The following is a 115,343-nucleotide window of genomic DNA, read 5'->3' on the forward strand; positions in this document are numbered from 1 at the left end:
CCAATTGTCTGGTTCTGCATTTGCAATACGCTCAAATAAGTTTGCTGCTTCTGTGGGTTTATTTTCTCCCCAAAGATCAAAGGCTTTTTGCATGCCTTTTTCATAGTTAGTTTGTGCATTTATAAATCCAGAAACTAAAAGTGTTGCGATGATGATTAATTTTTTCATGGTATTAATGTATTAAAGTGTTATGTGTTGTGTGATTGATTTATTATTAATTTGAAATTTGGCATCTTGCCATTTAGGTGGCCCCATAAACCCAGTAGCGTTGTTTGAGCAACCATAATCTTCTTTTGGAATACCAAAAATGGCTGTATCCAATTTATTATTATCATTCTCATCATGAAACATAGAGATTGCATAAACGCCCTTTGGAACCGCTTTAAAAACTACTGTGCATGTATTGTTTTCTATTTTAGTAAAAGTAGCTTCAAACCCTTTATTTAGAAAGCTAGCTTCTGAGTTGTATAGTGCTACATAAGCTTTTCCTTCGTTATTATCAAAGTTTGAAATGACTACAGTAATGTCTGCTAAATTTTCGTCTTGTGCATTAAGACTTGTTAATGTTAAAAATGAAAGGCAAATAAGTGCAATTATATTTTTACTCACATGCCACCTATTGTTGTTTCTGTGTTCGTTATTTTTCTTTGAAAAGTTCATAATGGTTGCTTTTTTTTAATGATGAGACAAATATCCAACAGAAGCTCATGTTTTTAAAAACCAACTTACTGAACTGTTATTTTTTGTTGCTGAAATGTTAAACCTTTATCATTTGACTATTAGATTACCTATTTTTCTTTGTTTAAAATTTTAAATTATGAAAAGAATAATCACATTTTTGTTAGTTATAATTGTCTCATGGAGTTATGCTCAGACTGAAAAAATATCAATGATTGACTACGTGCAGGTTTTAAATAACAATAAAGCCGAAGCCTTGTTTTACTATCAAAACAATTGGGAACAATTGCGTATTAAGGCTATTGAAAAAGGTTATATAGACAGTTATCAGTTATTAGAAACGCAACCTACAGAAGAAACACCATATAGTTTTATGCTGATAACCACATACAAAAGCAAGTTACAATACCATGCTAGTGAAGCTAATTTTAATATGTTGATTGAGGCTAGTGATGGTTTAAAATTAATGAATGAGAAGCAACCCGGAGACTTTAGAAAAGTGATATTACATAACGATGCTGTGAAGCATTTGAATTAAACCGAAAAGGCAATCTGAAAAATTATTCAGACTGCCTTTTACTCACATTGATATAAAACCCTTTTACGCTCCTAATCAACCATCTTGAAATTTGAAGAATATAGGTACAGCATAAGCCACTTTTACAGGTCTCCCACGCTGTTTCCCAGGTTTCATTTTTGGTAATTTACTAATAATACGTTCTGCTTCTTTTTGAAGAATTTGATCTGGTCCTCTAGATCTAACACCAGTAATATGTCCGTTTTTATCAATTACAAATATTACTGAAACGCGTCCTTGGATACCCAAATCTAAAGCGGTTTGTGGATAGTTAAAGTTTGAAGCCACGTGCTCTTGCACTTTTTTCTGAAAACAATCTTTTGTAGCCTGTTTTGATAAACCCTCGCAACCTGGAAATACAGGTACATCTTCAATTACTGCAAAAGCTACTTGCACATCTTCATCAATTTCCTCAACCTCAACATCGCTCACCTCAACAATACGTTCTTCAACAGCATCGTCTTGACCAATTTCCGTGCTTTCAATTACGGTTTCTTCAATCTCCTCAACATCTTCTACAATTTGAATAGATTCTTGAACCACAGCAGGCGGTGGTGGCGGTGGCGGTGTATTAGCATTCATAATAGGGATTTCTTCCTCAAATTCGCTATCCATTTCAACAAGATCTAGAACCACATTATCTTTTTCATAAGTTCTATATTCTAAAGCTTGCCAAGACAAGAGCAACATTAAGTTAAGCCCAATAGCAAAGTAAATGCCGCTATTTCTTCCTATTTCCAGATTTGGATTTTTTTTAGCTTCCATGACATTTAGTTTTAAGAGATGTGATTACTATTGCATAACCTCATCATAATTTCAATACTTAAAATTATTATTTACTTAGCTTAATTACTATGATATTTGTCATGTCTGGAAATTCAAAATTTGGGTGATATTATAAATACTTCTGTGTTTTATTTTGTCAGAAAAAAATGATAACTTCGTTTACCGTCGGATATAAGTCATTAAAACGACGCATATCCGTTAAAAGATTGTGCATAATTTAACCAAACTTCAAAATGCCATTTCCAATTGACAAAAAGTATATAAAAGAAACGGAATCTGAACTGAACGTAAAATTCCCTACTGAATTTAAAAACCGAATGATAAAATCAAATGGTGGCGAATTAGTAACGGACGAATTTGAATTTGAACTTTATCCTTTTTTTGATAAATCTGACCGAAAAAGAATAAGTCGGACTTGTAATCACATTGGACTTGAAACAAAAAATGCGCGAGAATGGAACGGGTTTCCTGAAAATGGAATCGCAATCGGTTCTGACGGATTTGGGAATTTAATTATATTGACTCATAGTGGAAACGGAATTCTGACTGACAAAGTTTATTTCTGGAATCACGAAATAAGACAAATAGAAAAAATTGCGGAATCTATTAACCAATTAGACTGATTAAAATGTTTTGGAAAACTGAAAACAAACTTGAATCTAAAAAAGAATTCTTTTCAAAAGTTGAAAAACATTTTACGGATTTATCTGTCTCAAAAATTCCAGAAAACACTCTGAATGAATTAAGTGAGTATATATCTAATCTGATCTATAAATATTATAAAGATTGCTGGAAAAAATATCCCAAATCACGAAAACGATACTCTGAATTAAAGATTGAGGATTTGGATAATCTTTTTTATCAACATAGAATATTTGATTTTTTAAAAAGTAAAACGGAAACAAATTTTATTGAGTTTACTTGCCAATTGTTGGGTTTGAACGAAACAGAATTTATTGAATTTGAGAAACGGAAAAATCAATTTGAAAATATGTAAAAAACTATGCACAACACCGTGTATAATTAATTGCTTTGGTAGTTGCCTACTCGGAAAACCCTGAGGATTTCCCTCTTGTACGTTTTCTTTTGTTGATGCTAATGGAACAATGATTACTATTAATCCAATTGGATCAGAATGCGATTAAATTTTAAAATCATGAAACTATTACACTTAACATTTTTATTTTTTATTTGTAGTTGTGCTTCACAAAAAGCAGAAAAGAAAGAAGATTATAATGTAATTAATCAGTACTTCCTACATCAATCCAAACCAATGAATGTATATATTAATTCTCTATCACTCATTAAAAAACCAGAGGCCATTTTTAACGGCTATTTAGGTTGGAAAAAGAAAGCTAAAAAATCAAAATATTTATATAGAAACAAAGAATGGCTTTTTAATAATAAAGAGATTGATGAAATGAAAGGGATTTATAAAAATTGGAAAAAAATAAAATGGAATAAAAAACTTATAATTTATGATAATATAAATTTTATTAATTTTAAAGATGTAGACTCTTTAAACAAAATACGAAATGTTTCTAAAGTCACTCATGATCCAATCTATAAAATTTCGTATCCTTTCTTTAATAAAAAGAAAACAAAAGCTTTTATTATTGTTGAAAAGGAATACATTATTGGTGGACATGGTAGCACGGACATGATAGTTATGAAGAAAAAACAAAAACAATGGGTGTTTCATGGAAATGCTCCATTCTAATTAAATTGTAAATTTAAAACCTTGAAATAATTAAAAGTAGTTTTATAAAACCATTAATACTTATATCAAAACTCAGTAAACGAACTTCCCAAAAACAAACCTCATTTCTCTTTAAAAATTGAAGCTAGCAAATACACCTGCGTTAGGGATAGAAGTGAAAAGCCCACAGCTTTTGCACCTTAGTGCAAAAGCGAGGACTTGTAACGGATAGCCCGACCCCTTTTTGGGGTAACGCCCTAAAGATTATCTAACTGGTTGCTCTTTTTATCTTCGCTAATGGTCCAGAAGAAACCGACGAAAAAGAATTGATCTGTTGCTGGTTGTAATGCACGCCTGTTAAAATTTCCGTTGGCATTTGGTGTATTGGCATATTGGTAGCCATTAATATTTTTAAAACCTAATACATTATTTACAGATGCATAGAGTATTTTTTGTGGACTTATTAAATACGCCCAGTTTAAACTTAGGCTATTAAAGGCCTTGGTTTTATCGTTTAAAAAACCTGTTTGGTTTGGGTTAGTAAAGGTTCTGCCCGAAGCGTAGGCGTAACTAAAGCCTACTTGACTGCGCCATTTATCTACCCAATATTTACCGACTAATGATAGGTTGTGCGTATTTGCAAAATTGGGTTGGGCTTTGGTTAGGTAGTTTTTATAATCGCGCTTAGTATCTAGATAGGAGTAGCTTGCCCAATAATCGAAATTTTTGATGCTTTTGCTGTCTCTCCAAAAGAAATCTATACCACGTGCAAAACCACTACCGTTGTTTGTGAAATTAGTATCGAAGTTTGTAAACTCGGTATCGTATTTTACTAAATTCTCGTACGCTTTATAATAAGCTTCGGCTCTAAATATTTTTCTATCTGCATTGTATTGGTAGTTAAAGATATAATGCGATGTGTTTTCTGCTTTTAAATCTTGGTTAAACTTTAAAATGTTACTTGATGGATTTTGATAAAAATTACCATAGGCTAAAGATACCTGACTTTTACTGGTGGTTTTATAGGCTAAAGATACTCTTGGAGCTAAGGTGAAATCTTTAAACAGCTCTGAATACTCACCACGTAAACCTGCTTTAAAGGCGAGTTGTTTTGATATAAAAATATCGGCTTCAGCAAATGCTGCTGCAATGTTGTTGTTAAACCCGTAGCTTACTTTATCGATCGTTTCATCTTCGTAGGATTCTTTAAAATCGGTTGCGAAATATTCTGCTCCAAAATAGAGTTTTAATCGGTTACTGATTCTGTTTTTAAACTTTAGCTTGGTGTGTAGTGAGTTTTCTGTATCGTTAATATCACTTTCTATAAAGATTAAGTTGTTTTTTGCTCTTGTATAACTTAGACCTCCAAAAACTGACCAAGTATCGTTTAAAACGCCTTGATACGATCCGTTTAAATAAAAGTTATTGTTGTTTAGTTTAAAATATGCGCCTTCTGGTCTGTTGATATCTTCTTGAGTTAACTCAAAATTAGTAGCATCAAAAGCACCGTAGAGTTTAAATAAGCCTGAATTGGTTTTTTTTCTGTAAACCGCCTCTCCTGAAGCTGTTTCAAAAGGTTTAATCCAATCGTTTCTGTTTTTGAAAATAGCGTTATAAGGCGCTAAGTTGATGTAAGAGGCATTTACACTCAATGAACTCTTTTCCCATTTTTGAGTATTGCCCAGTGTTGCACCAACGCTCATTATACCAATATCGGTTTTCTCTTGGTCGGGTTCGTCAATAGTGTTTAAAAGTAGTACGCTAGATAAGGCTTGCCCAAACTCTGCAGAGTATCCTCCTGTTGAGAAAGTAATACCATCAAACAAAAACGGTGAGTAACGCCCTCTTGTTGGTGCATTATTGGTTGTTGGTGAATATGGTGTAAATACACGAATACCATCAATAAAAATCTGAGTTTCGTTAGCATCGCCACCACGTACAAATAATCTACCATCTTCGGCAACCGTAGTGGTTCCTGGTAAGGTTTGTAATGCGCCTACAAAATCGCCCAATGCACTTGCTGTTGTTACAACATCTAGTGGTTTTAATGCATTTACTTTACTATTATCGCCTGCTGAAAATGTTCCTGCAGATAATACCACAGCATCTAAAGTGCTAACATCTTCTTTAAGTTTTATAGTAACATCTTTCATAAAAGAAATATCGCCTACCATAGTAAATGTTTCATAAGACAAAAACGACACAACTAAAGTTTGTGTTCCTGTTTCTGAAGTTTGAAAAGCGAACGTTCCATCTTCCATAGATGTGCTTCCATCGTAAGTACCTTCTAAATAAATATTAGCTCCAACAATGGGTTCGTTTTTGTTATTTAAAATAGTTCCGCTTATAGTTGTTTGAGCAGAAATTTGAATACTGATTAATGCTATTAGAATGATGGTTATTTTTTTCATGATTAATAAAATTTACTGTTCGTTTTTTGTTGATTGAATTTTGATTGACTTAAATTGATGAGACAAATTTGCAACACAAGAATGAATACAAAAACTCTTAATGACCGAACTGTAAATTTTAGATGATGAATTGAAATTTTGAGTTTAAAAATCTCATAAAAAATGAATTTCAAGATTAGGAGTAACCCTTTTTTTGAATTTAAAAAAGCGTAAAAACTGGGATAAAAACTTGAGAATTTCTAAAACTGTTAAAAGATTTTTTGCACAAAATATTACTAAATTATTTTTTTATATATTAGCTATACGCAACTACTAAAAAAGGTTAAAAAAGCATTAAAAACGCATCATAGATTTTATTTATACCGTATACTTAATTAACTCAAATCCAGATATTAATTACATTTATATAAACAAAAAGTTTAAACATTATAAAAATGCTGATTTTTAAGTGCTATTTTAAATAATAAGTATAATTTTTATCAAAATTTACGACCTTTTTTAAACACTCCTAGCCTATTAAAACATACGCTTTAAAAAATAATTTAAACTATGTGTAACGTTTTAAAAATTTAAGCTACTTACATTATAACTAAACCATCCCATTGAATAAAGAACTAGAACATAGTTTTGTAGAATTGCTAGAAAAGCATCAAAATATTGTGCACAAAGTTTGCCGTTTGTACACCAATAATTATGATGCACACAACGATTTATTTCAAGAAATAACCATACAACTCTGGAAAGCATATCCTAAATTTCGAGGCGATGCAAAGTTCAGTACATGGATGTATCGGGTAGGATTAAATACAGCCATTACACTTTACAGAAAATCAAAACGCTCTATAAAAACACAAGATTTTGAAGGCGTAGAATTTAAAATAAAAGCAGAGGATTATGACGATACAGAAGAGCAACAATTAAAGGTTCTCTATAAAGCCGTTCATCAATTAAACGATATTGAAAAGGCGTTAGTCTTTTTGTATTTAGAAGACAAAGATTATAGAGAAATAAGTGAAACATTGGGAATAAGTGAAGTGAATGCCCGCGTGAAAATGAATAGGATAAAAACGAAACTAAGAACCATTTTAAATCCGTAATACTATGGATGAATTAGATATACTCAAAAAAGATTGGAATAAAGGGAACGATAAGTACCCTAAACTCTCTTACAACGAAATTTATAAGATGATTCTCAAAAAATCATCCTCCATTGTTAAATGGATTTTTATCATAAGTATTTTAGAATTTGCGTTTTGGCTTGCCATCTCCTTTTCATTCAAAGGCACTTCATATTCAGGGAAGTTAGAAGCTCTAGACATCAACCACATACTCATTCCGTTTAGCATTATCAGCTACGGCGTTTTACTCTATTTTTTCTATTTATTCTACAAAAATTACAAGAACATTTCTGCTACAGATAGTTCTAAAACCTTAATGGAAAACATTATAAAAACCAGGAAAACAGTAAAGTATTACGTTATTTTCAATCTTGTTTCTTTGGTTATTGGCGCAGTTATAGGTGCCCTTTATGGGTTTAATCACAATCCTGAATTCTCAAATAAACTTGATTTAGCCACAGCAAACGGAGAAGTTTTTAAGTTTTATGCAGTTATTATTATTGTTATAATCTTAGTTCTCGCTGTTGTTATTGGTGTTTTACTCCTGTTTTATTGGTTAATTTACGGCATCCTTCTAAAGCGTTTAAATCGCAACTACAAAGAATTAAAGAAGTTAGATGCTTAAAATATATTTTGAGCGTTACCTCACCCTTCGACTGCGCTCAGAACAGGCGGTCAAGCTTTCACTACTCTCCCGATTAATATCGGGATCAAACATACCGTTCAATCCCTAACGCGGGTTAGTTTGTTATTGGTATTTCTAAACATTAAGCGTTCATGCTTTCCGCATAAGGCCTTTAAACTTCAAACTCAAAAACCTCAACAACATCACCAGCTTGCATAGTATGTGCTTGAATACCTCCTACTCTAACACGTACCAAACGCAACGTTGGAAAACCAACTGCCGAAGTCATTTTTCGAACTTGTCTAAATTTACCCTCTTTTAAAGTTATAGACACCCAACTTGTTGGTCCATGCCTATCATCCCTTATCTTTTTTGCTCGCTCAGGCAAATCAGGAATAGCATTTAACATAAAGACATTACAAGGCTTCGTTTTATATACCAAGCCATCAACTGTAATATCAACACCTGTTATTAGTTTCAGAATAGCCTCCTTAGAAATAATTCCATCCACTTGGGCGTAATACTCTTTTTCAACTTTTTGGCTATTTATATGGGCGCTTGTTTTACCATCAGTAGTCAATAACAACAAACCTTCAGAAGGTTCATCTAGCCTACCAATAGCCATAGTACCCTCCGGAAAATCATGCAAACTACCAAGAAATTTTTTAGATTGTTGTTTGGAGTCATTACTAGCAAACTGACTCAAATACCCGTAAGGTTTAAAGATTATAAAATGTCTCTGGTTTGTTTTAGATGCTTCCATTCAAGATATTATGAACAAGTTCTCTAGTTGGTGTTTGCCCATTTATTTTTGCTCTAACAGCATCAAAAGTTACTTTAAAATCACAACCTGATTTATAAGCACTGCAACCATAAGCTGTTTTTCCTTTTATAACTGTTCCTTTTTTACATTTAGGACACCTTAATTCATCCGTTTTAGTTTTAGGCGTAGTTTGTTTAGGCTCTAATTTCAGCTCAAAACTATCATCAAAACGCAGTAAACCTTCAACTGTTCCATAATTGGTTTTAAAACCCTTTAAATTAACCGTAGATCCTTTTTGAAGCAGTCTAATAAATTGTTTTTCAGAAATCTTTTTACCTTCAAATTTAAACGGCATTACAAAATTGCAACCTGTTTTATAAGCACTACAACCATAAGCCGTTTTCCCTTTTATAATCTGACCTTGTTTACACTTTGGACATTTTTCAGCAGTAATTCCTGCACCTTTTTTAGCTTCAGCTTTAGCTGCTCGATTTTTTACAGTTGTAGCATGAGAAATATTAGCACGTTTTTCACTTCTAACCTCATAAACTAAAGCATCTACCATACGCTTCATATTTTTTATAAATGCACCAGCAGTATACTCACCTTTCTCAATATCTTTCAACTGCTTTTCCCAAGAGCCCGTTAATTCAGCAGATTTCAATAAATCATTTTGAATCGTATCAATCAACTGAATACCTGTAACCGTTGGCAAAACCTGTTTCTTATTTCGTTTTATATATTTCCTTCTAAAAAGCGTTTCAATAATATTAGCACGTGTTGATGGTCTTCCAATACCATTCTCTTTCATTAAATCGCGCAACTCTTCATCATCCACTTGTTTCCCTGCAGTTTCCATAGCACGCAACAAAGAGGCCTCAGTAAACTGATTTGGTGGTTTGGTTTCTTTTTCTAAAAACGAAGGTTCGTGCGAACCTTTTTCGTCTTTTTCAAAAGTGGGTAAAATACCCGATTCTTTTTCTTTGGCATTTGGATTTTCAAAAACAATACGCCACCCTTTATCTAAAATTTCTTTTCCGGTAGTTTTAAAAACTACTTTAGCTGCACTTCCTAAAACTGTGGTGTTGGACACAGAACAATCATCATAAAAGACAGCTATAAAACGTTTTACAATAATATCGTAAACCTGTTGTTGGTTATACTGTAAATTGGTTTGCATCCCAGTTGGAATAATAGCATGATGATCGGTTACTTTTTTATCATTAAAAACCCGTGTTGATTTTTTTATCTTTTTACCTAAAAGCGGTTGCGTTAATTTTGAATAGTTAGTCAACTTCTGTAAAATCCCAGACACTTTAGGATATATATCATTTGGTAAAAACGTAGTATCAACTCTAGGATAAGTGACTACTTTACGCTCATATAATGCCTGAACTATTTTCAATGTTTCGTCTGCTGAAAACCCGAATTTGGTATTACAATACACCTGCAAACCAGTTAAATCAAACAGTTTTGGTGCATATTCTTTACCTTTCTTTTTGGTAATCGATTCAATTTCAAAATCACTTTCTTTAACCTTATTTGCTAAAGCCTCACCATCTTCTTTTTTAAGAAAACGTCCATCTTCATAACTAAAAAGCGTATCTCTATAAAGCGTTTGTAATTCCCAATATGGCTGTGGTTTAAAGTTTTCAATCTCCTTAAATCGGTTTACAACCATTGCTAATGTAGGCGTTTGCACGCGACCTACCGACAAGACTTGTTTGTATCCGCCATGTTTTACGGTATATAATCTAGTAGCATTAATACCTAACAACCAATCTCCTATAGATCTAGAAAAACCAGCATAATACAAGTTATCGTAATCTTCTGAAGGCTTTAAATTTTGAAACCCTTCTTTAATAGCCTCGGTAGTTAGAGATGAAATCCATAAACGTTTTACCTCGCCTTTGTATTTAGCCTCACTCATTACCCAACGCTGAATAAGCTCTCCTTCCTGCCCTGCATCACCACAGTTTATAACAACATCGGCTTTATCAAATAAACTTTTTACAATATTAAATTGCTTTTTTATCCCAGAATTTGAAGATACTTTCACTTCAAATTTTTCAGGAAGCATCGGTAAATTGTTTAAATCCCAACTTTTCCAATACGATTTATAATCTACAGGTTCTTTTAAAGTACATAAATGCCCAAATGTATATGTTACCGCATAGCCATTGCCTTCAAAATAGCCATCGCGTTTTGTACTTGCGCCTAATACAGCAGCAATTTCTCGGGCAACACTTGGTTTTTCGGCAATACAGACCTTCATTTACGTTATTTAGATAAGTAACGCAAAATATAAATTTCTACAAAGGTTAAAAAAGGGAGTTATTATGAGTTATTAACGAATAAAAAATAAATCTTATTTATATTTCTTCAATGTAAAATTCCATGTATACTTTTTAAACAAGACTACACTTAAATAATAAATTAGATGCTTAGAGTTTAGTTTCTTTTTAAATCTTATAGAGGATTTATTAAAACTATCAGTAATACTGTACTTTATATTTCTATTATACTTCTCTATGAATCTATATGATTGATACCTTAAGTAAGGAGCTAAATTTTTACCTCTATACTCATGGAACGTCCACATATTCAATAAGTAAGCTTCATTTGACTTAAGTTTAAAAACTCTTCCTTTAAACTCAAATTCATTTAATTCAACAAAATTATATGCAGCAATTTCACCATTGGTTTCTAAGCCAATACAAAGTTGTCCATTTTCCATATCTCTAACAGTGTCTTCTATAACAATTGAGGTATTTCCTTCATTAATAGAAACAACCTCTTCAATAGTTAGCTCTCTTACTGAAAATTTCGAAGAAGCATTTTTTATTTTAGGAACTTCACAAGGCTCTACTTCTTCTTGAACCCAGTAATATGGTCTAATATCTACTCCTTTGCCTGCCAGCCAATTTCGAAATGCAAATAAGAACAACCCATTACTTAAAGCATTTTTAATCTTTTCATAAGTGGATATTTTTTTGTTCTTTTTAGGTTTCATAAGCATCTAATAATAAATTATAACTGAAAGTGAACTCATATTTAAAACTCTATAAAATTTTAATATAGATTCTCAAAAAATCTTCAAATGAATTAACTATATTTTTTTAGAGTAAAATTCCACTTAAATATATTAAACAGACCAACACTTAGGAATAAATAATGATTTTTAGAGTTTAATTTATTTTTAAACTTAATTGAGGATTTATTAAAATATTGTGTAATGCTATATTTAACATCAATACCCTTCTTTTCTAACATTCTATAAGTTTGATATCTCAAATAAGGAGCTAAGTTCTTACCTCTGTAATTTTGAAATGTCCACATATTAAAAAGATAAGCTTCGTTAGGTTTTAATTTAAATGCTCTTCCTCTATGCTCAAAATCATTAAATTCAACAAACATAAAAGAGGCAATTTCACCATTATTTTCTAAGCCAACACACAATTGGCCATTTTTAAAACCTTTAATTAGTTTAGCCTTGTCTTTTGCAGAATGATGCTCTATAACTAACTCAACTTCCTTTAAAGACAAGTCTTTTAAAGTATATTTAGAAGTATCATTTTTTATTCTGGGTTCCATACAAGGAGCAAATTCTTCTTCTACCCAGTAATAAGGATTTATATTTATCCCTATTTGCTCTAACCTATTTCTTAATCCAAAAAGAAATAAGCCATTACTAATTACATTCCAATACTTTTTTAAACTTGACGAAGATTTACGCCCTCTTGTTCTCACAAAATAATTACTTGAATTTCCTTCCATAACTTCCATTACCTGGCTCTAAATTCATTTTTTTTCTAAAATCTTTAGGAGTCATCACACCTCTTCCATTAGCATTAGCTATTAAATGAACGCGCTCTAAAAGCTCCGAATTAGTTGTTAGTTTTGTCCTTTCTGCATCAAACCAAATATTATCTTCAATACCAACACGCACACCACCACCAACTGCAATTGAAAGTGAATTCATTTTTAATTGTTCATTTCCAATACCTGCTAAGCTCCAAAAAGAATTTTCAGGCAGATCATTAATCATAACTCCAGAATGCAATAGATTTGCTTGTGAACAAGCTATATTACCAAACAATAGGTTAAAATAATACGGGGCTTGAAGTACTTTTTTTCGTTCTAAATACTTAGCATAATTTATCATACCTATATCAAAAGCCTCTAATTCTGGCACAATACCTTTCTCTTTCATTTTAGCGGCAAGGTTAAAAACCATATCTGGAGCATTTACACTTGCTGTTTTATTAAAATTGAGAGAACTTAACGTCAAACTACCCATATCTGGTTTTAAATCACCATCTAAAAGTAAGGCGTCACTTCGCTTTTCAAATTCACTAAAATCTCTTCCACTTAATGAAACGCAAATAACAAGTTCTGGCGCATACTTACGAATACCTGCTATTATATCAGCATAAACCTCTTTTTTATATGTTGGTACACCTGTAACAGCATCCCTAGCATGTAGATGCACCATAGTTATTCCAATTTCACAAGCCGCATGCACATCTTCTACAATTTCAGAAACTATAACAGGTACATGAGGTGTCATTTCCTTTGTTGGAATCATACCTGTTGGGGTAAAATTTATTATTAGGTCATTCTTCATTAATAGGTTTTTAATATGTTTTATTAATAAGAAAAATAACAATTAAATTTATGCAGAATTTATAAATTCGATTAAATGATCTTAAAACATGCCAATAGGGGAAATAGAATTTTCTTTAAGTAAAAAACAACGTTAAAAAACATGAAATCAATCCTGTTTTTTTAAATCAAACTACCACTCACGCAGCCTGTTAAGTGCTTCTTGCTCTTCTAATTCTTTTTGAGGAATAACTTTTAAAAAAGAAGGGTGCTGCTCTATAGCGTATTCAATTCTCTTTACAATATCTTCAGTAGTTTCGTTGTCATAATCAATATCCAATGGCGCTTTAATCTCCATAGATTGAAGAATATTTTTCTTTTTTATACGCAAGCCTTTTTTATCGAATGAACGCCTAAAACCATCAATAACTATAGGAACTACAACAGGTTTATAACGTTTTATAATATGAGCAGTTCCTTTTCTAATAGGCTTAAATGGTGTAGTTGTGCCTTGTGGAAATGTAATTACCCAGCCATCATCAAGTGCCTTACCTATGTTAGAGATATCACTCATTTTAACTTGCCTTTGAACATCTTTCCCTTCAGACCTCCAAGTACGCTCAATACTCACAGAGCCCACATAGGCTAAAATTTTAGGCAAAAGTCCAGCCTTCATGGTTTCTTTGGCTGCTACATAGTAAATATTTAATTTAGGATTCCAGAGATACCCAACATTTTTTATAGAATCTGTACGCCCGCTTAAACTCGCGTTAAAGACGTGAAACATAGACACCACATCAGCAAAATAAGTTTGATGATTAGATATAAAAAGTACATTTTTATCTGGTAAATCTTTTATAATTTCAGACCCCTCTATTTGTAACTCATTAAACCCACGAAAACGTCTATGGGTCATAGCACCCAAAATTCTAATGAGCCATTTTTTTACAAATAATATATGTCCGAATGGATTTCTTTTAATCAATCCCATAAATCACGCATCAATTTTAGTTAGTAAGTTACTTAATTTTAATTAAATTAGGAATGCAAATGTAACAAAACAAACATATTAGAAAAGTTCTTTTAACAAGTCTTTAATTTCGCTAAGCATCATTGCTGTTGCTCCCCAAACCACATAATCATTTAATTTAAATGCAGGCACCTCAACTTCAACACTATAAGATGTTTTTACTTTTTTAAACACTAGTGACTTATCATCTAAAAAATGTCTTAAACTAACTTCTATAAGCGCTTCAACCTCATCATCTTGCTTTATAAAATTTGGTGTTACTTGTGTTATTCCAATAAATGGCTGCACATAGAAATTACTTGGTGGAATGTAAACTTGAGATATTTTTTTAATAACCTGAACCGTATCTGCTGACACCCCAACCTCCTCATAAGTTTCTCTTAAAGCTGTATCTTCCAATGATATATCTTGAATTTCAAGTTTACCTCCTGGAAACGCTACTTGTGCAGAGTGTACACCTTTGTATGTTTTTCTGAGAATTAAAATAAACTTTGTTTCTTGATTTTCATCTGGATAAAATAACGCCAAAACTCCAGCATGTTTTGCTTTTTTAATGGCCTCTTGTTGTTTTTTTAAGAGTTCTTGACGAAACGGCGGCACCATTTTGAAGTGAGATGTTTCGGCCGGAAGCGGTATATTTTCTATTTTTGAAACTAATTTTAAAAATTCGTCAAACTTCATAGTCTATGCGTGCCTTATTATTTTTAAGTTTTTTTCTTATATTTCTGAATTGTGAAGATAAACAAAGTAAAAAGAAAACTATACCTGAAACTAAGGTTGAAAAACCAATTATAAAAGAGGCTAAAGAAGATACCTCAAAAGAACCTGAACGCGAATTCCCAAAATTAGATTCTAAAAGCGCCATGGAGTTTTTCTTGGAATATGATAAACACCATAAAGAAAATAAAGTACGCATCACTACTGATTTTGGTGAAATTGACATCTTACTTTACAACGAAACTAAGTTTCATCGTTCAAATTTTATCTGGTTAACTAAACAAGGCTATTATAACGATACTCAGTTTTATAGAGTGATTGATAATTTTATAGTTCAAGCTGGAAATAGTGATGACGTAAAAACTGCTAGAAAACGAGCTCATATTGGCAAATACCTATTACCTCCTGACACAAAACGTGGTTTTAAACATGATAGAGGTGTTATATCAATGCCTAGTAGTGAAATTAGAAACCCACATAAATTGGCTTCTCCTTTTGAATTTTTTATTGTCTGTCAAAAAGGTGGCGCCCATTTTTTAGATGGTGACTACACCATTTTTGGTCATGTTACAAGAGGTATGGATGTTATAGACAAAATTGCAGCTGTTGAAACTGATGATGGAGATTGGCCAGATAAGAATATCTTTATTCGTAATGTAGAAATTCTAAATTAGATATTTTCTTTAGAATAAATTGTTGGTAATGCTATTTTAAATTTAACCGCTAAAAGCCTAACAACAATAACTACAATTCCAGCTATCACAAACACATAATCATCTTTTATTGGGAATTCTCTCAATAAAAAATAGGTGATTCCTCCTAAAATGCATGCAGTTGCATAAATTTCTTTTCTGAAAATAACTGGGATTTCATTGCATAATATATCTCGAATTACACCTCCAAAACTGGCTGTCATCGTTCCTAATGCAATACAAATTATTGGGTGTAATTCTGCGTTTAGCCCTTTTTCTATACCAACCAAAGTATATAATCCAATCCCAATAGTATCAAATAAAAATAGAGAAGTTCTTAAGTAATTAATTTTCGTTTTAAATAGTATTGCAAATACAGCAGAACCCAAAATCACATAAGTAAATGTGATGTCTTTCATCCAGCTTACTGGTGTATTCCCAATAAGTAAATCGCGTAAAGTACCGCCACCTACTGCTGTAACAAAAGCAATTATTAGAATTCCGAATAGGTCCATTTTTTTATGAATGGCTACTAAAACACCTGAAATGGCAAAGGCAATGGTTCCTAAAATATCTATAGTATAAAACATTACATGCTTTGTGTGTAAAAATTATAATCTTTTAAAATAACATCAATAAACTCCATATCGGTACTATGCTTTACGGTTTTTATACCAACCACTTCTATTATTTTTTCTCGTAATTTAATTAAAGTCTGATAATCTTTTGCTGTTCTTGCGGCACTAAAAGTTTCTTTTATAATTCTAGCGTCGTTGTCTGATAGCTTAATAACGTTTGGATAGGTTGGCTTGTAGTTTTCCTTGAGATTTTCGAGGATAGTATGACTTATATTTACACTATCTTTTAAACCAATAACTGCTGTTCCTGCAGCCATATCACCTAATCGTTGTGTTTTTTTATTGAATAACATGATGAAAAAACCGAGACCAAAAATGTAAACATCTACAATCCTAAAAAACCAACGTACTACATAATCAGAAAACGAGGCTTGGTAGCCATCGATTTTAACCACTCTTATTTTTAAAGCACGCTTACCAACGGTTTGCCCTTGTAAAATAGATTCTAAAACCAAAGTGTAAAACATTACCGGAAAACTTAGTACGGTGTTTATGGCTATTTGCGACCATTGATCCATGTTATCAAACGCTCCAAATGTCCAATTTAAAACTAGCATATAACCTATTTTTATGGCCATATCTATCATAAATGCTAATAATCGTTCACCTGCTCCAGCTGCGTTGAAGGAAATTTTTACATTTTGAGTCGTGTTAATTTGTAACTCTGACATTTATTATTTTAATTTATCAAATATATGAGGGAAGTTGCATTTATCAAGCAAAATAAGGAAAAATGGTTGAGTTTTGAAAAAGCAATCGTTAATAATGATTTTGATAATCCTGATGAACTAGCTTCTCAATACATTCATGTTATAAACGATTTAGCTTACGCACAAACCTACTACCCTAAAAGTAAGGTAATTGCATATTTGAATCAGCTTTCTGCAAACGCTTACCAAAAGATTTATAAAACTAAAAGTACAGATACTAATAGAATCATTTCTTTCTGGAAAACCGAAGTGCCTTTGATTTGTTATCAATACCGAAAGTTTATATATATCGCTTTTATTATTTTTTCAGCGTTTACTTTTATTGGAGCAATTTCAGCAGCTAATGATGGTGAATTTGTACGTTCGGTTTTAGGAGATAATTATGTAAATATGTCTCTTGAAAATATTGAAGCTGGAGATCCTGTGGCTGTTTACAAAAGTGGCAGTAATTGGGGGAGTTTTATTGGCATAACTATTAACAATTTACGCGTTGGCATTATTGCTTTTGTTCTTGGTGTATTTCTAGGCATTGGTACACTTTATATTATGTTTAATAACTGTATTATGCTAGGTTCTTTCCAGTATTTCTTCTATGAAAAAGGGGTGTTTTGGGAAAGTGTCCGAGGTATTTGGATACATGGTGCCATGGAAATTTTCGCTATTGTTATTGAATGTGCAGCTGGTTTAATCTTAGGTACTAGTATTTTGTTTCCTGCCACACATTCTAGATATACATCATTTAAAATGGGAGCAAAAACAGGAATTAAAATTTTAATTAGCACATTCCCTTTCACCTTTGCTGCCGGTTTTTTAGAAGGGTTCATTACACGTTATTCTAACATTATGCCACATTGGTTATCGGTTGGCATCATTCTAATTACACTTGGTATTATTAGTTATTATTATCTGATTTATCCTTTTAAAGTTCAAAAGCAAATTACTAAACCCTCAGTTTTAAGTCCGTCGAATATTTGAAATTAAAACACCTACATATATTCTTGTTTCTATGCTTCATGGTTTTTGGACGCCAACCATCATTTGGATTAGCCCCACTTCAAACACCTAATAGTATCAGAACGTTTGATGACGATTTTAAAGATCGTTATGATGGTAATAAATACAATTATGAAGGCACAGACATAGTAACCAAAACACAACCAGGTTCTGGTAATTATGAAGACTATAAAAAAGAAGAGCTTAAACACAAAGAGCGAAATAATTCAGATGGTTTAAGTATAAATTTCGGTCCTTTTGCGTGGGTATTTTACATAGCTATTGCACTTGCAGTAGTCTTTTTAGTATATGTTTTATTAAATGAAGGTGGTACAGGTTTATTTACCGTAAACAGGAATAAATCAATTAATACTTATCAGGAAATTACAGCTGAAAATATTGAAAATGCAGATATTCATGCTTTAATAAAAAACGCTGAAAACGATAATGATTACAGACTTGCCATTCGTTATTACTACCTACTTGTTTTAAAAACACTGAGCCTAAAAAACCACATCAAATTTGAAGATGATAAAACTAACAATGAGTATTTAGATGAAGTAAGTAGCAAACCATTTAGTAAAGATTTTGCATACACCTCCTACCTTTACAATTACATTTGGTATGGTGAGTTTCCTTTAAATACAGATAAGTACAACAAAGCGAAAAATAATTTTTCAAGCTTTTTAAATCAGGTGAAGTAATGAAGAAGATTTTACCTGTACTTATTATACTTGTTGCGCTTGTAATTACTGCATCGGTTGTTATTGGTGTAAAACGCACCAAAACCGTTGATTGGGAAGAATCTTTTGATGAAAAAAGCAACAAACCTTATGGCGTTAGTGTGCTTTATAAAGAATTACCAAAGCTATTTAAAGATTATAAAGTTAGAACTGTTTACCATCAACCGGCTAGTTATTTAAAAGCTAATTCTGAAGATGGTTATGGTGAACATATTGCAGAGGGAACTTATATCATCATTGGGAATTCTGATTATCTTGAAGATGATTCTATAGATGAATTATTAAATTTTGTAGACGCTGGCAATACTTTATTTCTCTCTGACTATTATTTCCCTCAGAAGATTCATGATACACTTGATGTGAGTGTTAACTTTGTTGAAAATGAAAAAGACAGCATCTCTTATCTTTCATTGAAACATGTAAATATTGATGATATCAAACTTGATAGAAATGCCAGTGATCAATATTTTTCTGAATTTGATTCTATCAATCACACCGTTTTAGGGCATTCAAAAATTGATTATAAGCATACTAATTTTTTGCAAGTGCCTTTTGGAAAGGGAACCGTTTTTTTACATACCGAACCTAAAGCATTTACCAATTATCATCTTTTAAAAGAAGAACGCTACAAATACATTGAAGGTATTTTATCTTATCTACCAGATAATCATGTGTATTTTGATTCGTATACCAAAATTCAAACGGGTTATGATGGCGATGTAGAAAAAGAATCTAATTTAGGTTGGTTTTTGGAACAGTTATCTTTTAAATGGGCTTGGTTTACAGCCATTATATTTGGTATTCTGTTTATGATTTTTAATGCGAAACGCAGACAACGCATTATCAGAATCATCAAACCATTACAAAACACAACAGTTGCTTTTGTAAAAACAGTATCTAATTTATATTTTGATACCAAAGACCATAAAAACTTAGTTGATAAAAAAATAACGTATTTTTTAGAAAAAATACGACGCGATTTAAACTTAAACACAGATGTTTTAGATGAGGAGTTTATAGAAAAATTAGCCTCTAAAACCGGAAAGAAAAAAGACGATGTAAAAAAACTTGTGAATTACATCAACTTAATGAGATCAAAAAATGAGTTTTTTGAAGAGAACCTGATAAAACTCAACAGACATATAGAAGCATTTTATTCAAAATAATTATGGACGAAAACAAAGAAGAGAAAACGCCTAAAGCGGAATCAACAAAACCAGAACAAGATGTAGTATCATCAATTGATGATAGTGCTCTAACAGAAGATGATTCAAAAAATTTAGAGTTTAAAAGCAGACTAGATTTATCTGAGCTTCAACAAAGCGTCACTAAAATACGCGCAGAAGTTGGTAAAGTTATTGTTGGTCAAAAAGACATGGTAGATATGCTTATTGCATCGCTTTTAGCCAAAGGGCATTCACTCATTGAGGGTGTTCCTGGAGTTGCAAAAACAATTACCGCTAAACTTCTAGCCAAATCGTTGAGCGTTGATTTTAGCAGAATTCAATTCACACCTGATTTAATGCCTAGTGATATTTTAGGAACTTCAGTTTTCAATCTTAAAGACTCTGAATTCGAATTTAAAAAAGGCCCTATTTTCTCAAACATGATTCTTATAGACGAGATTAACAGAGCACCAGCCAAAACCCAAGCTGCTTTATTTGAGGTTATGGAAGAACAGCAAATTACTATTGATGGTAATAAGTTTAAACTGGATTCACCTTTTATGGTTTTAGCAACTCAAAATCCTGTAGAGCAGGAAGGTACTTATAGGTTACCAGAAGCCCAATTAGATAGATTCTTGTTTAAAATTGATGTTGGCTATCCCAATTTAGAAGAAGAAATAGAAATTTTATCCAGAGAACATGAGTTAAAAGACAAACTTAAAACTGATGAAATAGAATCTTTTTTAACAGCGAAACAAATTGCTGAATATCAAAATTTAGTATCGCAAGTTTTAGTTGAAGCACACTTGCTAAAATATATTGCCCAAATTATTGTAGCTACTCGAAGCAATCAGTTTTTATATTTAGGAGCGTCACCAAGAGCCTCAATAGCCATATTAAAATCAAGCAAAGCGTTTGCTGCCATGAGCGGAAGAGATTTTGTAACACCAGAAGACATTAAACGTGCCGCTATTCCTGTTTTACACCACAGAGTTATTGTAACGCCAGAACGAGAAATGGAAGGTGTTTCTAGTAAACAGATTATTACACAAATTATTGAAACGGTTGAAATACCACGTTGATAGTTTTCAGTGGCAGTCGCAGTATTCAGTTCTACTTTTAACTTTTAACTTTTAACTTTTAACTTTTAACTTTTAACTTTTAACTTTTAACTAAATTTGAAATTCTTTAAACACTTCTACATCCAACCCCGATTTTTCTATGCTGGCATTGGTATTGTAGTGTTGTTTGCTTTAAGTTATTTCATTCCTGTGTTGTTCAATATTGCGCAACTATCAATTTTAGTTTTAATACTGCTTTTCTTTTTAGATTTTCTAATCGTTTTCATTGGTAAAAACAAAATAGAAGCCACTAGAATTTTACCAGATAAGTTTTCAAATGGTGATAAAAATCAAATCAAACTAGAGGTTAGTAATAATTATCCGTTCACTATTCATTTAGAGATTATTGATGAAATCCCAGAACAATTTCAAGTACGCGATTTCAAAATAAAAGATGTTATTTCATCACGAAAATCAAAAACCATTCAATACGATTTAAAACCCACCGAACGAGGCGAATATTATTTTGGAAGCTTAAACGTTTACGCATCATCTGTATTAAATATTGTTGCCAAACGATTCACTTTTGAAGATGGTGCCATGGTACCCACCTACCCGAGTTTTAAACAATTAAAAAAGTTTGAGCTACTAAACATTAACCAAAACTCATTAGAATACGGCCTCAAAAAAGTACGCAGACTTGGTCATTCCATGGAATTCGAACAAATAAAAGACTATGTTTTAGGTGATGATTTACGTACTATAAACTGGAAAGCCACTGCAAAGAAAAACCAGTTAATGGTTAATCAGTTTCAAGACGAAAAATCACAACCCGTGTATTCAATAATCGATAAAGGGCGCATCATGAAAATGCCTTTCAACGGTTTAAGCCTTCTCGATTACGCCATAAACGCATCACTCGTTATCAGTAATGTGGTTTTAAAAAAGCACGATAAAGCAGGTATGTTATCGTTTTCAAAACGCATTCAAAATGTAGTTGTTGCCGAAAGACGCAGCTCCCAAATGCAACTCATTCTAGAAGCGCTTTACAACGTAAAAACAGATTTTTTCGAGAGCGATTTCAGTAGGTTATATGCCAGTATCAAAAGGCACATTACCCACCGAAGCCTTATTTTAATGTACACCAATTTTGAAACATTAGATGGTTTAGAGCGCCAACTCCCTTATTTAAAAGCCATTTCTAAAAGTCATTTATTGGTCGTTATATTCTTCAAAAACACCGAACTAAACAGCCTAATCGACAACAAAGCAGAAACCATCGAACAGGTTTACGACAAAGTCATTGCAGAAAAATTCGCCTTCGAAAAACGCCTCATCGTCAACGAGCTCAAAAAATACGGCATCCACTCCATCCTCACAACTCCAGAAAACTTAACTATAGACACTATAAATAAGTATCTTGAAATAAAAGCAAGAGGTTTATTATAATTTTGGGCGTTACCCGAAAAGGGTCGAGCTTTCACTACTCAATCCCTCCTACGTCGGGGATTTCAAACATGCCGTTCAATCCCTAACGCAGGCTTATTTGCTGGCTAATTTTTTAAATCGACAGTTTATTTTATTTTTTGAGAGGTTTGTTTAACGATTTTGTGTATAAAGCGCAGCTATCCCGCAGGGTAGCTATAATTTATAGACATTGTTGTAATTCGTTCATTTTTCAAATTCATTTCTTAATAGTTCATCTAGATTCCTCCAAAAGACTAAAGAATACTGCGCACAGTTTTGCTGTGACTTACTTTTAGTTGTTATTAACTCGAACCATTCTTCTTTTGGTTTATACTTAGCAACTGTTTCCGCCAGCATGAACTGAGTTTTACAATTGTCAACTGTTCTAAATCTTAGTTTAGAAAGTTTGTTTATGTCTATTTTTCCTTTTGAAAAAAGTCCGTTTTTAATAGGTAAACTCTTATCAAACCAATCAAGAAGCTCACAAACTGAGGATCTCCCTCCTTTGTCTTGATGAATTCCAATTACTCTAAATAGGGCTTTGTTCTCCAATTTGTTTTGATAGCTAAATATATCGCCAACGTTGAATTTTGAATCTTCTCGGTAAACTTTAGCAATTCTTTTTTCCTTAGGTTGATTGATTAAAAGTTGCTGTTTGAGTTTTGTAATCACAATCTCTCTTTTCTTCAAATTCTTAGTGTCTTCTTTCCATCTTTCAAGGTCAGATCCCTTATCAATAATTTCAAGAGTCTTTTCAAGAACTCGACCAATAAGTCTTCCTGTTTTCCATTGTGTATCTGCTAAGGCAAACCAAAATACTGAATTTTCATCGCTATCAATTATTGAATCTCTGTATTCCTTTTCAAGTGTAGAGGTAGCTTCTTCTGAATTAAGCCCGTCACCAATTAATTTTTTGAAATCATCTCTAATATCGCACGCTAAATCATCTGAATAAATGGCTGGTCCCCAAACTCCCATAGGTATTTCTTATTATATGTATTACAATATTTCGCAGATATAAAGTCGTTTTAGTTTTTATATCCGACCTTAAACGAAAGTAGCAGATTTTTTTTACAAAGTCAAATAATAAACTAAATCGATATTAAAATGTGTGTAGCTGGCTAAAAAACAATTCATCATTAAAAAACCACAACTCAGTAACAACAATTATAAAAATGGCTGTTAGTGTTAGATATTTGACCTGTTTAACACATAAAACCATATATCATGAAGACATTAACATTAATCATCGCACTAGTATTATCAGTAAACCTTAGTAACGCTCAAGAAGGTGCAGAAAAAGGAAAAACAATTACCGTAACTATAGAAAACATAACCAATAATAACGGTAGCGTTATTTTAGGACTTCATACTGAAGACACCTTTATGAAAGGTCAAGGTATTATGAATGCTGAAAGCAAAATTGTTGACGGAAAAATTACAGTAACTTTTAAAAATGTAGAAGCAGGAAGTTATGCTATTATGGCATTGCATGATGAAAATGATAATAAAAGAATGGATTTTCAAGAAAACGGTATGCCTAAAGAATCTTACGGAATGTCTAACAATCCTGAAATGTACGGTCCTCCTCAATTTGCATCAGCTAAATTTGATTTAAATGATGACGATTTAGATTTAAAAATCATATTCTAAAAAAACCATGTTAATACTAAAAAGGTTTCTAGCTTTTTCTATTGATTATCTTATCATTATAAGTTATGCAGTACTGTTGTTTATTATAACACAAAGCTTATCAAATGGATTAAACTTAAGCCTTACCAGCTCAAAACCAATACAAAACCAGCTAGTTGCCTTTTTTACCTTAACGCTTCCAGTGATTATTTATTCGGTATTAACTGAACGAAGTTCTAAAAAAGGCACCATTGGAAAACGTGTTATGAATATTTGTGTTGAAGCAAAAAAAGGAAATATCTTAAAACGTAATATTTTAAAATTTTTACCTTGGGAGTTGGCTCACATTGGCGTGCATTGGATCTATTTTTATGAAACCACTAATAAAGAAAGTCCTATTTGGGTTTGGGTACTTTTAATTGTTCCACAACTTATTATAATAGTTTATATAACAAGCATCATATACTCAAAAGGCAGAATTAGTCTATATGATAGATGCTCTGAAACAATAATCTCATCAAAATAAAAAAGCGACCTTAAACATTTTAAGGTCGCTTTTTAAAAACTAATTTTAAACTAATCAAACTAAACTAATGCTTTAGACGGTTTTACTTAACAAAACTTTCAGCATCTATATATTTTTTTATTGGTTTATAATTCAATACTATTATGACTACTACAAATTTAATTTATAATTAACGCCTACATCTATAAATTTTATTGATAGTTTTTATATTTTTATAGCCTAAATTGATATACATGACTATTACCCAATTATATTATGTTTTGGCAGTTGCCGAAAACCAAAATTTCACAAAAGCTGCTGAAAAATGTTTTGTAACACAACCTACATTGAGTATGCAAATTCAAAAGCTTGAAGACCAACTTGATGTTCAGATTTTTGATAGAAGTAAAAAACCTATTGAACTTACTGAAGTTGGTAAAAAAATAGTTACCCAAGCTAGAAATATTGTAAACGAATCTTATAGAATTCAAGACATTGTAGACCAGCAAAAAGGCTTTATTGGTGGTGAGTTTAAGTTAGGCATAATCCCAACGGTTATGCCAACCTTACTGCCTATGTTTTTAAAGAATTTTATAAAGAAACACCCAAAAGTTAAACTTAAAATTGAAGAGCTTACTACTGAAGAAATTATAACAAGAATTAAAGATGGCCATTTAGATGCTGCTATTGCAGCCACACCTTTAGAAGATGAAAGCATCAAAGAACGCGTACTGTATTTTGAGCCTTTTGTTAGCTATATACCTAAAGGACACCGCTTACATTCTAACAAAAAAATTGAAGTTTCAGATTTAGATATAAATGACATGCTACTTCTTGAAGATGGGCATTGTTTTAGAGACGGTGTTATTAATTTATGTAAAATATTCAAAAACCACTCTGATGATCAGTTTCAATTAGAAAGCGGAAGTATTGAAACTTTAATAAAATTATCAAATGAAGGTTTAGGTATGACACTTCTACCCTATTTGCACACTCTAGATATTAACGAAAAAGAAAAAGCAAACTTACATTACTTTAATGAACCTTCTCCAGCTAGAGAAGTGAGTATTATATATCATAAAAGTGAATTAAAAATGCAGATTATAGAAGCTTTACAAGATGTTATTTCTGGAATAATACGAGGTGCTATTGCTTTTCAAAATGTAAAAATAATAAGTCCGCTACCTAAAAAATAAAGTGTATTAAAAAAGCGACCCGTGGGTCGCTTTTTTTTATGGTTTTAAATAAATTAGACATTGATTTAGTTCCGGGTTTTGCTGTACAAGAGAATGAATAAAAATTTTAAGCTCTTCAATCTCATAAGGCAGTAATCTTTGTAGTGCCTTTTGTACTTCTTTGCAAAACAACGTTGTGTCAAAACTAACTTTATTAAGTACAGTTTTGGTATACTCTAGCATTGCTCTTGCCATATTAGTGTTAAGGTTTAAGGTTTGTATTAAATAGTAGATTTGTGAATAGGCTTGTTTGTTTATTGAACTCTAAATTTACTAAAAAATTGTAAAAATCTATCTTTTTAATAGGACTTTAACACATTAAAATCTATTATCTCCATCCAATAAATCTCCAATACCCCCTAAAATACTGCCTTCTCCTTTACTTTTCCTTCCTGCTCTTGGGGCACTAGCTAATACTCTTCCTGCAAGCCTGCTAAATGGTAAAGATTGGATGTAAACCGTTCCTGGACCTTGTAGCTTAGCAAAGAATAAACCTTCGCCTCCAAATACAGTATTTTTAATACCACCAACAAACTCGATATCGTAATCTACAGTTTGATCAAAACCTACAATACAACCTGTATCAACTTTTAAAGTTTCTCCAGCTGCTAATTCTTTTTTAGCCATGGTACCTCCTGCATGTACAAATGCCATACCATCACCTTCTAGTTTTTGCATGATAAAACCTTCGCCTCCAAAAAGTCCGCGACCTAATTTTTTTGAAAACTCAATACCAACACTAACCCCTTTTGCTGCACATAAGAATGCATCTTTTTGACAAATAAATTTTCCATTAAACGCTGTTAAATCAATTGGAATAATTTTTCCTGGATAAGGTGATGCAAATGATACATTGCGTTTGCCCACTAAGTCGTTATAAAAAGCAGTCATAAATAAACTTTCTCCAGTAAGGATACGTTTTCCTGCGCCTAAAATTTTTCCTAGAAAGCCTGTATCTTTTTGAGAACCATCTCCGAATATGGTTTCCATTTTAATCCCATCGTCCATCATCATGAAGCTTCCAGCTTCAGCTACAACACCCTCTTGTGGGTCTAGTTCTATTTCTACGTATTGCATTTCTTCGCCGTAGATGCGATAATCTATTTCGTGTGATGTCATTTTTTATTGTTTTTTGTTGATTCGTTTATATGTTGATTTGTTTTGGGTTTTGTTACAAGTTTTTTTAAAATTCCAAACTGAGACTAAATTTATTTTCTCACAAAGGCAATAAGTCGCAAAGAATTAAGAGACTTATTGACTACTGAGACTGAGACTTTAAACTAGCTCTTAACTTTTACGCTCCACTCAAAATTGAATGTTGACACCACAACATCATCTTCATTTACGCCTACTGATTGCATCCATAGGGTTTGTCCTTCTCCTGTTTCAATTGCTTTTTTAAGTACTTCATCAATCGCTTTTCCATCATTGCACGTAAATCTTATTTTTCCTGTGGCTTTTTTTGTAAATGTAGCATTGTTTGATGTGACTAACATAGAGACTCTTTTACCAGATTCTTGAATCTTACTGATCATTAATGCACCTGTTGAAAACTCTGCTGCCATACCTTGTACTGCCCAAAACATAGACTTAAAAGGGTTTTGGTTTATCCATTTAAATTTAACACCTACAATACATTTCTCGTTATCTATATGCTTTGTTCTTACCCCGCAAAAAAAAGCTACTGGCAGTTTGAACATGGTGTAAGTATTTAGTTTTGCTGGTGTTAAAGCCATTATATGTGTTTTAATTTTTCACTAAGTTATGAAATTAAAAGCTATTGCTAAATGTTAAATTTTTGTTAATTTTTAGTACTATGCGTAACAAAGTACCTTCTTTTAGACATATATTTGCATAAGAAACTATTATATGTTTTAATCAATCATTAAAAATCATGTTAGATACTCATCAAAAAAACATCGCAACATTTATACATTTATCTACCTTTAGTAGATTCTTTATTCCGTTTGGAAACTTTATTGGGCCAATAATTTTATGGAGTGCTAATAAAGAGAAATCGGAGTTTATTGATACCCATGGGAAGCAGGCTATAAATTTTCAGATTAGTGTTTTTCTATATGCAGTAATTTTAGGAACCTTGACGATTCCGTTTTTTGTTTTTAAAATTTTTAACGGTATTGACTTTATAGATTTTCATGGTTTTGAAAGTTTCCATATTAATATTGGAAAACCTTCTCCTCTACTTTACATTGGTGGCTTTTTAGGTGCCTTTGCAGTAATTGGTTTTATTATTGAACTAGCCTTAATTGTTGTTGCGAGTTTAAAAGCTAGAGATGGGCAGGTTTATAAATATCCGTTAACTATTAATTTTTTAAAATGACACTATGTTTAAGAAAGCGTTTAGTTAGCAAATATGCCCGCGTTAGGGATTGTAGTGGATAGCCCACAGCCTGACGAAGGAAGTGCGAGGACTTGTAACGGAAAGCCCGACCCTTTAGGGTAACGCCCAAATTATAATTTTAGAATACAAATTTCATCAAAAAATAATCATCAATCAAATCAATCAAAAAATGAACAGTTTCACAACATTAAACGAATGACACTATGAAGATAGAAAACACAAAAGCACAAATGCGTAAAGGGGTTTTAGAATTCTGCATACTATCTGTTTTAAAGGATGACGATGCGTATGTAGCAGAAATTCTGGGTACCTTAAAAGACGCGAAGTTGCTGGTTGTTGAGGGCACCATTTACCCTTTATTAACGCGACTTAAAAACGCAGGACTTTTAAATTACAGATGGGAAGAATCGACCTCTGGACCTCCAAGAAAATACTACGGTTTAACCGAAACTGGCAAATTATTTTTAAAGGAATTAGCCACCACTTGGAGTGAATTACACAATGCAGTAACTATAGTAACAAGCCAAAAAACAACAAAGAAATGAATAAGACAGTCAACATAAATTTAGCAGGTATATTTTTTCATATAGATGAGGATGCGTACTTAAAATTACAACGCTATCTGGAGGCTATAAAACGTTCATTTACAGACTCGCAAGGGCGATCTGAAATTATAGCAGATATAGAAGCACGTATTGCCGAACTTTTTAGCGAGCGTGTACAAAACGATAAGCAAGTTATAAGAATTAAAGAAGTAGATGAAGTGATCTCGATTATGGGGCAACCTGAAGATTACTTGGTAGATGACGAAATTTTTGAGGATGAACCTAAAACATCTTACAGAAGCAGTAAATCATCATCATCGTCTTCTAGAAAATTATTTAGAGATACAGACAACTCTTATATTGGAGGTGTATCGTCTGGATTAGGCCATTATTTTGGTATAGACACTATTTGGATTCGATTAGCATGGATTCTTTTAATTTTTGGAGCAGGTACAGGTATATTACTATACATTTTACTTTGGGTGTTAGTTCCTGAAGCTAAAACAACTGCTGAAAAGCTAATGATGACAGGGGAACCTGTCAACATTAGCAACATTGAAAAAAAAATTAAAGATGGATTTGATACGGTAACCGAAACTGTAACTGATGTTGCAAAAAATGTTTCGGATTCAGTTTCAAACGCCGCAAAAAGTGTGGATGTAAAAAAAACTAGTAACTCCATAAAATCATCATCAAGAACATTTTTTGATACACTAGGCGATGTTATTATGTTTTTCTTTAAAGTGTTTGCTAAGTTTATTGGTGTTATTCTAATTATTACTGGAGCTGCAGCTTTAATAGGACTAATAATAAGTTTATTCTCCCTAGGTGTAGCAGATATTATACATATTCCAGGTTTGGATATGGTTGAACTTGTTAATGCTGGAGAAACCCCTATTTGGTTAGTATCATTATTAACGTTTTTTGCAGTAGGTATTCCGTTTTTCTTTATTTTCTATTTAGGACTTAAAATTCTAATAAACAATCTTAAATCTATAGGAAATGTTGCAAAATTCACCTTACTAGGATTGTGGTTAGTTTCTATTATAGCACTAGTTATTGTTGGAGTAAGACAAGCTAGCGAGCATGCTTTTGAAGAGAGCTACACTGAAAAAACTGAATTACCAATTACAGTTAATGATACACTTAATATTAAAATGGTAAATAGTGATAATTTTAATTCAGATCGTTATCATCGTAATAGATTTAAACTAGCATATAACGAAAATGGTGATAAAGTTTTATATTCATCAGACATTGATATTATTGTTAAGTCTACTACTGACTCTGTTGCAAAAATGAGTATAAGAAAACGTGCAGATGGGAGCAATTATGAAAAAGCTATTGAACGTGCTAAGAACATAGATTATAATTTTGAAATTATAGGCAATACCTTAGTTTTAAATTCTTATTTAACTACGAGTCCTGAGAATAAATTTAGTGACCAAAAGGTTGACATTCTTCTCTATTTACCTGAGAACTCTATTGCTTATTTTAATAATAGTACAGAAAACAGCTTACACTACAGAACTTATGATGGTAATATTGTTTCTAGAGATGATACCAATCATTATTTAAAAATTCTTTATGATAATGTTGAATGTTTAGATTGCCCTGAAGAAGATTTTGACGTAAGGGTAGATACTCCTAATTTAAAAATCAATGATAATGGTATAGAAATAAAGTCTGATGACACGCATATAAAAATAGATGAGAACGGTATTAAAGCTGAATCTGATGACGTAGAAGTAAACATAAATTCTGATGGCGTTGAAATAGAGTCAGAGGAATAACAATTCATCATTAAAATACAACAACTCGGATATTTAATTTATTAAACACACATGTAACTTTAGATATTTGAACAACAAATTAATCATCAAAAAACAAAACAATTATGACAACTCTAATCAAATTTATTATTGCTATCGTAATAAGCTTAACGCTTTTTTCGTGTAATTTCGATATGAACTTTAACTCAGGAGTTAGAGGAAATGGAGACGTAATTACTGAAGACCGAAACATCAATCAATCTTTCACATCAATTAAAGCAACTGAAGGTTTAGATGTTTATTTAACACAAAGTGATAGCGAAAGCATTACTGTTAAAGCTGATTCAAATTTACATGAACTTATTTTAACTGAAGTTGAAGATGGTGTTTTAAAAATACATACTAAAGAAAATATTGGTAGAGCATCCTCAAAAAGAGTTAATGTAAGCTTTAAAGATATTGCAAGTATTACCTCAACAAGTGGAAGTGATGTCTATTCAACCAATACAATACATACTGAACGCTTGGATTTAAAATCTACCAGTGGAAGCGATATGAAGCTTGATGTTAATACTTCAGTTCTGCATTGTAAATCTACAAGCGGAAGTGATTTAAAAGTCTCTGGGAGAACCATAAAATTGGTTGCAGAAGCTACTAGCGGAAGTGATATTAAAGCAGCAGATTTAAAAGCTGAATCTAGCGAAGTAAAAGCAACAAGTGGAGCTGATATAACGGTTAATACATCAAAAGAATTAACCGCTAGGGCTACAAGTGGAGGCGATGTTAAATATTACGGAAATCCTGAAAAAGTGGATAAAAGCGACAGCTCTTCTGGGAGTATTAGACAGCAATAAAACAAATAGAAAAACCAACTAATTTTTAAACCACTCCAAACTTTAATAAAAAGTTTGGAGTGGTTTTTGTTTTATATTTGTTAGTGACTAATTAGGCTTCTATGTGTCTAATTAATAACATTTAAGCAATTAATCTATTTCAAAAATGAAAAAATCCCTAGCATTCCTTTTTTTTGGTTTATTATCTTTCTCGCTTTGTAACGCACAAAGTTCAGAAAAAATTAAGGGCAATAGAAATGTTACTATACAACAAACAAATATTGAATCTTATCATACTATAGCTTTAGATGAAGATTTTGAAATTGAAATCATATATGACATAAACCCTTCTGTTGAGGTTGAAACTGACGAAAATTTGCATGAGTTTATTGAGTTTCAAGTTATTGATAGTGTTCTTACTTTTAATAAAAGAATTAAAATTACTTCTAAAAAAAGATTGAATATTAAGGTTACTTATGATGATGCGTTAAAACATATTGAAACCTCTGACAATTCTGAAATATTATCACTAGCTACTATGGATTTGGAAAATGGTTCATTAGAAACCAGAGGATCATCAAAAGTGGGATTAACCATAAAATCTAATGATTTTGATTTTAAAGGTGATGATAAATCAAAAGTAAAATTAAACTTAACAAGTGAAAATTGTTCTATAAATATGAGCGGAAATAGTAAACTTGAAGCTTTAATTAATACTACTGATGTTTCTGCAACACTTTATCAGCGGGCCAATGCGAATATTGAGGGCATCACAAATACAGCAAAGCTAGATTTGGATAACAACACTCAATTCAACGGAAAAAATTTTACTATTAATACCTGTGAGGTACTTTGCGAAATAAGTGGTGACGCATACCTTGAAGTTTTAGATGATATTAGTATTGATGCCACTGGGACTAGTGCTATTTATCTTTATGGTAATCCAAAAATCACTATAAACAAGCTTACTGACACTACAAAACTTCAGAAAAAAGTTAAGTAAACTAAAGTGTGTTTTTGTTGGGATGACAGGATTTAGAAAATCCTAATAAACTCTTATTGTAAATAGTAATTTCAAATTTACTTAAGAAAGTAAACTTCCTACGTAAACCTAAAATTATTATTTAGTCGGGATGACAGGATTTGAACCTGCGACCACACGACCCCCAGCCGTGTACGCTAACCGGACTGCGCCACATCCCGTTTAAATAGTTTTCAAAGAAAACATTATTTTGCATAACTACAAAAATCGAAAAAAACCAAAGCTATTAGCTCTGGCTTTTTAAAGTAATTTTTTACTTAATTGTAATTAGACGTTGAAACTTCAAATGTTGCATCTTTTGCAGCTAAATAGCGTTCAGCATCCAAGGCAGCCATACATCCTGTACCTGCAGCAGTTACTGCTTGTCTGTACACATGATCAGCTGCATCACCAGATACAAAAACTCCCTCAACATTTGTTTTAGAAGAACCTGGGACATTTATTATATAACCTGTTTCATCTAAATTTAAGTAGTCTTTGAAGATATCAGTATTAGGTTTATGTCCAATCGCTACAAAAAATCCTGTAGATGGAATTTCATGCTTTTCATTGGTCAGATTGTTAAAAACTCTAACCCCTGTAACTACTTGTCCATCTCCTAAAACCTCATCAGTTTCTGTATTGAACAGAATTTCAATGTTCTCAGTATTTTTAACTCTTGCAGCCATTATTTTAGATGCCCTAAACTCATCTCTTCTAACCAACATGGTTACTTTTTTACAAAGTTTTGACAAATAATGAGCCTCTTCACAAGCCGAATCTCCTGCACCTACAATTACTACTTCTTGGTTTCTATAAAAGAACCCATCACAAACGGCACAAGCAGAAACACCTCCACCTAATTTTAAATATTTCTGTTCTGAATCTAAACCTAAATATTTTGCTGATGCTCCTGTTGAAATAATAATGGTATCTGCATGAATTTCTTTCACATCATTAACCCATACTTTATGTATATCTCCAGAGAAATCTACTTTTGTTATCCAACCATCACGAACATCTGTTTCAAATCGTTGCGCTTGAGCTTGTAACTGCATCATCATCTCTGGTCCAGTTACACCATCAGGATAACCAGGAAAATTCTCTACCTCATTGGTTGTTGTTAATTGCCCACCAGGTTGTGTTCCTTGATATAAAACTGGTTTCATATTAGCTCTAGCTGCATAAATAGCTGCTGTATAACCAGCTGGACCAGAACCAATAATAAGACATTTTACTTTTTCTATATTTTCAGACATAGTTTCTATAAATTTTAACTTTTACAAAAGTAGAATTTTTGACTGAATCCTTACACTTAAGTTATTAACACTTAACTATAGTTAGATACTCAAAAACTATAATTCCTCAATTTATATTGATTTTTTTCGTAACTTGTTATAAGTCAACCAAAACCAGAAGTTATGAGAAAAAGCATTCTTTTAATAGGTATATTATTCACTCTTTTTATTTCCTGCAATGATGTAAATAAAAACACTTTAGAATTAGATAAACAAAACTCTTTTGAAAATAAACTTTCAATTTTAGGCGTATGGGAACGAACGAGTTTTTACAATTATGATGAAAATGGCAAAATTAAAGATAGTTTTGCTTCTTCTGAAACCAACAAACACATTAAAATTTTTACACCTTCTAAGGTTATGTGGTGTAGAAATATTTCTGCTGATTCATCAGAATGGTTTGGTTTTGGAAGCTATAAACTAACCGACAGTTTACTAACTGAAACATTACAATATGGTTCAGTGGAAATGAGCAAATTTATAGCTATGAATCCAAAATTTGTATTTCATTATAATTTGGAAAAGGAAAAATTTAGTCAAATACAAATAGATAGTTTAGGACACCCTTTATTTGCAGAGAACTATATACGCTTGGAATAAAGACTCTATAGTCTTTTTAATAAAAAAGCACCTTTCAAATTATTGAAAGGTGCTCTTCGTCGGGGTGGCAGGATTAATTAAATTCTCATAACCACCTATATTCACTACTGTTATTATCGTTTATTAATTTGTGTTCACCGATTTGCACACTAAAATCAAAAAGAACTCTTTAAAAACAAAATTTAATTGTCTTTGTTAGTATAAAGATACAAATTATATAAGTATTGATGAGATTAACATTTTAAATTGTTTTTAGAATTATATTTTAAATTAGTACTAACACTTTTGATTTCTAATATTAATTTACTGTTTACCATAAATAATAATAGAAAATTTTTTGTGGTAAAATAAATAAAATCTTTAGCTCCTTTATTAAAAATAGCAAGAACAACTCAATAAAACTATTCTTTCCAGAATCCTTCAATTTCTTCAAGTGATTTCCCCTTCGTTTCAGGAATGAATTTGTATGTCACAAACATGATAATTACAATAAATACAATAAATACAAAATAAGGTAAAGAACCATTCCAAGTTGCACTATTATTAACTTCACTATCCATAACTACTGGAAAAGATTGTGATACCACATAATTTGCTGCCCATTGTGCAGCTACAGCTACAGACATGGCTACACTACGTATTTTATTGGGAAACATTTCTGAAAGTAAAACCCAAACAACTGGACCCATAGAAAGTGCAAATGACGCTATGAAAATTAAAACTCCTAATAAGGATAAAAAGCCTACAGATTGTTGTTGAAGCGTAATCCCTAATAATAAAAACCCAACTATCATACCAATAGAACCAATATATATTAATGGTTTTCTTCCAAATTTATCAACCGTGAACATAGCTACAAAAGTGAATATAAGGTTAATAAATGCTAACAATATTTGTTGTGCTAAAATGTCATCTTTACCGAAACCTAGTGCTTTTTCAAAAATATCGGCGCCATAATATAGTACTGCGTTTATTCCAGTAAATTGTTGCAAAACTGATAGTGCAGTTCCTATAACTATAATGCCAAGTATTATTTTTGAAAAATAATTTACTTTAATATGACTATCCCGCGTTTTAAGAGAGTTTTTAATGTCTTCTATTTCTTTATTTGCTTGATCTGCACCATGAATCTTGGTTAATATTGCTAATGCTTCATCATCTTTTCCTTTAAGAGCTAACCATCGCGGGCTTTTTGGTACTAAAAATAGTAGTATTAAGAATAAGCAGCTTGGAATTAATTCTGACCAAAACATCTGTTTCCAACCAAATTCTATGTTTTCTGCTTCAGTTAAATTGTTTCCAATAAAATAGGTAGCCAAAAACACTACAAAAAAACCAATGACTATAGCAAGTTGGTAATAAGTTACCATTTTTCCTCGTATATCACTTGGTGCAATTTCTGCTATGTACATAGGTGCATTCATTGAAGCTATACCAATACCTAAACCTCCAATAATCCTAAATACAACTAATAATGAAACAGACTCAGGAAAAATGGATGGTAATCCAGAACCATAGGCAGACATTGAAAATAATATAGCTGAAATTATTAATGAGTGTTTTCTACCAAACCTTATACTTAGAGGTCCAGCTACTATGGCGCCAACTAAACAGCCTAATAAAGCACTTCCTACTACCCAGCCTTTCATTGCAGAATCCAAATCAAAATGTTTACTTAAATAAAATTGGGCGCCATTAATAACACCTGTATCATAACCAAATAATAATCCTCCTAATGCAGATACTGCTGTTATTAATAATAAAAATGTTTTTTTATTCATAATTTGTATTTTAAATTAGTTGTAAATGAGAGACAGATTAGTTTTTTGATTTTGTAAAACTAACTTGTAAATAGAGGTCTCAGGTTTCATTATTGTCAATAATCGTCAACCTAACATCATAAAATATATTTTTATTAGTTTTTTTTCTACTATTGCAACAAATAGCTAGTTTATATCAAACAGAATTAAATTATTTTAAAATCTAAAAATGTATTAACTTTAGAAGAAATACAAAATTCACAAAACCTTTTAATTTAGTATATTTCAAATTAATTTATTAAAAAATCTATATTGAAATTAAAAATCTTTCCATTTTTAATTATTGTTATAACCTTTTGTAAACTCACCTTTTCACAAAGTGATATTGAGTTTCAACAATTAAAAGGTTCAAACGTTTCAACACAGAGTATAACCTATGCCGTGGCTCAAGACAATGTTGGAAACTTATGGGTTGCTTCTGAAGAAGGTGTCTTAAAGCATAATTCTAAATTTTACAAGATTTATAATACTTATAATGGTTTGCCTGAGCTATTCAGTAACCGTACTACAGAAATATTTATAGATTCAAAACAAAATATTTGGATTGGTTCTGAAAAAGGGGTTTGTCTTTATGATGCTAATTTAGATGTCTTCAAAATGGTTAAAAGTAATTTAGATATCAATCCCTCATTGGTAGCTACGATAAATGAAGACAACCAAGGTAATATATGGATTGGAGGATTTAATGGATTATGGAAATATGATGTAAATTCTAAATCAAAAGAACTTGTTAGGATTATTAGTAATCATAATATACAGAATTTAAAAGCTTATCAAAATCAAATCATTTTAGGCACCACAAATGGTGTATTTATATATGATAGAGATACTAACGTTTTTCAAGAAAAAACAATTGATAATAAAATAAATAATATTACTCTAATATCTCAAATCGAGGATTATATCGTTTTTGGTACAAAAGCAGGCAAACTCTTTAAGTTTATCCCAAATACTAATCGAGTTTTACCTATTTATCTAGACACCAATTTAACGCATCCTATAAAAGGTGCTTTCAAAAATAAAAACAATGGTATCTACATTGCTACAGATGGTAATGGACTTTATTTAGTTGATAATAATTTTTCAACCTTAAACCACTTTAAAGAAGACACAAATAACCCTAACGCCTTATCAAGCAACGGTGTTTATGATATTTTACTTGGAAAAGAAAATATTTTATGGGTAGCAACTTACGGTGGCGGTATTAATTATTTAGATTATAACCGCTTACCCTTTCAGAAAATACAGCATCGCTTTAATGATAAAAATAGCTTAGTCTCAAATTTCACAAGATCTATTGCTAAAGACAGTAATGGTAATTTATGGTTTGGAACAAAAAAAGGAGTTAGTATATGGAATAAATCAAATAATTCATGGAAGCATGTTACTAGCCTTTCAAAAGGCAATACAAATAACGAAGACATTGTATTAGCTTTAGAACCCGATGATCAATTTATGTGGATCGGGACTTATAATAATGGTCTTTTTAAAATGAATATAAATTCGCTTAAGAGTGTTCATTACAACTCAAAAAATAAAAATCTTATAAAAAAAATATATGCTATTTATAAAGATTCAAAAGAAAACATTTGGGTTGGTGGTATAGAGGGAGACTTAGCAGTAATTGATAAAGTGAACAAAATTGACACTTATCCAATCCAACAATTAAAATCTATAAAAGAAACCCGTAAAGGTGATATTTTAGTTACAGGAAGATATGGCGTTTATAAAATAAACCCGCTTACTAAAGGATTTAAATTAATTGAGGCTTTAAAACCTAACAAAAATAGGCTTGCTTACTCTACCATAAACAGTATTTATGAGACTAAAAACAATGATTTTATTTTAGGAACAAATGGTGAGGGTATTGTCTTTTACAATTCTAAAAATAAATCTATCAGAAAGTTAAAAGTAAAGTCTGGAATGCCATCAGATATTGTTCAGGGTATCATACCAACTTCAGATTCCAACATTTGGGCAAGTACAACAAAGGGGTTAGCGCACATCCTAACCTCTAAAAAAGATACGGTTATTAATGTGTATGATTGGAGAGATGGATTAGCAAGTACAGAATTTAATTATGGAAGTTACAAGAAACTTAATGATAGTTTATTAGCATTTGGAGGCGTTAATGGGGTTACACTATTTAATCCTTTCAATATTAAGGGTGAAAGCTACAAACCAAAGTTAGTTTTTAATGCCTTTAAATTATTCAACAAATTAATAACTCCTGGCAAAGGCATTTTGAATAAACATATAAATGAAACTGAATCTATTTCTTTAAAACACAATGAAAATTCTATAGAAATTGTCTTTACTGGTGTTTTACATAGTGAATCCTCAAAAGTTAAATATGCATATAAACTTGATGGTTTTGATAAAGAATGGTCTAATCCAAGTAGAACAAATTTTGCTACTTATACAAATTTGAGTCCTGGAAATTACACTTTAAAAGTAAAAGCGTTTAATAAATATACTATAGCTGGAGATGAAAGACAATTAAATATAGTAATCTTATCGCCCTGGTGGGCCACTAACCTAGCCTATATTGTTTATGCTTTATTATTACTTGGTATAATTGCTTCAATAATACATTTCACAAGTGTTATTATAAAGAAAAAGAATGCAGATGAGCAAATAGACTTTTTCAACAATATTACTCATGAAATTAAAACACCGCTTACTATTTTAATTTCATCACTAGACAACGTAACCGAAAATACTGATACTGGAGAAAGTTCGAAGAAGAGAATAAAAACTACAGTAAAACGTATAAACTCACTTTTTGAGCAAATGCTTAATTTTCAAAAAGTAACATCGGAGGATAACCAATCTATGGATATCTCTAAAATAGACATAGACCATCATTTAAAGAGACGCATCATTAATTTTGAACCCTTAACTAAAGAGCGAAATTTAGAAATTAACCTAAATAATAATTGGAATAATGGTGAATTCTATTTCGATAAGGATGTTTTCGATAAAATTCTTCTAAACCTCATCTCAAATGCTATAAAGTATTCTTTTGAAAATGGCACAATAATTATCAATGCTGAAAAAACAAACAAAAGTGATTTAAAAATAGAAATTATTGATGATGGTTTAGGTATTCCTAAAGACCAGCAAAAATTCATTCTAAAACGCTATTACAGAGCTAGAAACGCTATTAATAGTCAACGTCCAGGAACTGGTTTAGGGCTTATGATGGTTAAAAAACTTTTAGAAAAAACAGGAGGGTCAATTGATTTTGTAAGTGAAGAAAATAAAGGTACAACGTTTTCTATTCTTTTAAAGAATTTAAAATATGAGTATAACAAAAAAATACAATTAAAAGAAAATACAATTAACCACTTAAATACTGAAACCGAGGATCAGTCTGAAATAGACACATTTAGTGACAGTAAAATATTAATTGTTGAAGATAATGATGAGCTACGTGGTATACTTGTAAATACGCTTGGTGTTTATTTTCAAATATTTGAAGCCAGTAATGGTAAAGAAGGCTTAGAAACTGCATCGCAAATATTTCCTGACTTGATATTAACAGATCTCATTATGCCAGAAATGGATGGTATGGAAATGTCTAAACAAATAAAAGATGATATAAACCTGAATCATATTCCTGTGTTTATGCTAACCGTTTTACAAAACTCTGATCAAAAACTAGAGAGTATAGAAACCGGTATTTCTGAATATATTGAAAAACCTGTAGATATTAAGTTTCTACTTGCTAAAATGGTTAACACATTAAAGTGGCAAAAAAAGCTTCGTGAAAAATATGTTCATGATAATGATGCTGATAATGCATCGCTCTTTAGAAACAAAAACGATCAAGAGTTTCTAAAAAACCTTGAAGATACTGTTATAAATAATATAGAAAACGAATCATTCTCTGTTCATGATTTATCAGGTAGTTTTAGCATGAGTAGAACTTCACTTTATATGAAACTTAAAAACTTAGTGGATTTATCGCCTCAAGATTTTATTATTCACACTAAATTAAAATATTCTAAAAAATTACTTATTGAAGGTGAATATAGCATCAAAGAAGTCGCTTATCGTTCTGGGTTTTCAAATCCTAAATACTTTAGTACATCATTCAAAAAATTCTATAAAATGACGCCTAGTGGTTTTTTAGAAAGCCTTAAAAATAATATTTAGAAATTATTATTTTTTAAACAAAACACGCTCTAACCATTAGTTTTTATAGTGTTTTGACAATAAACAAACCTTTTGTGATGCTTTTTTAGACCTTAAAAAAGAGTTGATAGAGTAATTTAGCATAAACTAATTTAAACTATTATGAGAAAATATTTCTGTCTAATTCTTTTTATGTTACCAATAACACTTTTGGCTCAACAAACTGTAAAAGGAATAATTACTGATGACAACAGTTTACCTTTGCCCGGAGCATCAGTACTAGTTAAAGGTACAAGTACTGGAGCGGTCTCAGATTTTGATGGTAAATTCACTATTAATTTAAATAACACTCCAAGTACATTAATAATAAGTTATTTGGGATATGTTACTCAAGAAATAATAATAACATCTCAGCAAAATATTACAGTGACCCTTGAAGGAGACCAACAAAGTTTAGACGAAGTAGTTGTTATTGGATATGGAGAAGTTAAAAAGAAAGATTTAACAGGAGCAGTTACATCAATAAAACCAACCGAGGTTATTGCAGAACAATCAAAAGGTATTGAAGATGTTATTAGAGGTAGATCTGCTGGTGTTCAAGTTATTGCTAATGGTGCTGAACCAGGAGCATCCATTTCAGTAAGAATTAGAGGACTAAGTAGTTTAACTAATAATTCTGAGCCATTATATGTAGTAGATGGTATTATCATAGACTCTGCTACAGAAGACACACAAGATCCTTTGGGAGGTTACATATCTCAACAAGCAGGTTTAACTGGTGTAAATCCGCAAGACATTCAAAGTATAGAAATTTTAAAAGACGCCTCAGCAACTGCCATTTATGGGTCTCGTGCAGCAAATGGTGTTGTTATAATTACTACAAAAAAAGGAAAAAAAGGAAATGCTAAATTTAATTTTACTAGTACAACATCAACTGGCCATGTAGTAAGAAATATTGATGTATTAGATGTTGAAGGGTTTGCAAACTATCAAAACGAGGCTAAGTTATCTCTTGGTCAGGTAGAACCTTATTCTATATCTCCAAATGGACAAGTATTTACAACAACAGATGACCCTACATTGGTAGAAGGAATTAATTGGGCTGATGACACCTACAGAAAATCGTATGTAGTTAAAAATAGATTATCAGTTAGCGGCGCTGGAGATAATACAAATTATTATGTTTCTGGAGGGATGACAAGAAACCAAGGTACATTTCCGAATGCATTAGCAGAAGCATTTGATATTAATGCCAATATAAAACATCAATTCAATGACAAATTTAGTATAAGAGCTAAAGCAGCAGCAACCTTTACAGATTTACAAGCCTCTAAAGGTCCTGATGAAAATGGTGGCGCAAATAATAGTATGGTGCGCCAAGTGATATTGGCTGCTCCAATTTTGGATTTTGCTTTAAATAATAACGATGCAGAAGACGTAGACGAAACACTTGATGGCCCAAGAGCATGGACGCAAGAATATGATGATGACGCTACAGAAACTCGTTTATTAGCATCTTTTGATCTTCAATATAAAATATCAAAAACATTAAAATACCGACTACTTTTTGGTGGTGATTACAGAAAAAAAGAACGTACATTTTGGTTTGGCACTGGCTTACGAAAAGGTAGAGATCCCAACGGACTTGCGGGAGTAAGTACACTAGACAGGTTTAGATACAATATTGATAACACCATTATGTATAATAAACGGTTTAATAAAAATAATAGAATTAACGCCACAGCTGGTTTTTTAATTGATAAAACAGATATTGAAACATCTCGTTATTCTGCAAGTGATTTCCCTGATTTATCATTAAGAGCAGATGGAATAGATACAGGTCTTAACAGAACAGCTACTATTTTAGGTAGTGAATCTCCAACTATATTATCATTTATTGGTCGTGTTAACTATACACTATTTGATAAATATTTATTTACGGGAACTTTTAGAGCAGATGGTAGTAGCAGATTTCCAAAAGGTAATCAATGGGGGTATTTTCCAGCATTTTCTTTTGCTTGGAAAGTCATAGAAGAACCTTTTTTAAAGAATCAAAAAACAATTTCTAATTTAAAACTGAGAACAGGTTATGGCGAGGTAGGTAATCAAAATATAGCATCTTACAGATTCCTATCGTTATTTAACAGAACTGATGGAAGTTTAGCTGATTCAGAAGGAAATGGAACGCTAATACCTATAATTCCACTGAATCTTGCAAACGAAGAATTAAAATGGGAAACATCAAAACAATACAACGCTGGAATAGATTTTGGTTTCTTTGATGATAGAATTAATGGAACAATAGATGTTTACCAGAAAAAAAGTTCTGATTTGTTATTAAACGTTCCTTTAGGACCTAGTGCAGGTTTCAATTTTATAACTGCTAATCAAGGTGGTATTGAAAATAGAGGTTTAGAAATTAGTTTAAATGCAGATGTTATAAGAAATGAAAAAACAAATTGGAATGTTTTTGCCAATATTTCTTTTAATAGAAATAAAATAACAAGTTTAGGTTTAGACGCCAAACCATTTGGTGCTTTAGGAAATATTGTGGCTTTTGAGGGTACACAAATTGCTGGAGGAACTTTCTTTAAACAACCAGCAAATATTTTTATTGAAGGCGAACAAGCTGCTTTATTCTATGGTTATGAAACCAACGGAATAATCAGAACAGAAAGCGCATTAAAAGATACACCAACAGGAGATCCTTTAACATACAAAGGGCAAGATTTACAGGTAGGTGATGTCCAATTTGTAGACCAAAATAATGATGGCGAAATTGATGAAAACGATAAAACCATTATTGGAAATCCAAATCCAGATTATACGTTTGGTTTTGGTTCATCATTTGAATACAAAAATCTTTCGTTAAGTATTTTATTCAATGGCGTGTATGGTAATGATCTTGCTAATGGTAATATATTAGAATCTGGATATGCTAATACAACACCTAGAAACGTACGTTCTGAAGCCTATTATGATGCCTTCAATGCTGTTACAAATCCAGATGGGAATTATCCATTTGTTGGTGTTGATGGTTCTACAATTTATACCACAGAATTTAATGATAGAGCTGTTGAAGATGGAAGCTTTTTAAGATTAAGCTATGTAACTTTAGGCTATAATGTGCCATTAAAAAGTAAAACTATTGACAGTTTGAAATTTACACTATCTGGACAAAATTTATGGTTACTTACAGATTATACTGGTTTTGATCCAGAAGTTAGCAGTTTTGCTTACGATCCATTAAGGTCAGGTGTAGATTGGGGCTCTTTCCCAAATCAAAGAACTTACGCATTTGGTGTAAACATTACCTTTTAAATTATGGGCTTGAAGAAAAACATAAAATCAGCACTTATAATATCAAAAAACAAACACATGAAAAATACAAGAATCAGCTTTCTAATTTTCTCTATAATTGTGATGTGCTTCTTTAATTGTGAGCAACAATTAGAGGATATTCCTGAAAACGATTTATCTGCAGATCAACTTTTTGCCGATGAAGAAGGAACAGAACAAGCAGTAAATGGTATGTACTCACAATTACAAGGGTATGATTATTATGGTGCAAGAATGAGACTATTGCTTTGGCCTCATTCTGGAAAATATCAGTCTAAACAAAACGCAAATGCTGACGCTAATCAATTAAGCATCTCAAATAATAACCTTAATTTAGATAGATTATGGCGTGGTATGTATCAAACCGTAAATCAAGTTAACACTGTTATTCTTTATGTTAAGGATAGAGACTTAGACAACAAAGACACCACTTTAGGTCAAGCTTACTTTATAAGAGCTTTAGTCTATTTTGATTTAGTACGTATGTTTGGAGAGGTGCCTTTAAGAACTGCACCAGCAACCGTAGATGATATTAATATTGCTAAAAGTAGCAAAGAAGCAATCTACAATCTTGTTATTTCAGATTTAAAAAAAGCGTTAGACTTATTACCTAACAGAGGGGAATATCTTGATGGACGTCCAATTAAATATGCAGCTAATGCCTACTTAGCAAAAGTTTATATTACTCTAGCTGGCGCTAATGATGCCACAGAACAACCTGAAAATTTTAATGCTGTAACAGAATCTGAAATTACAGTAGCAGATATTACCAATTTTTGGGAAGAGGCAAGAGGTGAACTAGATGAAGTTATTAATAATGGTGGTTATGCATTAACAACCACTTTTGGAGATTTATGGGAAGAAGGCATTGGAAGCAGAAATACTTCAGAATCTATTTTTGAGCTTCAATATGGTGCAACAGGTGCTTCAAGAGATAATGATATTATTCGTGATGTAGTTCTTGCAGGACATCCAATAGTAGCAGAAAACACAAACACATTTGGAAGAATAAGACCGAATAAAGAAATGTTTAACGATCATATCATTCAATATTCTGGTGAGGATTATTCTGGTGTAGATTTTATATCAGCTGGTTCTGGTAGAGATATTATTAATTTAGATACAAATGTAGCAGATCCTAGAATTGATGAAACTTATATATTCAATTCATACACAAGAACAAATAATAATAGAAATGTAAATCTGTTCCCAAGAGTTAACAGAGGGAATAATGCTTATGCGCATTTAAAAAAATACAAAGATTTAACTTATAACGGTACCAATACTTTTAATAACATTATTCTAATGCGCTATGCAGATATTTTATTGATGCGTGCTGAAGTTGAAAATGAAATTAACGGGCCTTCAAGTGCCTATGCTTTTGTTAATCAAGTACTACAAAGAGCAAGAACAACTGAATCTGGAACTACTCAAGAACCTGCAGACTGGGATGCTACAAGTATACCTTCTAAAGAAGTGTTTCGCGAACGTATCATGAAAGAGCGTGAGTACGAATTAAATGGAGAAGGTCATGAATGGTTTGATATGAGACGAAGAGGTTTAGGTCGGTTTCAAGAACAAATAGATCATCATAACGCGGCAGTTACATTCTATAGTTCAGAAAATAACAGAGATTTTATTTTTGAAGATGTTGAAAACGAAATGACTTTACCAATTCCTTCAGCAGAATTATCAGGAAACAATTTAATTAACGAATAGAAGAATTATTACAATGAAACGAATTTCATATATATTACTAATTTCTCTTGTATCTACATTTTCATGTAAGGAGACTAAACATTCTCAAACTGAAGATGGAAATCCAACATATCAAAATGCAGAAGCCTCTGTTGATGATAGAATTGAAGATTTAATGTCTAGAATGACTCTAGAAGATAAAGTCCACCAGATGTGTCAATATGTTGGTTTGGAGCACATGAAGCATGCGGAAAACAATATTACTGCTGCAGATTTAGATAAAAATGACGCTTTAGGTTTTTATCCTGGTATGCTTAGTAAAGATGTTGGAATACTTGCTAAAGAAGGGAAAATAGGTTCTTTTCTTCACGTGGTTACTCCAGAAGAAGCCAATGAGTTGCAAAAACTAGCACAAGAATCACCATTAAAAATTCCTTTATTAATTGGTATTGATGCTATTCATGGTAACGGATTAGTAAGTGGTTCAACAATTTACCCATCCCCTATTTCTCAAGCTGCAACATTTGCAGATGATTTAATAAAAGAAGGAAGCCGTCAAACTGCTCTAGAAATGAGAGCCAATGGTATGCATTGGTCTTTCACACCAAATATAGATGTATTACGCGACCCACGTTGGGGGCGTACAGGTGAGACTTATGGCGAAGACCCCTATTTAGTTGGAAACATGGGTATTGCAACTATTAATGGTTTACAATCTAGTAACTTTTCTGGTGAAAATAATGTAATTGCTTGTGCAAAACACCTTATTGCGGGTAGCTCATCAATTAACGGGCTTAACGCATCGCCTACCGATGTTTCTAAAAGAACATTATTCGAAATCTTCTTACCACCATACCGTCGCGCAGTTCAAGAAGCAAATGTATATTCTATAATGGCTGCTCATAATGAAGTTGCTGGAATGCCTGGGCACATGGATAAATTTATGATGAATGATTTAATGCGTGATCGTTGGGGCTTTGAAGGCTTTTATGTAAGCGATTGGAATGATGTATCAAGAATTGCACTTTGGCATCATGTAGCAACAGATTTTAAACAATCTATCGAATTTTCAGTAAATGCAGGAATGGATATGAATATGCATGGTCCTGTTTTCGATAAACATTTAATTGAATTGGTTAATGAAGGTAAAGTTGATGAAGCTCGTGTTGATTATGCATGTAGAAAAATTTTAGAAGCTAAATTTAGATTAGGTCTTTTTGAAAATCCTTATGTAGAAATCGAAAAATCAAAGGAAGTTAACTTTACAGAAGCACATCAAAAAAATGCATTAGAGCAAGCACGACGTGCTATTGTTCTTCAAAAGAACAAAAAAGGGTTCTTGCCTTTAGCTGAAAAAGGTAAAGGAAAAACCATTTTCATTACAGGACCAAATGCAAATAATCAAACCACTTTAGGAGATTGGGTATCGCCTCAACCAGAAGAAAATATTATTACCATGGTTGAAGGAATGAAATCCATTGGTGAAGAAAATGGATATCGCATTAATTATTTCGATTCTGGTGATCGTTCAAAAGAAATTACAAAAGCTAATATAGATAGAGCAGCTTATCATGCAAGTCATTCAGATATTATTGTTTTAGTATTAGGTGAAAACTCTTTCCGTCATGACTGGAAGCGAAAAACTACTGGAGAAAATATTGATAGAGCTACCTTAAAACTATCTGGTAATCAAATGAAATTGGCAGATAAAATGTTTGAATTAAATAAACCTGTTATCATCGTTTATGTAAGTGGAAGCCCAATTGCAGAACCTTGGTTAGAACAACGTGCAGCAGCAGTTGTAAACACTTGGGAAAGTGGTGCTTTTGCTGGACAAGCAACTGCCGAAATACTATTCGGAGAAGTCAATCCTTCTGGGAAACTACCATTAACAGTACCTCGTAGTGTAGGTCAATTACAAATGGTTTACAACCATAAACCAACGGCTTACATTCATAAATACAACACAGAAAAGAAAGTACCATTACATCCTTTTGGTTTTGGGTTGAGTTATTCAAAATTCGAATTGTCAGCACCTAAAGTTTCAAAAGCAGATTTTGCAGGTATTAATGATTCTATTGAAGTTACTGTAGATGTTTCAAATAAAGGAACAATGGATGGCGAAGAAGTAGTTCAACTTTATATTAGAGATGATGTGAGTTCATTCACAAGACCAGTAAAAGAATTAAAAGGCTATAAACGCATTGCTGTTAAAGCTGGAGAAACAAAATCAGTAACCATTCCTATTTCTGCTGAAAGTTTAGCCATGTACGACAAGGATTTTAATTTCGTAGTAGAACCAGGAACATTCACAATTATGACTGGAAACTCTTCTGCTGATAAAGATTTAAAGGAAATAAAAATCTCAGTAAAAGAAAGGATTACACTAGATAAAAACATATAATATGCTAAAAAAACTCAACATAATAGTAGTCTGTGCGTTGGTCTTGTTTTCTTGTAAGAACACAAAAAAAGATCAAGCTTTAAATAGTGCGTCTACTTCAGAAACCACAAGACCAAATGTTATTTACATTATGGCTGATGATTTAACTACACAAGCCATAAGCGCCTATGGTGGTATTTATAAAGACATAGCTCCTACACCAAATATAGACAGAATAGCTTCAGAAGGCATGCTATTTCAAGACGTATTATGTACAAACGCTATTTGTGGCCCTAGTCGTGCTGCTATTTTAACTGGAAATTATAGCAATCGTAATGGCTATTATAAAAATGAAAGTGGCGGAAAGTTCGATATAGAAAAATGGACGTTCCCTCAAGAATTTCAAAAAAATGGTTATCAAACCTCTTTGTTCGGAAAATGGCATTTAGGAACAGAACCTCAAGGTTTTGATGTATTTAAATATCATAACTCCGCAGGACAACAAGGGCATTATTGGGATCCTGTTTATAATATGAATGGTGAGGATACTAAATTAGAAGGCTATTCTACAAATTTGAGTACAGATTTTGCAATGAATTGGTTACAAGAAGGTAGAAAAAAAGATGCGCCTTTTATGATGGTATTACAATATAAAGCGCCTCACAGACCTTGGCAACCTGACACCAAATATGAAAAACTTTGGGAAGATATTGAAATGCCTTATCCTGATACGTTTAACGATGATTATAAAGGGCGTGAACTAACAGCAGGAGACACAGAAATGACAATGGATTATTTCTCTCGTAGAGACATGAAATTTGAAGAACCAGCAAACCTTAAAGGAAAAGAAAAAATAAAATGGGCGTTTTATGGTGCAAAATCGGGAGAGATTGTACAACCTGAAGGATTGTCTAGAGAAGAAGGAAAAAAATGGAGATATCAAACTTATATCAAAGATTATTTAGCATGTGTTAAATCTGTTGATGATAACATAGGTCGTGTTTTAGATTATTTAGATGCTAATGGTTTAACAGAAAACACCATTATTGTGCTAACTTCAGATCAAGGTTTTTATTTAGGAGACCACGGTTTTTTCGACAAACGTTTTATTTATGAAGAATCTATAAGAATGCCGTTTATGGTAAAGTATCCTAAATTGGTAAAAGCAGGAAGTGTTAATGAAGATATAATAACAAATATTGATTTTGCACCTACCCTTTTAGATTTAGCAAACATTAAAACCACGCAGCAAATGCAAGGTAAAAGTTTTAAATCCATGCTATCTGGAAAGACACCTAAAGATTGGACACAAGCCATGTACTATCATTATTATGAATTTCCATATTGGCATCATGTACAGCCTCACTACGGCATCAGAACACAAAAATACACTTTGGCACATTTCTATTATAATATTGATGTTTGGGAATTATATGATTTAGAAAAAGATCCAAGCCAAATGAATAATATCATCAACGATCCGCAGTACTCAAATGTTATTGCAGATTTAAAAAATCAGCTAAAAGATTTAATGAAAATTTCTGGTAACGATAAATCATTGGCAGATTTCAGGATGATTACAGACACAGATTTTGGTTCGATTGTCGATCATAAAGATGATGAGACTTCTGTACAAGATGTTTTAACTGGTAAAAATAATTAATATGAAAAAGACACTTTATATAACCTCTATTATTGCTGCCATTATTTTTACAGCATGTAATGCAAAAAAATCAACAACTGATAAAAATTCTGAAGTACCTGCAAAAAAGGTAACAACAAGTTTAAAGGCAAAAAAGAACATTCTTTTTATAGCTGTTGATGATTTAAAACCATTATTATCAAACTATGGTGAAACGCAGATGATAACACCAAACTTTGATCGTTTGGCAAGTATGGGGATGACATTTACAAATGCACACGTACAATATGCCGTTTGTGGGCCTTCTAGAGCAAGTGTGATGACTGGAGCTAACCCAGATAAAACCAAGGTTTGGGATTTACATACTGATTTTAGAGAGTCTGCACCAAATTTAATGTCTATGCCAGAATATTTAATTACTCAAGGGTATCAAACTACCGCAGTTGGTAAAATTTACCATAAAGGAAGTTCGGCACCAGGTCATGATGGTAAAAGCTGGAGCCTGCCTCATCAATTACCAAAAAACTACGATTCTAAATACGGACCTGCTGCTTTTGAATATTATCAAGATCCAGAAACTAAACGCAAAATGGCTGAATTAAAAGATGAAGCTATAGCTAAAGGAATTAAAAAAGGAGGAAAACAACGTACTTATGTTTTCAAAAAACTAAAACCAAGTTCTGAAAATGCTGATGTAAGTGATACTGCTTACCAAGATGGATTATATACTCTAACTGCTTTACAGCAACTTAACGATTTAGAACAATCTGACAAACCATGGTTTTTAGGCGTTGGTTATCAAAAACCACATTTACCTTTTGTAGCTCCAAAAAAATATTGGGATTTATACAATAGAGATGATATTGAGTTGGCAAAATTTCAACAACTAGCAGATGGCACTCCAAAATTTGCGTACCATTCTTTCGGAGAATTAAGAGCCTTTAGTGATATAGACAGTAAATTAGGTATAGGCGATAAACTACCTGAAGCAAAACAACGAGAACTTATACACGGGTATATGGCGTGTATCTCATACATCGATGCACAAATAGGCATCTTATTAGACAACCTAGAAAAACGAAATATTCTTGATGATACCGTAATAGTACTTTGGGGTGATCACGGATGGCATTTAGGAGACCATACCGAATGGTGTAAACACTCAAACTTTGAGCAAGCAACTCGTATTCCATTTATGTTTGCTGGCCCTAGAGTGAAAGAGAATCAAAAATCACATCATCCTGTAAATTTAGTAGATTTATTTCCAACAGTTTTTGATTTGGCAAATGTGCCACAAAGTGAACAAACAGATGGAAAATCATTAGCACCATTATTAGATAATGATACGTCTACTTCTATAGAAACAGATTTCGCATACCATCAATACGCACGTGGTAAACGTATGGGGTACTCCATAAGAACAGACCGTTATAGATATACGGAGTGGCACGATAACAATTACAGAAGCTTTGGAAATTACAATCAAGATAATATTGTTGGCATAGAACTTTATGACTACGAAAAAGACCCATTAGAGACCAAGAATTGGGCAGATAATGCGCAGTATACTTTAATTGCAAAAGATTTAAAAAGTAAATTAAAATCACACTTAACAAAATGATATAATTAGTGACTAATTCAAATAAAGTGATGGTTATAAACCATCACTTTATTTGGCATAGTTTGTGAATTTAATTGATTTTAAAAGATTTCAATGTATTAAAATGAAAAAGACTACTTTACTTTTTACTTTCTTTTTGTCTGCAATACTATTTGCTCAAAATAAGCCAAACATCCTTATTATTCATACTGATGATTTAGGCTATCACGATTTAAGTATTACAGGCTCCCAATTATACAATACACCAAGTATTGATAAACTAGCTAAAGCATCGGTTGCTTTTACAAATGCTTACAGTAGTTATCCACGATGCACACCATCTCGTTATGGAATGATTACAGGCATGTATCCTGTAAATGAAAACAAAGGTAATTTGGGTGCAATTCCAGAAGACAAAAACATGATTAAGCAATTTGTAAATGCTGGTTATAATACCTCTTATGTTGGTAAATGGCATTTAGGAAAAGGCAAAAGCAATCCAGATAAATTCGGATTTTCACATATTTACGCCGCTGGAGAAGCTGGTGGAATTGGGAGTCGTTTTTATCCGTTTAATACCCAAAAAAATGGTAAACCGGCAAAATATGATGTTCCAAACGTAAAAGAAGACGGAAAAGAAGGCGATTATGCTTCAGATTTATTAACTAATGCGACTATAAATTTCATAAAAAACAATCCAAAAGACAAACCGTTTTTAGCAGTTTTAGCTTACTACGCAGTACATACACCAATTGAAGCTAAACCAGAAGATGAAGCCAGAAATAAAGAACAATTAAAATCTATTGATTTTGGTGATACTCCTGAATACATAAAAGAAGGCGAAGGCAGACGAAAAATGCGTCAAGATGATGCTGCTTATGCTGGTATGGTTGAGAATGTAGATGAGAATGTTGGTCGTTTATTGCAAACTCTGAAAGATATCGGAATCGATAAAAATACAATCATCGTATTCTCATCAGACCACGGTGGTTTATCTAATGATGGAAATAAGAACGAACGTCACTTAGCCACAACAAATCTTCCACTAAAAGCAGGAAAAGGGCATTTATACGAAGGTGGTATTCGTGTCCCTTTATTTATAAAATGGACTAAAGCGTTAAAACCAAAAAAAGACGACGAATCTATCGTCTTAGGAATGGACATCTTCCCTACCCTTTTAGATTTAGCAATTGACAAAAAAATTGAAGGATTAGATGGACAAAGTTACGCTTCAGTTTTAAAAGGAAAAGACAATTGGAAAGACAGGACAGTATTTTGGATTTCCAAAAAAGCGAGACCACATAGTACAGGAGATAGTAAAGCTGCAGTAGTTCGAAGTGGTAATTATAAGCTAATCCAATTTTTAGAAACAAAAAACATAGAATTATACAATCTTAAAGAAGATATTTCAGAGGAAAACAACCTTTCAGATAAAGAACCTCAAAAAGCTAAACAGATGCTTCAACTACTCAAAGATTGGAAAAAAGAGATGTTGGTGCCTGAACGTTTAAATGTTGGAAAGAAACCTAAAGGAGATAAAAAAGGAAAAAAGAAAAACTAATGAAAAATATATACATCTTATTTATATTTTATGTCATGTCTTCTTGTGCGCAACAAAAAGCACCTATAAATAGTTCAACAGAAAAAAAATTCAAAAACAAATTGCTTATTGGGGCTACACTAAACTATCACGAATTAAATACAAAAAAGGAAAAGTTATTTTTAAAAGATTTTAAATACTTAACGCCTGCAAATGCAGCAAAACAAAGTGCAATTCATCCAAAGCCAAACGTATGGCATTGGAATAAAATAAATGATTTTATTGATTTCGCTGATAAAAACAAACTAGTTGTTAGATTACACGGACCTATAAGTCCGCAAGCCTCTAAATGGGTGAAAACAGACGAGAGAACTCCCGAAGAGTTAGAAACTATATTAGTAGAGTTTGCTTCAGCTTTCGCTATGCGATTTAATAATGAACCTTCTGTAAAATGGATGGATGTTGTTAATGAAACCATATTAGCTAATGGCGATTGGTTTGGACCAAAAGAAGGTGTTGACAAGTGGGAAAACCCATGGCTAAAAATTGGATTAGATGACAATGGATACCCGCTTTATATTTTAAAGGCTTTTGAAATAGCTACAAAAAACGCTCCCAATTTAAAACTAGTTTATAACCAAAACGCTGGTATGGAAGATAAAATTTGGGATAAGTTAAAAGAAACGGTTTTATACTTACGCTCCAAAGGCTATCGTGTAGATGGTATTGGTTGGCAAGCACATTTATTATTAGGCGCAAAGCGAAAAGATTTTGTTGACAATACTGAAGTAACCATGCAAAAACTTTCTAATTTAATAGATTGGGCGCATGCTAACAAGCTTGGTTTCCATGTTACAGAATTAGATTATTTGGTAAAAGACATATCCATATTAGATGCTGAAAGACAAGTTCAAAAAAGAGTATATCAAAGTATAGTTGATGTTTTATTGAAAAAAAGTAAAAACGGAGAAATTACACTAAACCTTTGGGATTTAGGAGACCGTTATAAAAAAGGTATGGGACAATTTCAATCTATTTATGATTCAGAATTTAACCCAACACCTGCGTATGATGTGATTAAAACAGCTATTGAAAAACAGAACTAAGCATGAAGATTTCAAAATCATTTTTAGTAATTCTACTTTTAACATGTGTTTTTAATTGTAAAACAAAAACAATTTCTTCAGAAAAAAATACTGTTTCTGAAACAAAAAAACCTAATATTCTTATTATTCATGTGGACGATTTAGGCTTCCATGATTTAGGTATAAATGGGAGTAAAATTTATCAAACACCAAACATTGATGCTTTAGCAAAACAATCTGTTATTTTTAATAACGCTTACGCAAATTATCCACGTTGTGTACCCTCTCGATACGCGATGATGACTGGGAATTATCCCATTCAAAATGGCAATGTTCCAGATGATGGTTTTAAAATGGATGGTATACCTAACGATAAAAACTTCGTGAAAAACATAAAAGCTTCAGGGTATCAAACTGCTTATTTTGGAAAATGGCATTTAGGAAATGAAGAAAGTTTAAAAGATTTTGGATACGATTTTAGTTTTGCCGCAGGTCATGCAGGTTCGCCAATTAGTTTTTTATACCCTTTTAATGTGGCTAAACGCGGTAATGGAAAATCAAAAAAATCGCCTATTCCTGATGTAGATAACGTGAGTAAAGCAGGTGATTATTTAATGGACGTGATGACCGATAATGTTGCTAAATATATTACCAACACAGATAAAAACAAGCCTTTTATGGCGATGTTTTCTTTTTACGCAGTACATCAACCTCTTGAAGCAAAAGAAAAAGACATTAATCGTAACAAAGAAGAAATAAAAAACTTTGACTTTGAAAATCAACCAGAATTTATAAAAGAAGGAACAGGACGAACTAAAATGCGTCAAAACCATCCTAAATATGCAGCTATGGTTGAAACCATGGATGAAAACGTTGGTAGATTATTGCAACTTCTTAAAGACTTAAATATTGATGATAATACTATTATTGTCTTTTCTTCAGACCATGGTGGATTATCAAATGATGGTACAAAAAAACGAGATTTAGCAACTTCAAACTATCCGCTTCGCGCAGGAAAAGGTTGGCTGTATGATGGTGGTATTAAAGTGCCGCTATTTGTAAAATGGACTAATCATTTTCAGCCTAAAACCGATGACAATTCTATTGTTATGTTAATGGATGTTTTTCCAACACTTTTAGATATTACCACTAATAAGTCTTTAAACACCAACGGAAAAAGTTTTCTTCCTATCTTAAATAATGAAGCAGAATGGGCAGACAGAACTGTGTTCTGGCATTCTTCAAAAGCACGACCTACAAATACTGGAGACACAAAATCTTCCGCCATTAGAAAAGGAAATTATAAATTGATTAATTGGTATAAAGAAGAGAGAACAGAGTTGTATGATATTTCAAAAGACCCTTCTGAAATGAATAATATTTCAGAGCAAAATCCAGAATTAACGCAAAAGTTATTAAAGGAATTAAATAGCTGGAAATCTAAATTTTAAAAAGATAAACTATGATTAAAAAAGCACATCACTTAGGCTTATTAGCATTTTTGATGATAAGTTTATCTGCATGGTCTCAAAATTATAGTCATATAAAAGCGGAGACCATCGAATACAAAAAAATAGATACCATAAGCCTTAAACTTCATATCTATAAACCAGAAAATTTCAATCCAAACAAAATCTATAATTGCATCGTTTTTTTTCATGGTGGTGGTTGGAATGGTGGAAATCACAAAGCATTTAGAAGACAATCTCAATATCTTGCTTCTAGAGGCATGATAGCAATATCAGTAGATTACAGACTTAAAAACACGCATAACACCACACCTTTTGATGCGGTTAGAGATGCAAAATCTGCCATTCGATATGTTAGAAAACATGCTAAAGATTTATGCATAGACCCAAACAGGATTGCCTCTGGTGGAGGTTCTGCAGGTGGTCATTTAGCCGCCGCTTGTGGAAATATAATAGGATTAGAAGAAGCCCATGAAGATTTAACAATATCGTCTAAACCAAATGCTCTTGTTTTATTCAATCCAGTATACGATAATAGTAAAGAAGGTTTTGGTTTTAGAAGAATGAATGGTAGACATCTTGAAATTTCTCCGTTGCATAATATCTCAAAAGGTGCGCCTCCAACCATTGTGTTTTTTGGAACTAAAGATAAAACAACTCCAGTTTCATCTTCAAAAGCTTATGAACAAAAAATGCACGACGTTGGAAGTAGATGTGATTTGTTCTTATATGAAGGACAAGAACATTCTTTTTTCAATAGAGGACAATATTTTACAGAAACACTACGCGAAACTGATATTTTTTTAGAATCACTAGGTTACTTAACGGGAAAACCAACCATCTAAAACATGAAGCATTTAGTATCCATATTTATAATCATTTTACTAGTTTCATGTCATTCAAAAAACAATAAAAAACCTACTACTCCGTCTAAAAAATCACAACCAAATATTGTTTGGATTGTTACAGAAGATATAAGTCCTACCCTATCCTTTTATGGCGACAATACAGCTAAAACACCACATTTAGATGCTTTAGCTAAAGAAAGTTTAGTCTTTGATAATGCCTTTGCAGTAGTTGGAGTTTGTGCACCTACACGTTCATCAATAATTACAGGAATGTACCCAACAACCATTGGAACTATGCACATGCGTACAGGGCAAGACGTCATGAATTTAGGTAAACGCACTTATAAAGAAACAGATAGAACTGATTTAAAAGGAAATGCAATCATACAATATTCGGCTGTAATTCCAGAAAACGTAAAATGCTATACTGAATATCTTCGATCAGCTGGTTATTACTGTACCAACAATCAAAAAACAGATTATCAATTTGCAGCTCCAGTTACAGCTTGGGATGAAAATAGTAACAAAGCGCATTGGCGTAATACACCAAAAGGTCAACCATTCTTTTCAGTATTTAATATTGGTACAACCCACGAGAGTCAGCTTTGGAAAAAAAGCAATTTACCCTTAACTGTAAATCCTAAAGATGTAAAAGTTCCTCCTTACCTCCCAGATAATGAAGCTACCCGAAAAACTATAGCAAGACATTACAGCAATATCGAATTAATGGATACTGAAGTTGGTGCATTTATCAGTCAATTAAAGAGTGATGGCTTATATGAAAACACCATTATTTTCTTTTATAGTGACCACGGCGGACCATTACCAAGACAAAAACGAGAGATTTATGATTCTGGATTGAAAGTCCCTTTTATGGTAAAAGGTTTAGCTAAAAAGGGAAGAACAAATCGTATGATTTCATTTGTAGATTTAGCACCAACCATGTTAAGTTTAGCAGGAATTGAACCACCAAAACATTTGGAAGGACATGCCTTTTTAGGAGAGTTTGAAGCTAAAAAACGAGATTATATTTTTGGAAGTTCTGATCGTTTTGATGAATTTACAGATAGAATTAGAGCAGTTAGAAATGAACAATTTTTATACTTGCGTAATGATTTTCCAGAATTAACAAAATACAAAGATGTAGGGTATAGAAAGCATGTACCCATGATGCCAACTTTTCTTGAATTAAAAGAAGAAAACAAACTAAATGACACGCAGCAACTTTGGTTTGAAACTAAAACCAAAGAAGAATTATATGATTGTAAAGCAGATCCTCACAACATCAATAATTTAGCTGAAAATCCTCAGTACGCTTCAGTTTTAACAAAAATGAGAGCAACACTAGAAACACACTTAAAAAACAGACCTGATTTAGGATTACAACCCGAAGCGAAACTGATTAACGAAATGTGGCCAAATTTTGAGCAACCTATTACTGATAATGTTACGTTGAGTACTTCGACTGCGCTCAGCACAGGCTCTGTCGGAACGCCTCATGGCAAAACTATAACGCTAACATGTGCTACACAAGGGGCTTCAATAGGTTATTATGTTTCAGACAAACCAGATGAAAAGTTAGATTTGAATAGCAGATGGCAGTTATATTCTAAACCAATTTCTGTTGCAAAAGGGAAAACAATTTACACCATAGCGCAGCGTATAGGCTTTAAAGAAAGTAAAATAGTTAGTTTGAAGCTGTAATAAATACCATTACTCACAAAAAAAGTCCAGTAAAGTCTGAAAAAACTCTACTGAACTTAAACAACTAAATTAAACTAGTCCTTTATAATCTTCTTAACGGTATTTAGGTTATTATCTCCAGTAATCTTGACAAAATAAAGTCCAGATTCTCCAAGTATATGAAATTCTGTATTATCTAAATCATCATAATGATTAGATAAAACAGTTTGTCCTAAAATATTATAAACGCTAATATTTACGTTATTATAGGTTTTATTTAAATTTAAATTTATAGTTCCGGTTGTTGGATTTGGATATATTCTAATTTTTTTATCTGCTATATCATCATTACTTAATGTCCCTGAATAAGTTTTACCAACAACTTCAATTTCAGCAAATTTTAGTTTAATATTACTTGGGTGTGATGAGTGAATCCTCATATAACGACCAATGGCATTCAAATTATTTTTAGAAAATTTAAGTGTTGGTGTACTATTTTTTTGGTACTCATAATCTGCTTCAGCTTGAGAACCAGAAAACGTGGTGCTTGAAAAAGGTGTGTCTGAAATAAATACTGAAAAATTCTTAAAATGATTAGATGGAGTTTCAATACCAGAGCCGTTAATCTCAACAGTATTCCAAATATCAAAATAGCTAATTAGTTTTTCTTCGCCAAAATCTAAATCGTAGTAGGGTTCTATTTCATTTTTTGTATGCGAAAAACTGCCAACAGGTACTAATCCTCTTTGATAATATTGTGCATTTATTCGTCCGTTATTATTGCCATCAATCGCTTTTTCGGCTTCTAAAGTTATAGTTTTTACCCCGTGTGTACCATCATCATAACTTAAATCGTTTCTTGTGGAACTTTGAGATACAGTTGCTAAACGGCTAATCAATTGATTCTTTGGAACAAGTGCTGATGCACTCTCTACCTGAGCATTAGTAAATACTCCAGAGGCATTCATAATTTTTACGCGAACTGGAAATTCAGTATATTCAAAAGAACGTCTATTAGGTAAATTTTCTTTGATGATAAAATACAATTGATCGTTATCATTTACATCTTTATAAACTCCATTTGCAGTAAGATATTCTTGAAACTTAGCTTGAGATGCAAACTGATAGATACGCTTCGGATAACCTTCTCTTAGGTTTCCTTGAGCTAGTGCCTGTTGAATTCCCATATCATAACATCCAAAATCATCGGTTATAACACCATCAACTTCAAAACGTAAAGCATTTTCGCCCGTTTCAGTATAATCAACTTCTAAAGTAGAATCATCTATAATAGTAAAAGTTGTTGGTCTAGATACAATATCACTCGAACTTAAATGAATTGTATTATCAGAATGTTCAGTATAACTAAAACTTGCATTTACATCTGGATTATCTACTTGTAATTCATAAAATTCTCCAACGTTAATAGTTTGCAGATCTATAAAAATCCACGGTGTAAAACCATTGTTTCTTGTTTTTGGACCATCTGAAGTATTCAATACAACTCTAGATACTTTTACACCATGTTCCAAATCTACAAGTTTTAAACCTTCAAAAGTTTGATTATGAGAATGTTTCCACATATCAATTCCCAATGCATTATTAGGATTATCACCAGATATAAAAACATCCTTAAATGAATAATCTGCTTGATAAGTAAGCTGTAAACCTGTTTTAGTTCCCCAAGCCTTAAAACCATCAAAAATAGAACGCGATTCGTGATTAACACCCATATCTCTCTCTACAGAACGCAACCCGAAATTAGAATCAATAACTAGTGTGTTTTCCATAATTAATGCTGCTTCAACGGGCATTACCCCATCACCTTCTTTACTATAACCATTAGTGCTTAATGGAAAGTTGTCCACCTCATAACCCACTCGAGTTGTAGCTAAAGCTTGCGCATCTAATCTATCTAGATTGTTTACAGAATTATTCATATTGATAACACCAACACCGCGAACAACATTTGCAATCACATTATTTCTACACAAAATAGCGCGCCCCTTCATACCCAAACCTTCACCAGAAAACAAATAATCATCATGATGTAAAGATGCCGTATAAGGGTCTATATTATGACCTGAGCTAACATTAACCACTAGATTATTATCCCAAGTACCCGTTTCACTTCCTGTTTCAGAAACAATACCTGCACCAACAACATTATAAACTACGTTTTGTGAAACATTAGCGTGAGAATCGTGATGTGTAATTCCCCAACCAGGATTATCCCAAACCACATTACCTGTAACTTGTGCCATATTAGAACCTAATGCCGTTCCTAATTTATGTAAGTGAATAGAATAACGACCTCGAGAATTAGTAACTTCGTTTACTGGAATAGCTCTCATTTCTGCACACTCTTGACCTAGAGCTGATACTTTTGATGTAAATACAACAGGCTCTAACCATTTATCCCAAACAAAATCATCTAATATTTTTGATTTATCTGTACGACCTAATCTTAAAAATTGTGCATTTTTTATTTGAACATTAGTATCGTTATGCATTGCCATAACATGTCCTCTTTGTGAAACTACAGTCGTAGAAGGAGATTTAAACACAATATTTCGTGTAAGATTACCAACAAAACAATGTAAATTATCTGCTGAACGCCCTTCATGGTTTTTATTTAGACTTGAGCTCAAATTAATTGTAGTTCCAGAAATACTTTGAATAACAACTTGATCTTCTCCATTATTTGATGCTGAGGCGTTTCCTCCGCTTGTAATAATAATATCGTCGTTAGTTTTCCAACCTGTAGGCACTTCCGAAAGCTCAATGCTGTTTTGACCTGAAGTGGCATCTGCTGCTAATTTTACCATATTAAGTTTTTCCTGTCCGATAATTTCTAGTTGCCCCATGGTTACCATACCCAAACTTAACTGCTTTGGATCCCAGCTATATCTACCCAAAACACCAATACCATCATTAACTGTTGTTCCTGTACTTTCTATAATTTTAAAATCACCATTATCAGCTTGTTCAATAGTATTGTATCTATCATCTCCGTCTCCTGTTCTTGTTTTAAAAGTCACTATACCATTATCTCTAAAATGAGTTTCGGCAGCTACATTCCAAATATTACTACCTGCCCGATAAGTTTCAATATCAAAAGGTTCAATATCAATAACAATCTTACCATCAGAAGCATTATTTGCTAAAAATGTAACATAAGAAGAATTCATAGCAAAAAACGTATCAAACTTTAATCGTGTAGTTTGGTTAGCATTGGTTTGTTTGCAATTAAAATTACCATCAACTCTAATGGCAAAAATATGGTCTGCAGAAGAACCTTCATAATCAACAGTAATAGCATTTGGAATATAAACAATAGCTCCTGTTGAGGGAATTGTACCCGTATTCCAAGTAGCAGTATCAAACCAAGACCCGTTTTGGGTTGCTGTATGTGTTGCTAAATTTGAAGGTAGAGCATTCATCATATCCATTTGCGCTATAGCATTAGATATAAACAAACAACATAAAGTAGAAAGCAATAATTGTTTAAAGTAGAAATGTTTCATGAGAATAGATTTATTCATCACCAAAATTATAGTATCTATAACTTTATTAGGTTTAATTTTTAGCTATTGGGGTTCATTAATTGTCAATTTCATGTAAACTTTTAGAATTATGCTTTTTGACTTATATGAAACCTTTTGAATCTAATTTTGTACCGCATTCTGCCTTATGATAATTATTTTTACCAACACAAAAATGCTTTTCGAAAATGAATCAAAAATTACAATTCACAATATTATTTATACTACTAAATGGGTTTATAAATGCTCAAACCACATATTACGTAGATCAAACTAATGGAAATGATTCTTCAAACGGTACCAGCGCAATAACTGCGTACAAGACTTTTGACAAAGCAGAATCAAAAGTTAATCCAGGAGATACTATTGAGATTATAGGTGTTTATAAAAACACTAGTTATAATGAAAATTATAGTTACAGTGGAAATGAACACGACGCACATCTTTGGCATTCAGAAAACACTATCAGGATTAGCGGATTAGATGGTGCGCCAAACAACTACATTACTATTAAAGCTCACAACTCTAATACTGTTTTAAAAGGAGATGGAAGTAATATTGTGCGTGTATTAAACAGTTCTTATCTTAAATTTGAAGGCTTAGAAATTTTTGGTGAGGTTAATAATATTCCGCTTTCTACTGCAAATGCTTTACAATTTGTTTATATAATTGATGATGTAAATTTAAATGGAACTGCTACTGCCCCTACAGAATTGGATATAAAATTTAGAAATGAAGATGAGACCAATGATAATGATGATATTGTAGAAGAAACCGATATATATACTAACATAAACAACTTAGAAGTATTAAGACCTTCTTATGTAGATACTAGAGGTTTTTATATAACTAATAGTAATAATATTATTATAAAAGATAACAAGATTCATCATACACCTGGTGGGGGTTTAAGAGTTTCAAAATGTGAATTCGTAGATGTTTTAGAAAACGAAATTTACAGATGTTCTGCAAAATCTTATTCAGGCACACATGCTTTGGTGATTACTAATTCAAAACCAATAACAGGCAATGGGTATAGTATTAATGTATTAAGAAATGAAATTCATCATAATTATAATGAACTATACTCTTGGTCGCCCGCTAAAACAAAAATAACACCCCGCATTGATGAAGGAAAAGGCATATCATTACAAAAAAATAATACTACTGAATGGATTAATGGATCTGGTAGAATATTAGTAGCCAATAACGTTTGTTATTGGAATGGATTTAGTGGTGTCCATACTAACGATGGTAATCGTATTGACTTTATTAATAACACCTGCTACCTAAACTCTTATACAAATACAATAACATATGCAGGTGAAGATCAAAAAGGTCAAAATATTGGCATTAGTGCTCAAAGCAGTAATGATATAAGCATGATTAATAACATTTCTGTGATTGATACAGATTGGGGTGGCTTTGCTTTATCAGCTGGTAACACTACAAATTTAGTTGTAAATAAAAATATAATTTACGGAATTAATGGAACTATAGCTCAAGACAATGATATAACTAGTGTGGATAGTAATACCATAATAGTAAACCCAATGTTTATTTCTCCTGGAAACCAATCTGCAAATTCTTATAATTTTGGTTTACAATATACATCTCAAGCAATAGGTGCAGCTCTTACTGCTTCTGCACCTAGTGATGATTTTTATGGAAAAACAAGAGATTCTAGTCCAGACTTAGGTGCTATAGAATACGATTCTACATTATCTATAAATACAAAGAATTTAAATAATCTAGCGGTTTATCCAAATCCGTTTAAAGATAATATCATGATTCGTCAAAATGATTTAGATCCAAATGAGGTAGCACTTTATAATCTTTTAGGTCAAAATCAATCATTTAATTATGATATTCAGAACAACGTAATAACATTAAAATTAAACCATCTAGCTATTGGCTTTTATATTTTAAAAATTGGTACTACTTCAAAAAAGATAGTTAAAACTAATTAATGAAAAAATCTATAATTTTATTATTTACAATCATACAATTTACTGGATGCAAAACAGTAAGTAATGAAAGAGTTTTTCAAAAAGAGAGTCTCATACCCTGGTCTATAGTTGGTTTTGATGTTAAAGAAAGAACACCTGAACAACGTCTAGATATGCTTAAACGTTTAGGATTTAATCAGTATGCCTACGGAAATCGACCTAAACATATCCCAACAATGAAACATGAATGGTTACTTGCTAAAAAAAAGGGTATAGCTATTAAAGCCGTTTGGTTATATATTAATTTGAATAAAGACAAAGTAAACAAACTTAAACCTGAAAGTGAGGTAGTTTTTAAAAACCTAAAAACTGTTGGATTAAAAACACAAATTTGGGTAGGGTTTGAACCAAAGTATTTTGAAAAATTATCTGATGAAGCTTCTCTAGTACAAGCAGTTACTATGATTGAATATTTATCAAAACGTGCCAAAAAATTAGGCTGTAAAATTGCACTTTACAACCATGGCGGTTGGTTTGGAAAACCTGAAAATCAATTAAAAATCATTCAACTATTGCCAAAAGAAGATATTGGCATCATATTTAATTTTCACCATGCTCATGAAGATTTAGATACTTATTCAAAAAATATTAAAATGCTTCTTCCCTATTTATGGTGTGTCAATTTAAATGGCATGAAAAAAGAGGGACCAAAAATCATCTCTATTGGAAAAGGAAATCTTGAAAAGGACATGATTCAACAAGTATTGAATTTAAATTATAAAGGTACTTTTGGAATTTTGGGACATGTAAAAGGTGGCGATCCAGAATTAATTCTTGAAGAAAACTACAGTGGTTTATTAGAACTTTTCGATAAACAAAACACCATAAATCCTTAAAAAAATCATCTTCTATTTTAAAATTGATTTGTTCGTTAAGTAATTCAAAATCGACTTAATAAAATCACAAAGTCTTTAATATCAATAGTTTTCACGATAAGCAAACCTTATCTGACTATTATGAAACCCTTAATTGCATCTATTTTTAGAATTTTACACTAATTAATTCTGCTAGCTAAAAAACGGCAAGCAATAAAATTTTAAATGATGAAAAAAATAATAATTACTTCTATCCTTTTTTTAGGATTTACTGTTGCTGGATTTGCTCAGTCTGATAAGATAACAGAAAAAGCCAATGAATGGGTTAATAATCTAAATACAGAAATCACCTCTACAGATGAATCTTTAGCATTAACAGAAACACAAAAAACTCAAATTGTAGCTATTCAAGTTGAACGTTTAATGGAGCTTAAGAAGGCTAAAAAAGCTAGTGCAGACAAAGAAGCTAATAAAGCAATAAACAAAAAACACTTTCAAAAAATATTTAAAGAAGTGCTAACGAAAGAGCAAATGAAAGCTCGTAAAGCAGCCAAAGAAAAAAGTAAACATTAATAGCAACCAATGAAACATTTAAAACTTCCCTTATTAATATTCTTTTTACTAATATCATTTCATGGTGTATCACAAATTACACCACAACAAATGGTAAGTAATATGAGTAGGGGTATTAACCTAGGAAATGTTTTAAGTGCTCCTACTGAAGGTAATTGGGCACCAGCATTTACTGAAACTTATTTTCAGGATGTTGCCGCTGCTGGTTTTAAAACAGTTCGTATTCCAATAGATTTTTTTGGAACTAGAACTACTGGTGATACATCTGGATATTCTAAAGACGCTGGAACTTCTGCTAATTATACAGGAAGCTCTTCTGATTATATAGTAAGTTCAACGTATTTAGATCGTATTGAACAAGTTATCACTTGGTCTTTGAATAATAATTTAATAACTATTCTTGATTTTCATGGTTCAACCCTAAAAAGTGAATTCACATACTCATTTAGTCCAAAAGCTAAATGGTCTGCATATTACACGCATCCAACATCGGCTAAACGTGCTGCAGACAATGATAAATTTAGAGCAATCTGGACTGCAGTGGCAAACCGTTTTAAAAATTATTCATACAATTTGATTTTTGAAATTATAAACGAGCCCTATTTTTGGTTAAGCGATAGTGAAATGGATATTTTAAATACTGATATCATTTCTATTATTCGAAATTCTGCTAGTAATAATTCAGATAGAAATATCATAATAACTGGAGGCAGTAAAAATGCATATGAAGCACCATTACAAATTGGAAATGCTGTTTTAAATAGTGATGATAATTTAATTGCAACATTTCATTATTATTGGCCTAGAGCTTTTACAGCATCTTCTGGAGAAAATGACAATGATTTTGATTGGGGAAATACAGCCGATAAAGCAGCAGTAGATACTGATTTTGAAGCCGTAAAAACGTGGTCTCAAAACAATAATAATATTCCAGTTTTTTTAGGCGAGTTTGGAGCTGATAATACTGAAGGTTATAACTACGTAGACGGAACTTATAGTGTTTTTGGTGGTCCAGAAAATGCTTCTCGGGTAGAATTTCATAGATACTTAGCACAAAAAGCAATTGATTTGGGATTTTCTTTTGCAGCTTGGGATGCAGGAGATAAAGCCAATAAAACGATTTATAAAGTAAGTGATAGAACTTGGGTTGAAGATGTTAAAAATGCCCTTCTAGGAACTACACTAACCACTAATGATTTTAAAAAAAAAGAAACTATTAATATATCTCCTAACCCTGCATCAAAATATATTGTTCTTGAAACTCATCTCATAATTGACCATCTTGAGCTTTACGATATTAACGGCAGATTAATCCCGCTTAATCACTCTAAAAACAATTCAAAAATAAAACTCCCTAATATTAAAAATGGGATGTATATACTTAATGCTATTTATAACAATGGCAGTCATTCAAATCATAAAATATTAATTAATAACTAAAACTAAAAATCATGAAAAAATTTACATTTATTGTTTTGCTTGCTATCCTCCCTTTTTTAGGATTTGGGCAAAACCTAGTAACCAATCCTACTTTTGCTGGTGCTTCGGATTGGACAGAAACACAAACAAATGCTGCTAGTGGTATTGATGCTGGTGTTACACGAACAGCAGATGGTTCAGACTCATATATAATAGTCAATAACGGAAGTTTTAATAGTAGAATTACTAATACAAACATACCTATGGCATCATTAACAGCTGGAAGTTATATATTTAGCTATTGGGTTAAAGGTGATGCAGGTGTAAAAACGCGACCTCAAACTAGAGATGATGGTTCAAATGTTACAGGTTTGTGGACTGGTGATGGTACATCTGATACTTATACTATAGTAACATCTGACACATGGGAGTTTGTAGAGTTTACTTTTTCAGTTACTGCTGCAAGTAATTTAGGTTTACGAATTTTTAATAGAACCAACGTAGATGGTACAGCTATTAGTGTAGATGATGTGTCATTTACCTATGTTCCACCAACTGGAAATACATTAACCGTTAATACTGTTGGAGCTGGTACAGTTGCAGAAACTTTAAATAAAATTGCTTACGACCCAACTGATATTGAAACACTTACTGCTACTCCTGCTACACACTGGGAATTTGATAGTTGGAGTGGAGACCTTTCAGGTAGTACAAATCCTGAAACTATTCTTATGGATGCTGATAAAACTGTTACGGCAAATTTCACTGTAGAGGCTGGTTTTGATTATGATTTTCAATTTGATACTGATGGTGATTTAGAAGGTTGGACTTTAGATCCGCAACTAGCACTTGCTTCACATACTGGAGGAGAAGTTGCTTTAACACCTACTACTGACCAATGGGCAAGGTTTAGTTTATTTGATTTTCCAATACCAACAGCTTCTTATAACAAAGTAACTATCACTCTAAAAAATGAGTCTACAAATGATGACCAACTGGGATTCATTCTGATTAATGGAACGACACAAGTAGTTACACAATCTATGACAACTAGTGATACAGCTTTTCAATCTTATACATTTGATGCCACTCAATTTACAAACTGGACAGGAGGAGATATAGAATCTGTAAGAGTTAGATTTACCGATGCAGACAACCCAACAGCAGGAAGATCTTCAGGCACAGGAAACATTATTATTGAAAGTATTGTTTTTGAATTTGACGCATCTTTGAGTTCAAAAGATTTTAATAAAGTTGATTTTGAAATGTATCCTAATCCGGCTAAAACAGTTTTAAACATAAATAGCAATAGCAATAGCAAAATTTCGAATATATCTATTTTTGAAATAACAGGAAAACGCGTTTTAGAAGTTTCAGAAATAGTAAATAACAAATTAGATGTATCTCATTTAAATTCTGGAATTTATCTTTTAAAAGCACAAGATGAATACAATAATATTTCTACAAAAAAACTAATTATTGATTAATAGCTAATTAAATAACAAAAATATTCTAATCATTTTTTGAAAAGTTTTTTTTAATTCTAAGTGAAATCTTTATAAATAATTAAAGATTTCACTTTTTTATTTTAATCATATAAAATCACCATTCATCCCACTAAAAAAGCTTTTAATCTTAAGGTTTTATTATTGTTACTAAAAAAAGACTATTAACAAACCTCTAAAGACAGTTATTAAACCTTAATAAAGGTATTGAATAGTAATTTTGAAGAGACAAATAAGCATACACTCTTTTTTGATTTTAAACCCCACCTACCTTTTTAACACCTATTGTGTTTAAACTAAACAATTTACTAAAAAATAAAAACACAAAATCATGAAAAAAATTACAATTTTATTATTACTACTTGTTGTTCCTTTTATAGGAGTAGCTCAAGTCTTTACAAACGGAACATTTGATGCAAACGTTGATGGATGGATACCTAATAGTGGGTCTGCAGTAACTCATGATGCAGTAGAAGGAGACACAGCAGCAGGTTCAATTAAATTGGTAACTGTAGCGGCTAACGGTAGAGCACAAAGTAATCCCAATGCATCACCAGGAGTTGCTGGTGATTATCTCCTTACCTTTAAAGTAAAGGGTACAGCGGGAACTAAAATACAAGGGTCTATATTTCAAGGTAGTCTGACTGGAGGTGATAATTATACCATAGTTGGTTCAGATTGGGAAGAATACACTCATCTTTTCACAGGTATATTAGATTCAAATATGAATATTAGAATTGTTGGTAAAGATGCTAGTAGCACCTATTTTATTGATGATGTTTCTTTTGTGAAAGCAACTGTAGTTACAGAAAATTCTTTTGTGTCTAATCCAGATTTTGAAGCAGGTTTTGATACAGATTGGTCTGTGCTTGGTGCAGATATAGATATAAGCTCTGCTACTGGAGATGGTAGTGCAACTGCAGTACAAGTAGACTTTACTCAAAATGCAACAACTAATAATAATAATTTAATTAATATAGTTCATGATTTTGGTACAACAGTAAACCCATCTGAAGTTACTTCTAGCTTTAGGGTTAATACTAACAACACTGGTATAGGTATACAAATGTCTGCTCAAACTCTAGACGCATCAGATGTTGTGGTTGAGACATTAAATTCTGCAAATGAAACTGTTGCCGCTGCAGACACATGGGAAACACTATCATTTAGTAAAGCAACTACTGCACCATTTAACAAAATCCTTTTTAGAATTAAAGTTAGAGGTAATGGCACAGCACTAGCTGGAGATAAAGTACTAATTGATGATATAGTAGCTTCATTTACTTATATTTCTTTAGGTATTAATGATTTTTCTAGAAATGATGATGCTTTTAAGTTATATCCAAACCCAGTAAAAGATTTATTAAATATAAAAAGCTTAGATGCATCAATGTCTTCTATAAGTATTTATGATATTACTGGTAAACGTGTTTTACAATCAAATACGATTAATGATGGTAAAATAAATGTATCTAATTTAAATAGTGGGATATATGTTATAAGACTTGAAGATGCAAACCGCAATTTTAGTGTAAAAAAATTAGTAGTTTCTAAATAAAAAATTTTAAATAATAATTATAAAGTGCCTCTAAATTAAGAGGCACTTTCAGTTAAATTATTTAGGTTACAACCTCATATATCATATATAATGACATATATTTTGATAATCATATTTTCATTAGTTCTTTTAAATTTTCTATTATTAAAATTCAGCTGCAATTTATGCAGTAAAAAGAATAATTTAAGTGAATTAAAAGATGATAAAAGCAAAATAATAGTACTCAAATCAAAATCTAATTTAGATAATGATAAGCATATTCTTTTCCCTTGGGCAAAAAAAATATCTTGATAAAAAATATGTTAAAAAACATAGTTATCTTTCTATTAATATTCTATAATCTAAACATATTTAGTCAGCAAGGAAATGGCAAACTTTGTATAGATGCGGAGCCATTATGCGGTTCTAGTATGTTTACTTATTCAAATACATCTGGGGATAATTTTGCTGAGAATGTTCCTGATTATGGTTGTTTGATATTACAACCAAATCCATCATGGTTTTACTTTCAAATATCTCAAGATGGAGATATTACACTACAGATTGAGCAAAGCAATACTTTAGGGGGCATACCAAATTTAGATGTAGATTTCATTGCTTACGGCCCGTTTGATGATCCAACTTCAGCATGTGTATCAAAGCTTACTTCTTCTAACATAGTGGATTGTAGCCGTAGAAAAGATGTTATAGAATTTATAAATATTACAAACACAAAAGCTGGAGAGTTCTACCTTCTACTTTTAACAAATTTTTCTAAATCACCAGGGTTTATAACAGTTACTCAAACCTCAGGTAATGCATCAACTAATTGCAATTTATTAAATCCAACTATAACTTCAGATGAAACAAGTTGTAAGGGAGACATTTTAACATTAGATGCTAAAACGGACCAAGCTACAAGTTATAAATGGTTTCAAGATGATGGAAATGGAAATTTCGATAGAATTGAATTAGCAAACAATTCAGAATACAACGTTACAAGTTCAAATATTTATAAAACCGAAGCCTACAATAATGATAATGTACTTTTAAGAAAATACGAGTTCAATATCGAATTTTTTGAAAGACCAATATTTACATTTGAAAATGAATACATTTTATGTACAAACTTAAACGGAACAGAAGAGATAGAAACTCCTTTAATACTTGACACTGGATTAGATGATTCTGAACACAGCTTTATTTGGAGCTTAAATGATGTAGTAATAGCCTCAGAAACTAAAAGTTATATAATCCCAACATCTGAGGGTGATTATACTGTTGAAGTAACGTCATTATCAACTTTTTGTTCTACAATAAAAAATACTACAGTTAATTTTAGCTCTCCTCCGGTAATTACTGCAAACGTTATAACAAATGCTTTCACAAATTATCACACTATAGAAGCCAATACATCTGGAATTGGAAAAAATAATTACCAGTTTAGCATTGACAACGGACCATGGCAAGACACAGGAATATTTAATAATGTGTCTTTTGGAGAACACATAATTACAGCCAGGGATACTAATGGATGTGGAATAAGCAGTACTAAAGTTATGGCTATAGAATACCCAAAATATTTTACACCGAATAACGATGGATTTAACGACACTTGGAATATTACAGGATTAAAAAATCAACCTCAAGCTAAAATTTATATTTACAACCGTTATGGTAAACTTTTAAAACAATTAAACCCAAGCTATTCTTCTGGTTGGGATGGAACTTTTAAAGGTGTAATAATGCCGAATAATGATTACTGGTTTACTATTGAATACATTGAACCTAGAGATGGATTAATAAAGGTATTCAAAGCACATTTTACTTTGAAGAGATAACAAATAAAAGTGAAGTTTAAAAGTTCTTTAAAATTATGCCAATTATATAAAAAAAATATACATTTTATGTGATGTCGTGTAAAATCAAAGAAAAAAAAACAATTTGTCTTTTTCTATATATCCACATATAAAAGCTAAAGCTTTTAAAATTCATAAAAAAGAAAAAGCCAACTATCTTAAAGATTGCTGGCTTTTCTTCGTCGGGGTGGCAGGATTCGAACCTGCGGCCTCCACGTCCCAAACGTGGCGCGATAACCGGGCTACGCTACACCCCGTATTTAGTTATCTTGTAACGGGGTGCAAATATAGAGTTTTCTTTTACATTTAAAATCTTTTTTTTGCCTTTTTATTAGCAATTGATAAAATTTTATGTTTTTTAATTTATGATTTTCTTATTGCTTTAAAATACTAGATTTAAGGACTGCTTGATAATAAAAACAGACTTGAGGTTTTGTAATGATATTGGCGGAAAATGCGTTAGGAATAGAAGTGGATAGCCCACAGCTTTTGCACTATAGTGCAGAAGCGAGGACTTGTAACGGATAGCCCGACCCTTTAGGGCAACGCCCAAATTATTTACTTTCAAAAATATTATTCTCTATAAAAATTTTACAAAGAATTAATCTTAAATTTGTTTAACTAAAGTCTAAACTAAATATTTATGCTAATAATAGGAATTGCAGGTGGAACAGGTTGCGGTAAAACGACTGTTGTTAATAAAATTCTGAATGAACTTCCTGAAGGTGAGGTTGGAATAATATCCCAAGATTCTTACTATAAAGACACATCTCATTTAACTTATGACGAACGTGTAAAAATAAACTTTGACCACCCAAGATCTATTGATTTTGATTTATTAGCAACGCATTTAGAAGATTTAAAAAACAACAAGCCTATACACCAACCTGTGTATTCGTTCGTTAAACATAATAGAACTGGTGATACCATTATAACAAATCCCAGAAAAGTTATAATTGTTGAAGGTATATTAATATTAACAAATCCAGAATTAAGAGATATGTTTGATATTAAAATATTTGTTCATGCTGATAGTGATGAACGCTTAATAAGGCGTTTAAAGCGTGATATATCTGAAAGAGGGCGAGATTTAGATGAAGTTTTAAATCGCTACCAAAACACATTAAAACCTATGCATAATCAGTTTATAGAACCTATGAAAGAATATGCCGATATTATAATTCCAAACAACAAACACAATACAGTTGCAATTGATATAGTGAAAACAATAATAACAGAAAAATTATAACATGGCCTCTCCAAAAAACAAATACTTAAAACCTTTTAAAAATATATTTATACTTATTTTAGTAGTATTTGCTGTTTGGATGTTATTTTTTGATGCTAACTCATGGCTTATTCATCATGAATTAAATACTGAAATTGAAGATTTAGAAAACGAAAAAGACTATTACAAAAAAGAAATTGCTAAAGACAAAAAAGACTTAAAAAAAATTAGCTCTGAAGAAGGTTTAGAAAGATTTGCTAGAGAAGAATATTACATGAAGCGTGAAAATGAAGAAATATATATTATTGAATATGAAGATAGTTTAAAAACCAAAAAGGATGAATAATAAACTATTTGATGGATTTAATAGGGTTTCTTCAAAACAATGGAAACAAAAAATACAATTCGATTTAAAAGGAGCAGATTACAACAACACGCTAATTTTTAAAACGAATGAAGATATAGATGTAAAACCTTTTTATCATGCTGATGATTTTGATGAATTACCAAATATTTCAAACACTAAAGCTAGCCAATGGAAAATTTGTCAATCTATATTTGTAGCAGATGTTGAAAAATCAAATTTAAAAGCTATTGATATTATTGAAAGAGGTGCAGAAAGTATAAAGTTTATAATTCCTTCTGAAACTATTTCGATTGACCACTTAATAGAAAACATAAATACAAACGCTGCGCATTTGCATTTTGAACTCTTGTTTCTTTCTGAAGATTACATTAAACTTATAAAGAAACAAATTCCAGAAGCAAGAATCCATACAGATGTAATAGGTAACCTTACAAAAACAGGAAATTGGTTTGAAAATTTTAATGATGATTTTAAAGCATTCTCATCTATAATAAAACAAACGCGTTCATTTAATATTGATGCATCTCTTTATCAAAATGCTGGTGCAAACATGACTCAGCAATTAGCCTACAGTTTAGCACATGCTAATGAGTACCTTAATGCATTAGACGAAACCGAAACCAATCTACAATCTCTAGATATAACATTCAACATTTCTGTAGGAACACACTATTTTTTTGAAATTGCAAAATTAAAAGTCCTAAGAAAACTTTGGAAAACACTAGCCTTTGAATATAAAGCAAACCCAAATTGTAACATTATAGCAACGCCTACCAAACGCAATAAAACATTATACGATTACAATACAAATATGTTGCGTACTACTACTGAATGCATGAGTGCTATTCTTGGTGGCGCAAACACAATTGATAATTTACCTTACGACGCTATTTATCATAAAAGCAATGAGTTTGGTGAACGGATTGCCAGAAATCAATTACTAGTATTAAAACATGAAAGTTATTTTGATAAAGTAAATAATCCGTCTGATGGCTCTTATTATATTGAAAGTATTACTAATCAACTTTCAGAAAAAGCTTTAGATTTATTTAAAAATATTGAAGAACATGGTGGCTTTTTAAATCAATTGAAATCAGGAACCATACAAAGAAAAATTAAAGAAAGTGCTTCAAAAGAGCAACAACAATTTGATAAAGGCGAAGAAGTTTTATTGGGAACAAACAAACACCCAAATGGCAACGATAAAATGAAAAATGAGTTAGAACTTTATCCTTTTATCAAAACCAATCCAAGAAAAACATTAATTGAACCTATAATAGAAAAACGATTATCTGAACATTTAGAACAAAAACGATTAAAAAATGAAAATTAAAATGAACTCAAAAATTACACTTATCCCTTTTTTATTATTTTTTATTGTATTTAACTGTAAGAAAGAAACCCCTTTTACAGATTTTAAATATGCAGACAAACCTGTAGCTTTTACTTGTGAAGGCGTAAATTCCAAATTATTAAATGAAGCGCTTTACAGTTTTGAAGATGATATTGTAAACCATTACAAAAAAGGAAACCAGAATTACCGATTAGACCAAGCGTATTCCCAAATAATTAGAAACTCAACTTTTGGAAGATTAAAATTAGAGGATATGGTTTCAAAACATACTTCTAGTATTTTTGAAGCTTTAAAAAATGAAACCGATTTATGGGACGCTAATAACCCTAAAAGCCATTTAAACTACAAAGGCTCTACAATGAATTGTATTTCTGAGAGTATAAAAGATACTGCTTTAAAAACTACTTTAGATGCGCTTATATCAACTAATAGCATGAGTCCTAAATTATTTGGAGCGCCTTTAGCTAATAAATACAGAAACACATTAAATGATAAAAATCTAGCTATGTATGTTGCATTAGATTTATTCTACGCTAAAATGTTTGATATTGATTTTTCAAAAGTAAATTTTGAAAAACCAGAATTAAAAGTAGATTTTAATCAATTACCACCTAAGCCTGAAGTTGATCCTCATGCTGGACACAACCACTAAAATTAATGAGCAAAATAAAATTACATTTAGCTTTTTATTTACTCTTTTTAAGTTTTACATCTTGCTTAAATATGGTTTCTGATGTTAAAAGTTGGATTGAAATTGAAAACATTGAAGATGTTTCTGGAAAATATCATTTTTTAAGTGATGATGGAATCAAAATTTATCTACCTCAGAGCTTTAAAAAATATTCATCGGCTGAATATCAAAAGGTTTTAGACTCATTAGCTTCTAAAGAAAACTATAAATTAGAAACAAAACGATTACAAGTTTTGAGAGAGATGAAAGGCAATTTATACATATATTTTGACGAAGAAACCAGATCAACTTATACCATTAATACCTTACCATATACGCCTTTGTACAGGACGGATGCACAGTATATTTTAGGTATGATAAAAATGAATAATGATAAGGTTTCTAATAAAACTGACTTAAATTTCAAAAAAATTACTGCTAACTACACATCTAATAAAACCGCTCAAATTTTTAAAGCTATTTATAAAATTAAGAATACTAAAAAACAAACATCAACTTTTAATTCATCTTATATATTAACATCTAATAAAAAAACAGTTTTCTTACAATTACACACGGGCTTTGATGTTGATTTCGATCCTTTTTTGCAAAAAATGATTTTATAATGCATAGAAAAAACCTTCAACATATCGAACTAAAATCAGCTGCAAAAATTGATAAGCAAGAAACATCAAATTTTAGAACTGCTGAAGGTATTGATATTAAATCTACTTATACTAAAGAAGATATTGAAGGTTTAGAACATTTAGATTTCATAGCAGGCATTGCACCAAATCTTCGCGGACCATATAGTACTATGTATGTTAGAAGACCTTGGACTATACGCCAATATGCTGGATTTTCTACTGCAGAAGAAAGTAATTCGTTTTACAGAAGAAACTTAGCCGCAGGACAAAAAGGATTATCTGTTGCTTTTGATTTAGCAACACATCGAGGGTATGATTCTGATCATGAACGTGTAGTAGGTGATGTTGGAAAAGCAGGTGTTGCCATTGATTCTGTTGAAGATATGAAAATACTCTTCGATCAGATTCCTTTAAATAAAATGTCGGTTTCCATGACTATGAATGGTGCCGTTTTGCCCATAATGGCATTTTACATAGTTGCTGCAGAAGAACAGGGTGTGAAACCAGAACAACTAGCCGGAACCATACAAAATGATATTTTAAAGGAGTTTATGGTTAGAAACACATACATCTATCCACCAACACCTTCTATGAAAATCATTTCTGATATTTTTGAGTATACCAGTAAAAACATGCCAAAATTTAACAGCATAAGTATTTCAGGTTACCATATGCAAGAAGCTGGTGCAACATGTGATATTGAATTGGCTTACACCCTTGCTGATGGACTAGAATATATAAGAAAAGGATTAGCAGCTGGTATGGATATTGATACCTTTGCTCCTCGCCTATCTTTCTTTTGGGCTATTGGTATGAATCATTTTATGGAAATTGCTAAAATGCGAGCTGCCAGAATGCTTTGGGCTAAATTGGTAAAACAATTTAATCCAAAAAATGAAAAGTCTTTATCATTAAGAACGCATTGTCAAACTTCAGGTTGGAGTTTAACTGAGCAAGACCCCTTTAACAATGTAGCAAGAACAACTATTGAAGCTGCTGCTGCCGCTTTTGGCGGCACTCAAAGTTTACATACTAATGCCTTAGATGAAGCCATAGCATTACCAACTGACTTTTCAGCTAGAATAGCTAGGAATACCCAAATTTTTCTGCAAGAAGAAACTAAAATCACTAAAACTGTTGATCCGTGGGCTGGAAGTTTCTATGTGGAAAAGTTGACGCATGATATCGCTCAAAAAGCATGGTCTTTAATTGAAGAAGTTGAAGACTTAGGAGGAATGACTAAAGCCATTGAAGCAGGAATCCCTAAAATAAGAATTGAAGAAGCCGCGGCAAGAAAGCAAGCTAGGATAGATTCTGGGCAAGATATTATTGTTGGTGTTAATAAATATAGACTTGAAGAAGAAGATCCTATTTCTACTCTTGAAGTAGATAATCAAACCGTTAGAAACTCACAAATAGAGCGATTAAACACTATAAAAGCTGAAAGAAATTCAGATAAAGTTAAAGCTACTTTATCAAAATTAACTGAAGCGGCTCGAACAGGACAAGAAAATTTACTAGCTTTAGCTGTTGAAGCTGCTCGCGAACGCGCTACTCTTGGAGAGATTAGTGATGCATTGGAAGCAGAATTTGGAAGACATAAAGCTCAAATAAAATCATTTTCTGGTGTGTATAGTAAAGAAATAAAAGACGACAAATCCTTTAAAAAGGCACAAGAACTAGCTGATATTTTTGCAGAACAAGACGGTAGGCGCCCTCGTATTATGATAGCAAAAATGGGACAGGATGGTCATGATCGTGGTGCAAAAGTTGTTGCTACAGGTTATGCAGATGTTGGTTTTGATGTAGACATTGGTCCCCTCTTCCAAACCCCACAAGAAGCCGCAAAACAAGCTGTTGAAAACGATGTACATATTTTAGGTGTATCATCTTTAGCTGCTGGTCATAAAACTCTGGTTCCGCAAGTTATTGAAGCTTTGAAAGAGTATGGTCGTGATGATATTATGGTTATTGTTGGTGGCGTTATTCCAAAACAAGATTATCAATATTTATTTGATGCAGGCGCCGTTGCTGTATTTGGACCTGGAACAAAAATTAGTGATGCAGCTATAAAAATTTTAGAAATTTTAATTGATGACTAATAAACATTTTAGACACCTACAATTAAATGGATAACATAACAATTATAGGTATAGTTAGCTTCATAATAGTTATACTATTTCTTCTTTTCTCAGCATTCCTTTTAACTGTAAAAACAGTAAAAAAAATTAGCAATCAATTACTTGCAGGCTTCTTAATTATTACAGCTATTGATATTAGCGTATTTTTTTACCATAATTTTATTGAGTTACCTCCTGCTTTAGAAATGTTTAGAATACAAATCTCTGCATTTAAAGACCCACTTTTATTTCTTTATATTCTATCTGTTATTTATTCAGATTTTAAATTAAAATGGAAACATCTTGTTCATTTAATTCCTTGGGTAATAAATATCGTCATCCTATTACCTAATTTCTTTCTTGTTCCTAGAGAGGCTCAAATCTCATTTCTAAACTACTTTAATGAAACTCCAGAAGCTCATTACATATCTGTTTTAGGTAAAATTATTGAGGTTATTTATATTATTGCTGAGTTATACTACCTCTTAAGGTATCGTAAGTTATTATTAGAAAACTATACCAGCAAAGATGCTTTTTACAATTACCATTGGGTTAAACAACTTATTATTTTTATACTAGTTGGTCAAATATTAACTTTTATAAAAGCCTTTATTAGAGATTCTGGCGATTTTGATGAGCAATTTGTAAATATTTTTAGAATCATTTTACTCTCTTTCGGTTTATTCTTTAGTTTTTGGTTAGTATTTAAAGCGCTTCTATCTCCCAAATTATTTAGAGGTATTGCTGTTGATTTACGCTTATCAAAAGAAATGACTGATGGTAAAAACAAAACACATAGTAATCAAATAGATCTTATAAAGAATTACATGACTGAAGAAGAGCCATTCCTAGACCCTTCACTTACGGTTAAAAGTCTTTCAGAAAAAGTAAATATACCACATCGGGAATTATCTGTTTTAATAAATCAAGAATTAGGGCAACACTTTTTTGATTTTGTAAATGGCTATCGTATTGAAAAAGCCAAATCTATTTTGAAAGACAATGTAAAAACAAAGCTAACTGTACTCGAAATTTTGTACGAAGTTGGTTTTAATTCAAAATCTTCATTCAATACTGCCTTTAAAAAGCACACAGGAAAAACACCTACTGCTTACCGCAAATCTTAGTAATAATAAGACCTCGTAAAAAGTCGAACGCTTCAATGTAAGAAGTCGAACTCATTTTTATTGCACAAATGCGTTCGACTTTTAACAATCGGTCGTATAGAATCTCTTTCCATAGGATATTTGCTTCAAATAAAACAAGTATCAATTTAAAAAATCAAAATATCATGAAGCGTTTTACCTTATTCATTCTTTTATTAATTCCTGCTTTACTAATAGCTCAAGTAAATTTAAAAGGAAAAATCACAGATAATTCTCAACCTATTGTTTGGGCCAATGTTGTATTAACGTCTTTAAATGGTAAAATTATTACCGGAGGAATTACAGACGATAACGGAAACTTTCTCCTCAAAGCTAAATCTGGAACTTACAATATAACTATTAGCTTTATTGGCTATTCTAATCTTGAAAAAGAAATAAACTTAAATGAAGATTTAGATTTAGGAACTTTAATACTGAAAGCCAACAACACACTTGACGAAGTAGTTATTACACACAAAAAGAAATTGATTGAACAAAAACCTGATCGCTTAATATTTAATGTAGAGAATAGCGTAACAGCTATTGGTGGAGATGCACTAGATGCTATGCGTATTGCACCTGGTTTAAGTGTTCAAAATAATAGTATTTCCTTGTTAGGAAGAGGAGAGTCTAGAGTGATGATTAACGGGCGTTTACTTCAACTTTCCACAGAAGATTTAATCAGTTATTTAAACGCTATTTCTGCAAGTGATATTAAAAAAATTGAAGTTATTACATCTCCTCCATCTAAATACGAAGCAGCTGGTAATGGCGGTCTTATTAATATTGTATTAAAGAAAGGAAAACTTAATTCTTGGAAAAACTCAACTGCTTTAGTAAACAACTTAAATACTTATAACTTTCTAACATTAAGAAATAGTCTTCTTTACAATAAGAACAAATTGAGCCTTTCATTAAATGTAAATGGAACAAAAGGAAATTCCAGAAACACAGAAGATTTTCAAGTTTTTTACCCAAACAGTACATGGGATATTGATATAGAAAGTAAAGACAGACTAGACAATCTTTCTGCTCAACTATTGATGGATTATGATGTGAGTGATAAAACAACTGTTGGTATTCAATATTTAGGAAATTCTAAAAGACCTGATCTTACTGATAAAAGTATTTCTAAAATTTTCAACGCATTAAATACCTTAGATTCATTACTAGTGAATAATGGTATGAATGATGCAAAAATAAATAGTCATCTAGTTAACTTACATTCCATTACAAAACTTGATACTTTAGGTAAAAGTATTTCTTTTGACTTAGATTATTTTACTTATGACTCAAATCAGAATCGTAATTTTCTAACTAACAGTTTTTTACCAAATAATGATTTCTTAGGGATTAATACTGCTGCAAATACTATTTCAGATCAAAAAATTAAAAACTATAGTATTAAAACTGATGTAGAACACCCTTTAGACTTCGCAAATTTATCTTACGGTATAAAAATCAGCACCATTGAAAACAGCAGTGATATTGTGTTTTTAAATACCATTACTGGAACGCCAGTTTTGGACACTAATATTTCAAACAGGTTTGAGTACAAAGAAAACAATCAAGCTTTGTATGTAAGTGGAACAAAAAAATTAAATGAAAAATGGGATATACAACTTGGATTAAGGTATGAAAACACAAAGACTGAAGGGTTTTCTGTTCAATTAAATGAAACAAACATTAATGAGTATTCAAAATTATTCCCATCATTCTATCTAAGTTTTAACAAAAACGATGACAACAACTTTTCATTAAGCTATGGAAAACGCATTGAAAGACCTCGATTTAGAGATTTAAATCCTTTTAGATCTGTTATTAGTAGCAATACATTTAGTGTTGGAAATCCCTTTTTGAGACCTTCTTTTATTGATAATTTTGATTTTAAGTACACCTACAAAAGTAAATTTACAACCAATGCATTTTTAAGCATCAGAAAAGATGGTTCTAGTATTATTTTTACTTCAGATATTGATACTAGCACACAAATTGCAACACGTGAAAACTTCTACGAGCATTCTAATTTTGGAATTACTCAAAGCGCATTATTTGATAATATTTCATGGTTACAGAGCCAGAATAGTATAACTGTAATGGGTTCTAAAACTAATTTTACCAAAAATATTGGAGCTAAACCTCAAAATAGTCTTATGGTAAATGTAAATTCTAGTAACAAAATTATTTTAAATGAGACAGCTAAATTACAATTGGATGCTTCTTACAACTCACCATTTAAAATGGGATTATTTAGTGTAGGAGAAACTTTGAGTGTAGATTTAGGCATGAGCAAACAATTCTTGAGTAAAAAACTACAAGTTGCAATATTAGTTAAAGATATTTTTAACAGATCGAGTTTAAACAACTTTCAATCAACCGTAAATGGTGTAAAGCAAGTTTATGCACAAAATGATAACAATCGATATATTAGACTTTCTGCCAGTTATAGCTTTGGAAATAAAAAGATTAATAATAAACGTAGAAATTTTGGAAATGAAGAAGAAATTAGAAGAACAAACTAAAAGATAATCACCATTATAATGAAGTGAAGTTTGAATTAATTATAATTAAATATGGCTTTGCAATCTATTTTGGCATTAATCACTTCTTAATCAGATGTTGTTAACAAGTTCCGCTTTTATTCCACGTAAATAATTGTATTTTTGTGGCTCATAAAACCAAATCATTTAATGGGTAAAATCATTGCAATTGCTAATCAAAAAGGCGGTGTTGGAAAAACAACAACCTCTATAAATTTAGCAGCTTCACTAGGCGTTCTAGAAAAAAAAGTGTTACTTATAGATGCTGACCCTCAGGCAAATGCAACTTCTGGAATTGGAATTGATGTAGAATCTGTAAACATTGGAACCTACCAACTTTTAGAGCATTCAAATTCTGCTAAAGAAGCTATTACAAGTACCGAAACGCCTAACCTAGATATTATTCCAGCTCATATAGATTTGGTTGCTATTGAAATAGAGCTTGTTGATAAGGAAGAACGTGAATACATGCTTAAAAAAGCATTAAATGATATTAAAAACGATTACGATTACATCATAATAGATTGCGCACCATCACTAGGTTTGTTAACCTTAAATGCCTTAACTGCTGCTGATGCTGTGATTATACCTATTCAATGTGAATATTTTGCTTTAGAAGGTTTAGGAAAACTTTTAAACACCATAAAGAGTGTTCAAAAAATCCATAATCCTGAATTAGATATTGAAGGTTTGTTATTAACAATGTATGATTCTCGATTACGATTATCTAATCAAGTTGTTGAAGAGGTTCAAAAACATTTCAACGATATGGTATTCCAAACCATCATTCAACGAAATGTAAGGCTCAGTGAAGCACCTAGTTACGGTGAAAGTATAATTAATTACGATGCTAGTAGTAAAGGTGCAAACAATTACTTAAGTTTGGCAAAAGAAGTGATTAATAAAAATGATTAATTATGGCTAAGGCAACTAAAAAACAAGCTTTAGGAAGAGGTTTATCTGCATTATTAAAAGACCCAAATAACGATATCCAATCGGTACAAGACAAAAATGCTGATAAAGTTGTTGGTAACATTATTGAATTAGATATTGATTTTATTGAAGTTAACCCTTTTCAACCACGTACAAACTTTAGTGAAGAATCTCTTAGAGAATTAGCTTCATCTATAAAAGAATTAGGTATCATTCAACCTATAACGGTTAGAAAATTAGGTTTAAATAAATATCAACTTGTTTCGGGTGAACGTCGTTTTAGAGCTTCAAAATTATTAGGCTTAGAAACTATTCCTGCTTACGTTAGAATTGCAAACGATCAAGAATCACTTGAAATGGCCTTGGTTGAAAATATTCAACGTCAAGATTTAGACCCTATTGAAATTGCCTTATCCTACCAACGGTTAATTGATGAAATTAATCTTACTCAAGAACAAATGAGCGAGCGTGTTGGTAAAAAACGTTCTACCATAGCCAATTATTTACGTTTATTAAAACTAGACCCAATTATTCAAACTGGGATGCGAGATGGCTTTATTTCTATGGGCCATGGACGTGCATTAATCAGTATTGATGATCAATCAAATCAATTAGACATATACGAAAGTATACTTTCTAACAAACTTTCAGTAAGAGAAACCGAGACACTTGTTCGCGATTTCAATACAACTGGAAATACTGAAACCACTTCAAAAAAATCAGACGATAACGAGATGCCAAAATTTGTTAAAAAAGGCATAACCGCATTTTCTGAATACTTTGGACATAAAATTGACGTTAAAGTCTCTAAAAATGGGAAAGGAAAAATTACAATTCCTTTTCATTCAGAAGAAGATTTTAATCGCATTAAAAAATTAGTTCAAGGTGATTCCAAATAAAACCCTATTAGTAGGAATACTAGCTTGTTTACTTTGTTTCTCTTCTTTCGCTCAAAAAAAGAAAAAGAAGAAACAAAAAGAAGAACTTCCAAAAGAAGTTGTTATCGATTCTATTATAGAACCCAGTAAACCAATAAATCCACTCTCGCCTGCTAAAGCTGCCTTTTATTCAGCAATATTACCAGGTTTAGGACAAGCTTATAATAAAAAGTATTGGAAAATTCCTATTGTATATGGCGCCATAGGAACTGGTGTTTATTTTTATATAAATAATAATAAAGAATACAACCGCTATAGAGATGCCTATAAAAGTAGACTCGCTGGTTTTACAAATGATGAATTTTATTTAGATTCTCAAGGTAATCAATTAACAACACCAAGAGTAACAACCGAAAAGCTTGAAGATGCTCAAAAATTCTATAGACGTAATAAAGAAATATCACTTTTAGTGACGCTTGGTATGTATGCATTAAATATTATTGATGCTAATGTAGATGCACATTTACTACAGTATAATGTGGATGAAAACCTATCTTTAGCACCGCATTATAAATTAAATGAATTTGATTCTTCGGGTAATCTAGGATTAACTTTAAACTTTAAATTTTAAGCTCGAGAAGAGCATTAAACATATTACAAATACTATGAAAATAGCTTTACTTGGATACGGAAAAATGGGAAAAACCATTGAGCAGATTGCCATTAAACGTGGGCATAATGTTGTATTGACTATTGATAAAGATGATAACGATTATGATATTACAAAAGCTGACGTTGCTATAGATTTTAGCATACCAACTGTGGCATTTAATAATATTTCAAACTGTATTAACAATAATGTTCCTGTCATTTCTGGAACTACAGGATGGCTGGATAAATATGATGATGCCGTAACTTTATGTAAAGAAAAGAAAGGTGCTTTTATTTATGCTTCCAACTACAGTTTGGGTGTAAACATCTTTTTTGAATTAAATAAAACACTCGCAAAAATGATGAGTGCATTAAAACAGTATAATGTTTCTATGGAAGAAATTCATCATACTCAAAAACTTGATGCACCAAGTGGTACAGCTATTTCTTTGGCAAATGGTGTTATTGAACAACATGAGGGTTACAATAATTGGAAACTTGACGAAAAAGCTGAAAATACAATACCAATTACAGCAAAACGAATTGAAGATGTACCTGGAACACATACGGTAACTTACGAAAGTGAAGTAGACACTATAAGCATAGAACACATAGCACACACCAGACAAGGTTTTGCTTTAGGTGCTGTTGTTGCTGCAGAATGGATTGCGGGAAAAACTGGTGTATTTACTATGAATGATGTGTTAAATATTGGTTAATATTAGATTTTAGCGTAACATTGAAACGCTAATGACTACTTATAAAAAATTAAAATTTTGAGATTATGACTTGGACGCAATGGTTAATATTCTTTTTAATAATTCAATTAATTCATGGTTTAGGCACATGGAAATTATACATTAAAGCAGGCAGACAAGCTTGGGAAGCCTTTATACCAGTTTATAATGGCATTGTTTTAATGAAAATTATAAACCGTCCTTGGTGGTGGATTATTTTATTATTTCTACCTATTGTTAATCTTATTATGTTTCCAGTGGTTTGGGTTGAAACTGCAAGAAGTTTTGGGAAAAATTCTACTTTAGATACAGTTTTAGCTGTTGTCTCTTTAGGGTTTTATAACTATTATCTAAATTATGTTACAGATGTAAATTATGTTGAAAACAGAAGTTTACTTCCTAATACCTCTGGTGGAGATTGGTTAAGTTCTATTTTGTTTGCCATAGTAGCAGCTACTATAGTACACACCTATTTTATGCAACCGTTTACCATTCCTTCTTCATCACTTGAAAAATCATTACTTGTTGGAGATTTCCTGTTTGTAAGCAAGTTTCACTATGGAGCAAGAGTACCTATGACTACTGTTGGAGCTCCTATGGTTCATGATACTATTCCTGGATTAAACAAAAAATCATATTTATTTAATGATCATTTTGAAGAACGTAAAACATCTTGGAAAAATAAATTACAACTTCCTTATTTAAGACTTCCTGGTTTTGAAAAAATTGACAGAAACGAGATTGTTGTTTTTAATCAACCAGCGGATACCTTAAGGAATATGGATGTTTTTACCCCTGATAGAAATTATTACAAGCCTATAGACAAAAAAACCAACTTAGTAAAACGTTGTGTTGGTGTTGCAGGAGATTCTCTTGAGGTAAGAAACGGTTATGTTTATATAAACGGAAAGAAAAACGAATTACCAGATAGAGCACATTTACAGTTTTCTTACAGAATAGACACAAAAACTGGTCCATTTAACCAACAACAACTTTCCAAAAGATATGATATTACTGATAGACCTCAATATAATCAAAACGCATCAGTAAGTTACTTTCCCGCTATTTCTAACAAAGCTTTAGCAAGGTTTAAAAACCATCCTAATGTTTCTAAAGTTACACCCTTAAAGAATGTAAAAGGAGAAAGAGACCCTTCAGTTTTTCCTCATAATCCAGATTACAAATGGAATACTGATTTCTTTGGACCAATATACATTCCTGAAGAAGGAAAAACCATTGATATTAATTTGGAAGTTTTACCATTATACAAGCGCGTCATCACTGAATACGAAGGCAACACTTTACAAGTAAAAGGCAATCAAATTTTAATTAATGGAGAAGTTGCTAACACCTACACATTCAAACAAAATTACTATTGGATGATGGGTGACAATAGACACAACTCAATTGATGCAAGACGCTGGGGCTTTGTTCCTTTTAACCATGTTATTGGAAAACCTGTATTTATTTGGATGAGTTGGGATGGTATTAAAAACCCTCGCCTTGAACGTTTCTTTACAACCGTTAGTGGCAAAGGAAAGGCAACCTCTTTCTTTATACCTTTTTTAGTTTTATTATTCGGTTGGATTGGATTCAACAAATGGAAAAAACGTAAAAAAGAGAGCAAATAAGCTTTATTGTACTTTTGCTTAAACTTCACTTTAAAGAGTAAGCATATTATATGAAGATTAAAGGCTTCTTATTTATCATTTTTATTACTTGCTATTCTAATGGTCAGAGTAAGCCTGAACTAACCAAAGATTTTATTCTTGGGAAATTTGACTATCAAATGCATCAGTTATTTGTAGAGGTCAATTCCATTCATGCTTCAAAATCTTTGTTTTTAAATAAAGAAGTATACCTTGCTTTTGTAAATATGTATAATCAAGCTGCAGCTGATGGTATTTCTCTAAAGATTATTTCTGGCACTAGAAGTTTCGATGAACAAAAATACATTTGGGAACGCAAATGGAAAAAGTATGAACACCTAACTCCTATTAAAAGAGCAAAAAAAATATTAGAATACAGTTCCATGCCATCGTCTTCAAGACATCATTGGGGAACAGATTTAGATCTAAATAGTTTAAGAAACTCTTATTTTGAAAGTGGTCAAGGTAAAAAGGAATACGACTGGCTATCTGAAAATGCAAATAAGTTTGGCTTCTATCAAGTGTACACCAATAAAAAAAACGGAAGAACCGGGTATCATTTAGAACGTTGGCATTGGTCTTATTTACCATTAGCTAGTAAATACCTTAACTTTTACAATAAAAACATTAGCTACTCAGATATAAAAGGTTTTAGTGGTTTTGAGCTTGCAGAAGAATTAAAAATTATCACCAATTTTGTTAATGGCATTTCAAACCAAAGTAAAGAAGCTATTCAAAACTAACTCATGAAGATTGTTATCCATCCTACATACTTTCCAAATATTGCTCACTTTATAGCTCTGGCAAAAGCTGATGAAGTGGTTTTTGAAATGGATGATAATTTTTTAAAACAAACCTACCGAAATCGCACTTATATTTATGGTGCCAATGGTAAATTAGGTTTAAATATACCCGTAATACATTCACAGAAAAATCGTCAGAAATATAGAGACGTTAAAATTTTTAATCAAGATAACTGGCAAAGTCTTCATTGGAAATCATTGCTTTCTGCTTATAGAACATCGCCTTTTTTTGAGTATTACGAAGATGAGATTCAACATTTATTTATTGATAAAGCAGACTTTCTTTTAGATTTTAATTTAAAATGCTTTGAGGTTATTTGCGATTGTCTTCAATTAGAAATTAATGCTTCAAAAACAGAATCTTATCAAAGAGATTTTAACGATAAAACCGATTTTAGGCATTTGGTAAATGCTAAAAAGGAAACACCTAATCAATTAGAATCCTATACACAGGTCTTTACAAATAAACACGGGTTTATTCCTAATTTAAGTATTTTAGATTTACTCTTTAACGAAGGCCCTAATGCACTTAACTATTTAGAATCTCAAACTATAATATCTCAGTAATGCTTCAACCTTTAATACATTATGGCTGTCATTTTTTATTACCACTTGTGGTTGCTTTATTGTTTTTTAAATCGAATTGGAAGTATGCCTACCTTGTAATGATAGCTGGTATACTGATTGATTTAGATCATTTATTAGCAACACCTATTTTCGATTCTAATAGATGTAGTATTGGTTTTCATCCTTTACACTCATCTTTTGCTATTTTGTTTTATTTCTTTTTATGCTTTCCAAAGAAATCCCGATTAGTTGGATTAGGATTAATGATTCATATCATTTCTGATGCAATAGATTGCTCTTTGATGTGATGATTAATCTAGAATAAGGAGGTAAAGCACAAAATTTAAACAATCAACTTAAAAACTGAGACTGATAACTATTTTTCTAAACTTAATGTAGTCATAATAGGGTAATGATCTGAGTAATGCGCATTATAGGTTTTAAAACCATTAACATTAAAATCTTTATCAGAAAAGATAAAATCAATCCTAACAGGAAAGAATTTAAAATCGTAGGTACGTCCGAAACCATTACCAGCTTCTTTAAAAGTATCGTTTAAATCGCCTTTAATATTTCTATAAACATAAGAGAATGCTGTGTTATTAAAATCGCCACAAATCACCATTTTATATTTACATTGCTTTTTGTGCATTAAAAACAATTCCGTTTGAAATTGTTGCATTTTAAAAGTTTTACCTATACGCTTAAAAAGACGTTCGGAATCTTCCGTTTTTAAGTTTTCAACCTTAGTATCTATACGCATGGATTCTAAATGAATATTATAAAACCTAATAGTATCTCCTCCCTTAACCACATCAGCATAAATAGCATTATTTGCGGTATCAGGAAACTCAACAGATCCAGAATTTACAATAGGAAATTGAGAAAAAATAGCTTGCCCATATTTAGTTTTTTTTCCAGACAATTTTTCAAATTTATATTTAAAAAAAGATAAGTCGATATTTTTATGTGGATGATATTCTTGTAGACTTAAAACATCTGGAGATTCCGCTTTTATAAAATTGATAACCTTAGTCTCAATACCTTTTTCAGGAATCCATTCATAAAGATTAAACAGTCTTACATTATAATTCATCACTTTAAAATTATTGGGAGCTTCAACTTGTGTGGAAGATGTAAACTTGTATAATGAACCAAATGAAAAATAACCAATTAACAGAACCGTAAGAGATAAAATAAGTTGCTTTTTAAGTTTTATTAGCCAGTATAAGAAGAAAAGTACATTAATAAGAATAAGTAATGCTACACCTAAACTTAAAACTGATAAAATCGAAAATGTTTTTGGAGGCAAAAAAGGAAGAATAAAAGAGAGTAATAAAAGAACAGCTAATATTCTATTGACTAACCACAACAATTTATCAAAGAATTTTAGTTTTTTCATATGCTATTTTCCAGCTTTAAATAAGAATTCTTTTTCTTCTGATGTTAAGCTATCGTAACCACTTTTGCTAATTTTATCAAGAATAACATCTATCTTCTTCTGATTATTAAACTCATTAAAATCGGCTTTAGTATAGCCACCTACTTTACTTTTATTTTTATGTACTGTTTTTAAAGGTCCTTTTTTTGATACCTTAAATAGGTTAACAACCCCATCCATAAGTTTTTCAAAACCTTTTCCAATATCATTTCCTTTAATTAACTGTTTAGCATAAAAATACCCTAAAAGCGCGCCTCCTAAATGTGCTAAGTAACCTCCAGCGTTTCCGGTTTCAAGATTATTAATCCCAGAAAAAACACCCATAACATCTAAAACTACAATAGCAGCACCTACATACCACAATTTTAAATTAAATGTAAAAAAACGAATCTCTTGATTTGGCATATAAGCACATAAGAAAATTAACAACGCTCTTACAGCAGCTGAGGCTCCTAATAACCTAGAACTACCTCCAAATGTACTAGGAAACAAAGTATAGCATAACATAAATAACAAACCACCGCAAATAGCTCCAAGAAAATAAACATTTAATGCCATTTTAGGGCTGAAAAGATTTATAAACATACGCCCTAAAAAATACAGCCAAAGCATATTAAACAGGATATGCAAAGTGTCATAATGCAAAAAAGCATAAGTAATAATGCTCCAAGGTTTTGTAATAAATTTTGAAAAAGCACTTGGTAACTCAAACCAAATTAGATAAGGTTTCAAAATGAAGGCCAAAAGAAAAATAACCAAATTAATAGCTATTATTTTTTCAAGCACATTAAGATTGGAGAGTTTTTCTTTGATATCTTGATTGAGTGTTGTCATTAATCCCAGCGGTTTCTATTAAACTGTGTTTTCTTCCAATACCACATAATTAAAAAACCCGTTACTGCACCACCAACGTGAGCCATATATGCTGTATTACTTGGACTAAAGAATGATTGTCCTGTTATACCAGAGATTAAATCTAAAATGATAATTCCTGGAATAAAATATTTCGCTTTAACAGGAATTGGTAAAAATATCATCATCAATTTAGCTTCAGGATTCATCATACCAAAAGCAGCCATAATTCCCATAATACAACCAGATGCTCCTACCATAGAAGCATTATATGCAGGAAAAATATCTTTTAGTAAAGCTACTTGCGACTGTGTTACACCAGCATTAACCTCATTTGTAGTCAGCATTTGTTTTATACTATCTGAAGACAATCCTGACTCTATTAATGTATTATAATCAGGAAGGTATTGAAAATAATAAAAACCAACTTGAAGTAAGACGGCTCCTAAACCAGCAGATATATATATAAATAAAAAGCGTTTAGAGCCTAATACTTGCTCCACAGGTGAGCCAAACATCCAAAGTGCAAACATATTAAAGAAAATATGCATTGCTCCACCATGCATAAACATGTGTGTAATAATTTGCCATGGTTTAAATGCATCATTTTGAGGGAAATACATTGCAAACCATTCATAAAATGAATTACCATTCCCAATGTATAATGTACCAACAAACATAATCACATTAATGATTATTAAATGTTTAACGGTATCTGAAATTCGCATCATATTCTAAATAAATTTTTTATCTAATTCATCAACACTCATAGTTACAAATGTTGTTCTGTTAGTAGGAGAAACATTAGGTTCTTTACAAGCAAATAGTTTATTTACCAAATGTTCTTGTTCATCTTTTTGTAACGACTGCCCTGTTTTTATAGCTAAACTTTTAGCCATAGATTTTGCTAATAAGTCTGATGCACTAAAATGACTGTCTGGAACCTCGTTTTCAACATCACTGATTAATTGTTCTAAAATAATAGACACTTCACTTTCTGGAACTCCCACAGGCACTCCTGTTATATCAACCGATTCTTCATTTACACTAGAAAACACAAAACCTGTATGTTCCAAATCATCTTTTAATTGATTAATTATCGCAATGTCTTGCGGTGAAAAGTGAAGTTGTAATGGAAACAATAGTTGCTGACTTGCCGCTTCTTTTATCGTTAAGTTTTTAAGAAAATCTTCATACAACACACGCTGGTGCGCCCGATGTTGATCAATTACCAACATACCCGATTTTATAGTACTTACAATGTATTTATTATGGAGTTGGTAGGTTGTATTTTTTTGTTCAACCTGATTATCTTCTTCAAAAATAGACGCTGTACTTTCTTCACTTTCAAATTGAACCTCAGTGAAATCTTGTTTTGAGTTATTTCCTTTTGACTCTAAACCAACATATAAACCATCCCAACTTGAAGCAGGTTCTTTTTTATAGGCTACAGCTCTTGCTTTTGAAGCCGCTTCTTCTTTAAATGGATTAAAGCTTCTATCAACCTCAACCTTAGGTACGCTAGCATCTTCAGTAGTTTTAAAACTGTAAGGTGTATCTAAATTAGGGTCGCGCTCAAAATCCAAAACTGGTGCTATATTAAACTGTCCAAGGCTATGTTTTACAGCAGAGCGTAACAAGGCATATAATGTATGCTCATCATCAAACTTAATTTCAGTTTTTGTTGGATGAATATTAATATCGATAGTTTGCGGGTCTACAGTTAGGTTTAAAAAATAACTCGCATGTGTGCCATTTTTTAATAAGCCTTCAAATGCAGAAGCAATAGCATGGTTTAAATATGCACTTTTTATAAAGCGATTATTTACAAAAAAATACTGTTCACCTCGAGTCTTTTTTGCAAATTCTGGTTTACCTACAAATCCTGAAATTTTAAGCACTTCTGTATCTTCTTCAACTGGCACTAATTTTTCGTTTGTTTTAGTACCGAAGATGTTAACTATACGCTGACGGTAATTGCTAACTGGTAAATTAAAACTTTCGCTTCCGTTGTTATACAAAGCAAAACTAATGCTTGGATGCGCTAAAGCAACACGATGAAATTCATCTATAACATGGCGCAACTCTACTGTATCAGATTTTAAAAAATTACGTCTTGCAGGAATATTAAAAAACAGGTTTTTTACAGAAACAGACGTTCCTGTTGGTGTCACTACAACTTCTTGAGACACTACATTACTCCCTTCAATTACCAAACAACTTCCAACATCGTCAGCTTCTTGTTTGGTTTTTAATTCTACATGCGCAATGGCAGCTATACTCGCTAAAGCTTCGCCTCTAAAACCTTTGGTGTGGAGTTGAAATAAATCTTCGGCATTTCTAATCTTTGATGTGGCATGACGCTCAAAACTTAACCTAGCATCTGTATTACTCATGCCTTTACCATTGTCAATGACCTGAACAAGCGTTTTACCCGCATCTTTAACAATGAGTTTTATACTATCAGCTCCAGCATCAATAGCGTTTTCTAGAAGCTCTTTAACTACAGAAGCAGGACGTTGTACAACTTCTCCAGCTGCAATTTGGTTTGCAACATGATCGGGTAAAAGCTGTATAATATCTGCCATATATTATTTTGGTAAAAATATAGATAAATCGAAATCGATGATAAATAAAAATATTAAAAGAAGCACTGCAACAATAACTAAAATGCGTTTATTTACTTCTCTATTAGGGTTATTTTTTAAGTCGTCTAAAGCATCATTAAACTTCCCTTTTATTCCTTTATTGGCTCCAACAGTTTTTCTGTATTCATCAAACTTGTGTTTAATTTCAAACGGATTGCCTTCACCTTTATCATCGTAATAACGAGGTGTATAATTAAATTTTTTGTTTTTGCGCAGTTTTAAAAGTCCCATAGTTTCTAGATTTTAATGATTATTACATGTATTTCTTTTCTAATAGATACATGCAAATCAATAATAATACCAAAATAAATATCAAAACTGAGGTTTTCACTGGGAAACCAACTCGATTTCTAGGTTTAGATGCCCTCCATTTTGAAATAAAATCTTTAGTATCTGATTTCTTATCTAAACTAGAATCTGTTTGACTTTCTTTTGAAAATCTAGGTTGATAATTAAAAGTTCTATGTTTGCGTTGTTTAAACAAAATCTAGTATTGCTCGTCTTTCCAAAAATACTTAAAACTATGCAGAAATAGGTGATTTAAGTGCCAAAAAATGTTAATAAAATTGACAAAATAATGAAGAGCGATGACCGAAGTATTAAAGCAAACGAGATAATTAAAATTGAGACTATAAACTAGCTATTCTCTCTAAGCTCAGCCATTTTAATAGCTGCAATAGCAGCTTCTGTACCTTTATTTCCGTGTTTGCCACCAGAACGCTCTATGCTTTGTTGCATGTTATTATCTGTAAGCACACAGAAAATTACTGGGGTTTCTCGTGTAACATTTAAGTCTTTAATCCCTTGAGTAACACCTTCGCAAACAAAATCAAAATGCTTTGTTTCACCTTGTATAACGCTACCTATGGCAATAACCGCATTTACCATTTGCTCTTGCATTTTTTTACAACCGTAGATTAACTCAAAACTACCTGGAACATCCCAACGGACAATATTATTTGGCAACACACCATTATCTATAAGTGCATCATAAGCTCCTTTATACAAGCCTTCAGTAATATTATCATTCCATTCAGAAACAACAATCCCAAACCGAAATTTACTCGCGTTTGGGATTGATGCTTTATCGTAATCTGATAAATTTTTGTTTGCCGTAGCCATATATGTCGTAGCTATTATTTGTTTGCTAACACTTGTGCTTTTCCTATAAATACATCCACTTTACCAGCTTCAGTAGAGTTAGCGTAATCGTCTTTTATTCTTTTAAAGTAAGCTAATGCTTTATCTGCTTTTCCTAAATCTAAAGCAATTGCTCCAGCTTTAAATAAGTACATAGGTGTTGTGTACTCGTTATCACGCATTTCAGCAGCTTGCTCATAAGCATTTAAAGCATCTTCTGGTTGGTTTCCTTGCACGTATGCATCACCAATATTTCCTTTAGCTAAAGGTGCTAATATTTCGTCATCACTTTTAAAGCTGCTTAAGTATTCAATAGCTTCGTTATACTTTTTCAGTCTTAAGTAAGCTGTACCAGCATAATAGTTTGCTAAATTAGCTGAAGGAGTTCCGCTATACTCTTCTATAATATCAAGCATTCCAAATTTACCTTCACCGCCATTAAGTGCTAAATTATAAAGTGAATCTTTTGCTGTACCTGTAACCGCTTCATCAAAATATTTTTGAGCTTGAAACATATCATTCATAGCTGCTTCTTGTTTTGGTTTAGCTATATATTCTTTATATGCTAAAGACCCTAAAACTATTGCTGCTACAAGACCTATGATTACAAAAATGTATTTCTGATTTTTTGCTACAAAGTCTTCTGTTTTAGAAGCTGTTTCATCAAGTGTATTAAAAACCTCTGCTGTTGTAGACCCGTCTTCTATATCCTGTTGCTTTTCTACTTGAGTTTTTGGTTTATATCCTCTTTTCTTATAAGTTGCCATTGTATGCTTTCTAAAATTATTGTCGCGCAAAAATATAATTTTTCTTCATAACTAAAAGGGTATTTATTTGATATTTTTCGATAATTTGCACTTCTTTTTAAGAGTTTAAGCTTAAAACGTACATAAAGTTGCATTTTGCATGATTTTAAAATCACTTTCCTTACTTAATTATAAAAATTTCGATAGTAAATCGTTCATTTTCAATGATAAGATAAATTGTATTGTTGGAAATAATGGTATTGGAAAAACTAATGTACTAGACGCTATTTACCATTTATCATTTGGAAAAAGTTATTTTAACCCTGTTGCCACCCAAAACATTAAGCACGAAGAGGACTTTTTTGTGATTAATGGTGATTATGATAAGGATGAAAAAACAGAGAAAGTGGCTATTAGTTTAAAACGTGGGCAGAAAAAAGTAATTAAACGCAATGGTAAAGCTTATGAAAAATTTAGTGAGCATATTGGGTTTTTACCTTTAGTTATTATATCGCCTGCAGATAGAGATTTGATTATTGAAGGCAGTAACACACGCCGGAAATTTATTGATAGTGTGATTTCTCAGAGTGATAAAAGTTACCTGAACCACTTAATTAATTACAATAAAGTATTAGCACAACGTAATGCTTTATTGAAATATTTTGCGCTGAACCATACGTTTAACAACGATACTCTGGAAGTTTACAATGATCAACTTACAGAGTATGGCACCCAAATATTTGAAAAACGGGATGCTTTTTTAAAGGAATTTATTCCCATATTTAAATTACGCTATGAGGCTATTAGCAATGGTAATGAATCTGTTGATTTGGTTTATAGCAGTCATTTGTTTGAGGACGATTTAAATACACTTTTAAAAGCATCAGTAAATAAAGATAAAGCGTTACAATATACTAGTATTGGTATACACAAGGATGATTTACACTTTAATATAGAAGGACATCCGATTAAAAAATTTGGAAGCCAAGGACAACAGAAATCGTTTTTAATTGCCTTAAAATTGGCTCAGTTTGATTTTATAAAAGCACAAAGCGGTGTAAACCCAATTCTGCTCTTAGACGATATTTTTGATAAATTAGATGAACAACGTGTGGCACAAATAATTAAATTGGTTGATGATGAAAATTTTGGGCAATTGTTTATTAGTGATACACATGCTGAACGGACAGAACATGCTGTAAAACAAGTGCATCAAAGCTATGAGGTTTTTAGGTTGTAATTGAATATTTAATAATTATGGTAGAAAAAATTTTAAAAGCTAAACATTGGCAAATATTTATACTAATGATTGGAATCCCACTAGTTTTCCAAATCTTTATGATGTTAACTATGTTTTCAGATTTAGATACTGACTCAAATCCTGATCATAAAAAAATAATAGGCATATTTCAATTTTTTCCAGTTATCATGATTCTATATATTTCTGTCTTTTTCAGTTGGTTTTGGTCAATTGGAATAGGATTACAAAATAAAGTCCCAGCAAGTATCAAAATGAAAATAAAAAAATTTAAAATATTCTTTTTTATACCTCTTATATACATTACACTTCTGTCTATAGGAATGGGAATAAGTTTTTCAGGGTATTCATTTAGCAACAATTTTTTTCCAAACAATCTAGGTTTAATGTTGCCTTTAATAATTCTACCTCTACATCTGTTTTCAATGTTTTGCATGTTTTACATGCTTTATTTCTGTTCAAAAACAATAAAAACAGTTGAACTTCAAAAAGAAGTTTCATTTGGAGAATTTATAGGAGAGTTTTTCAGTCTATGGTTTTATCCAATTGGAATATGGTTTATCCAACCTAAAATTAATAAATTGGCAAAAAAAATTGAAGAAATTCAAGATATTGGAAAAAATGATAATATATAATGGCAAAACGAAATAACGAAAATTTGAGTATTGGTGATGCTTTAAAAGAGTTTGTGGAAACAAATAAGCTTGAAAAAGGTTTAAACAAAATTAATGTTGCTGATGCTTGGAAAAAACTAATGGGCAATGGTGTTAATAATTACACCTTGTCTGTAAATTTAGAGCGTGAGACCTTATATGTGCAACTGAGTTCTAGTGTTTTAAGAGAAGAATTAAGCTACGGTAAAGAAAAGATTATTAACATGCTTAATGAGGAATTGGGGAAAATTATAATTAAAAAACTGATTTTAAGATAATTAGATATTGGTTATTATTACAAAAAATACTCTCAAAAATAAAAACCTATTACTTTTTATATTACCTTTGCCACTTAAATTATTATAATACAAATACAATGAGTAAAGGTACCGTAAAATTTTTCAATGATTCTAAAGGATTTGGATTCATCATTGAAGAAGACAACAACAAAGAACATTTCGTACACATTTCAGGATTAATCGATGAAATTCGTGAAGGTGATGTTGTAGAATTCGATCTTCAAGAAGGAAGAAAAGGATTAAACGCCGTAAACGTAAAAGTAGTCTAACAATATACTATTTAACAATTACAAGTTAAAGTCTATCATTTATTTGATAGGCTTTTTTTTATGGCATAACCTTTGCTTTAGATAAATTATAATAATTAAAATTTAATACAATGAGTAAAGGAACAGTAAAATTCTTCAACGATTCTAAAGGATTCGGATTTATAACTGAAGAAGGTTCAAACACCGAACATTTTGTTCACATTTCTGGATTAATCGATGAAATTCGCGAAGGTGATTTAGTTGAGTTTGACTTACAGGAAGGAAGAAAAGGCTTAAATGCTGTAAACGTAAAAGTAGTTTAGTCCACATATAAACGTTTTTAAACAAAAAATCCCGCAACTATGTTGTGGGATTTTTTTGTTTAAAGTTTGAAAAAAAAGGCTTAAAACTGCTCTCTTCCAGAGAAATGAAATGCGCCTTCAATAGCCGCATTATCATCACTATCACTTCCGTGTACAGCATTCTCACTTATTGAATCTGCATACATTTTTCTAATAGTACCTTCTGCTGCATCAACAGGATTTGTAGCTCCTATTAAAGTTCTAAAATCTTCAACTGCATTTTCTTTTTCTAAGATTGCAGCTACTATTGGTCCGCGTGTCATGTATTCCACCAATTCTGGGAAAAACGGACGTTCGTTATGTATTGCATAAAATGCTTCTGCATCTGCAGTAGTCATTTGTGTTAATTTCATTGCTACAATTCTAAATCCTGAGGCTGAAATTTTTTCTAATATTGCTCCAATGTGTCCTTTTTCAACAGCATCTGGCTTAAGCATTGTAAATGTTCTATTTGTTGCCATTTTTTTGTTTTTATGTGCGTGCAAAAGTAATCTATTTCTATGAAATACCATAACCTAAATTTAGATACAAACAGAAATAATAATTATGGTATTACATCTACCAAATAAAAAAATAAACCCTAACAGATAAAATTCCAATGGCTCTAATTTTAAAAAAATTGTATCTTCGTGAACTATGAATAAACAAGACATTGCAAGCATAAAGGAGCTTTTATCTACTAAAAAAAAGATAGTTATTATACCCCATAAAAACCCTGATGGCGATGCTATTGGTTCTACTTTAGGTTTATATCATTATTTAATAAGAGGCAATCATAAGGTTCATGTTTTAGCGCCTAATGATTACCCATCTTTTTTGAAATGGATTCCTGGTAATGATACTATTTTAAAGTACGATTCGCAATCAAAAATTTGTGATGCATTAATTAATGATGCAGATATTATTTTCACTTTAGATTTTAATGCGTTTCATAGAACAGGGAATATGGAATCTGTTTTAACAGAAAGTAAGGGCTTGAAAATTATGATAGACCACCATCAAGCACCAGATGATTATGCAACTTACATGTTTAGTGATGTCACCATGAGTTCTACTTGCGAAATGATATATCATTTTATTGATATGTTAGGCGACTCACAAACTATTGATAGTGATATTGCCACTTGCCTGTATGTTGGTATTATGACAGATACAGGTTCTTTTAGATTTAGATCTACCACGAGTAAAACACATACTATTGTTGCTAAACTTATAGAAAAAGGCGCTAATAATAACGAAATACATAATAATGTTTACGATACTAATAGTTATGAACGCTTACAGTTGCTAGGTTGCGCATTAACTAATTTAAGAGTAATTCCAGAATCTAGAGCTGCCTACATTACGCTTTCTCAAGATGAGCTTCAAAAATACAACTACAAAAAAGGCGATACTGAAGGGGTTGTAAATTACGGACTATCATTAGACGGCATTGTGCTTGCTGCCATATTTATTGAAGATAAAAATGAGGGTATTATAAAAATCTCTTTACGCTCTAAAGGGAACTTCTCGGTAAACGAGATGTCTAGAGCACATTTTGATGGTGGTGGTCATACAAACGCTGCTGGTGGTAAAAGCCATTTATCTCTAGAAAAAACAGTTGAAAAATTTATTAGTATATTACCTACTTATAATAATGCCCTAAATAATGAATAAATTACTCACTATAGCATTGGTTTTGCTTGTTTTTAGTTGCAAAACACCAGAAGCTAGACGTCCTGTTACTGTTAAAACAGGTTCTTTTATAGATGCCTCTGTAGAACGAAATAAACAACTTAATGCCAAAGAAAAAGCCTTCATTGAAAATTTAATGAAGCAGCAAGAGAAAGAATATATAGCCTCTGGAAATGGATTTTGGTATTACTATAATAATAAAGTTGAAAACGACACTTTAAAAACACCAGCTTTTGGAGACATTGTTAATTATGATTACAATGTTAAAGATATGAATGGTTCAATCATATACTCAGCAAAAGACATTAAAACACAAACCTACGCTATGGATAAAGAAGAATTATTCACAGGACTTCGTGAAGGTTTAAAACTCATGAAAAGCGGGGAAACAGTTACGTTTTTATTCCCTTCACAAAAAGCGTATGGTTACTATGGCGATGAAAATAAAATTGGTACAAATGTGCCTTTAATTTGCGAGGTTACTGTAAACTCTATTACCGAAAACCAAACCCCATAGCATGTTTATCAAGAGTGCCTCCAGATTTTTATTGTTAGCACTTATTGTTGTAAACTTTTTTGCTTGCTCAGAAAAATACCCTGAACTTGAAGATGGTATTTATGCCGAATTTGTAACTACAAAAGGCATTATGGTTGCTAAATTGGCTTATAAAAAAGCCCCTGTTACTGTAGCAAATTTTGTATCTCTAGCAGAAGGCACAAATACTATGGTGAAAGAGATCTTTAAAGACAAAGCCTACTTTAACAATACCATTTTTCATAGAGTTATTGATAGTTCTCTTATTCAAGGTGGAGACCCAACTGGAAAAGGCTCAGGCAACCCAGGTTATAAATTTAAAGATGAGTTTCATCCTGATTTAAAACATAACAAACCAGGTATTTTATCTATGCCTAACTATGGCCCAAAAACAAACGGAAGTCAATTTTTTATTACTGAAATACCTAGACCTGGGTTAGACAATAAACACAGTGTTTTTGGAGAACTTATTATTGGACTTAATGTTTTAGATTCTATTTCGGTAGTTAAAACAGATAAAAACTACCGCCCTATTAAACCTGTTTATATTAAAGAGGTTAACATTATTCGAAAAGGTAATGATGCTGAAAATTTTGATGCAGCTGAACTTTTTGAAAATCATTTTGCAGAAGAAGAACGCCTTGAAAAAGAAAAAAAGGCCAAAGCTGAAGCTATTTTAAAATCAACATTAGAGAAATTTAAATCGCAAAAAGCAAAAGCCCTCACTTTACAATCTGGATTACAATATTATGTTTCAGAAAAAGGTGATGGAAAAAAATTACATGAAGAAGCCGAAGCTCTTGTGCACTATACCGTATATACTGAAAATGGTAAACTTATAAAAACCAGCAAACTTGAAGTTGCTAAAAAGCTTAATGTATTTAACAATAAACAAAAAGCAGCCAATACTTATCAACCTATTAGAGCAGATATTGGTCCTGATGCTCAAATGATTCAAGGATTTAAAGAGGGCTTACAACAATTACACGTAGGAGACAAAGCCACTTTATTTATTCCTTATCATTTAGGATTTGGAGAAGCTGGAGGTAATACTGTCCCGGGAAAAACCAATATTATTTTTGAGGTTGAAGTCTTAAAACTTCTTAGATAAATTTTAACATAAATACCATATCAAACCTTTATATTTACGCTGAAAAATAAAACCTATGCAAGCACTAAAATTTGATTGGAACCCAATAACAGGAATTGATATTGTTGGAAACTTCAAACTGCACTTTTACAGTGTTATGTGGATAGTTGCGTTTATTATTGGCTGGTACATAATGAAGCGCATTTTCACTAAAGAAAAAGTGTCTTTAGATTATTTAGACCCATTATTTATCTACACCGTTTTAGCAACTATGCTTGGTGCGCGATTAGGACACGTTTTGTTTTATCAATCTGAATTAATATCTCAAGATTTTTTTAGCATCTTTTTGCCTTTTAAGTTTAAAGGCGGTTTTGAATTTACAGGCTTTCAAGGACTTGCTAGTCATGGAGCAGCTATAGGTATTATTATTGGTATGTATCTATACCGAAAAAAATACAAATACAAATCTGTGCTTTGGATTTTAGACAGAGTTGTAATTACAGTGGCATCGGGTGCTGTTTTTATTAGAATTGGAAACTTTATTAATTCTGAAATCATTGGAAAAATAACAGACTCTAGTTTAGGTGTTCGTTTTATTCAAGATCAATATTACAAAAATGAAATTGTACAGCGCACAGGCATAAAAGATGTACAAAAAGCGTATAATGCTGTTACTGATAATGCACAATTCTCTAATCTATTAGAAGCAGTCCCATACAGGCACCCATCACAGCTTTATGAATCATTTTGCTATATTTTTGTGTTTTTAATTTTATGGTATTTCTATTCAAAAACCACAAAAAAAGACCAACCAGGGTTTTTATTTGGTTTATTTTTAGTTCTACTTTGGACTATTAGGTTCTTTATAGAATTCACCAAAGAACCTCAGGGTGATGAATATATTAATTGGTTTAGCCTAAATACTGGACAATGGCTAAGTATTCCATTTGTTCTTATTGGGCTTTATTTTATGTTTGTTTATAAATCCAAAAGCGCTGTAAAATAACATGTTTTTAAAGCGCTACATATTACTTACAGTATTATTTAGTTTAATCTTTATTAGTTGTATGGATAATAAAAAAGCGATTAAGCAAACCGAGATAACCTTTACTAAAGAAGGCGAACTTACTATTTTTAAAGCATCAGATGCTACACAAATCCATTTAGATATAGAAATTGCTGATACTGATTTTGATATTCAAACAGGACTGATGTACAGAAGCTCAATGGAAAAAAAACAAGGTATGCTCTTTGTTTTTGAAGATGAGCGCGAACGTTTTTTTTATATGAAAAACACAAAAATCCCTTTAGATTTAATTTATATAAGTTCTGATACATCCATTGTTAGTTTCCAGAAAAACGCAAACCCCTTTGATGAATCTTCTTTACCATCAAATGCACCTGCTAAATATGTATTAGAAGTTAATGCGGGATTGGTTGATACGTGGGGTGTTTTAGTTGGAGATCGTATTTCATTTAGCCATAAATAGCCCTATTATCAAAATCACATAAAAGGGAATAAAAACTAGGTACTTTAACACGCCACTAATCATACACAAGAACGTTAACAACAATATGAAACCGACACTAATTATATTAATTTCACTCGCAACAATTTTAATTTCTGCACAAGAAAAACAATGCTCGGATTTTAAAACTGGAAAATTTAAATATTCAGATATAAGTTGGAGTGAGATTACATCTGTCCGAACTGATTCCACTCAAACAGATTACTATTCTGAAAGTAATATGGAACTGGTAAGTAAGATTACTTGGTTGTCTGATTGTAAATACAAAATGGAATATACAAAAGTTAGTGAGGAGTGGTTTAAACATAAGATAGGAGAAACAATGATTATTGAAATTGTCGAAATAAATGATAATAAAATATCATGCAGAAATGAATCTTATGAAATTGAAATGATAAAAATCTCAAACTGATTAAAGACAGTTTCTAACAAAGTGTATAATTCATTCCTTCGGATTTTCCTCGCCGAAAAATCCTCAATTCTGAATTATGAGCTCGTGTATATTTGCTAACTTAGTTGCCAACGGCAACCAAATCATTCGCGAACACGTTGTCTATCATTTGAAATATCACTTCCTTTTAGAAAAAAATGAATATAATATCAATACGAGAAAATCCAGAATACAAAGATGTAGCCATAAAATATTTTCAAAAAAGCTGGAAAAGTGTGTTGCCTATTATATATGAGGATTGCATAACTCATAGTATTGAAGCAAGGAATTCGTTGCCTCAGTGGTACTTGTTAGAAAAAGACAGAGAAATAATTGGTTGTGCTGGACTTATAACAAATGATTTTATAAGTCGTGGAGATTTATATCCTTGGGTTTGCGCAATATTTGTTGATGAAAAACACAGAGGAAATGCCTATGGATCACTATTGATAGAAAAGGCTAGAGCGGATACGCAAAAAGCAGGCTTCGGACATTTATACTTATGCACTAGCCATGTAGGGTATTATGAAAAATACAATTTCAAATATATAGGTCAAGGATATCATCCTTGGGGTGAAGATTCTAGAATTTATGAACTGGAAGTGAAATAAAATAACGTCACACTACACCGCGTATAATTAATTGCTTAACCACGCAACTAAACATACATAAAACCGTTGTGTGTAATTCAAGTAAACAAAAATGAAAATAACAGCATTAACATCTTTCTGTGTGGATTTCTTTCCAGAATTGGATAAAATATACGTTGGAGGAAATTCATTAAACTTTGTTACTCAATGCAAACTTTTAGGATATAAAAACATCTCAGTAATTGGGGCTATTGGAAAAGACAGATTTGGAAAACTAATAGAAAATCAATTAGACAAATTAAATATAAATCGTTCTAGATTATACCAGATTAACTATCCAACTGCATCAAATAAGATTTTTATTAATGAGAAAGGAGACAGATACTTCAAAGAAGATAGCTGGAATGGAGGCGCATTTGATAAATTTAGATTATCAGAAAATGATTGGAATTCATTAGCAGAAAGTAAAATTGTTGCAATGCCAGCTGGAGACCCTAACTTAAAAGAGCTTTTAAAAAGACGGAATGAAAAACAATTTGTAGTTATTGACTTTTTAGACTATTTGGGAATGGACTTCATAAAAGAACATATAGACAATATCGATATTGTTTTTTTGAGTGGTAAAGAAGAAATGTTAAACGAACTACAAGAACTTTCTTATCAAAAAAAGAAACTAATAGTTACGACTTTAGGAGCAAAAGGTAGTGTAGCCTTTTTTGAAAATAAAAGGTATTACCAAAAAGCGATTGAAGTTACTGAAATTGTTGACACAACAGGCTGTGGCGACGCTTTTCAAGCAGCTTTCACTATTAAATGGCTAAAAACTAAAGACATAGAGAAATCGCTAAAAGCAGGTTCTATTACTGCTAGTAAAGTTTTGAATTTTATAGGCGGAGTTGAACAAGAGTAAAAAACTACACACAACAAAGTATAAAATTAATTGATAGTACTCGCCTACTTACAAAAATCCTCACGGATTTTCTATTCGGTTTGTATTTGCTAAATTAGTTGCTTAAAACACTAATATTCTCATATACTAGGACGTTGGCGGACATTAAAAAGTAACTCAAAATAATTACGAAATGGCAAAAAATAAAACCACCGAAACTGAAGTAGACGTTTTTAATTTTATTGAATCATATGTAGACAATAATCAAAAGAAAGCTGATAGCCATAAATTAATAGAATTGATGAGTGAATGGTCTGGTTTTGAACCAAAAATGTGGGGGCCAACCATAATTGGTTTTGGAAGCTATCACTATAAATATGCTAGTGGTCATGAAGGTGATGCTCCTTTATTAGGTTTCTCACCAAGAAAAACACAATTTTCACTCTATGTCTATTCTAAAACAGAAAAAAGTGATACTCTTTTGAAAGATTTAGGCAAATTCAAAATGGGGAAAGCCTGTATTTATTTTAAGAAACTAACTGACTTAAATATTCCAATTGTGGAAAAGCTGAGTATTGAAACAATTACATATCTTAATGAACACCATGAATGTGCTTGTAGAAATTAAAACTGAGGAATTTGACTAAGATAAATTGCAAAAACCTATTAAATAAATGAAATAATTGCTATTAAAGTTCTTAAAATAAATGACAATAAATAATATGAAGAATAACAAAATAGCGCTATTTGTAATACTATTATCATCAATTTTATTGAGTTGCAGTAGTAAAGCTCAAATCTACCCAGATAAAAATTGGTCGAGTAATCAAAACCCCGAAGCTAAAGGATGGGTAGAACCAGAATATTCAATTTTTAACCGCTATGTTATTGATAGCACAAATATTACTGGGCTAGTAATTATACATAAAGGAGAAATTGTATTTGAGTACGGAGATATTGAAGAAAATAGCTATATAGCATCTTGCAGAAAAAGTATTCTGGCTATGCTTTTTGGAAAATATGTAGAAAATGGCACTATAGACCTTAATAAAACATTAAAAGCATTAGAGATAAATGATGTTTCAAAACTTCTTCCTATTGAAAAAAAGGCTAAAATAAAAGATTTAATTTCAGCACGCTCTGGTGTTTACTTGAATGGATCAAACGGTGGTGATTTTAGAAGATATGCGCCAAAAAGAGGTACTATAGAACCTGGTAGTTATTGGTTATATAATAATTGGGATTTTAATTTAGCTGGATACATATTTGAAAAAGAAACGAATAGTAATATTTATGACGAAATAGAGTCTCAACTAGCTATACCACTACAAATGGAAGATTGGGACAAAACTCTGCAAAGAAAAAATGGAAATTTAGAAGTGTCAAAATTCCCCGCATATCATATGTGGTTTTCTACCAGAGATATGGCACGAATTGGTTTATTAATGCTTAGAAAGGGCAAATGGAATAACAAACAAATAATACCTGAGAAATGGGTTGATGAAATAATAACACAGCGTACATCTTATAAAGAAGCTCAAAAAAATGTCCCAGTTCTTAAAGAAGATGGTATAGATTTAGGGTATGGATATATGTGGTGGTTAATAGAAAACACAGATGATTACAGATTAAAAAATGCATATTCTGCACAAGGCGCTTTAGGACAAAATATTACTGTTTACCCAGAAATTGATGTTGTATTGGCTTATAAAACTAAAAGTGATTATAGAAGGCGTAATTCAATTCAAACACAGATGAAAGTGATGAAAAAAGCAATAGAAATTTACAACCCTAACTAGAGCAAGAATATAGCAAACTTAATTTTTAACTTATGAAAACTGTAAAACTTGTATTAATACTTCTTATATGCTTATTAGCATCATGTAATAAAAAAGTAAATAAAGAGCAGCAAGTGGCAAAAGAAAATCTTTTAGAAAAAAATAATCTAATTGCTATTTTAGATACTATTTGGCAAACAGAACAAACACCTTTAAGATTAAGAGATTCTTTAATGGATATTTATGGCGTAGAATCAAAAGAAGCTATGAAGCAACAAGCCATTTATAAGAAGAACCATATTATTAATGAAAAAAAAATAACATCTTATCTTAATGAAAATGGATGGCCTACTAGTAACATAGCTGGAACACAAGGCAACCTTACAATATGTAATGTATTACAGCATGCTGATCTTGAAACAAGAGAATACTATATTCCTTTAATGAAACAAGCTGTTTTAGATAATAAGTTAGAACCTAGGTTTCTGGTTCGTGCACAAGATAGAATTGCAACTGACAGAGGTGAATTACAAATTTATGGCGGGCAAATGAAATACTATCCTGAAACTAAAACATTTAATGTTTGGCCCATTTATGACCCTATTAATATTGATAAAAGGAGAGCCAAAATAGGACTTGGTCCAATTGCAGAATTTCTTAAGAATAGATTTAACTTTGAATGGAACCTTGAGGAGCAGATCAAGCGAACAGAAGAATTTGAAAGAAATAAAAGAAATGAAACCAAATCCTGAGCTCAAAAAATTTATTAAACCTTATGATGAGGACATTCAAAAATTGACTTTAGAATTAAGGAATTTCATAATCGATTTAGTTCCACAAACTAACGAGTTAATTTGGGATAATTATAATGCAGTAGCAATGGCTTATTCAAAATCAAAAAAATTGAAAGATGCGTTTTGTCATATTGCAGTCTATACACAACATGTAAACTTTGGGTTTAATCGTGGAGCAGAATTAACAAGTGGAAACTTGAAATTAAATGGAAAAGGAAAACTAATAAGGCATATTTCAATAAAAAAAATGAAATCATTTCCAAAAGATGAAATTAAAACTTTGATTTGGGAGGCAGTTGGCATTTCAGAACATCTAAATCGCAACTTGAAAGACAAAAATAAAAAACCGAAAAGCATAGTAATGTCAGTTTCGGAAAAGAAGATAAGACCCAACGGAAACCAGAATTTAAAAGGATTATAGAAAAAAATTCACCTATTTTATACTTGGAAAATCACACAAATTTCGTCAGGTTCGTTTTCTTTTGTTAACTTAGTCCAAGCTCCTAACCTACCAAGTAAAACAGACACAACCGCGTAACAAAAATGTAATAAAACTAAATAATGACATTTTACGAAGAAGAGCTTAATAGAATTCGTAGCGTTATTTATTCAAACGAAGGACAAATTAACACTGTAATAGGAGTTCGAAACTACATCAAAAACAATTATGATGTTAATTTAAATTTAGATGTATTATCCCATACTCAGTTTGTATCTAAATACCACTTACTACGTTTGTTTAAAAAATATCATGGGCTTACTCCAAGGCAATACTTGATTGATAAACGCATAGAGAAATCTAAAGAACATCTAATAAATGGAATGTCGGTAACTGAAACCTGTTATGCAGTTGGATTTGAAAGTTTAGGTTCATTCAGTGCTTTATTTAAAACAAAAACGGGAAAATCGCCTACCAAATATCAAAAAGAGCAACTTTCAAGAAGCGAAACAGCTTAGGAATTCTGAAATTTGGAGTATAGGTAAATACATAAAACATACCATCATATGAAAGTAACACTAATTAGCATCCCAGTTAGAGATCAAGAAAAGGCATTAAAATTTTATACAGAAAAATTGGGCTTTTTAAAAAAGAAAGACCTCCCTTTAGGTGGCGGAAATCGATGGTTAACCTTAGTTTCAGCAGAATGGCAAGATGGCCCCGAATTATTATTAGAACCCGCTCCTCTTCATTTTGAACCGTGCAAAGTATTTCAAGATGCATTGATGGAAGCTGGTTATCCATACACTCAGTTTGATGTAAAAGATGTACAAAGTGAATATGAACGACTTAGAAAACTTGATGTAGAATTTAGTATGAAGCCAACAGAAATGGGCACTGTAAAAGTTGCTGTTTTGAATGATACATGTGGAAATAACATTCAATTAGTAGAGGAATTATAAATAAGAAATAAATTAAAATGAAAAAGCTAATACCGTTATTATTTTTGAGTTTGATTGTTATAAGTTGTACAAATTCAAAAACTGAACAAAATAACCAAGCAGAAATTCAAAAACTGCAAGTGGAGAACGACAGTTTGAAAAATATTTTGACGCTAAACGAGGCTACTAAAAAAAATGAGATAGCAACGTTTCTTACTTTTCAAGACAATAATGCAGAAAATGCAATGAATTTTTATGTGGAATTATTCGATAATTCTAAGATTATAAAAGTACAACGTTGGGGCAAAGAAGGACCTGTTGAAGAAGGTAAAATTATGCACGCTACTTTTGATTTAAACGGAAGTTTATTTATGTGTAGTGACAGCCCTCCAATACACAAATGGAATTTTTCTCCTGCAGTTTCCAACTATATTTCATGTGAGAGTGAAAGCAAACTTGAAAAACTATTTACAAAATTATCTGAAAATGGTAATGTATTGATGCCTTTGAACAACTATGGTTTTAGTCAAAAATTTGGTTGGGTAGTTGATCAATTTGGTGTTTCGTGGCAATTGAATTTACCATTTGAGAATTAATTGATACTCTGGATTATAAAACCTTAGCTTTTATCGTCTTTTACCTCCAGAATATTCCATAGCTTCTCCTTTACCAAATCCATAACTAAAACCTATAGCTACAAATCTACCACGACGGCTCCAACTATATGCTTCTGAATTACCCTGTGATATAAAGCTTTCAGAAAATCTTGATTTAAAAACGTCTCTAACACTTAAATTAATAACACCTTTATCTTTTAATATTTTTTTTCGAATACCAACATCTAGAAATGTATTTGCACTACTTATACCTTGTACTGTTTTCACTTTTGATCTATGATTACCAACAGCTTCCAAATCTATATTAGCAGGCAAATCAAATTTAGCCATGAGTTTTGAACTCCATTGATCTCCATTAAAATCAAAAACCGCAGATTCGAAAGTGCCTTTCCTATCAAACTGATTGTAATTGAAATCAACATTAAAAGTTAACCATCTTGCAGGACTGTATTTTGTATTAAACTCAATACCCAAAGTACTATTTGTACCAACATTCTCGGGCATACTTGTATTTACATTATTTTCAAAAACAGAAATACGCTCAATAACATCAGTGGTGTAGCGATGATATACACCAAAATTTAAAGATGTTTTACCAATATCAAAAATACTAGTTAATTCATATGAATCGGTAAACTCAGGCATTAGGTTAGGATTACCTTGACGAATATTAAAATTGTTTCTAATGTTAAAAAACGGATTCAATTCGCGCATCCCTGGTCTGTTTATTCGCGCTGAATAGCCCGCTTGTAGAGATACAGCATCCGATAATTTATAAGATGAATGAACACTTGGAAACAAATTAGTATAACTTTGAGTATTTGATACGTTAGTGGTTACAAGGGTAGTTTCTAAATCGGTTTGTTCTAATCGTAATCCTGCCTTCAAGCCCCAATTCTCGCATTCATATCCACCAATTACATAAGCACCCAATACTTTTTGATCAAACTGAAAATTATTGGCCAACCCTAAATCAGTAACAAACTCACCATCAACTAAATCCTGTACTTCAAAATCATTACCAATATCATCAATTTGGTATTGCGCACCCGTTTCAAGAATCCAAATCTCAGAAAACGGTTTTGTGTAATCTAGTTTAAACGTGTAATTATTAGAACCGTAATCTGTTCTAGTATTTTGCGTATTATCTCTATCTGTGCCAGAAATAGTAGTATCTTGAAACAAAGATGTTAAATCTTTGGAAAAAGAACGTCCAGTAGCACTTAATAATAAATCGTGATCTTCATGGTCTTCAAAATCGTGCTTATATACTAATTCATACTGCCACTTAGGGTTTGTTGCCTCAGTAGTTTCAGTTCGTTCCCATTCTGAAGTCACATTGCTACTAGCATCAAGTGATTTAAAATTAATATCTGAGGGTTGATCTTCAATTTCGTAAGCAAAATTTCCTGACAAGGTTAAGACGCTGTTGGTACTGATATAATAATCTGTACCTAAAGTAATATTATAGAATTTTTCAGCCCTTAAATCCCTACCCTCACTAACTATAGAAGTGCCAGTTTCTAAGTCTTCATTAATATTTTCAGAGTCTCTGGGGTACACTCTTCTACCTAAACCCATTTGGGTGAATAGATTGAATTTTTCCGAACGACGATTTAAACTGATACCAATACTATTATTATCTGGAATACCCGCATTTAAACTGAATGCTCCGTTAATACCTTTGCGTTCATCCTTTTTAATAACTATATTAATAATTCCAGATGTACCTTCAGCATCATATTTAGCAGATGGATTTGTAATGATTTCAATTCTATCTATCATATCAGCGGTAATACTTCCTAAAGCACCACCGTCATCAGTTAAAATTGAAGGTTTTCCGTTTATCAACACTTGAACTCCAGAACTGCCCCGTAAACTTATAGTTCCTTCAATATCAACATTTACTGAGGGCACATTATTTAGTACTTCTAGTGCACTAGCACCCGTACTACTTAAATCTTTCCCTACATTAAAAACGCGTTTATCTAGCTTGAATTGTGATGAAGATACTTCTGCTTGTACTAATACTTCTTCAAGTTGTTGCGTATTTTCTTTTAATATAATAGTACCCAAATTAATTTTTCTGCGTTCTGGATTAATTTCTTTAATTGTTTTAGATACAAAGCCCATAAAACTTATTTGAAGGTAAAACTGTTTTATTTCAGTGTCTATTTTAAAGGAACCATCATCTGCAGTAATTACACCTTTAATTGTATTTCCTGTTGTACTATCAAATAATACTACCGTTGCATAAGCTATTGGCTGCTTACTTGTTTCTTCTAGAACTTTACCTATAATCTGAACATTTTGAGCTGATACTATTTGTAGTTGCGAAAAAGCAAATAAGATTAAAAACGAAATATAAAAGTATCTAAGATTCATTTAAAAAAAGCCTTGTTAAAAGTATAAAAATACTCGTCTAATTTTTGACGAAGTTATTAAGTATTTTACGATTCTAACAAAATTTATTTCATAAAGATTTATTAAATACTTATTGCTGATAATAACTCTTTTTTGAGTTAAACTATACTTTAGCAAATACTTGCGTTAGGGATTATAGAGGAAAGCCCACAGCCCGACGAAGGAGGTGCGAGGACTTGGAACGGAAAGCCCGACCCTTGTGGTAACGCCCAAATTATTTCTGATAACAAAAAAAGCCTATCAACAGAAGTTAATAGGCTCTTTACAAAGAAAAGTTTTAGTTAGTCTTTCTTTTTTCCTTCTAATTTATTTACTGTATCGTACATGATTGGTGTTGCGATAAATAATGAAGAGTACGTACCAACAATAACACCTACGATTAAGGCAAACATGAAACCTCTAATAGAATCGCCACCAAAGATGAAGATTGCTAATAATACCACTAAAGTGGTTAATGAGGTATTTAATGTTCTACTTAATGTACTGCTTAATGATGAGTTTACTACTTTATCGAACTTCCAAGATGTGTGCTCGTTGAAGAACTCACGGATTCTATCGAATACTACCACCGTATCATTTAAAGAGTAACCTATTACCGTTAATATAGCTGCGATAAATGCTTGGTTTATTTCCATGTTGAATGGCATGAATTTGTACGTTAACGAGAATACACCCAATACGATTAATACATCGTGGAATACCGCTGCTACAGCACCTAATGAATATTGCCATTTCTTAAAACGGATTAAGATATATAGGAATACTACAATTAACGACCCTAAGATTGCCCAGAATGATGCTTGTTTAATATCATCGGCAATGGTTGGTGTTACTTTGTATGATTCTAGTAAACCTACTTGTTTGTTTTCATCATTCAAATCAATGAATTGCTCATAAGTAATACCTTCTAAATGTGGTACTAAAGCTTTGTATAATGAATTTCTAATTTCTTCATCTACTTCAGCTCCAGATTCGTTTACTTTATATTTAGTTGTAATTTTTAACTGGTTTGCGTCTCCAAAGGTTTTAGCATCTGCACTACCAAACACTTCTGGTTGAGACAGTAAACCTGTAACTTCTGAAGCACTAATGTCTTGCGCAAAACGTACTTGATACGTTCTACCTCCTACAAAATCGACACCTTGATTTAAACCGTTAGTAAATAACGACCCTAAACTTAAAAGTATAAGCGCTCCTGATACAACATAAGCTACCTTACGTTTCTTTAAGAACTCGATATTTATATTTCTGAATAGGTTTTTAGTAATTCCTGTAGAGAATTCTAATTTCCCACCACGATTTGCATACCAATCAATTAATAATCTAGTTATAAAAATAGCTGTAAATAATGATGTAGCAATACCTATTAATAATGTAGTTGCGAAACCTTTAATTGGTCCTGTACCAAATATAAATAAGATTAATGCCGTTAAACCTGTAGTAACGTTGGCATCTAAAATAGATGATAAAGCATTACTAAATCCATCTTTTATTGATTCTGCTTGCCCTTTACCTTTAGCTAATTCTTCTCGAATACGCTCGAAAATAAGTACGTTTGCATCTACCGACATACCAATGGTTAATACAATACCTGCAATACCAGGAAGTGTTAATACCGCTCCTAACCCTGATAAAATACCAAATATTAGTAAAAGGTTTAATAACATGGCTATATCTGCAAAAGCACCTGCTTTTCCATAGTAAAAAATCATCCAGATTAGCACTAATGCTAATGCAATAAGGAATGACATAGTCCCACTTTCAATAGCTTCTTTACCTAATGATGGACCAACAACCTCACTTTGTATAATATCTGCAGAAGCTGGTAATTTACCTGCACGTAATACGTTTGCTAAATCTATTGCTTCGTTTAATGTAAAGTTTCCTGAAATAGACGAGTTACCACCAGCAATTGGACCTGTAGTTACACCAGGAGCAGAATATACAACATCATCTAAAACAATAGCAATTTGACTGCCTTGTGTATATGCTTTACCCGTCATTTCTTCCCAGATTTTAGCACCTTTAGCATTCATTTGCATAGACACCTCAGACTTTCCTGTTGGACCAAATTGGTTTCTTGCATCTGTTACTACAGCACCACTTAATTGTGGGATGTTTTCTCTGTTTCCAACTAAGGCATATAAATCTACAACCTCGCTATCTTTTTCTGGTTTCCCGAAAACAAACTTAGCGTAACGTTGTTCTGCAGGAAGTAATGCTCTTACTTCTGGTCTGTTTAAATAATCCAGAACAGTTTCTTTATCTTTAATTTCAAACTTAGCAATGATTGGTCCGCCTTGGTATCCAATTCCTCTAATTAACTTTCCTAATGGATTGTTTTCTTCAACTGCTGTAGAATCTGTTTCCGCATCACCTAATAAATCATCGATCTGATCGCTTTGAGCATCTTCTTCATCTTGAGACTCAACTTCAGTAGCGTCCTCATCTACAATAATATCTTTTAAAACAGCATTAGCTTGATCTATAAACCCAAAAAATTGCTCACCTTTATAAGCATCCCAGAATTCTAATTGTGCTGTACTTTGCAGTAAACTTGTGGCACGATCTACATCCTTAACACCTGGCAACTCAACTAAAATACGTCCAGAATTTCCTAAACGTTGAATATTAGGTGATGTTACACCAAACTCATCAATACGTTTACGTAATACCTCAAAAGCAGAAACTATTGATTCATCAATTTTTGTTCTTATAATATCTTTTACATCATCATCAGACATACTACCATCAATTTCACCATCAAGTTCTCTGGTGTAAAATATATCTGGAGAAGCTAATTTAGTATCCCCTTTTATAGCATCAAAAGCTGTAAAGAAATCTTCTAAATATGTGTTTTGACTATTTTTTTGAAGCTCAGAAGCATCATCTAAAGCTTTATTAAAAGTAAGATCACTTGTATTATTTGCTAATCCCTTTAAGATATCTTTTACAGATACTTGAAGAATAACGTTAATACCACCTTTTAAATCTAAACCAAGATTCATGGCTTTTTGTTTCACTTCGTTATGAGTGAATTTTGCAACACCGATATTATAAACGGTATCTGTAGCTATTCCTTGAAGATAATTAGCTTCTTCTTGACTACGCAATGCTCTAAAATTTTCCTCTGATTCAGGAATTTTATTAATTGCTATTTCTTCAGCTTCTTTTTCAATTGAATTTGCTTTAAATGTGAATGATAATTGGTAAAGACTTACCAAACCAAACAAAATGGCAAACAATTTTACTAATCCTTTGTTTTGCATGTTATACTTTTTTTACGTCAAATTTTTAAACCTGAATAATTTCGGGCGAGCAAATATAGAATTTACCCTATAATTTGACAATTTTTTATTTTTTGAATTTGATTTTATAGAATCTACATTATTAATGTGTTCTAAAATTGAAATGAAAATTTAGGAATGTGTTTAATCTGAATCATTTTTGAAGCTGTTATAAGAACTTCTAAAAATAAATTTAAACTCCCTTAAGCTAAAGGGCCTGCTCTAACTTCAGGTATTTTGTGTAGTGGATCACTTATTTGTATCGTAATGGCTTTACGAATTTTGTAAGTGACATGTGTTAAGGTATTTGTGTAATCATGATCTACACTGCCTGTAGACACATAATTTGGATCTATGAATCGATCACTTTTTACTTCAACATCTAAACTTATTGCACCATCAAAATCCCATCCAGAATGTTGTCCATTCTGTATTTCGTAAATATTAATATCATAACTGATATTTGACTCTTGGAATGGTAATTTTGATGAATCTTTATCTTGTGATTGAGATGTTAATTGAAGTGCTAGAGTTTCTTGGTCTAAAAACAGTTGTTTTATACTAGCAATATCGGCATCACTGAAATATGTTATTTTCAGTTTACCCTCTTGTAATGTAAGTACTTTAATATTTTCAGCACCTAAACCTTGTAACTGATACTTTATTGCAGCTACAGCATTCTCAGTTTGGTTTGGTGTTAAATTAACATCTTCAAACTGCAATACAATTTCTTGGTTAGGTACCGTTATTTGCTGTTGAGAAACAACACCAAATAAGGTTAAACCAAAAATTAAAATACTAATGCACCATCTAGCAATCATGCGCCAAATATAAAAAAATAAAGACTGTATTGCTACAGTCTTTATATAAATCTATGTTTTATAATGTTTATAAACTATACGTCTAACAATCCGTTAGTCTTTTTAACGCCTTCTGCACTAGTTTGCATGTGTGCTTTTTCAGCATCACTTAAAGGAATATCAACAATTTTCTCTATACCGTTTCTTCCTAAAATTACTGGAACACCAATACAAATATCATTTAAACCATATTCGCCTTCTAAAAATGTAGAACAAGGGAACATTTTCTTTTGGTCACAAGCAATAGCCTGAACTAAACCGCTTACTGCAGCTCCAGGAGCATACCAAGCAGAAGTTCCTAAAAGACTAGTAAGTGTTGCCCCACCAACCTTAGTGTCTGCAGCAACTTGCTCTAAACGTTCAGCGCTTAAAAACTCAGAAACTCTAATACTATTTCTTGTAGCATGACTTGTTAATGGCACCATACCTTTATCGCTATGACCACCGATTACCATACCATCAATATCACTAATAGGAGCTTCCATAGCTTCCGCTAATCTATATTTAAAACGTGCAGAATCTAAAGCACCTCCCATTCCTATAATTCTGTTTTTTGGCATATCAAGTGTTTTATGCGCTAGATAAGTCATGGTATCCATAGGATTACTAACAACAATAAGAACCATATTTGGAGAATGTTCAAGTAAACTAGTTGATACAGATTTTACTATACCAGCGTTGATACCAATTAACTCTTCACGAGTCATTCCTGGTTTACGTGGAATTCCAGATGTAATAA

107 protein-coding genes and 2 tRNA genes (2 of these 109 cut by a window edge) are annotated in these 115,343 nt (G+C 31.7%); 75 read left to right on the top strand and 34 right to left on the bottom strand.

Annotated features, from left to right (window positions below; genetic code table 11):
* A protein-coding gene (locus tag DIS18_RS01390; protein ID WP_109351258.1) for a hypothetical protein crosses the window boundary here: on the bottom strand, nucleotides 1-168 show its start. It extends 456 nt beyond the left edge of the window; only the first 168 of its 624 coding nucleotides appear in the window; the start codon lies at nucleotides 166-168; its stop codon lies off the left edge, out of view.
* A gap of 12 nt (nucleotides 169-180) precedes the next feature.
* On the bottom strand, nucleotides 181-660 hold the full coding sequence (locus DIS18_RS01395) for a DUF2141 domain-containing protein (RefSeq protein WP_109351259.1): 480 nt from the start codon (nucleotides 658-660) through the stop codon (nucleotides 181-183).
* Nucleotides 661-817: 157 nt separating this feature from the next.
* Here DIS18_RS01395 and DIS18_RS01400 point away from each other — a divergent pair, with 157 nt between their 5' ends.
* Nucleotides 818-1,216: a hypothetical protein gene (locus DIS18_RS01400; RefSeq protein WP_245925555.1), complete on the top strand. Its 399-nt coding sequence runs from the start codon at nucleotides 818-820 to the stop codon at nucleotides 1,214-1,216.
* Between the two features lie 75 nt (nucleotides 1,217-1,291).
* Here the strand turns inward: DIS18_RS01400 and DIS18_RS01405 are convergent, their stop codons facing one another.
* Complete coding sequence (locus DIS18_RS01405) at nucleotides 1,292-2,020, bottom strand: energy transducer TonB (protein WP_109351260.1); 729 nt, start codon at nucleotides 2,018-2,020, stop codon at nucleotides 1,292-1,294.
* Between the two features lie 254 nt (nucleotides 2,021-2,274).
* Here DIS18_RS01405 and DIS18_RS01410 point away from each other — a divergent pair, with 254 nt between their 5' ends.
* The 3 genes from DIS18_RS01410 to DIS18_RS01420 all read left to right on the top strand — a co-directional run bounded on the left by DIS18_RS01410 (nucleotide 2,275) and on the right by DIS18_RS01420 (nucleotide 3,761).
* The gene (locus DIS18_RS01410; protein ID WP_109351261.1) at nucleotides 2,275-2,664 is read left to right on the top strand and encodes an SMI1/KNR4 family protein; all 390 of its coding nucleotides are present in this window, start codon (nucleotides 2,275-2,277) and stop codon (nucleotides 2,662-2,664) included.
* 5 nt (nucleotides 2,665-2,669) lie between these two features.
* The gene (locus tag DIS18_RS01415) at nucleotides 2,670-3,038 is read left to right on the top strand and encodes a hypothetical protein (RefSeq protein ID WP_109351262.1); all 369 of its coding nucleotides are present in this window, start codon (nucleotides 2,670-2,672) and stop codon (nucleotides 3,036-3,038) included.
* Between the two features lie 159 nt (nucleotides 3,039-3,197).
* On the top strand, nucleotides 3,198-3,761 hold the full coding sequence (locus tag DIS18_RS01420) for a hypothetical protein (protein WP_109351263.1): 564 nt from the start codon (nucleotides 3,198-3,200) through the stop codon (nucleotides 3,759-3,761).
* A gap of 236 nt (nucleotides 3,762-3,997) precedes the next feature.
* On the opposite strand, the gene DIS18_RS01425 is transcribed toward DIS18_RS01420, so the two are convergent.
* A complete protein-coding gene (locus DIS18_RS01425; protein ID WP_109351264.1) occupies nucleotides 3,998-6,151 on the bottom strand; it encodes a TonB-dependent receptor in 2,154 nt (717 codons plus the stop codon).
* Nucleotides 6,152-6,753: 602 nt separating this feature from the next.
* Between DIS18_RS01425 and DIS18_RS01430 the strand changes: the two genes are divergently transcribed.
* Nucleotides 6,754-7,248 (top strand): RNA polymerase sigma factor, encoded by a 495-nt coding sequence (locus tag DIS18_RS01430; protein WP_109351265.1) that lies wholly within the window; start codon nucleotides 6,754-6,756, stop codon nucleotides 7,246-7,248.
* Between the two features lie 4 nt (nucleotides 7,249-7,252).
* Complete coding sequence (locus tag DIS18_RS01435; protein WP_109351266.1) at nucleotides 7,253-7,894, top strand: hypothetical protein; 642 nt, start codon at nucleotides 7,253-7,255, stop codon at nucleotides 7,892-7,894.
* A 172-nt stretch (nucleotides 7,895-8,066) separates the two neighbouring features.
* Here DIS18_RS01435 and DIS18_RS01440 read toward each other — a convergent pair whose 3' ends face one another.
* From DIS18_RS01440 to DIS18_RS01470, 7 genes are all read right to left on the bottom strand, one after another.
* Nucleotides 8,067-8,657 (bottom strand): pseudouridine synthase, encoded by a 591-nt coding sequence (locus DIS18_RS01440; protein ID WP_109351267.1) that lies wholly within the window; start codon nucleotides 8,655-8,657, stop codon nucleotides 8,067-8,069.
* Entirely contained in the window at nucleotides 8,644-10,932 is a 2,289-nt protein-coding gene (locus tag DIS18_RS01445) for a type IA DNA topoisomerase (protein WP_109351268.1), read from the bottom strand. The genes DIS18_RS01440 and DIS18_RS01445 overlap by 14 nt, the downstream gene beginning before the upstream one ends.
* A 93-nt stretch (nucleotides 10,933-11,025) precedes the next feature.
* Complete coding sequence (locus DIS18_RS01450) at nucleotides 11,026-11,670, bottom strand: hypothetical protein (RefSeq protein ID WP_109351269.1); 645 nt, start codon at nucleotides 11,668-11,670, stop codon at nucleotides 11,026-11,028.
* Nucleotides 11,671-11,762: 92 nt separating this feature from the next.
* Nucleotides 11,763-12,434 carry a GNAT family N-acetyltransferase gene (locus DIS18_RS01455; protein WP_181363967.1) on the bottom strand — a complete coding sequence of 224 codons (672 nt, stop codon included), beginning with the start codon at nucleotides 12,432-12,434 and terminating at the stop codon, nucleotides 11,763-11,765.
* Nucleotides 12,415-13,284 carry a beta-keto acid cleavage family enzyme gene (locus DIS18_RS01460; protein ID WP_109351271.1) on the bottom strand — a complete coding sequence of 290 codons (870 nt, stop codon included), beginning with the start codon at nucleotides 13,282-13,284 and terminating at the stop codon, nucleotides 12,415-12,417. Before DIS18_RS01460 ends, DIS18_RS01455 begins: the two co-directional genes overlap by 20 nt.
* 171 nt (nucleotides 13,285-13,455) lie before the next feature.
* A complete protein-coding gene (locus tag DIS18_RS01465; protein ID WP_109351272.1) occupies nucleotides 13,456-14,253 on the bottom strand; it encodes a lysophospholipid acyltransferase family protein in 798 nt (265 codons plus the stop codon).
* A gap of 78 nt (nucleotides 14,254-14,331) precedes the next feature.
* Complete coding sequence (locus tag DIS18_RS01470) at nucleotides 14,332-14,973, bottom strand: NUDIX hydrolase (protein ID WP_109351273.1); 642 nt, start codon at nucleotides 14,971-14,973, stop codon at nucleotides 14,332-14,334.
* Between the two features lie 5 nt (nucleotides 14,974-14,978).
* Here DIS18_RS01470 and DIS18_RS01475 point away from each other — a divergent pair, with 5 nt between their 5' ends.
* Nucleotides 14,979-15,683 carry a peptidylprolyl isomerase gene (locus DIS18_RS01475; RefSeq protein WP_109351274.1) on the top strand — a complete coding sequence of 235 codons (705 nt, stop codon included), beginning with the start codon at nucleotides 14,979-14,981 and terminating at the stop codon, nucleotides 15,681-15,683.
* Here the strand turns inward: DIS18_RS01475 and DIS18_RS01480 are convergent.
* Nucleotides 15,680-16,291, bottom strand: a complete 612-nt coding sequence (locus DIS18_RS01480) for a trimeric intracellular cation channel family protein (protein WP_109351275.1) — start codon at nucleotides 16,289-16,291, stop codon at nucleotides 15,680-15,682. The genes DIS18_RS01475 and DIS18_RS01480 overlap by 4 nt on opposite strands.
* Nucleotides 16,291-17,010 carry an RDD family protein gene (locus tag DIS18_RS01485; protein WP_109351276.1) on the bottom strand — a complete coding sequence of 240 codons (720 nt, stop codon included), beginning with the start codon at nucleotides 17,008-17,010 and terminating at the stop codon, nucleotides 16,291-16,293. Before DIS18_RS01485 ends, DIS18_RS01480 begins: the two co-directional genes overlap by 1 nt.
* Nucleotides 17,011-17,034: 24 nt before the next feature.
* Between DIS18_RS01485 and DIS18_RS01490 the strand changes: the two genes are divergently transcribed.
* The 5 genes from DIS18_RS01490 (at nucleotide 17,035) to DIS18_RS01510 (ending at nucleotide 22,461) form a co-directional block, all read left to right on the top strand.
* Nucleotides 17,035-18,024: a stage II sporulation protein M gene (locus tag DIS18_RS01490; protein ID WP_109351277.1), complete on the top strand. Its 990-nt coding sequence runs from the start codon at nucleotides 17,035-17,037 to the stop codon at nucleotides 18,022-18,024.
* Between the two features lie 23 nt (nucleotides 18,025-18,047).
* Nucleotides 18,048-18,746 carry a hypothetical protein gene (locus DIS18_RS01495; RefSeq protein ID WP_146191777.1) on the top strand — a complete coding sequence of 233 codons (699 nt, stop codon included), beginning with the start codon at nucleotides 18,048-18,050 and terminating at the stop codon, nucleotides 18,744-18,746.
* The gene (locus DIS18_RS01500; RefSeq protein ID WP_109351279.1) at nucleotides 18,746-19,951 is read left to right on the top strand and encodes a DUF4350 domain-containing protein; all 1,206 of its coding nucleotides are present in this window, start codon (nucleotides 18,746-18,748) and stop codon (nucleotides 19,949-19,951) included. The genes DIS18_RS01495 and DIS18_RS01500 overlap by 1 nt, the downstream gene beginning before the upstream one ends.
* Before the next feature lie 2 nt (nucleotides 19,952-19,953).
* A complete protein-coding gene (locus DIS18_RS01505) occupies nucleotides 19,954-21,033 on the top strand; it encodes an AAA family ATPase (RefSeq protein WP_245925556.1) in 1,080 nt (359 codons plus the stop codon).
* 96 nt (nucleotides 21,034-21,129) lie between these two features.
* A complete protein-coding gene (locus DIS18_RS01510; protein WP_109351280.1) occupies nucleotides 21,130-22,461 on the top strand; it encodes a DUF58 domain-containing protein in 1,332 nt (443 codons plus the stop codon).
* 222 nt (nucleotides 22,462-22,683) lie between these two features.
* Here the strand turns inward: DIS18_RS01510 and DIS18_RS01515 are convergent, their stop codons facing one another.
* Entirely contained in the window at nucleotides 22,684-23,457 is a 774-nt protein-coding gene (locus DIS18_RS01515) for a hypothetical protein (protein ID WP_109351281.1), read from the bottom strand.
* Between the two features lie 249 nt (nucleotides 23,458-23,706).
* On the opposite strand from DIS18_RS01515, the gene DIS18_RS01520 reads away from it, so the two are divergent.
* From DIS18_RS01520 to DIS18_RS01530, 3 genes are all read left to right on the top strand, one after another.
* The gene (locus DIS18_RS01520) at nucleotides 23,707-24,132 is read left to right on the top strand and encodes a DUF2141 domain-containing protein (protein WP_109351282.1); all 426 of its coding nucleotides are present in this window, start codon (nucleotides 23,707-23,709) and stop codon (nucleotides 24,130-24,132) included.
* A gap of 7 nt (nucleotides 24,133-24,139) precedes the next feature.
* Complete coding sequence (locus DIS18_RS01525; RefSeq protein ID WP_109351283.1) at nucleotides 24,140-24,637, top strand: RDD family protein; 498 nt, start codon at nucleotides 24,140-24,142, stop codon at nucleotides 24,635-24,637.
* Between the two features lie 233 nt (nucleotides 24,638-24,870).
* Nucleotides 24,871-25,812 (top strand): hydrogen peroxide-inducible genes activator, encoded by a 942-nt coding sequence (locus tag DIS18_RS01530; protein WP_109351284.1) that lies wholly within the window; start codon nucleotides 24,871-24,873, stop codon nucleotides 25,810-25,812.
* A gap of 36 nt (nucleotides 25,813-25,848) precedes the next feature.
* Here the strand turns inward: DIS18_RS01530 and DIS18_RS01535 are convergent, their stop codons facing one another.
* The 3 genes from DIS18_RS01535 to DIS18_RS01545 all read right to left on the bottom strand — a co-directional run bounded on the left by DIS18_RS01535 (nucleotide 25,849) and on the right by DIS18_RS01545 (nucleotide 27,587).
* Nucleotides 25,849-26,046, bottom strand: a complete 198-nt coding sequence (locus DIS18_RS01535) for a hypothetical protein (protein WP_109351285.1) — start codon at nucleotides 26,044-26,046, stop codon at nucleotides 25,849-25,851.
* A 123-nt stretch (nucleotides 26,047-26,169) separates the two neighbouring features.
* Nucleotides 26,170-26,970, bottom strand: coding sequence for a TIGR00266 family protein (locus DIS18_RS01540; protein ID WP_109351286.1), 801 nt, complete (start codon nucleotides 26,968-26,970; stop codon nucleotides 26,170-26,172).
* 161 nt (nucleotides 26,971-27,131) lie between these two features.
* Nucleotides 27,132-27,587 carry a DUF4442 domain-containing protein gene (locus DIS18_RS01545; RefSeq protein WP_109351287.1) on the bottom strand — a complete coding sequence of 152 codons (456 nt, stop codon included), beginning with the start codon at nucleotides 27,585-27,587 and terminating at the stop codon, nucleotides 27,132-27,134.
* A gap of 158 nt (nucleotides 27,588-27,745) precedes the next feature.
* On the opposite strand from DIS18_RS01545, the gene DIS18_RS01550 reads away from it, so the two are divergent.
* From DIS18_RS01550 to DIS18_RS01570, 5 genes are all read left to right on the top strand, one after another.
* Complete coding sequence (locus tag DIS18_RS01550; RefSeq protein WP_109351288.1) at nucleotides 27,746-28,192, top strand: DUF4870 domain-containing protein; 447 nt, start codon at nucleotides 27,746-27,748, stop codon at nucleotides 28,190-28,192.
* A gap of 224 nt (nucleotides 28,193-28,416) precedes the next feature.
* The gene (locus DIS18_RS01555; protein WP_109351289.1) at nucleotides 28,417-28,758 is read left to right on the top strand and encodes a PadR family transcriptional regulator; all 342 of its coding nucleotides are present in this window, start codon (nucleotides 28,417-28,419) and stop codon (nucleotides 28,756-28,758) included.
* The gene (locus tag DIS18_RS01560) at nucleotides 28,755-30,551 is read left to right on the top strand and encodes a PspC domain-containing protein (protein ID WP_109351290.1); all 1,797 of its coding nucleotides are present in this window, start codon (nucleotides 28,755-28,757) and stop codon (nucleotides 30,549-30,551) included. The genes DIS18_RS01555 and DIS18_RS01560 overlap by 4 nt, the downstream gene beginning before the upstream one ends.
* Nucleotides 30,552-30,655: 104 nt before the next feature.
* Nucleotides 30,656-31,384 (top strand): head GIN domain-containing protein, encoded by a 729-nt coding sequence (locus DIS18_RS01565; protein WP_109351291.1) that lies wholly within the window; start codon nucleotides 30,656-30,658, stop codon nucleotides 31,382-31,384.
* Nucleotides 31,385-31,529: 145 nt separating this feature from the next.
* Nucleotides 31,530-32,366, top strand: coding sequence for a GIN domain-containing protein (locus DIS18_RS01570; protein WP_109351292.1), 837 nt, complete (start codon nucleotides 31,530-31,532; stop codon nucleotides 32,364-32,366).
* Between the two features lie 125 nt (nucleotides 32,367-32,491).
* On the opposite strand, the gene DIS18_RS01575 is transcribed toward DIS18_RS01570, so the two are convergent.
* Nucleotides 32,492-32,566: transfer RNA gene (locus DIS18_RS01575), tRNA-Pro, on the bottom strand.
* Between the two features lie 96 nt (nucleotides 32,567-32,662).
* Nucleotides 32,663-33,643 carry a thioredoxin-disulfide reductase gene (gene trxB, locus DIS18_RS01580; protein ID WP_109351293.1) on the bottom strand — a complete coding sequence of 327 codons (981 nt, stop codon included), beginning with the start codon at nucleotides 33,641-33,643 and terminating at the stop codon, nucleotides 32,663-32,665.
* Between the two features lie 162 nt (nucleotides 33,644-33,805).
* On the opposite strand from trxB, the gene DIS18_RS01585 reads away from it, so the two are divergent.
* Complete coding sequence (locus DIS18_RS01585; RefSeq protein WP_109351294.1) at nucleotides 33,806-34,282, top strand: hypothetical protein; 477 nt, start codon at nucleotides 33,806-33,808, stop codon at nucleotides 34,280-34,282.
* Between the two features lie 401 nt (nucleotides 34,283-34,683).
* Here the strand turns inward: DIS18_RS01585 and DIS18_RS01590 are convergent, their stop codons facing one another.
* Nucleotides 34,684-36,063, bottom strand: a complete 1,380-nt coding sequence (locus DIS18_RS01590) for a sugar porter family MFS transporter (protein WP_109351295.1) — start codon at nucleotides 36,061-36,063, stop codon at nucleotides 34,684-34,686.
* Between the two features lie 291 nt (nucleotides 36,064-36,354).
* Here DIS18_RS01590 and DIS18_RS01595 point away from each other — a divergent pair, with 291 nt between their 5' ends.
* From DIS18_RS01595 to DIS18_RS01645, 11 genes are all read left to right on the top strand, one after another.
* On the top strand, nucleotides 36,355-40,263 hold the full coding sequence (locus DIS18_RS01595; RefSeq protein WP_109351296.1) for a hybrid sensor histidine kinase/response regulator transcription factor: 3,909 nt from the start codon (nucleotides 36,355-36,357) through the stop codon (nucleotides 40,261-40,263).
* Between the two features lie 141 nt (nucleotides 40,264-40,404).
* Nucleotides 40,405-43,563, top strand: coding sequence for a SusC/RagA family TonB-linked outer membrane protein (locus DIS18_RS01600; protein ID WP_109351297.1), 3,159 nt, complete (start codon nucleotides 40,405-40,407; stop codon nucleotides 43,561-43,563).
* Between the two features lie 57 nt (nucleotides 43,564-43,620).
* Nucleotides 43,621-45,300, top strand: a complete 1,680-nt coding sequence (locus DIS18_RS01605; RefSeq protein ID WP_181363968.1) for a RagB/SusD family nutrient uptake outer membrane protein — start codon at nucleotides 43,621-43,623, stop codon at nucleotides 45,298-45,300.
* Between the two features lie 13 nt (nucleotides 45,301-45,313).
* The gene (locus DIS18_RS01610; protein WP_109351299.1) at nucleotides 45,314-47,683 is read left to right on the top strand and encodes a glycoside hydrolase family 3 N-terminal domain-containing protein; all 2,370 of its coding nucleotides are present in this window, start codon (nucleotides 45,314-45,316) and stop codon (nucleotides 47,681-47,683) included.
* Nucleotide 47,684: 1 nt separating this feature from the next.
* A complete protein-coding gene (locus DIS18_RS01615) occupies nucleotides 47,685-49,325 on the top strand; it encodes a sulfatase family protein (RefSeq protein ID WP_109351300.1) in 1,641 nt (546 codons plus the stop codon).
* 1 nt (nucleotide 49,326) lies between these two features.
* Complete coding sequence (locus DIS18_RS01620; RefSeq protein WP_109351301.1) at nucleotides 49,327-50,925, top strand: sulfatase; 1,599 nt, start codon at nucleotides 49,327-49,329, stop codon at nucleotides 50,923-50,925.
* 103 nt (nucleotides 50,926-51,028) lie between these two features.
* Nucleotides 51,029-52,465 carry a sulfatase gene (locus tag DIS18_RS01625; protein WP_109351302.1) on the top strand — a complete coding sequence of 479 codons (1,437 nt, stop codon included), beginning with the start codon at nucleotides 51,029-51,031 and terminating at the stop codon, nucleotides 52,463-52,465.
* On the top strand, nucleotides 52,465-53,550 hold the full coding sequence (locus DIS18_RS01630; RefSeq protein ID WP_109351303.1) for an endo-1,4-beta-xylanase: 1,086 nt from the start codon (nucleotides 52,465-52,467) through the stop codon (nucleotides 53,548-53,550). The genes DIS18_RS01625 and DIS18_RS01630 overlap by 1 nt, the downstream gene beginning before the upstream one ends.
* 2 nt (nucleotides 53,551-53,552) lie before the next feature.
* Nucleotides 53,553-54,980, top strand: coding sequence for a sulfatase (locus DIS18_RS01635; protein ID WP_109351304.1), 1,428 nt, complete (start codon nucleotides 53,553-53,555; stop codon nucleotides 54,978-54,980).
* Between the two features lie 11 nt (nucleotides 54,981-54,991).
* Nucleotides 54,992-55,843: an alpha/beta hydrolase gene (locus tag DIS18_RS01640; RefSeq protein WP_109351305.1), complete on the top strand. Its 852-nt coding sequence runs from the start codon at nucleotides 54,992-54,994 to the stop codon at nucleotides 55,841-55,843.
* 3 nt (nucleotides 55,844-55,846) lie between these two features.
* Entirely contained in the window at nucleotides 55,847-57,550 is a 1,704-nt protein-coding gene (locus DIS18_RS01645) for a sulfatase-like hydrolase/transferase (protein ID WP_109351306.1), read from the top strand.
* A gap of 74 nt (nucleotides 57,551-57,624) precedes the next feature.
* On the opposite strand, the gene DIS18_RS01650 is transcribed toward DIS18_RS01645, so the two are convergent.
* A complete protein-coding gene (locus DIS18_RS01650; RefSeq protein WP_181363969.1) occupies nucleotides 57,625-61,056 on the bottom strand; it encodes a T9SS type A sorting domain-containing protein in 3,432 nt (1,143 codons plus the stop codon).
* Between the two features lie 206 nt (nucleotides 61,057-61,262).
* Here DIS18_RS01650 and DIS18_RS01655 point away from each other — a divergent pair, with 206 nt between their 5' ends.
* The 7 genes from DIS18_RS01655 (at nucleotide 61,263) to DIS18_RS01685 (ending at nucleotide 70,773) form a co-directional block, all read left to right on the top strand.
* Nucleotides 61,263-63,044 carry a T9SS type A sorting domain-containing protein gene (locus tag DIS18_RS01655; RefSeq protein ID WP_109351308.1) on the top strand — a complete coding sequence of 594 codons (1,782 nt, stop codon included), beginning with the start codon at nucleotides 61,263-61,265 and terminating at the stop codon, nucleotides 63,042-63,044.
* A complete protein-coding gene (locus tag DIS18_RS01660; protein ID WP_109351309.1) occupies nucleotides 63,044-63,919 on the top strand; it encodes a sugar phosphate isomerase/epimerase family protein in 876 nt (291 codons plus the stop codon). Before DIS18_RS01655 ends, DIS18_RS01660 begins: the two co-directional genes overlap by 1 nt.
* Nucleotides 63,920-64,126: 207 nt before the next feature.
* Nucleotides 64,127-64,471 (top strand): hypothetical protein, encoded by a 345-nt coding sequence (locus tag DIS18_RS01665; protein WP_109351310.1) that lies wholly within the window; start codon nucleotides 64,127-64,129, stop codon nucleotides 64,469-64,471.
* A 9-nt stretch (nucleotides 64,472-64,480) separates the two neighbouring features.
* Entirely contained in the window at nucleotides 64,481-65,911 is a 1,431-nt protein-coding gene (locus DIS18_RS01670) for a cellulase family glycosylhydrolase (RefSeq protein ID WP_109351311.1), read from the top strand.
* A gap of 11 nt (nucleotides 65,912-65,922) precedes the next feature.
* Nucleotides 65,923-67,377, top strand: coding sequence for a T9SS type A sorting domain-containing protein (locus tag DIS18_RS01675; RefSeq protein ID WP_109351312.1), 1,455 nt, complete (start codon nucleotides 65,923-65,925; stop codon nucleotides 67,375-67,377).
* A 349-nt stretch (nucleotides 67,378-67,726) separates the two neighbouring features.
* Nucleotides 67,727-68,953, top strand: a complete 1,227-nt coding sequence (locus tag DIS18_RS01680) for a T9SS type A sorting domain-containing protein (protein WP_109351313.1) — start codon at nucleotides 67,727-67,729, stop codon at nucleotides 68,951-68,953.
* Between the two features lie 299 nt (nucleotides 68,954-69,252).
* Nucleotides 69,253-70,773 (top strand): T9SS type B sorting domain-containing protein, encoded by a 1,521-nt coding sequence (locus DIS18_RS01685; protein ID WP_245925557.1) that lies wholly within the window; start codon nucleotides 69,253-69,255, stop codon nucleotides 70,771-70,773.
* Between the two features lie 200 nt (nucleotides 70,774-70,973).
* On the opposite strand, the gene DIS18_RS01690 is transcribed toward DIS18_RS01685, so the two are convergent.
* Nucleotides 70,974-71,048: transfer RNA gene (locus DIS18_RS01690), tRNA-Pro, on the bottom strand.
* Nucleotides 71,049-71,434: 386 nt separating this feature from the next.
* Here DIS18_RS01690 and udk point away from each other — a divergent pair.
* From udk to DIS18_RS01770, 16 genes are all read left to right on the top strand, one after another.
* Entirely contained in the window at nucleotides 71,435-72,040 is a 606-nt protein-coding gene (udk, locus tag DIS18_RS01695) for a uridine kinase (RefSeq protein ID WP_109351315.1), read from the top strand.
* Between the two features lies 1 nt (nucleotide 72,041).
* Nucleotides 72,042-72,365, top strand: a complete 324-nt coding sequence (locus DIS18_RS01700) for an FtsB family cell division protein (protein WP_109351316.1) — start codon at nucleotides 72,042-72,044, stop codon at nucleotides 72,363-72,365.
* The gene (locus DIS18_RS01705; protein ID WP_109351317.1) at nucleotides 72,358-73,719 is read left to right on the top strand and encodes a methylmalonyl-CoA mutase subunit beta; all 1,362 of its coding nucleotides are present in this window, start codon (nucleotides 72,358-72,360) and stop codon (nucleotides 73,717-73,719) included. The genes DIS18_RS01700 and DIS18_RS01705 overlap by 8 nt, the downstream gene beginning before the upstream one ends.
* Nucleotide 73,720: 1 nt before the next feature.
* Nucleotides 73,721-74,392: a hypothetical protein gene (locus DIS18_RS01710; protein WP_146191778.1), complete on the top strand. Its 672-nt coding sequence runs from the start codon at nucleotides 73,721-73,723 to the stop codon at nucleotides 74,390-74,392.
* Between the two features lie 5 nt (nucleotides 74,393-74,397).
* On the top strand, nucleotides 74,398-75,036 hold the full coding sequence (locus DIS18_RS01715; RefSeq protein WP_146191779.1) for a hypothetical protein: 639 nt from the start codon (nucleotides 74,398-74,400) through the stop codon (nucleotides 75,034-75,036).
* Complete coding sequence (gene scpA, locus DIS18_RS01720) at nucleotides 75,036-77,159, top strand: methylmalonyl-CoA mutase (RefSeq protein WP_109351320.1); 2,124 nt, start codon at nucleotides 75,036-75,038, stop codon at nucleotides 77,157-77,159. The genes DIS18_RS01715 and scpA overlap by 1 nt, the downstream gene beginning before the upstream one ends.
* 26 nt (nucleotides 77,160-77,185) lie before the next feature.
* Nucleotides 77,186-78,304 (top strand): helix-turn-helix domain-containing protein, encoded by a 1,119-nt coding sequence (locus tag DIS18_RS01725; protein ID WP_109351321.1) that lies wholly within the window; start codon nucleotides 77,186-77,188, stop codon nucleotides 78,302-78,304.
* Nucleotides 78,305-78,468: 164 nt separating this feature from the next.
* Nucleotides 78,469-80,844, top strand: a complete 2,376-nt coding sequence (locus DIS18_RS01730) for a TonB-dependent receptor domain-containing protein (RefSeq protein WP_181363970.1) — start codon at nucleotides 78,469-78,471, stop codon at nucleotides 80,842-80,844.
* A 168-nt stretch (nucleotides 80,845-81,012) separates the two neighbouring features.
* Entirely contained in the window at nucleotides 81,013-81,777 is a 765-nt protein-coding gene (locus DIS18_RS01735) for a ParA family protein (RefSeq protein WP_109351323.1), read from the top strand.
* A gap of 2 nt (nucleotides 81,778-81,779) precedes the next feature.
* Nucleotides 81,780-82,694 (top strand): ParB/RepB/Spo0J family partition protein, encoded by a 915-nt coding sequence (locus tag DIS18_RS01740; protein WP_109351324.1) that lies wholly within the window; start codon nucleotides 81,780-81,782, stop codon nucleotides 82,692-82,694.
* Entirely contained in the window at nucleotides 82,684-83,304 is a 621-nt protein-coding gene (locus DIS18_RS01745) for a DUF5683 domain-containing protein (protein ID WP_109352552.1), read from the top strand. Before DIS18_RS01740 ends, DIS18_RS01745 begins: the two co-directional genes overlap by 11 nt.
* Nucleotides 83,305-83,338: 34 nt before the next feature.
* Complete coding sequence (gene dapB, locus DIS18_RS01750) at nucleotides 83,339-84,043, top strand: 4-hydroxy-tetrahydrodipicolinate reductase (protein WP_109351325.1); 705 nt, start codon at nucleotides 83,339-83,341, stop codon at nucleotides 84,041-84,043.
* Nucleotides 84,044-84,108: 65 nt separating this feature from the next.
* Nucleotides 84,109-85,692 carry a signal peptidase I gene (gene lepB, locus DIS18_RS01755; protein WP_109351326.1) on the top strand — a complete coding sequence of 528 codons (1,584 nt, stop codon included), beginning with the start codon at nucleotides 84,109-84,111 and terminating at the stop codon, nucleotides 85,690-85,692.
* A gap of 50 nt (nucleotides 85,693-85,742) precedes the next feature.
* Nucleotides 85,743-86,453: a M15 family metallopeptidase gene (locus DIS18_RS01760; protein ID WP_109351327.1), complete on the top strand. Its 711-nt coding sequence runs from the start codon at nucleotides 85,743-85,745 to the stop codon at nucleotides 86,451-86,453.
* 3 nt (nucleotides 86,454-86,456) lie between these two features.
* Entirely contained in the window at nucleotides 86,457-87,080 is a 624-nt protein-coding gene (locus tag DIS18_RS01765) for a WbqC family protein (protein WP_109351328.1), read from the top strand.
* Complete coding sequence (locus DIS18_RS01770) at nucleotides 87,080-87,388, top strand: DUF6122 family protein (protein ID WP_109351329.1); 309 nt, start codon at nucleotides 87,080-87,082, stop codon at nucleotides 87,386-87,388. The genes DIS18_RS01765 and DIS18_RS01770 overlap by 1 nt, the downstream gene beginning before the upstream one ends.
* A gap of 68 nt (nucleotides 87,389-87,456) precedes the next feature.
* Here the strand turns inward: DIS18_RS01770 and DIS18_RS01775 are convergent, their stop codons facing one another.
* From DIS18_RS01775 to DIS18_RS01810, 7 genes are all read right to left on the bottom strand, one after another.
* A complete protein-coding gene (locus DIS18_RS01775) occupies nucleotides 87,457-88,482 on the bottom strand; it encodes an endonuclease/exonuclease/phosphatase family protein (RefSeq protein WP_109351330.1) in 1,026 nt (341 codons plus the stop codon).
* A 3-nt stretch (nucleotides 88,483-88,485) separates the two neighbouring features.
* Nucleotides 88,486-89,355 (bottom strand): rhomboid family intramembrane serine protease, encoded by an 870-nt coding sequence (locus tag DIS18_RS01780; protein ID WP_109351331.1) that lies wholly within the window; start codon nucleotides 89,353-89,355, stop codon nucleotides 88,486-88,488.
* On the bottom strand, nucleotides 89,355-90,104 hold the full coding sequence (locus tag DIS18_RS01785) for a rhomboid family intramembrane serine protease (RefSeq protein ID WP_109351332.1): 750 nt from the start codon (nucleotides 90,102-90,104) through the stop codon (nucleotides 89,355-89,357). Before DIS18_RS01785 ends, DIS18_RS01780 begins: the two co-directional genes overlap by 1 nt.
* Before the next feature lie 3 nt (nucleotides 90,105-90,107).
* The gene (gene mutL / locus DIS18_RS01790; RefSeq protein ID WP_109351333.1) at nucleotides 90,108-91,961 is read right to left on the bottom strand and encodes a DNA mismatch repair endonuclease MutL; all 1,854 of its coding nucleotides are present in this window, start codon (nucleotides 91,959-91,961) and stop codon (nucleotides 90,108-90,110) included.
* Between the two features lie 3 nt (nucleotides 91,962-91,964).
* Nucleotides 91,965-92,252, bottom strand: coding sequence for a riboflavin synthase subunit beta (locus DIS18_RS01795; RefSeq protein ID WP_109351334.1), 288 nt, complete (start codon nucleotides 92,250-92,252; stop codon nucleotides 91,965-91,967).
* A gap of 405 nt (nucleotides 92,253-92,657) precedes the next feature.
* Nucleotides 92,658-93,143, bottom strand: coding sequence for a 6,7-dimethyl-8-ribityllumazine synthase (gene ribH / locus DIS18_RS01805; RefSeq protein ID WP_109351336.1), 486 nt, complete (start codon nucleotides 93,141-93,143; stop codon nucleotides 92,658-92,660).
* Nucleotides 93,144-93,157: 14 nt separating this feature from the next.
* Entirely contained in the window at nucleotides 93,158-93,928 is a 771-nt protein-coding gene (locus tag DIS18_RS01810; RefSeq protein WP_109351337.1) for a tetratricopeptide repeat protein, read from the bottom strand.
* Nucleotides 93,929-94,067: 139 nt separating this feature from the next.
* Between DIS18_RS01810 and recF the strand changes: the two genes are divergently transcribed.
* The 5 genes from recF (at nucleotide 94,068) to DIS18_RS01835 (ending at nucleotide 96,688) form a co-directional block, all read left to right on the top strand.
* Nucleotides 94,068-95,147: a DNA replication/repair protein RecF gene (recF, locus tag DIS18_RS01815; RefSeq protein WP_109351338.1), complete on the top strand. Its 1,080-nt coding sequence runs from the start codon at nucleotides 94,068-94,070 to the stop codon at nucleotides 95,145-95,147.
* 65 nt (nucleotides 95,148-95,212) lie between these two features.
* Nucleotides 95,213-95,800: a hypothetical protein gene (locus DIS18_RS01820; protein ID WP_146191780.1), complete on the top strand. Its 588-nt coding sequence runs from the start codon at nucleotides 95,213-95,215 to the stop codon at nucleotides 95,798-95,800.
* The gene (locus tag DIS18_RS01825) at nucleotides 95,800-96,096 is read left to right on the top strand and encodes a DciA family protein (protein ID WP_109351340.1); all 297 of its coding nucleotides are present in this window, start codon (nucleotides 95,800-95,802) and stop codon (nucleotides 96,094-96,096) included. The genes DIS18_RS01820 and DIS18_RS01825 overlap by 1 nt, the downstream gene beginning before the upstream one ends.
* A gap of 98 nt (nucleotides 96,097-96,194) precedes the next feature.
* On the top strand, nucleotides 96,195-96,386 hold the full coding sequence (locus DIS18_RS01830) for a cold-shock protein (RefSeq protein WP_019386352.1): 192 nt from the start codon (nucleotides 96,195-96,197) through the stop codon (nucleotides 96,384-96,386).
* Nucleotides 96,387-96,496: 110 nt separating this feature from the next.
* Nucleotides 96,497-96,688: a cold-shock protein gene (locus DIS18_RS01835; protein WP_019386350.1), complete on the top strand. Its 192-nt coding sequence runs from the start codon at nucleotides 96,497-96,499 to the stop codon at nucleotides 96,686-96,688.
* 80 nt (nucleotides 96,689-96,768) lie between these two features.
* On the opposite strand, the gene DIS18_RS01840 is transcribed toward DIS18_RS01835, so the two are convergent.
* Nucleotides 96,769-97,188: a nucleoside-diphosphate kinase gene (locus DIS18_RS01840; protein ID WP_109351341.1), complete on the bottom strand. Its 420-nt coding sequence runs from the start codon at nucleotides 97,186-97,188 to the stop codon at nucleotides 96,769-96,771.
* Nucleotides 97,189-97,363: 175 nt separating this feature from the next.
* On the opposite strand from DIS18_RS01840, the gene DIS18_RS01845 reads away from it, so the two are divergent.
* From DIS18_RS01845 to DIS18_RS01915, 15 genes are all read left to right on the top strand, one after another.
* Nucleotides 97,364-98,383, top strand: coding sequence for a DHH family phosphoesterase (locus DIS18_RS01845; RefSeq protein ID WP_109351342.1), 1,020 nt, complete (start codon nucleotides 97,364-97,366; stop codon nucleotides 98,381-98,383).
* Entirely contained in the window at nucleotides 98,376-98,918 is a 543-nt protein-coding gene (gldI, locus tag DIS18_RS01850; protein WP_109351343.1) for a gliding motility-associated peptidyl-prolyl isomerase GldI, read from the top strand. Before DIS18_RS01845 ends, gldI begins: the two co-directional genes overlap by 8 nt.
* A gap of 1 nt (nucleotide 98,919) precedes the next feature.
* A complete protein-coding gene (locus tag DIS18_RS01855; RefSeq protein ID WP_109351344.1) occupies nucleotides 98,920-100,047 on the top strand; it encodes a peptidylprolyl isomerase in 1,128 nt (375 codons plus the stop codon).
* Nucleotides 100,048-100,102: 55 nt separating this feature from the next.
* The gene (gene lgt, locus DIS18_RS01860) at nucleotides 100,103-101,032 is read left to right on the top strand and encodes a prolipoprotein diacylglyceryl transferase (protein WP_109351345.1); all 930 of its coding nucleotides are present in this window, start codon (nucleotides 100,103-100,105) and stop codon (nucleotides 101,030-101,032) included.
* A 61-nt stretch (nucleotides 101,033-101,093) separates the two neighbouring features.
* The gene (locus DIS18_RS01865; protein ID WP_245925558.1) at nucleotides 101,094-101,516 is read left to right on the top strand and encodes a DUF192 domain-containing protein; all 423 of its coding nucleotides are present in this window, start codon (nucleotides 101,094-101,096) and stop codon (nucleotides 101,514-101,516) included.
* 85 nt (nucleotides 101,517-101,601) lie between these two features.
* Entirely contained in the window at nucleotides 101,602-101,967 is a 366-nt protein-coding gene (locus tag DIS18_RS01870; protein ID WP_109351347.1) for a hypothetical protein, read from the top strand.
* Nucleotides 101,968-102,143: 176 nt separating this feature from the next.
* The gene (locus DIS18_RS01875) at nucleotides 102,144-102,596 is read left to right on the top strand and encodes a GNAT family N-acetyltransferase (RefSeq protein WP_109351348.1); all 453 of its coding nucleotides are present in this window, start codon (nucleotides 102,144-102,146) and stop codon (nucleotides 102,594-102,596) included.
* Nucleotides 102,597-102,687: 91 nt separating this feature from the next.
* Entirely contained in the window at nucleotides 102,688-103,485 is a 798-nt protein-coding gene (locus DIS18_RS01880; RefSeq protein WP_109351349.1) for a carbohydrate kinase family protein, read from the top strand.
* 172 nt (nucleotides 103,486-103,657) lie between these two features.
* Nucleotides 103,658-104,092, top strand: a complete 435-nt coding sequence (locus DIS18_RS01885) for a DUF1801 domain-containing protein (protein ID WP_109351350.1) — start codon at nucleotides 103,658-103,660, stop codon at nucleotides 104,090-104,092.
* 94 nt (nucleotides 104,093-104,186) lie between these two features.
* A complete protein-coding gene (locus tag DIS18_RS01890) occupies nucleotides 104,187-105,263 on the top strand; it encodes a serine hydrolase domain-containing protein (protein ID WP_181363971.1) in 1,077 nt (358 codons plus the stop codon).
* 32 nt (nucleotides 105,264-105,295) lie between these two features.
* Nucleotides 105,296-105,994, top strand: a complete 699-nt coding sequence (locus DIS18_RS01895; RefSeq protein ID WP_181363972.1) for a DUF6624 domain-containing protein — start codon at nucleotides 105,296-105,298, stop codon at nucleotides 105,992-105,994.
* Entirely contained in the window at nucleotides 105,960-106,457 is a 498-nt protein-coding gene (locus tag DIS18_RS01900; RefSeq protein WP_146191781.1) for a DUF1801 domain-containing protein, read from the top strand. Before DIS18_RS01895 ends, DIS18_RS01900 begins: the two co-directional genes overlap by 35 nt.
* 140 nt (nucleotides 106,458-106,597) lie before the next feature.
* Entirely contained in the window at nucleotides 106,598-106,993 is a 396-nt protein-coding gene (locus DIS18_RS01905) for a helix-turn-helix domain-containing protein (protein WP_109351353.1), read from the top strand.
* 48 nt (nucleotides 106,994-107,041) lie between these two features.
* Nucleotides 107,042-107,437 (top strand): VOC family protein, encoded by a 396-nt coding sequence (locus tag DIS18_RS01910; RefSeq protein WP_109351354.1) that lies wholly within the window; start codon nucleotides 107,042-107,044, stop codon nucleotides 107,435-107,437.
* A 17-nt stretch (nucleotides 107,438-107,454) separates the two neighbouring features.
* Entirely contained in the window at nucleotides 107,455-108,012 is a 558-nt protein-coding gene (locus DIS18_RS01915; RefSeq protein ID WP_109351355.1) for a VOC family protein, read from the top strand.
* Between the two features lie 30 nt (nucleotides 108,013-108,042).
* Here DIS18_RS01915 and DIS18_RS01920 read toward each other — a convergent pair whose 3' ends face one another.
* The 4 genes from DIS18_RS01920 to DIS18_RS01935 all read right to left on the bottom strand — a co-directional run.
* Nucleotides 108,043-110,418 (bottom strand): TonB-dependent receptor domain-containing protein, encoded by a 2,376-nt coding sequence (locus tag DIS18_RS01920; protein ID WP_109351356.1) that lies wholly within the window; start codon nucleotides 110,416-110,418, stop codon nucleotides 108,043-108,045.
* 320 nt (nucleotides 110,419-110,738) lie between these two features.
* A complete protein-coding gene (gene secDF, locus DIS18_RS01925; RefSeq protein WP_109351357.1) occupies nucleotides 110,739-113,726 on the bottom strand; it encodes a protein translocase subunit SecDF in 2,988 nt (995 codons plus the stop codon).
* Between the two features lie 221 nt (nucleotides 113,727-113,947).
* Nucleotides 113,948-114,565 (bottom strand): hypothetical protein, encoded by a 618-nt coding sequence (locus tag DIS18_RS01930; RefSeq protein ID WP_109351358.1) that lies wholly within the window; start codon nucleotides 114,563-114,565, stop codon nucleotides 113,948-113,950.
* Nucleotides 114,566-114,639: 74 nt separating this feature from the next.
* Nucleotides 114,640-115,343, bottom strand: partial view of a malate dehydrogenase gene (locus DIS18_RS01935; protein ID WP_109351359.1) — the 3' portion only. Its footprint extends 223 nt past the window's final position; only the last 704 of its 927 coding nucleotides appear in the window; the start codon falls outside the window, past its right edge; the stop codon is at nucleotides 114,640-114,642.

The organism is Algibacter marinivivus (assembly GCF_003143755.1).
Classification (GTDB): Bacteria; Bacteroidota; Bacteroidia; order Flavobacteriales; family Flavobacteriaceae; genus Algibacter_B; species Algibacter_B marinivivus.

Bases quoted from the DNA above. Each gene is read 5' to 3' on its own strand.
- DIS18_RS01820 (WP_146191780.1), top strand. From the start codon at position 95,213: ATGATTGGAATCCCACTAGTTTTCCAAATCTTTATGATGTTAACTATG.
- DIS18_RS01890 (WP_181363971.1), top strand. From the start codon at position 104,187: ATGAAGAATAACAAAATAGCGCTATTTGTAATACTATTATCATCAATT.
- lgt (WP_109351345.1), top strand. From the start codon at position 100,103: ATGCAAGCACTAAAATTTGATTGGAACCCAATAACAGGAATTGATATT.
- DIS18_RS01905 (WP_109351353.1), top strand. From the start codon at position 106,598: ATGACATTTTACGAAGAAGAGCTTAATAGAATTCGTAGCGTTATTTAT.
- DIS18_RS01530 (WP_109351284.1), top strand. From the start codon at position 24,871: ATGACTATTACCCAATTATATTATGTTTTGGCAGTTGCCGAAAACCAA.
- dapB (WP_109351325.1), top strand. From the start codon at position 83,339: ATGAAAATAGCTTTACTTGGATACGGAAAAATGGGAAAAACCATTGAG.
- DIS18_RS01715 (WP_146191779.1), top strand. From the start codon at position 74,398: ATGAGCAAAATAAAATTACATTTAGCTTTTTATTTACTCTTTTTAAGT.
- DIS18_RS01895 (WP_181363972.1), top strand. From the start codon at position 105,296: ATGAAAACTGTAAAACTTGTATTAATACTTCTTATATGCTTATTAGCA.
- DIS18_RS01875 (WP_109351348.1), top strand. From the start codon at position 102,144: ATGAATATAATATCAATACGAGAAAATCCAGAATACAAAGATGTAGCC.
- DIS18_RS01795 (WP_109351334.1), bottom strand. From the start codon at position 92,252: ATGGGACTTTTAAAACTGCGCAAAAACAAAAAATTTAATTATACACCT.
- DIS18_RS01635 (WP_109351304.1), top strand. From the start codon at position 53,553: ATGAAGATTTCAAAATCATTTTTAGTAATTCTACTTTTAACATGTGTT.
- DIS18_RS01545 (WP_109351287.1), bottom strand. From the start codon at position 27,587: ATGGCTTTAACACCAGCAAAACTAAATACTTACACCATGTTCAAACTG.
- DIS18_RS01435 (WP_109351266.1), top strand. From the start codon at position 7,253: ATGGATGAATTAGATATACTCAAAAAAGATTGGAATAAAGGGAACGAT.
- DIS18_RS01400 (WP_245925555.1), top strand. From the start codon at position 818: ATGAAAAGAATAATCACATTTTTGTTAGTTATAATTGTCTCATGGAGT.
- DIS18_RS01880 (WP_109351349.1), top strand. From the start codon at position 102,688: ATGAAAATAACAGCATTAACATCTTTCTGTGTGGATTTCTTTCCAGAA.
- DIS18_RS01590 (WP_109351295.1), bottom strand. From the start codon at position 36,063: ATGAATAAAAAAACATTTTTATTATTAATAACAGCAGTATCTGCATTA.
- DIS18_RS01455 (WP_181363967.1), bottom strand. From the start codon at position 12,434: ATGGAAGGAAATTCAAGTAATTATTTTGTGAGAACAAGAGGGCGTAAA.
- DIS18_RS01700 (WP_109351316.1), top strand. From the start codon at position 72,042: ATGGCCTCTCCAAAAAACAAATACTTAAAACCTTTTAAAAATATATTT.
- DIS18_RS01705 (WP_109351317.1), top strand. From the start codon at position 72,358: ATGAATAATAAACTATTTGATGGATTTAATAGGGTTTCTTCAAAACAA.
- DIS18_RS01660 (WP_109351309.1), top strand. From the start codon at position 63,044: ATGAAAAAATCTATAATTTTATTATTTACAATCATACAATTTACTGGA.
- DIS18_RS01550 (WP_109351288.1), top strand. From the start codon at position 27,746: ATGTTAGATACTCATCAAAAAAACATCGCAACATTTATACATTTATCT.
- DIS18_RS01460 (WP_109351271.1), bottom strand. From the start codon at position 13,284: ATGAAGAATGACCTAATAATAAATTTTACCCCAACAGGTATGATTCCA.
- DIS18_RS01785 (WP_109351332.1), bottom strand. From the start codon at position 90,104: ATGATGCGAATTTCAGATACCGTTAAACATTTAATAATCATTAATGTG.
- DIS18_RS01490 (WP_109351277.1), top strand. From the start codon at position 17,035: ATGAGGGAAGTTGCATTTATCAAGCAAAATAAGGAAAAATGGTTGAGT.
- gldI (WP_109351343.1), top strand. From the start codon at position 98,376: ATGAATAAATTACTCACTATAGCATTGGTTTTGCTTGTTTTTAGTTGC.
- DIS18_RS01610 (WP_109351299.1), top strand. From the start codon at position 45,314: ATGAAACGAATTTCATATATATTACTAATTTCTCTTGTATCTACATTT.
- DIS18_RS01855 (WP_109351344.1), top strand. From the start codon at position 98,920: ATGTTTATCAAGAGTGCCTCCAGATTTTTATTGTTAGCACTTATTGTT.
- DIS18_RS01830 (WP_019386352.1), top strand. From the start codon at position 96,195: ATGAGTAAAGGTACCGTAAAATTTTTCAATGATTCTAAAGGATTTGGA.
- DIS18_RS01620 (WP_109351301.1), top strand. From the start codon at position 49,327: ATGAAAAAGACACTTTATATAACCTCTATTATTGCTGCCATTATTTTT.
- DIS18_RS01560 (WP_109351290.1), top strand. From the start codon at position 28,755: ATGAATAAGACAGTCAACATAAATTTAGCAGGTATATTTTTTCATATA.
- DIS18_RS01425 (WP_109351264.1), bottom strand. From the start codon at position 6,151: ATGAAAAAAATAACCATCATTCTAATAGCATTAATCAGTATTCAAATT.
- udk (WP_109351315.1), top strand. From the start codon at position 71,435: ATGCTAATAATAGGAATTGCAGGTGGAACAGGTTGCGGTAAAACGACT.
- DIS18_RS01440 (WP_109351267.1), bottom strand. From the start codon at position 8,657: ATGGAAGCATCTAAAACAAACCAGAGACATTTTATAATCTTTAAACCT.
- DIS18_RS01825 (WP_109351340.1), top strand. From the start codon at position 95,800: ATGGCAAAACGAAATAACGAAAATTTGAGTATTGGTGATGCTTTAAAA.
- DIS18_RS01870 (WP_109351347.1), top strand. From the start codon at position 101,602: ATGAAACCGACACTAATTATATTAATTTCACTCGCAACAATTTTAATT.
- DIS18_RS01640 (WP_109351305.1), top strand. From the start codon at position 54,992: ATGATTAAAAAAGCACATCACTTAGGCTTATTAGCATTTTTGATGATA.
- DIS18_RS01505 (WP_245925556.1), top strand. From the start codon at position 19,954: ATGGACGAAAACAAAGAAGAGAAAACGCCTAAAGCGGAATCAACAAAA.
- DIS18_RS01450 (WP_109351269.1), bottom strand. From the start codon at position 11,670: ATGAAACCTAAAAAGAACAAAAAAATATCCACTTATGAAAAGATTAAA.
- mutL (WP_109351333.1), bottom strand. From the start codon at position 91,961: ATGGCAGATATTATACAGCTTTTACCCGATCATGTTGCAAACCAAATT.
- DIS18_RS01655 (WP_109351308.1), top strand. From the start codon at position 61,263: ATGAATCAAAAATTACAATTCACAATATTATTTATACTACTAAATGGG.
- lepB (WP_109351326.1), top strand. From the start codon at position 84,109: ATGACTTGGACGCAATGGTTAATATTCTTTTTAATAATTCAATTAATT.
- DIS18_RS01475 (WP_109351274.1), top strand. From the start codon at position 14,979: ATGCGTGCCTTATTATTTTTAAGTTTTTTTCTTATATTTCTGAATTGT.
- DIS18_RS01675 (WP_109351312.1), top strand. From the start codon at position 65,923: ATGAAAAAATTTACATTTATTGTTTTGCTTGCTATCCTCCCTTTTTTA.
- DIS18_RS01600 (WP_109351297.1), top strand. From the start codon at position 40,405: ATGAGAAAATATTTCTGTCTAATTCTTTTTATGTTACCAATAACACTT.
- DIS18_RS01535 (WP_109351285.1), bottom strand. From the start codon at position 26,046: ATGGCAAGAGCAATGCTAGAGTATACCAAAACTGTACTTAATAAAGTT.
- DIS18_RS01685 (WP_245925557.1), top strand. From the start codon at position 69,253: ATGTTAAAAAACATAGTTATCTTTCTATTAATATTCTATAATCTAAAC.
- DIS18_RS01420 (WP_109351263.1), top strand. From the start codon at position 3,198: ATGAAACTATTACACTTAACATTTTTATTTTTTATTTGTAGTTGTGCT.
- DIS18_RS01760 (WP_109351327.1), top strand. From the start codon at position 85,743: ATGAAGATTAAAGGCTTCTTATTTATCATTTTTATTACTTGCTATTCT.
- DIS18_RS01645 (WP_109351306.1), top strand. From the start codon at position 55,847: ATGAAGCATTTAGTATCCATATTTATAATCATTTTACTAGTTTCATGT.
- DIS18_RS01910 (WP_109351354.1), top strand. From the start codon at position 107,042: ATGAAAGTAACACTAATTAGCATCCCAGTTAGAGATCAAGAAAAGGCA.
- DIS18_RS01915 (WP_109351355.1), top strand. From the start codon at position 107,455: ATGAAAAAGCTAATACCGTTATTATTTTTGAGTTTGATTGTTATAAGT.
- DIS18_RS01540 (WP_109351286.1), bottom strand. From the start codon at position 26,970: ATGACATCACACGAAATAGATTATCGCATCTACGGCGAAGAAATGCAA.
- DIS18_RS01405 (WP_109351260.1), bottom strand. From the start codon at position 2,020: ATGGAAGCTAAAAAAAATCCAAATCTGGAAATAGGAAGAAATAGCGGC.
- DIS18_RS01570 (WP_109351292.1), top strand. From the start codon at position 31,530: ATGAAAAAATCCCTAGCATTCCTTTTTTTTGGTTTATTATCTTTCTCG.
- DIS18_RS01630 (WP_109351303.1), top strand. From the start codon at position 52,465: ATGAAAAATATATACATCTTATTTATATTTTATGTCATGTCTTCTTGT.
- DIS18_RS01840 (WP_109351341.1), bottom strand. From the start codon at position 97,188: ATGGCAACAAATAGAACATTTACAATGCTTAAGCCAGATGCTGTTGAA.
- DIS18_RS01665 (WP_109351310.1), top strand. From the start codon at position 64,127: ATGAAAAAAATAATAATTACTTCTATCCTTTTTTTAGGATTTACTGTT.
- DIS18_RS01615 (WP_109351300.1), top strand. From the start codon at position 47,685: ATGCTAAAAAAACTCAACATAATAGTAGTCTGTGCGTTGGTCTTGTTT.
- DIS18_RS01885 (WP_109351350.1), top strand. From the start codon at position 103,658: ATGGCAAAAAATAAAACCACCGAAACTGAAGTAGACGTTTTTAATTTT.
- DIS18_RS01465 (WP_109351272.1), bottom strand. From the start codon at position 14,253: ATGGGATTGATTAAAAGAAATCCATTCGGACATATATTATTTGTAAAA.
- DIS18_RS01445 (WP_109351268.1), bottom strand. From the start codon at position 10,932: ATGAAGGTCTGTATTGCCGAAAAACCAAGTGTTGCCCGAGAAATTGCT.
- DIS18_RS01410 (WP_109351261.1), top strand. From the start codon at position 2,275: ATGCCATTTCCAATTGACAAAAAGTATATAAAAGAAACGGAATCTGAA.
- DIS18_RS01555 (WP_109351289.1), top strand. From the start codon at position 28,417: ATGAAGATAGAAAACACAAAAGCACAAATGCGTAAAGGGGTTTTAGAA.
- scpA (WP_109351320.1), top strand. From the start codon at position 75,036: ATGCATAGAAAAAACCTTCAACATATCGAACTAAAATCAGCTGCAAAA.
- DIS18_RS01835 (WP_019386350.1), top strand. From the start codon at position 96,497: ATGAGTAAAGGAACAGTAAAATTCTTCAACGATTCTAAAGGATTCGGA.
- DIS18_RS01710 (WP_146191778.1), top strand. From the start codon at position 73,721: ATGAACTCAAAAATTACACTTATCCCTTTTTTATTATTTTTTATTGTA.
- DIS18_RS01605 (WP_181363968.1), top strand. From the start codon at position 43,621: ATGAAAAATACAAGAATCAGCTTTCTAATTTTCTCTATAATTGTGATG.
- DIS18_RS01470 (WP_109351273.1), bottom strand. From the start codon at position 14,973: ATGAAGTTTGACGAATTTTTAAAATTAGTTTCAAAAATAGAAAATATA.
- DIS18_RS01810 (WP_109351337.1), bottom strand. From the start codon at position 93,928: ATGGCAACTTATAAGAAAAGAGGATATAAACCAAAAACTCAAGTAGAA.
- DIS18_RS01740 (WP_109351324.1), top strand. From the start codon at position 81,780: ATGGCTAAGGCAACTAAAAAACAAGCTTTAGGAAGAGGTTTATCTGCA.
- DIS18_RS01670 (WP_109351311.1), top strand. From the start codon at position 64,481: ATGAAACATTTAAAACTTCCCTTATTAATATTCTTTTTACTAATATCA.
- DIS18_RS01680 (WP_109351313.1), top strand. From the start codon at position 67,727: ATGAAAAAAATTACAATTTTATTATTACTACTTGTTGTTCCTTTTATA.
- recF (WP_109351338.1), top strand. From the start codon at position 94,068: ATGATTTTAAAATCACTTTCCTTACTTAATTATAAAAATTTCGATAGT.
- DIS18_RS01500 (WP_109351279.1), top strand. From the start codon at position 18,746: ATGAAGAAGATTTTACCTGTACTTATTATACTTGTTGCGCTTGTAATT.
- DIS18_RS01515 (WP_109351281.1), bottom strand. From the start codon at position 23,457: ATGGGAGTTTGGGGACCAGCCATTTATTCAGATGATTTAGCGTGCGAT.
- DIS18_RS01930 (WP_109351358.1), bottom strand. From the start codon at position 114,565: ATGATTGCTAGATGGTGCATTAGTATTTTAATTTTTGGTTTAACCTTA.
- DIS18_RS01865 (WP_245925558.1), top strand. From the start codon at position 101,094: ATGGATAATAAAAAAGCGATTAAGCAAACCGAGATAACCTTTACTAAA.
- DIS18_RS01650 (WP_181363969.1), bottom strand. From the start codon at position 61,056: ATGAAACATTTCTACTTTAAACAATTATTGCTTTCTACTTTATGTTGT.
- DIS18_RS01520 (WP_109351282.1), top strand. From the start codon at position 23,707: ATGAAGACATTAACATTAATCATCGCACTAGTATTATCAGTAAACCTT.
- DIS18_RS01525 (WP_109351283.1), top strand. From the start codon at position 24,140: ATGTTAATACTAAAAAGGTTTCTAGCTTTTTCTATTGATTATCTTATC.
- DIS18_RS01415 (WP_109351262.1), top strand. From the start codon at position 2,670: ATGTTTTGGAAAACTGAAAACAAACTTGAATCTAAAAAAGAATTCTTT.
- DIS18_RS01725 (WP_109351321.1), top strand. From the start codon at position 77,186: ATGGATAACATAACAATTATAGGTATAGTTAGCTTCATAATAGTTATA.
- DIS18_RS01780 (WP_109351331.1), bottom strand. From the start codon at position 89,355: ATGACAACACTCAATCAAGATATCAAAGAAAAACTCTCCAATCTTAAT.
- DIS18_RS01735 (WP_109351323.1), top strand. From the start codon at position 81,013: ATGGGTAAAATCATTGCAATTGCTAATCAAAAAGGCGGTGTTGGAAAA.
- DIS18_RS01845 (WP_109351342.1), top strand. From the start codon at position 97,364: ATGAATAAACAAGACATTGCAAGCATAAAGGAGCTTTTATCTACTAAA.
- DIS18_RS01765 (WP_109351328.1), top strand. From the start codon at position 86,457: ATGAAGATTGTTATCCATCCTACATACTTTCCAAATATTGCTCACTTT.
- DIS18_RS01480 (WP_109351275.1), bottom strand. From the start codon at position 16,291: ATGTTTTATACTATAGATATTTTAGGAACCATTGCCTTTGCCATTTCA.
- ribH (WP_109351336.1), bottom strand. From the start codon at position 93,143: ATGGCTACGGCAAACAAAAATTTATCAGATTACGATAAAGCATCAATC.
- DIS18_RS01920 (WP_109351356.1), bottom strand. From the start codon at position 110,418: ATGAATCTTAGATACTTTTATATTTCGTTTTTAATCTTATTTGCTTTT.
- DIS18_RS01775 (WP_109351330.1), bottom strand. From the start codon at position 88,482: ATGAAAAAACTAAAATTCTTTGATAAATTGTTGTGGTTAGTCAATAGA.
- DIS18_RS01770 (WP_109351329.1), top strand. From the start codon at position 87,080: ATGCTTCAACCTTTAATACATTATGGCTGTCATTTTTTATTACCACTT.
- DIS18_RS01585 (WP_109351294.1), top strand. From the start codon at position 33,806: ATGAGAAAAAGCATTCTTTTAATAGGTATATTATTCACTCTTTTTATT.
- DIS18_RS01565 (WP_109351291.1), top strand. From the start codon at position 30,656: ATGACAACTCTAATCAAATTTATTATTGCTATCGTAATAAGCTTAACG.
- DIS18_RS01395 (WP_109351259.1), bottom strand. From the start codon at position 660: ATGAACTTTTCAAAGAAAAATAACGAACACAGAAACAACAATAGGTGG.
- trxB (WP_109351293.1), bottom strand. From the start codon at position 33,643: ATGTCTGAAAATATAGAAAAAGTAAAATGTCTTATTATTGGTTCTGGT.
- DIS18_RS01730 (WP_181363970.1), top strand. From the start codon at position 78,469: ATGAAGCGTTTTACCTTATTCATTCTTTTATTAATTCCTGCTTTACTA.
- DIS18_RS01485 (WP_109351276.1), bottom strand. From the start codon at position 17,010: ATGTCAGAGTTACAAATTAACACGACTCAAAATGTAAAAATTTCCTTC.
- secDF (WP_109351357.1), bottom strand. From the start codon at position 113,726: ATGCAAAACAAAGGATTAGTAAAATTGTTTGCCATTTTGTTTGGTTTG.
- DIS18_RS01625 (WP_109351302.1), top strand. From the start codon at position 51,029: ATGAAAAAGACTACTTTACTTTTTACTTTCTTTTTGTCTGCAATACTA.